The organism is Pseudomonas cichorii, assembly GCF_019719005.1.
In the GTDB taxonomy this organism is placed as follows: Bacteria; Pseudomonadota; Gammaproteobacteria; order Pseudomonadales; family Pseudomonadaceae; genus Aquipseudomonas; species Aquipseudomonas cichorii_E.
In genome coordinates, this window is record NZ_JAIGPJ010000007.1 from 1 (window position 1) to 115,343 (window position 115,343).

At 58.4% G+C, this 115,343-nt stretch carries 91 protein-coding genes and 2 pseudogenes (1 of these 93 running past the window's edge); 60 read left to right on the forward strand and 33 right to left on the reverse strand.

Annotated features, from left to right (window positions below; all coding sequences use genetic code 11):
• Positions 1 to 172: 172 nt before the first annotated feature.
• Complete coding sequence (locus K5D32_RS07740) at positions 173 to 688, reverse strand: Hcp family type VI secretion system effector (protein ID WP_221577656.1); 516 nt, start codon at positions 686 to 688, stop codon at positions 173 to 175.
• A 548-nt stretch (positions 689 to 1,236) separates the two neighbouring features.
• On the opposite strand from K5D32_RS07740, the gene tssA reads away from it, so the two are divergent.
• The 14 genes from tssA (at position 1,237) to tssM (ending at position 19,409) form a co-directional block, all read left to right on the forward strand.
• The gene (tssA, locus tag K5D32_RS07745; protein WP_221599691.1) at positions 1,237 to 2,784 is read left to right on the forward strand and encodes a type VI secretion system protein TssA; all 1,548 of its coding nucleotides are present in this window, start codon (positions 1,237 to 1,239) and stop codon (positions 2,782 to 2,784) included.
• A 33-nt stretch (positions 2,785 to 2,817) separates the two neighbouring features.
• A complete protein-coding gene (gene tssB, locus K5D32_RS07750) occupies positions 2,818 to 3,324 on the forward strand; it encodes a type VI secretion system contractile sheath small subunit (protein WP_221594798.1) in 507 nt (168 codons plus the stop codon).
• A gap of 26 nt (positions 3,325 to 3,350) precedes the next feature.
• A complete protein-coding gene (gene tssC, locus K5D32_RS07755) occupies positions 3,351 to 4,826 on the forward strand; it encodes a type VI secretion system contractile sheath large subunit (protein ID WP_221577653.1) in 1,476 nt (491 codons plus the stop codon).
• A 27-nt stretch (positions 4,827 to 4,853) separates the two neighbouring features.
• Entirely contained in the window at positions 4,854 to 5,261 is a 408-nt protein-coding gene (gene tssE / locus K5D32_RS07760) for a type VI secretion system baseplate subunit TssE (RefSeq protein WP_221577652.1), read from the forward strand.
• Between the two features lie 128 nt (positions 5,262 to 5,389).
• Positions 5,390 to 7,177 (forward strand): type VI secretion system baseplate subunit TssF, encoded by a 1,788-nt coding sequence (gene tssF / locus K5D32_RS07765; protein ID WP_221599692.1) that lies wholly within the window; start codon positions 5,390 to 5,392, stop codon positions 7,175 to 7,177.
• Positions 7,141 to 8,142 (forward strand): type VI secretion system baseplate subunit TssG, encoded by a 1,002-nt coding sequence (gene tssG, locus K5D32_RS07770; RefSeq protein WP_221599694.1) that lies wholly within the window; start codon positions 7,141 to 7,143, stop codon positions 8,140 to 8,142. The genes tssF and tssG overlap by 37 nt, the downstream gene beginning before the upstream one ends.
• 6 nt (positions 8,143 to 8,148) lie before the next feature.
• A complete protein-coding gene (gene tssH / locus K5D32_RS07775; RefSeq protein ID WP_221599838.1) occupies positions 8,149 to 10,734 on the forward strand; it encodes a type VI secretion system ATPase TssH in 2,586 nt (861 codons plus the stop codon).
• Positions 10,734 to 12,239 carry a sigma-54-dependent Fis family transcriptional regulator gene (locus K5D32_RS07780; protein WP_221599839.1) on the forward strand — a complete coding sequence of 502 codons (1,506 nt, stop codon included), beginning with the start codon at positions 10,734 to 10,736 and terminating at the stop codon, positions 12,237 to 12,239. The genes tssH and K5D32_RS07780 overlap by 1 nt, the downstream gene beginning before the upstream one ends.
• Positions 12,240 to 12,290: 51 nt before the next feature.
• Entirely contained in the window at positions 12,291 to 12,431 is a 141-nt protein-coding gene (locus K5D32_RS07785) for a type VI secretion protein (protein WP_221577649.1), read from the forward strand.
• Between the two features lie 17 nt (positions 12,432 to 12,448).
• Positions 12,449 to 13,210, forward strand: coding sequence for a type VI secretion system-associated FHA domain protein (locus tag K5D32_RS07790; RefSeq protein WP_221599696.1), 762 nt, complete (start codon positions 12,449 to 12,451; stop codon positions 13,208 to 13,210).
• A gap of 5 nt (positions 13,211 to 13,215) precedes the next feature.
• Entirely contained in the window at positions 13,216 to 13,710 is a 495-nt protein-coding gene (gene tssJ / locus K5D32_RS07795; protein ID WP_221594800.1) for a type VI secretion system lipoprotein TssJ, read from the forward strand.
• Entirely contained in the window at positions 13,703 to 15,037 is a 1,335-nt protein-coding gene (tssK, locus tag K5D32_RS07800; protein ID WP_221577646.1) for a type VI secretion system baseplate subunit TssK, read from the forward strand. The genes tssJ and tssK overlap by 8 nt, the downstream gene beginning before the upstream one ends.
• 2 nt (positions 15,038 to 15,039) lie before the next feature.
• Positions 15,040 to 15,915: a type IVB secretion system protein IcmH/DotU gene (gene icmH, locus K5D32_RS07805; RefSeq protein ID WP_260407304.1), complete on the forward strand. Its 876-nt coding sequence runs from the start codon at positions 15,040 to 15,042 to the stop codon at positions 15,913 to 15,915.
• Entirely contained in the window at positions 15,912 to 19,409 is a 3,498-nt protein-coding gene (gene tssM / locus K5D32_RS07810) for a type VI secretion system membrane subunit TssM (protein WP_221599698.1), read from the forward strand. The genes icmH and tssM overlap by 4 nt, the downstream gene beginning before the upstream one ends.
• Positions 19,410 to 19,418: 9 nt before the next feature.
• Here the strand turns inward: tssM and K5D32_RS07815 are convergent, their stop codons facing one another.
• The gene (locus tag K5D32_RS07815) at positions 19,419 to 20,336 is read right to left on the reverse strand and encodes a LysR family transcriptional regulator (RefSeq protein ID WP_200992363.1); all 918 of its coding nucleotides are present in this window, start codon (positions 20,334 to 20,336) and stop codon (positions 19,419 to 19,421) included.
• Positions 20,337 to 20,439: 103 nt separating this feature from the next.
• On the opposite strand from K5D32_RS07815, the gene K5D32_RS07820 reads away from it, so the two are divergent.
• Complete coding sequence (locus K5D32_RS07820; protein ID WP_221599700.1) at positions 20,440 to 21,642, forward strand: aspartate aminotransferase family protein; 1,203 nt, start codon at positions 20,440 to 20,442, stop codon at positions 21,640 to 21,642.
• 127 nt (positions 21,643 to 21,769) lie between these two features.
• A complete protein-coding gene (locus tag K5D32_RS07825; protein ID WP_221599702.1) occupies positions 21,770 to 22,300 on the forward strand; it encodes a DUF4174 domain-containing protein in 531 nt (176 codons plus the stop codon).
• A gap of 55 nt (positions 22,301 to 22,355) precedes the next feature.
• Here the strand turns inward: K5D32_RS07825 and K5D32_RS07830 are convergent.
• Both K5D32_RS07830 and K5D32_RS07835 read right to left on the reverse strand, forming a co-directional pair.
• Positions 22,356 to 22,782 (reverse strand): annotated as a pseudogene (locus K5D32_RS07830) (CBS domain-containing protein).
• Positions 22,783 to 22,991: 209 nt separating this feature from the next.
• Positions 22,992 to 25,496: a TonB-dependent siderophore receptor gene (locus K5D32_RS07835; RefSeq protein ID WP_221599704.1), complete on the reverse strand. Its 2,505-nt coding sequence runs from the start codon at positions 25,494 to 25,496 to the stop codon at positions 22,992 to 22,994.
• A 193-nt stretch (positions 25,497 to 25,689) separates the two neighbouring features.
• On the opposite strand from K5D32_RS07835, the gene K5D32_RS07840 reads away from it, so the two are divergent.
• Positions 25,690 to 28,059 (forward strand): DNA polymerase II, encoded by a 2,370-nt coding sequence (locus tag K5D32_RS07840; protein WP_221599706.1) that lies wholly within the window; start codon positions 25,690 to 25,692, stop codon positions 28,057 to 28,059.
• Between the two features lie 11 nt (positions 28,060 to 28,070).
• Here K5D32_RS07840 and K5D32_RS07845 read toward each other — a convergent pair whose 3' ends face one another.
• Entirely contained in the window at positions 28,071 to 28,508 is a 438-nt protein-coding gene (locus tag K5D32_RS07845) for a helix-turn-helix domain-containing protein (protein WP_221594078.1), read from the reverse strand.
• A gap of 195 nt (positions 28,509 to 28,703) precedes the next feature.
• Here K5D32_RS07845 and K5D32_RS07850 point away from each other — a divergent pair, with 195 nt between their 5' ends.
• On the forward strand, positions 28,704 to 29,507 hold the full coding sequence (locus K5D32_RS07850) for an SDR family NAD(P)-dependent oxidoreductase (protein ID WP_221599708.1): 804 nt from the start codon (positions 28,704 to 28,706) through the stop codon (positions 29,505 to 29,507).
• A gap of 90 nt (positions 29,508 to 29,597) precedes the next feature.
• Positions 29,598 to 29,891: a YciI family protein gene (locus K5D32_RS07855; protein WP_221599709.1), complete on the forward strand. Its 294-nt coding sequence runs from the start codon at positions 29,598 to 29,600 to the stop codon at positions 29,889 to 29,891.
• Here K5D32_RS07855 and K5D32_RS07860 read toward each other — a convergent pair whose 3' ends face one another.
• The 4 genes from K5D32_RS07860 to K5D32_RS07875 form a co-directional block, all read right to left on the reverse strand.
• Complete coding sequence (locus tag K5D32_RS07860; protein ID WP_221599711.1) at positions 29,892 to 30,716, reverse strand: NAD-dependent protein deacetylase; 825 nt, start codon at positions 30,714 to 30,716, stop codon at positions 29,892 to 29,894. It lies immediately after the preceding gene.
• Positions 30,717 to 30,763: 47 nt separating this feature from the next.
• On the reverse strand, positions 30,764 to 31,597 hold the full coding sequence (locus K5D32_RS07865; RefSeq protein ID WP_221599713.1) for a TIGR03915 family putative DNA repair protein: 834 nt from the start codon (positions 31,595 to 31,597) through the stop codon (positions 30,764 to 30,766).
• Positions 31,594 to 32,814: a putative DNA modification/repair radical SAM protein gene (locus K5D32_RS07870; RefSeq protein WP_221594075.1), complete on the reverse strand. Its 1,221-nt coding sequence runs from the start codon at positions 32,812 to 32,814 to the stop codon at positions 31,594 to 31,596. Before K5D32_RS07870 ends, K5D32_RS07865 begins: the two co-directional genes overlap by 4 nt.
• A 68-nt stretch (positions 32,815 to 32,882) precedes the next feature.
• Positions 32,883 to 33,755 carry a LysR substrate-binding domain-containing protein gene (locus K5D32_RS07875; RefSeq protein ID WP_221599841.1) on the reverse strand — a complete coding sequence of 291 codons (873 nt, stop codon included), beginning with the start codon at positions 33,753 to 33,755 and terminating at the stop codon, positions 32,883 to 32,885.
• A gap of 247 nt (positions 33,756 to 34,002) precedes the next feature.
• Between K5D32_RS07875 and K5D32_RS07880 the strand changes: the two genes are divergently transcribed.
• The 13 genes from K5D32_RS07880 (at position 34,003) to K5D32_RS07935 (ending at position 46,945) form a co-directional block, all read left to right on the forward strand.
• Positions 34,003 to 34,842: a transporter substrate-binding domain-containing protein gene (locus K5D32_RS07880; protein ID WP_374107896.1), complete on the forward strand. Its 840-nt coding sequence runs from the start codon at positions 34,003 to 34,005 to the stop codon at positions 34,840 to 34,842.
• Positions 34,843 to 34,899: 57 nt separating this feature from the next.
• Positions 34,900 to 35,739: a transporter substrate-binding domain-containing protein gene (locus K5D32_RS07885; RefSeq protein ID WP_221599715.1), complete on the forward strand. Its 840-nt coding sequence runs from the start codon at positions 34,900 to 34,902 to the stop codon at positions 35,737 to 35,739.
• Positions 35,736 to 37,157 carry an FAD-binding oxidoreductase gene (locus tag K5D32_RS07890; protein ID WP_221599717.1) on the forward strand — a complete coding sequence of 474 codons (1,422 nt, stop codon included), beginning with the start codon at positions 35,736 to 35,738 and terminating at the stop codon, positions 37,155 to 37,157. The genes K5D32_RS07885 and K5D32_RS07890 overlap by 4 nt, the downstream gene beginning before the upstream one ends.
• Positions 37,154 to 38,371, forward strand: a complete 1,218-nt coding sequence (locus K5D32_RS07895; RefSeq protein WP_221599720.1) for an aminotransferase class I/II-fold pyridoxal phosphate-dependent enzyme — start codon at positions 37,154 to 37,156, stop codon at positions 38,369 to 38,371. Before K5D32_RS07890 ends, K5D32_RS07895 begins: the two co-directional genes overlap by 4 nt.
• Positions 38,368 to 39,102, forward strand: coding sequence for an amino acid ABC transporter permease (locus tag K5D32_RS07900; RefSeq protein ID WP_221577632.1), 735 nt, complete (start codon positions 38,368 to 38,370; stop codon positions 39,100 to 39,102). The genes K5D32_RS07895 and K5D32_RS07900 overlap by 4 nt, the downstream gene beginning before the upstream one ends.
• Entirely contained in the window at positions 39,092 to 39,880 is a 789-nt protein-coding gene (locus tag K5D32_RS07905) for an amino acid ABC transporter permease (RefSeq protein WP_221599722.1), read from the forward strand. Before K5D32_RS07900 ends, K5D32_RS07905 begins: the two co-directional genes overlap by 11 nt.
• Positions 39,867 to 40,703 (forward strand): amino acid ABC transporter ATP-binding protein, encoded by an 837-nt coding sequence (locus tag K5D32_RS07910; RefSeq protein ID WP_221599724.1) that lies wholly within the window; start codon positions 39,867 to 39,869, stop codon positions 40,701 to 40,703. The genes K5D32_RS07905 and K5D32_RS07910 overlap by 14 nt, the downstream gene beginning before the upstream one ends.
• 30 nt (positions 40,704 to 40,733) lie before the next feature.
• Positions 40,734 to 41,327 carry a cysteine dioxygenase family protein gene (locus tag K5D32_RS07915; RefSeq protein ID WP_221577629.1) on the forward strand — a complete coding sequence of 198 codons (594 nt, stop codon included), beginning with the start codon at positions 40,734 to 40,736 and terminating at the stop codon, positions 41,325 to 41,327.
• 42 nt (positions 41,328 to 41,369) lie between these two features.
• Positions 41,370 to 44,129: a cystathionine beta-lyase gene (gene metC, locus K5D32_RS07920; RefSeq protein ID WP_221599726.1), complete on the forward strand. Its 2,760-nt coding sequence runs from the start codon at positions 41,370 to 41,372 to the stop codon at positions 44,127 to 44,129.
• 166 nt (positions 44,130 to 44,295) lie between these two features.
• Positions 44,296 to 44,427 (forward strand): hypothetical protein, encoded by a 132-nt coding sequence (locus K5D32_RS25915; RefSeq protein ID WP_260407305.1) that lies wholly within the window; start codon positions 44,296 to 44,298, stop codon positions 44,425 to 44,427.
• Positions 44,424 to 45,173 (forward strand): zinc ABC transporter ATP-binding protein AztA, encoded by a 750-nt coding sequence (gene aztA / locus K5D32_RS07925; RefSeq protein ID WP_221594068.1) that lies wholly within the window; start codon positions 44,424 to 44,426, stop codon positions 45,171 to 45,173. The genes K5D32_RS25915 and aztA overlap by 4 nt, the downstream gene beginning before the upstream one ends.
• On the forward strand, positions 45,170 to 46,039 hold the full coding sequence (locus K5D32_RS07930) for a metal ABC transporter permease (RefSeq protein ID WP_221577626.1): 870 nt from the start codon (positions 45,170 to 45,172) through the stop codon (positions 46,037 to 46,039). The genes aztA and K5D32_RS07930 overlap by 4 nt, the downstream gene beginning before the upstream one ends.
• A gap of 12 nt (positions 46,040 to 46,051) precedes the next feature.
• Positions 46,052 to 46,945: a metal ABC transporter substrate-binding protein gene (locus tag K5D32_RS07935; protein WP_221599728.1), complete on the forward strand. Its 894-nt coding sequence runs from the start codon at positions 46,052 to 46,054 to the stop codon at positions 46,943 to 46,945.
• Between the two features lie 50 nt (positions 46,946 to 46,995).
• Here the strand turns inward: K5D32_RS07935 and K5D32_RS07940 are convergent, their stop codons facing one another.
• Complete coding sequence (locus tag K5D32_RS07940) at positions 46,996 to 48,144, reverse strand: aldose epimerase family protein (RefSeq protein ID WP_221599730.1); 1,149 nt, start codon at positions 48,142 to 48,144, stop codon at positions 46,996 to 46,998.
• Between the two features lie 210 nt (positions 48,145 to 48,354).
• On the opposite strand from K5D32_RS07940, the gene K5D32_RS07945 reads away from it, so the two are divergent.
• The 8 genes from K5D32_RS07945 (at position 48,355) to K5D32_RS07980 (ending at position 58,101) form a co-directional block, all read left to right on the forward strand.
• On the forward strand, positions 48,355 to 49,227 hold the full coding sequence (locus K5D32_RS07945; RefSeq protein ID WP_221577623.1) for an SMP-30/gluconolactonase/LRE family protein: 873 nt from the start codon (positions 48,355 to 48,357) through the stop codon (positions 49,225 to 49,227).
• A gap of 29 nt (positions 49,228 to 49,256) precedes the next feature.
• Positions 49,257 to 50,075, forward strand: coding sequence for an SDR family oxidoreductase (locus tag K5D32_RS07950; protein WP_117167632.1), 819 nt, complete (start codon positions 49,257 to 49,259; stop codon positions 50,073 to 50,075).
• Between the two features lie 123 nt (positions 50,076 to 50,198).
• Positions 50,199 to 51,203 (forward strand): substrate-binding domain-containing protein, encoded by a 1,005-nt coding sequence (locus K5D32_RS07955; RefSeq protein ID WP_025260055.1) that lies wholly within the window; start codon positions 50,199 to 50,201, stop codon positions 51,201 to 51,203.
• Positions 51,204 to 51,254: 51 nt separating this feature from the next.
• Complete coding sequence (gene araG, locus K5D32_RS07960) at positions 51,255 to 52,781, forward strand: L-arabinose ABC transporter ATP-binding protein AraG (protein ID WP_221599732.1); 1,527 nt, start codon at positions 51,255 to 51,257, stop codon at positions 52,779 to 52,781.
• A 41-nt stretch (positions 52,782 to 52,822) separates the two neighbouring features.
• A complete protein-coding gene (gene araH / locus K5D32_RS07965; protein WP_221577621.1) occupies positions 52,823 to 53,788 on the forward strand; it encodes an L-arabinose ABC transporter permease AraH in 966 nt (321 codons plus the stop codon).
• Positions 53,789 to 54,116: 328 nt separating this feature from the next.
• The gene (locus tag K5D32_RS07970; RefSeq protein ID WP_221599734.1) at positions 54,117 to 54,638 is read left to right on the forward strand and encodes a sigma-70 family RNA polymerase sigma factor; all 522 of its coding nucleotides are present in this window, start codon (positions 54,117 to 54,119) and stop codon (positions 54,636 to 54,638) included.
• Positions 54,635 to 55,609 carry a FecR domain-containing protein gene (locus tag K5D32_RS07975; protein WP_221599736.1) on the forward strand — a complete coding sequence of 325 codons (975 nt, stop codon included), beginning with the start codon at positions 54,635 to 54,637 and terminating at the stop codon, positions 55,607 to 55,609. The genes K5D32_RS07970 and K5D32_RS07975 overlap by 4 nt, the downstream gene beginning before the upstream one ends.
• A 65-nt stretch (positions 55,610 to 55,674) precedes the next feature.
• Positions 55,675 to 58,101, forward strand: coding sequence for a TonB-dependent receptor (locus K5D32_RS07980; protein ID WP_221599738.1), 2,427 nt, complete (start codon positions 55,675 to 55,677; stop codon positions 58,099 to 58,101).
• 66 nt (positions 58,102 to 58,167) lie between these two features.
• On the opposite strand, the gene K5D32_RS07985 is transcribed toward K5D32_RS07980, so the two are convergent.
• The 5 genes from K5D32_RS07985 to K5D32_RS08005 form a co-directional block, all read right to left on the reverse strand.
• Positions 58,168 to 58,605 (reverse strand): helix-turn-helix domain-containing protein, encoded by a 438-nt coding sequence (locus K5D32_RS07985; RefSeq protein ID WP_221559756.1) that lies wholly within the window; start codon positions 58,603 to 58,605, stop codon positions 58,168 to 58,170.
• Positions 58,606 to 58,923: 318 nt separating this feature from the next.
• Complete coding sequence (locus tag K5D32_RS07990; RefSeq protein ID WP_221530504.1) at positions 58,924 to 59,547, reverse strand: membrane integrity-associated transporter subunit PqiC; 624 nt, start codon at positions 59,545 to 59,547, stop codon at positions 58,924 to 58,926.
• Positions 59,544 to 61,220 carry an intermembrane transport protein PqiB gene (locus K5D32_RS07995; protein ID WP_216705771.1) on the reverse strand — a complete coding sequence of 559 codons (1,677 nt, stop codon included), beginning with the start codon at positions 61,218 to 61,220 and terminating at the stop codon, positions 59,544 to 59,546. The genes K5D32_RS07990 and K5D32_RS07995 overlap by 4 nt, the downstream gene beginning before the upstream one ends.
• Positions 61,213 to 61,827 (reverse strand): paraquat-inducible protein A, encoded by a 615-nt coding sequence (locus tag K5D32_RS08000; protein ID WP_095068039.1) that lies wholly within the window; start codon positions 61,825 to 61,827, stop codon positions 61,213 to 61,215. Before K5D32_RS08000 ends, K5D32_RS07995 begins: the two co-directional genes overlap by 8 nt.
• Positions 61,824 to 62,435: a paraquat-inducible protein A gene (locus K5D32_RS08005; RefSeq protein WP_374107895.1), complete on the reverse strand. Its 612-nt coding sequence runs from the start codon at positions 62,433 to 62,435 to the stop codon at positions 61,824 to 61,826. The genes K5D32_RS08000 and K5D32_RS08005 overlap by 4 nt, the downstream gene beginning before the upstream one ends.
• Before the next feature lie 399 nt (positions 62,436 to 62,834).
• On the opposite strand from K5D32_RS08005, the gene K5D32_RS08010 reads away from it, so the two are divergent.
• Positions 62,835 to 63,191: an SPOR domain-containing protein gene (locus tag K5D32_RS08010; protein ID WP_221559757.1), complete on the forward strand. Its 357-nt coding sequence runs from the start codon at positions 62,835 to 62,837 to the stop codon at positions 63,189 to 63,191.
• A gap of 46 nt (positions 63,192 to 63,237) precedes the next feature.
• On the opposite strand, the gene K5D32_RS08015 is transcribed toward K5D32_RS08010, so the two are convergent.
• Entirely contained in the window at positions 63,238 to 63,555 is a 318-nt protein-coding gene (locus K5D32_RS08015) for a YqjD family protein (protein WP_025260067.1), read from the reverse strand.
• Between the two features lie 660 nt (positions 63,556 to 64,215).
• Between K5D32_RS08015 and K5D32_RS08020 the strand changes: the two genes are divergently transcribed.
• Positions 64,216 to 64,470 (forward strand): hypothetical protein, encoded by a 255-nt coding sequence (locus K5D32_RS08020; RefSeq protein WP_221577615.1) that lies wholly within the window; start codon positions 64,216 to 64,218, stop codon positions 64,468 to 64,470.
• Positions 64,471 to 64,472: 2 nt separating this feature from the next.
• Here the strand turns inward: K5D32_RS08020 and K5D32_RS08025 are convergent, their stop codons facing one another.
• On the reverse strand, positions 64,473 to 65,378 hold the full coding sequence (locus K5D32_RS08025; protein ID WP_221559758.1) for a LysR family transcriptional regulator: 906 nt from the start codon (positions 65,376 to 65,378) through the stop codon (positions 64,473 to 64,475).
• Positions 65,379 to 65,461: 83 nt separating this feature from the next.
• Here K5D32_RS08025 and K5D32_RS08030 point away from each other — a divergent pair, with 83 nt between their 5' ends.
• Positions 65,462 to 66,388: a carbon-nitrogen hydrolase family protein gene (locus K5D32_RS08030; RefSeq protein WP_221559759.1), complete on the forward strand. Its 927-nt coding sequence runs from the start codon at positions 65,462 to 65,464 to the stop codon at positions 66,386 to 66,388.
• Positions 66,389 to 66,391: 3 nt separating this feature from the next.
• Here the strand turns inward: K5D32_RS08030 and K5D32_RS08035 are convergent, their stop codons facing one another.
• Positions 66,392 to 66,871, reverse strand: a complete 480-nt coding sequence (locus tag K5D32_RS08035) for an LEA type 2 family protein (protein WP_221559760.1) — start codon at positions 66,869 to 66,871, stop codon at positions 66,392 to 66,394.
• A 151-nt stretch (positions 66,872 to 67,022) separates the two neighbouring features.
• On the opposite strand from K5D32_RS08035, the gene K5D32_RS08040 reads away from it, so the two are divergent.
• Both K5D32_RS08040 and K5D32_RS08045 read left to right on the forward strand, forming a co-directional pair.
• Positions 67,023 to 68,228: an acetyl-CoA C-acyltransferase gene (locus K5D32_RS08040; protein WP_221599740.1), complete on the forward strand. Its 1,206-nt coding sequence runs from the start codon at positions 67,023 to 67,025 to the stop codon at positions 68,226 to 68,228.
• A 116-nt stretch (positions 68,229 to 68,344) separates the two neighbouring features.
• Complete coding sequence (locus K5D32_RS08045; RefSeq protein WP_221577611.1) at positions 68,345 to 69,118, forward strand: enoyl-CoA hydratase; 774 nt, start codon at positions 68,345 to 68,347, stop codon at positions 69,116 to 69,118.
• Here K5D32_RS08045 and K5D32_RS08050 read toward each other — a convergent pair.
• Entirely contained in the window at positions 69,105 to 71,033 is a 1,929-nt protein-coding gene (locus tag K5D32_RS08050) for a type VI secretion system Vgr family protein (protein WP_260407306.1), read from the reverse strand. The genes K5D32_RS08045 and K5D32_RS08050 overlap by 14 nt on opposite strands.
• Positions 71,034 to 71,366: 333 nt before the next feature.
• Here K5D32_RS08050 and K5D32_RS08055 point away from each other — a divergent pair, with 333 nt between their 5' ends.
• Positions 71,367 to 72,071 carry a YebC/PmpR family DNA-binding transcriptional regulator gene (locus K5D32_RS08055; protein WP_221599744.1) on the forward strand — a complete coding sequence of 235 codons (705 nt, stop codon included), beginning with the start codon at positions 71,367 to 71,369 and terminating at the stop codon, positions 72,069 to 72,071.
• Between the two features lie 19 nt (positions 72,072 to 72,090).
• Here the strand turns inward: K5D32_RS08055 and K5D32_RS08060 are convergent, their stop codons facing one another.
• From K5D32_RS08060 to K5D32_RS08090, 7 genes are all read right to left on the reverse strand, one after another.
• Positions 72,091 to 73,395 (reverse strand): leucine-rich repeat-containing protein kinase family protein, encoded by a 1,305-nt coding sequence (locus K5D32_RS08060; protein ID WP_221599746.1) that lies wholly within the window; start codon positions 73,393 to 73,395, stop codon positions 72,091 to 72,093.
• A gap of 99 nt (positions 73,396 to 73,494) precedes the next feature.
• Positions 73,495 to 74,631 (reverse strand): M14-type cytosolic carboxypeptidase, encoded by a 1,137-nt coding sequence (locus K5D32_RS08065; RefSeq protein ID WP_221599748.1) that lies wholly within the window; start codon positions 74,629 to 74,631, stop codon positions 73,495 to 73,497.
• A gap of 78 nt (positions 74,632 to 74,709) precedes the next feature.
• A complete protein-coding gene (locus K5D32_RS08070; protein ID WP_221577606.1) occupies positions 74,710 to 75,255 on the reverse strand; it encodes a DUF4880 domain-containing protein in 546 nt (181 codons plus the stop codon).
• Positions 75,256 to 75,712: 457 nt separating this feature from the next.
• Positions 75,713 to 77,677, reverse strand: a complete 1,965-nt coding sequence (locus K5D32_RS08075; protein ID WP_221599750.1) for an acetyl/propionyl/methylcrotonyl-CoA carboxylase subunit alpha — start codon at positions 77,675 to 77,677, stop codon at positions 75,713 to 75,715.
• Positions 77,674 to 78,495 (reverse strand): gamma-carboxygeranoyl-CoA hydratase, encoded by an 822-nt coding sequence (locus K5D32_RS08080; RefSeq protein WP_221599752.1) that lies wholly within the window; start codon positions 78,493 to 78,495, stop codon positions 77,674 to 77,676. Before K5D32_RS08080 ends, K5D32_RS08075 begins: the two co-directional genes overlap by 4 nt.
• 14 nt (positions 78,496 to 78,509) lie before the next feature.
• A complete protein-coding gene (locus K5D32_RS08085) occupies positions 78,510 to 80,117 on the reverse strand; it encodes a carboxyl transferase domain-containing protein (RefSeq protein WP_221599754.1) in 1,608 nt (535 codons plus the stop codon).
• Between the two features lie 15 nt (positions 80,118 to 80,132).
• Positions 80,133 to 81,296: an isovaleryl-CoA dehydrogenase gene (locus K5D32_RS08090; RefSeq protein ID WP_221599756.1), complete on the reverse strand. Its 1,164-nt coding sequence runs from the start codon at positions 81,294 to 81,296 to the stop codon at positions 80,133 to 80,135.
• A 185-nt stretch (positions 81,297 to 81,481) separates the two neighbouring features.
• Here K5D32_RS08090 and K5D32_RS26115 point away from each other — a divergent pair, with 185 nt between their 5' ends.
• A complete protein-coding gene (locus tag K5D32_RS26115; RefSeq protein WP_311775776.1) occupies positions 81,482 to 81,691 on the forward strand; it encodes a hypothetical protein in 210 nt (69 codons plus the stop codon).
• A gap of 314 nt (positions 81,692 to 82,005) precedes the next feature.
• Here the strand turns inward: K5D32_RS26115 and K5D32_RS08095 are convergent, their stop codons facing one another.
• The 3 genes from K5D32_RS08095 to K5D32_RS08105 all read right to left on the reverse strand — a co-directional run bounded on the left by K5D32_RS08095 (position 82,006) and on the right by K5D32_RS08105 (position 84,420).
• The gene (locus K5D32_RS08095; RefSeq protein ID WP_221577601.1) at positions 82,006 to 82,905 is read right to left on the reverse strand and encodes a hydroxymethylglutaryl-CoA lyase; all 900 of its coding nucleotides are present in this window, start codon (positions 82,903 to 82,905) and stop codon (positions 82,006 to 82,008) included.
• Positions 82,906 to 82,937: 32 nt separating this feature from the next.
• A complete protein-coding gene (locus K5D32_RS08100) occupies positions 82,938 to 83,336 on the reverse strand; it encodes a MerR family DNA-binding transcriptional regulator (protein WP_221577600.1) in 399 nt (132 codons plus the stop codon).
• A gap of 148 nt (positions 83,337 to 83,484) precedes the next feature.
• On the reverse strand, positions 83,485 to 84,420 hold the full coding sequence (locus K5D32_RS08105; protein ID WP_221599758.1) for a LysR family transcriptional regulator: 936 nt from the start codon (positions 84,418 to 84,420) through the stop codon (positions 83,485 to 83,487).
• Between the two features lie 168 nt (positions 84,421 to 84,588).
• Here K5D32_RS08105 and K5D32_RS08110 point away from each other — a divergent pair, with 168 nt between their 5' ends.
• Positions 84,589 to 85,800 (forward strand): acyl-CoA dehydrogenase, encoded by a 1,212-nt coding sequence (locus tag K5D32_RS08110; RefSeq protein WP_221594050.1) that lies wholly within the window; start codon positions 84,589 to 84,591, stop codon positions 85,798 to 85,800.
• Positions 85,801 to 85,821: 21 nt separating this feature from the next.
• Here K5D32_RS08110 and K5D32_RS08115 read toward each other — a convergent pair whose 3' ends face one another.
• Together K5D32_RS08115 and xthA are read right to left on the reverse strand one after the other, a co-directional pair.
• The gene (locus tag K5D32_RS08115; RefSeq protein ID WP_221599760.1) at positions 85,822 to 87,165 is read right to left on the reverse strand and encodes a phosphate ABC transporter substrate-binding/OmpA family protein; all 1,344 of its coding nucleotides are present in this window, start codon (positions 87,163 to 87,165) and stop codon (positions 85,822 to 85,824) included.
• Positions 87,166 to 87,304: 139 nt separating this feature from the next.
• A complete protein-coding gene (gene xthA, locus K5D32_RS08120; RefSeq protein ID WP_221559784.1) occupies positions 87,305 to 88,117 on the reverse strand; it encodes an exodeoxyribonuclease III in 813 nt (270 codons plus the stop codon).
• A gap of 290 nt (positions 88,118 to 88,407) precedes the next feature.
• On the opposite strand from xthA, the gene K5D32_RS08125 reads away from it, so the two are divergent.
• The 9 genes and pseudogenes from K5D32_RS08125 to K5D32_RS08165 all read left to right on the forward strand — a co-directional run bounded on the left by K5D32_RS08125 (position 88,408) and on the right by K5D32_RS08165 (position 106,676).
• A complete protein-coding gene (locus K5D32_RS08125; protein WP_221599762.1) occupies positions 88,408 to 90,132 on the forward strand; it encodes an autotransporter assembly complex family protein in 1,725 nt (574 codons plus the stop codon).
• Between the two features lie 5 nt (positions 90,133 to 90,137).
• Entirely contained in the window at positions 90,138 to 93,818 is a 3,681-nt protein-coding gene (locus K5D32_RS08130; RefSeq protein WP_221599845.1) for a translocation/assembly module TamB domain-containing protein, read from the forward strand.
• A 109-nt stretch (positions 93,819 to 93,927) separates the two neighbouring features.
• Positions 93,928 to 94,428 carry a thiol peroxidase gene (gene tpx / locus K5D32_RS08135; protein ID WP_221577595.1) on the forward strand — a complete coding sequence of 167 codons (501 nt, stop codon included), beginning with the start codon at positions 93,928 to 93,930 and terminating at the stop codon, positions 94,426 to 94,428.
• A 150-nt stretch (positions 94,429 to 94,578) separates the two neighbouring features.
• The gene (locus K5D32_RS08140) at positions 94,579 to 95,895 is read left to right on the forward strand and encodes an MdtA/MuxA family multidrug efflux RND transporter periplasmic adaptor subunit (RefSeq protein WP_221594045.1); all 1,317 of its coding nucleotides are present in this window, start codon (positions 94,579 to 94,581) and stop codon (positions 95,893 to 95,895) included.
• Positions 95,892 to 98,990 (forward strand): MdtB/MuxB family multidrug efflux RND transporter permease subunit, encoded by a 3,099-nt coding sequence (locus tag K5D32_RS08145; RefSeq protein WP_221594044.1) that lies wholly within the window; start codon positions 95,892 to 95,894, stop codon positions 98,988 to 98,990. Before K5D32_RS08140 ends, K5D32_RS08145 begins: the two co-directional genes overlap by 4 nt.
• Positions 98,987 to 102,091 (forward strand): efflux RND transporter permease subunit, encoded by a 3,105-nt coding sequence (locus K5D32_RS08150; protein WP_221599765.1) that lies wholly within the window; start codon positions 98,987 to 98,989, stop codon positions 102,089 to 102,091. Before K5D32_RS08145 ends, K5D32_RS08150 begins: the two co-directional genes overlap by 4 nt.
• Positions 102,088 to 103,548, forward strand: a complete 1,461-nt coding sequence (locus K5D32_RS08155) for an efflux transporter outer membrane subunit (protein WP_221599767.1) — start codon at positions 102,088 to 102,090, stop codon at positions 103,546 to 103,548. Before K5D32_RS08150 ends, K5D32_RS08155 begins: the two co-directional genes overlap by 4 nt.
• 178 nt (positions 103,549 to 103,726) lie before the next feature.
• Positions 103,727 to 105,757: pseudogene (locus tag K5D32_RS08160) on the forward strand (putative bifunctional diguanylate cyclase/phosphodiesterase); the annotation flags it as partial.
• A gap of 172 nt (positions 105,758 to 105,929) precedes the next feature.
• On the forward strand, positions 105,930 to 106,676 hold the full coding sequence (locus K5D32_RS08165; protein WP_221577590.1) for an SDR family oxidoreductase: 747 nt from the start codon (positions 105,930 to 105,932) through the stop codon (positions 106,674 to 106,676).
• A 3-nt stretch (positions 106,677 to 106,679) separates the two neighbouring features.
• On the opposite strand, the gene mapR is transcribed toward K5D32_RS08165, so the two are convergent.
• Together mapR and K5D32_RS08175 are read right to left on the reverse strand one after the other, a co-directional pair.
• On the reverse strand, positions 106,680 to 108,107 hold the full coding sequence (mapR, locus tag K5D32_RS08170; RefSeq protein ID WP_221599771.1) for a GntR family transcriptional regulator MpaR: 1,428 nt from the start codon (positions 108,105 to 108,107) through the stop codon (positions 106,680 to 106,682).
• Positions 108,108 to 108,303: 196 nt separating this feature from the next.
• Positions 108,304 to 108,480 carry a hypothetical protein gene (locus K5D32_RS08175; RefSeq protein WP_221577588.1) on the reverse strand — a complete coding sequence of 59 codons (177 nt, stop codon included), beginning with the start codon at positions 108,478 to 108,480 and terminating at the stop codon, positions 108,304 to 108,306.
• Positions 108,481 to 108,906: 426 nt separating this feature from the next.
• On the opposite strand from K5D32_RS08175, the gene K5D32_RS08180 reads away from it, so the two are divergent.
• The 3 genes in view from K5D32_RS08180 to glgB are tightly spaced (at most 17 nt apart) and all read left to right on the forward strand, a layout consistent with a single transcriptional unit that may run on beyond the window.
• Positions 108,907 to 110,937: an alpha-1,4-glucan--maltose-1-phosphate maltosyltransferase gene (locus tag K5D32_RS08180; protein WP_221599773.1), complete on the forward strand. Its 2,031-nt coding sequence runs from the start codon at positions 108,907 to 108,909 to the stop codon at positions 110,935 to 110,937.
• A 17-nt stretch (positions 110,938 to 110,954) separates the two neighbouring features.
• A complete protein-coding gene (gene treS, locus K5D32_RS08185; RefSeq protein ID WP_221599775.1) occupies positions 110,955 to 114,284 on the forward strand; it encodes a maltose alpha-D-glucosyltransferase in 3,330 nt (1,109 codons plus the stop codon).
• Positions 114,281 to 115,343 carry the 5' end (the start) of a 1,4-alpha-glucan branching protein GlgB gene (gene glgB, locus K5D32_RS08190; protein ID WP_221599777.1) on the forward strand. 1,172 nt of this gene lie beyond the right edge of the window, so the window shows 1,063 of its 2,235 coding nt (coding positions 1–1,063); it begins with the start codon at positions 114,281 to 114,283; its stop codon lies off the right edge, out of view. The genes treS and glgB overlap by 4 nt, the downstream gene beginning before the upstream one ends.

Consider the following 115,343-nt stretch of genomic DNA (forward strand, 5'->3'; position numbering starts at 1 on the left):
GGCCTCTGTGCCGGTAAAGGCCAGTACCTTGAAGTCGTGTTTGACGTCTTGCAGGTTCAGGCTGAAATGCGCCTGATGGGTGGATGCGGGCATTACCTGCTTCTCCATATCTGAATGAGCGACAACCTGAGCCCTATCGATTCTGCTGAATCGATAGGGCTGTTATTCAGGCTTAGGCTCTTATTGGTAAGCGCAAGTCGTCAGACCCTGAGCTCTTGGCCATCAGATGAGTCCAGGTTATTTTGCTATAGGCGATATGAACGTCTTGCAAGTGGCTGGAATGCGCGTTGGCTGGATCTTGGCTGCTAAGCATGTAGTCTTTGATTTCCACGATGACAGCGTCTTCCAGGGAGGTGGTGTAGTAGTGCTCCAGCACGCCATCCGCAATGCGGTACCAGTGTATTTCGACCAGAGGCAGGTGTTCGTTGGAGGCCAGTGCTGCCTGCAGCATCGGTGAAGCTTTGTCGAATATCTTGGTAATGCACAGGGGTTTGTGAATGCGTGTGGTAGCAGGCTGACTTGACTGTAAATCACAAGGAACAGTGATCACATGGCTGACAGCCTGGATAAGGATCTGATCCTCATGCTCCTTGTTATAGATGTTTCCAGCCGATTCAAAACTTAAGGCTTCTTTAGTGATCAGACCCTGTCTGGAACCTTTTATAGACATGTAAACAGGTGTGGCCATCGATACTCTCCTTGCAAAAAAATAAGCGTCCGGCAGCGTAATTCGCCTGGGGATCGACAGGGGTAATACCAAGAAGTATGCCAGTTCTTGTTTTTTCTTTTAAAACATAAGGTTGGCTTTTTGCTAGTTTTAAAGTGAGGGGTTTTTAATGGTCGAGCTGCGCAAGTTATTGCGCATCTGCGCAATTTTTTGCATGCGGAATCTTACGTGCCTGTTTATGGGCGCTACGGGGCTTTATTCGCACTTATATTCACACTCTGTTGTGCAGGATTTTGCGCATGATGGCCATTTTGCCGCGTTGTCATATGTAGCTGACTCCAGGTTGTTGCTATCTGGATTGGTGATCCTGAAATTTCGAGGTCTGTTGTAAATTTTTTCCGTACTTGACTGTAGGAATATTCCGAAAGTTTATGGTGTATCTCTTTCGTGCTTGTTAAAGGATTTTTTCGAAGCTAGTGTGCGCATCGTGATTTGTGCAAGGCACTTTCGGGTTTTTACGTGTTGTCTATTTGTGATAGACAAACGGTTTCAGGGATGAAGATTGATTAATGACTTACTCGGACAAGCTTTCCAGTCGTTACCTTGAACTTGTCGAACGCCCTGTTTCCGAAGAGTGTCCAGAAGGTGAGGATGTTCGTTTTTCAGCCGAGTTCGAAACCCTTGAGGGTGAACTGAGTAAAGTGTACTCCTTGCATGGGAGTGTTCAGATCGACTGGCTGAGAGTGCGTGAGATCAGTGAACTTATCCTGCGTGAATGCTCGAAAGATCTTCGTGTTGCAGTGTGGTTAACGTGGTCCTTGTATCAATGTGAATCATTTCCCGGCTTGTTGGCGGGAGTGAATCTGCTTCATCATCTATGCAGTCATCGCTGGCAGGTTCTTCATCCTCGTAAACTGCGAACCCGAACGGCTTCACTTAACTGGTTGGTGCCTCGGCTTGAGCTGGTGCTTGTTGATGATGTATCTGTTACTGCACAGTTACCGTTGTTTCAAAAACTGGTTGAGGCACTTGAAGCACTGGACACGTTGCTGTCGAGTTATCTGGGCGATGAAGCTCCACTGCTTTTACCTGTTCGTCGCAGGCTTGCGGCTATGGTCAAGCGTGCTGTCGAAAGCAAAGCCGATACAGAGAAACTGGTTGTTCAGGTAAAGCAGGCTGCCGCCAGGATTTTTAAAAATGATGTCACCATTGAAAATGAAAGGGACGCACAGAAGGCTTTAAAAGGACAGCAGGAAAGTGCGCAGAAATTGTGTGCATGGTGGTTGCGTCAAAAAGCGACTGATGTGCGAGCCCTGTGCCTGAGTCGTACGGTGTCGTGGTTAGGTATCGATAAATTACCTGAGTGCAATGTCAGGCAAATAACAGCATTGCATGCTTTGCCAGCGGATAAGTTGCGCAGTTATGGCGAGCGTTTTCAGCAAGGGCATTACGCGGATCTGGTGGTTGATGTTGAGGCCAGTCTTTCACTGACCCCCTTCTGGTTTGATGGGCAGCGACTGGTATGGGAGTGCTTGCGTGCGTTGAAGGCCGACCTGGCAATGCGGGAGGTGGAAATCCTTTTTGCCCTTTTCCTGCAACGCCTTCCGGGCATCTGTGAGTTGAAGTTTCAGGATGGGTCGCCTTTTGCCGATGATGATACTCACCGTTGGATCAATGAGCAGGTCATGCCTCATGTCCAGATTGACAGTCCTGTTGAAAGCATTGAGGAAACCGTTGCACAGCCTGAATGGGAAGTAGCGTTACAAGAGGCTCTATCTGTTCTGCGCAGTGAGGGGCTCAAAGCGGCTGTTCAGATACTTAAACAAAAGTTACAGATTGCCCAGAGTCAGCGAGCCCGTTTTTATTGGCAGTTTGCCCTGGCCCAGCTTTGTTATACCGCCAAGAAATATGAGCTTGCCAAAAGTCAGCTGGAAATACTGGATCAATATTTACAGGACTCAGGGTTTCACACATGGGAACCAGAGCTATCCCTGAAAGTGCTACACACATTGAATAGCTGTTATGAATGCTTGCCGCAAAGCAATGTGGTAAGGGAGCGCAAGGATGAAATATATCGCAGGCTTTGTCACCTCGATCTTGAGGTGTTACTTGGTTAAGCCTTGAAGGCTGGAACGGTAAGGGAGAAACGTATGGCAAAAAAAGGTTCTGTTGCACCTAAAGAGCGTATCAATGTCACCTTCAGGCCTGCTATTGGAGGGGCAAAGGAAGAGATTGAACTTCCCTTGAAGTTGCTGGTGCTGGGAGATTTCACGCAGCGCGCCGATGAACGCAAGCTTGAAGATCGTAAAGCGATAAGCATCGATAAAAACAATTTTGATGCGGTACTGGAGAAGCAGGAGTTGACGCTGGCGTTGAATGTACCCAACCGTCTTCAAGAGACTGATGGCAATGAAGAGTTGGGCATCAATATTCGTGTCCGTTCACTCAAGGACTTCAATCCGGTCAGTCTGGTAGAACAGGTTCCCGAGCTGAAAAGTCTTATGGAATTGCGCAATGCCCTTATGGCGCTCAAGGGACCTTTGGGGAACGCGCCTGCTTTTCGTAAAGCGATTGAAAGCGTGCTTGCCGATACCGAATCCCGCAACCGTGTACTGGGTGAGTTGGGTCTGGGTATTGCTGCATCGGAAAACGCCTGAGTTATACGCATAAGGAAATCAATCTAATGAGTGCTAAAGCGCTACGGTCAGAAAATGACAACGCTGTAGAGTATGGGGTTCTTGATCAGATCATTGCTGAAACAAAACTGACTCCCGGCGACGAGGCCTATGATATCGCCAGGCGCGGAGTTGCAGCGTTCATCGAGGAACTGCTGAAGCCACACAACAGCAAGGAGCCGGTAAAAAAGGCACTGGTTGATCGCATGATCGCCGAAATCGATACCCGGCTCAGTCAGCAAATGGATGAGATCCTTCATCACAAGGACTTTCAGGCGCTGGAAGCTTCATGGCGTGGCCTTCAATTGCTGGTGGATCGTACTGACTTTCGTGAAAATATAAAGATCGAAGTATTGAACGTCTCCCGGCAAGACTTGCTGGATGATTTTGAAGATTCACCAGAGGTCATGCAGTCAGGCCTTTATAAGCATGTCTATACCGCTGAATATGGTCAGTTCGGTGGCAAGCCGGTTGGCGCGATCATCGCCAACTACTTTTTTTCGCCAAGTTCGCCTGACGTGAAAACCCTGCAGTATGTATCGAGTGTTGCGTGCATGGCTCATTCGCCATTTATCGCTGCTGCCGGTCCCGGTTTTTTTGGTCTTGAGCAGTTCACAGGGTTGCCTGACCTCAAGGACCTGAAGGATCACTTCGATGGTCCGCAATTCGCCAAATGGCAAAGTTTTCGCCAGCAGGAAGACGCGCGTTACTGTGCCTTGACGGTGCCACGTTTTCTGCTGCGTACTCCCTATGATCCGCAAGAGAATCCGGTCAAGACGTTTGTCTACAGGGAAAACGTTTCCGGTAGTCATGAGCACTACTTATGGGGCAATACGGCCTACGCATTTGCTACCCGCCTGACCGACAGTTTTGCCAGGTTCCGCTGGTGTCCGAATATTATCGGCCCTCAGAGTGGTGGTGCTGTCGAGGATCTGCCGCTGCACCATTTCCATAGCATGGGTGAAATAGAGACCAAAATACCTACCGAGGTCCTGGTTTCCGATCGTCGTGAGTACGAGCTTGCCGAAGAGGGCTTCATTGCTCTGACCATGCGCAAGGGCAGTGATAACGCAGCCTTTTTCTCGGCCAGTTCCGTGCAGAAACCCAAGTTCTTCGGTATCAGCGCCGAGGGTAAAGCGGCGGAGTTGAACTACAGGCTGGGCACTCAGCTTCCTTACATGATGATCGTCAACCGCCTGGCGCATTATCTCAAAGTGCTGCAGCGTGAACAGCTTGGTTCCTGGAAGGAGCGTGCCGATCTTGAGCTTGAACTGAACAAGTGGATCGGTCAGTACGTGGCTGATCAGGAAAATCCGAGCGTTGATGTGCGTGGCAGTCGTCCATTACGTGCTGCGCAGATCACCGTCAGTAATGTTGAAGGCGAGCCGGGTTGGTACCGGGTCAACCTGAGCGTGCGGCCTCACTTCAAATACATGGGGGCGGACTTTACGCTTTCCCTGGTCGGCAAACTGGACAAGGAATAAGCGGATGCAGGCTGAAGGCGCTCGGACATGAATCCTTACGGTAGCCTTTTCGAGCGCCTTGGCGGTGAAACCAGGCGCCGTAAAGGTTTGAGTCGCGAAGAGTGTGTCATCGCTTCGGTGGCTGCCCATCTTGCGAAGATGCTCGGTACCCGGGCGGGGAGTGTGCAGACACAACCCGACTACGGGCTGCCTGATCTGAATGATATGCGCATGAGCCTGCATGACACTCTTGCCCGGTCCCGCTCGGCTATCGAGGCTTTCATCAGAACCTGTGAGCCTCGATTGTCCGAAGTGCGTGTGATGCCTCTGTCGCCCGATGAAGACAAATTGAAGTTGCGATTTTCCATTGAGGGTTTTTTAACGGTGGAAGGTGCGAAGCGTGCCGTCAGTTTTACTGCACGTCTGGATGGTTGCGGCAAAGTCGATATAAATTAAGTGTCAGTCAGTTTCAAGTTTGGTGTACGCGTATTTTTACGCAGACTGATGAAACATGTACTGCCGGATTCAAGTATTTCGTTTTTTGTATGTTCTTGCTTTTCAGGCATGACTCAGGTGGATAACGCTTGTCTTTTAATAACTATTATCAAAGTGAATTGACGGCCTTGCGTCAATTGGGAAGTCGCTTTGCCGAGCGTAACCCTGCCTTGGCGCCTTTTTTGGGGCAGGCCGGGCAGGATCCTGATGTCGAGCGACTACTGGAAGGTTTCGCATTTCTGACAGGCCGTCTGCGACAGAAGCTGGATGACGAGTTACCCGAACTTACTCACTCCTTGATGCAGTTGTTGTGGCCGAATTACATGCGTCCGTTTCCCGCGGTCAGCATGTTGCAGTTCGAGCCTCTGGAGCATTCGGGAACGGGAGTTGTAGTTGCCCGAGGAACTCCCGTGGAAAGTATTCCGGTTGAGGACACCGTCTGTCACTTCCGCACCTGCTACGAAACGGCTGTATTGCCGTTGAGGCTGAGTGCAGTGAATTACTCGGCAAATGGCAACGGTGTATTGCTTGGCTTGCGTCTTGATATGAACGGTGACGGGCATATCGGTTCTCTGGAACTGAATTGTTTGCGGCTGCATTTTGCCGGAGAGCCTTATGTCAGCCAGACGTTATACCTGGGGGTGATGCGCAATCTCGAAAAAATCAGTTTGACGCCCCTGGATGCGGAAGGTAATCCTTTTACTGTGGCAGGCGACGAAACAGTATCTTTCAATATACCTGTCGACAGAATAAAAACAGTAGGTTTTGCAGAAGAGGAAGCACTTGTTCCTTATCCATTGAATACTTTTCGAGGGTATCGTTACCTGCAGGAATACTTTGTATTTAAAGAGAAATACCTGTTTGTTGATGTGTCGGGGCTTGAGGTCATCCATTCACTGGCGCCGCAGATTCTGGAAAAAGTAAGGAGTGTAGAGCTGTCGTTTGATATCGCGAAAAATGAAATTCAGCGCCTGCGACCGACACTGCACAATATCAAACTGTATTGCACGCCCATCGTGAACCTGTTCGAACAGGACGCACTGCCTGTTCGTCTTGAGGGTACGCAGGATGAATACCGGTTGCTGCCGGGCGGACATGATTCAAAAAAGTGCGGGATCTTTTCGGTCGACAAGGTGACCGGCTGGCAGCCGGGAGGTCTGGGTTATCAGGAGTTTGTGCTGTTTGAGTCATTCGAGCACGACCCCAGTTTCGACGTGCAGCAGCCAAGGCCTTATTACAGCATTCGTCAGCATCCTTCACCGCTGCACGAGGGGCTGGACACGTATTTGAGTTTCGATGGTCGTCAGACCCGTCAGCATGAAACCCTCTCTGTGGAGTTGACCTGTACCCATCAGGACCTTCCCTTGCAGATAGCGGCAGGCGGCATTTGCAGGCCTTGTGAAGAAACACCTGATTTTCTGAAATTCAGAAACATTACACCGGCTACGCGAAGTTTTGCTCCGCCGCTACACAAGGAGTTTCTGTGGCGGGTGATCAGTAACATGTCCTTGAATTACCTGTCGTTGAATAACGTCTCGGCGTTGAAGTGCATTCTGGAAACGTATGACTTTCCGCGCTATTACGACCAGCAGGCTGAACGGGTCAGCAAGCAGCTTTTGAATGGACTCAAGTCCATTCGCCATGAACCTGTCGATCATTTATATCGAGGCCTCCCTGTTCGAGGGCTGAAAACGGAGTTGCTGATCGATACGCAAGGCTGTGCCGGTGAAGGAGGGTTGTTTGTTTTTGCCTCGGTACTTAACGAGTTTTTCGCTCTTTACGCCAGCCTCAACTCTTTTCATGAATTGCATGTCAGGAGCACCCAGGGAGAAGTATACGAATGGACACCACGCATGGGACTTCAACCTCTGATCTGAAACGATTGAGTCAGGCGATACGTAGATACTCGCTGTTTCAGGCAATTCCCTTGATTGTCGAGCAACTACGGGAAGCCAACCCGGATGTCGATGAAGAGGATGTTCAGGACTTGCTGGAGTTTCAAGCCAATCCTGGCCTGGGATTTCCCGGAAGCGATATTGATGCCCTGGTTTTTTTTGAAGAGTACGGACAGCAGCGGGCCCGACTTACACTCAACCTGCTGGGTTTATGTGGAGGCAACTCGCCGTTACCTGCTTTTTACAGTGAGCAAGTGTCAGGCGATAGCGAATCATCGCAAACGACGCGTTCGTTCCTCGATGTTTTTCATCATCGTTTGCACCGGCTTATTTTTCCGGTCTGGCGTAAATATCGTTATGAAGCCAGCTTTGCAAATGGCGCGAAGGATTCTTTTTCAGGGCAACTCTTTGCCCTGATAGGTCTGGCAGGAGAGGACGTTCGCCGTACTGAAGAACTCAACTGGAAACGTTTGTTTCCCTATCTCGGCTTGCTGAGCTTGCGGGCTCATTCAGCGGCATTGATAGAGTCTGTACTGCGCTATTACTTCAAACATGCCAGCTTGTTCATTGAGCAATGTATGGAGCGTTCTGTTGATGTTGTAGAGCGGCAACGCAACCGTCTGGGGATCGTCAATAGCCGCCTTGGTGAGGATGCAGTGTTGGGCACGCGTGTCTGTGATCGAGGTGGCAAGTTTCGTATTCACATCAAACAACTTGGCTGGGATCGCTTTCACGAATTCCTGCCCATAGGTTCCGGCTTTGGATCTCTTGCAGCATTGGTGCGCTTCACCCTGCGCGACCAACTGGATTACGACATTCGTCTGGAGTTACGCCAGGACGAAATCAGAGAGCTGCGTATTGGCAACTCCAACAGTTGCCATCTGGGTTGGAGCAGTTGGCTCGGATGTGAGCGGGCTAATGGCCTGGTCACTCTGAACAGTCATTAAGGACAGATATCGATGATCAATGTAGACCTGCAACAACTTGTGAATGCACTGGATGCAGTTACTCGCAAAGACCTTGAGGGAACTGCCGAACGATGTGTGGCAAGAGGTGGCAGCAAGATTCTCGTGGAGGATCTGCTGCTGGCCCTGCTCGAACGCCCTGGCGGGATGTTGTCCCGTGCCTTGCAGGACGCGAATGTAGAACCAGGATCTCTGGCAGTGACCTTGCAAATGACCATGGAGCACAGTTCTTCCCGCAACCCGGTATTCGCTCCGGAACTGGTCCAGTGGCTTCAGGATGCGTTGCTTGTCGCCAACCTGGAGCTGGGTCAAAGCCAGATCGGGCAGGCTGCCTTGATCCTGGCCTTGCTGCGCAATCCCATCCGCTACGCCGGTAGCCGTTATCAGCCATTGCTGGCGAAGATAAATACCGACCGCTTGCGTGATTTCGCGCTTGGCGAGCAGGTTGCATCTTCCGATAACCCCTCACCGACAGGCGAGTCCCTGCTGGCCCGTTTCACCCAGAACCTGACCCGCCAAGCCCGGGACGGCAAGCTCGACCCGGTTCTGTGCCGTGATCCCGAGATCCGGCAGATGGTCGACATTCTGGCCCGTCGTCGCAAGAACAACCCGATTGTGATCGGTGAGGCGGGTGTCGGGAAGACCGCGATTGTGGAAGGGCTGGCACTGCAAATTGCCCAGGGCGAAGTTCCGCAGACGTTGCAGGGTGTCGAGCTGCTGTCGCTGGACATGGGCTTGCTGCAGGCTGGAGCAAGCCTGAAGGGAGAGTTTGAACGTCGCCTCAAAGGCATCATCGATGAGGTGAAGTCTTCTCCCGAGCCGATCATTCTTTTTATCGATGAAGCCCATACCCTGATTGGTGCCGGAGCCCAGGCGGGGAGCTCCGATGCTGCGAATCTGCTGAAACCTGCCTTGGCGCGAGGTGAGCTGCGAACCATCGCGGCGACCACATGGGCAGAGTACAAGAAGTATTTCGAGAAAGACCCGGCATTGTCGCGACGCTTTCAACCCGTGCAAGTGCATGAGCCTTCTGTGGACGAGGCCATTACCATCCTGCGTGGTCTGGCCCCGGTCTATGAAAAGAGTCACGGCGTTTATCTGCGTGACGATGCGGTCGTTGCGGCTGCCCGGTTATCGGCACGTTACCTGTCCGGGCGACAGTTGCCGGACAAGGCTGTCGATGTTCTGGACACGGCCTGTGCCCGTGTCCGGATCAGCCTCGCAGCGCCTCCCGAAAGCCTGGAGCTTTTGCGTGCCGGTCTCGCTGAAGGGCAGCGTCAGATCGATGCCTTGAGGCGCGATGCCGATGCGGGATTACCGGTCGATGCGTGCCTGTTGTATACGCTGCAAGCCCGGATGGCGCAGGCGGGCGAGGAAGAGGTCAGGCTTGAGCAGCTTTGGCATGAACAACGAGAGAACGCTGAGCATTTGCTCCGATTGCGACAGCAACTGGCTGATGCGCGCAACCGGCAGGATCGTGAAGGCGTGCCTGAGTCAATCGAGCATGAGCTGCAGATCATCCATCAGCGCCTGGTCCTGAGTCAGGCAAGCCATCGGCTGGTCAGTTTCGAAGTATGTCCTCGGCTGGTCGCCGAGGTGATCAGCGCCTGGACAGGTATTCCGCTTTCCCAACTGGCTGGCGAATACTGCGACAAGGTTGCCGACTTCGCTTCGGGCCTGCGCTTCTGGATCCGCGGACAGGAGCAGGCCATCGGGGCACTGGATCGTTCCATGCGTGCCGTTGCAGCGGGGCTGAACAAGCCCGATGCGCCTGTCGGAGTCTTTCTGCTGACAGGTCCTAGTGGCGTCGGCAAGACCGAAACCGCTCTGGCACTCGCTGACTTGTTGTATGGCGGCGAGCGTTTTCTGATCACGATCAACATGTCGGAATTCCAGGAGAAACATACCGTTTCCCGGTTGATCGGCTCGCCACCCGGTTACGTCGGTTACGGCGAAGGTGGAATGCTGACCGAAGCTGTCCGGCAAAAGCCGTATTCGGTGGTTCTGCTGGATGAAGTGGAAAAAGCCGATCCCGATGTTTTGAATCTTTTCTATCAGATCTTCGACAAGGGGGTGGTCAATGATGGCGAGGGAAGGGAGATCAACTTCCGCAACACCTTGATTCTCATGACCTCCAATCTGGGCAGCGACGCCATTACTGCACTGTGTCAGAACGGTCAGCGGCCCGCAGCGGATGAACTGGACAAGATCGTTCGTCCGCTACTCAGTGCCCACTTCAAGCCGGCGTTGCTGGCACGGATGCAAGTGGTGCCTTATTACCCGATAAGCGAGTCGCTGATGCGCGAGTTGATCGAACTCAAACTTCGTCGCCTGGCTGAGCGTCTGTCATCCCGGCAACTGGTATTCAGTCATTGTCAGGCGCTGGTCACTTACCTGGCCGAGCGTTGCGCGCAAAGTGACAGTGGCGCACGGCTGGTGGACTCCCTGCTGGATCTGCACGTCCTGCCCCTGATCGCAGACCGGGTGCTGGATGCCATGGCCCGGGGCGAAAGGCTGGAAACAGTGCATGCCACGCTCGACGCTGCAGGCACCGTCATTTGCGAGTGCGCATGATGTTCAATTCAATTGAAGAGCCTTTCGGCTATGTCCAGAAACTCTGTGCTCAATACACCCGTCTTTCGCATCTCTGCGACAGCGAGAGTCTGTTGCAGGAGTTTGCGCTTGCTGCCGCAGAGCTGAGTGATTGTGAGCTGGGCCGCTTATATCTGCTCGATGCTACCCACACCCGTCTGCAGTTGTGTGCAGAAGCCCGGGAAGGCGTAATCATTCCGATAAGCCCTGCAAGCCTTGAAGTGGATTGCAAGGGTGAGCAGCTATTGCAGTTCTGCCTCTGCCAGAACCAGGTTGTCAGTGTGAGTGAACTCAGTGTCGGGATCTATGACACCGGCTTCTTGCCGACCCATGAACAAGCCTGGAAATCGTTGTTGTGTGTGCCATTGGTGGATCAGCAGCAGAGAGTTGCCGGGCTGCTATTGTGCGCCGGCCTGAATCGCAGGGTGCTCGATGGCTTTGCCGAGTCTCTGGGCGAACTCGGGGCATTTGTACTTTCGCAATTGCAACTGCTGCAGCGTCTGCGACCTTCCGCCAGTCCTCTTGACGTGAAGCCTTCCCGGAAGCGGTACGGCCTGATCGGCCAGAGCGAGATCATGCACCAGACCTGCCACTTGATCGGCAAGGTGCTGCAAAGCTCATACACGGTCTTGCTGAGCGGTGAGACGGGGACAGGCAAGGAAGTCGTGGCTCGTGCCATTCACGATCACGGGCCTCGCCGCTCCAGGCCTTTTGTCGTGCAGAACTGCACGGCTTTCCCTGAAGGGCTTCTGGAAAGCGAGTTGTTCGGTTATTGCAGAGGTGCATTTACCGGGGCTGATCGTGACCGGGCAGGCCTGTTCGATACAGCCAATGGTGGCACGTTATTGCTGGACGAGATTGGTGATATGCCGCTGTCCTTGCAGGCAAAGCTCTTGCGGGTCTTGCAGGAAGGGGAGATTCGCCCGCTGGGCTCAAGTGAGACCCGCAAGGTCGATGTGCGAATCATCGCTGCAACCCACCGCAATCTCCTGGCACTGGTGGCCGAAGGGTTGTTCAGGGAAGACCTTTACTATCGGCTTGCCCAGTTTCCCATCGAGTTGCCGCCATTGCGTCATCGTGAAGGGGACATTGCGGAGCTGGCACGACATTTTGCCGACAAGGCTTGTAACTTTCTTGGGCGTGCGCCTGTTCGATGGTCTGAAGTGGCGCTTCTGCTGCTGTGCCGACGTAGCTTTCCCGGCAATGTCCGCGAACTGAAAGGGCTTGTGGAGCGCGCTGTTCTGTTATGTGAAGGGGACGAACTGTTGCCTGAACACTTTTCTTTTGATGTAAAACTGTTGGCGCGTGATACAACACTTAATCTTCGAGAGCGCCTTGAACAAGTCGAACGCTGTGTACTGCTTGATTCCTTGAGAAAAAGTGGCGGCAATCGCAGTCTTGCCGCACGTGAGTTGGGATTGGCACGTCGTACTCTGCTTTATCGCATGTCTCATTTGAATATCAAACGTGATGAGCTACATGCCTGATCGATAAATAACTTTTATTGTCCGTATCACCCATTCTCATGGAGGCACTTTATGAGTGTTCGTTATTGGCTGTCTGCTGTTTCTGTTTTTGTCGTTTTAATTTTTCTTGCGGGGTGTGGCGGCCACTTCAGATTTGATGATGACGAATATCGTGCGTTGGGCGACCCCGACTCAATAAATCGTGGCAAGTAGTGGCAAGAGAAACAGTCATGGAAAATTTCTTTGAAGGGATGAATACCTCGTTGGACCCTCTTGCCGCCATGGACATGAAGGCCTTGCCGGGAGCGCCCCTGCAAGCGGGGTGTGGGATGGATCATGCTCCCGTGGACAGTGAAAGCCTGTTGCTGCCTGCTCTGATTGATTGTCCGCCCGCCGAGCCTTGTCAGGGCGAATCACAAACCCTCACTGGCGATTTCTGGAAAGCATTTGGCGAAGCGTTGGGTATCAATATCGATCATCTTGAACCGTCGGCTCGTCAAGTCCTGGCGTTAAATACTGCACGGTTATTCAGGCACTGTATTAGCGGTATAAAAGATAATTTGCGTACCCGCCGTGAGTTGAAAAGCGAGTTGCAGTTGGCGCTGGAGGGCAAGGGGCCAATTGAACGGGCGGCCGATGTCAGTGCAGCTGTTGATGGCGTATTGAATGGCAAGTTTCCAGTGTCTTCGCTTGTTCAGGACTTTCGAGCATTACAGGCTCATCAAGTTGCCATGCTGGATGCCAGTCGCACCATGGCGCGTCTCACCCTGGAGCAGTTTTCACCGCAACAACTGACCTGGAAGTTTGAACAGGATGGCGGTCTCTCGTTATTGCAAACGGCGGGAAAGCGTTGGCGTGCCTATGTGCGTCATTACCACTCTCTTGAGCAGGAGGGTGAATGGGAAAAACGTTTGCTGGTCAGCAACTTTGCCCATGCCTATGAAGAACAGATTCGCCTGATAAACACCCTCTACCGGGACACCCAAGGATGATAACTATGTTTTGCCTCAAGAGTTCGATCATGCTGCCCGTGCTGCTGGCACTGAGCGGTTGTTCGGCATTGTCGCCTTACTCGACCCAGACCCGCTTGAGTCTGCAACTGACAGCCAGTGACGGCCTTAACCCCGATATCAACGGTCGATCCTCTCCTGTCGTGTTGCGCCTGCTTGAGCTGAAGCATCCGGTTGCTTTCGAGAGCATGGATTTTTTCAGTCTGTATGGACGCGCCAAAGAGTCCCTGAGTGCGGACCTCGTCGCAAGCGAGGAGCTGGAATTACTGCCGGGGCAAAGCATCGTTCTCAAATTGAAAACCGGGAAAGACAGCCAGTATGTCGGAGTTCTGGCTGCTTATCGAAACCTGCCTGAAACCCGGTGGCGCTATGTCATTCCGTTGACGGCCGAGGGGCATACCCGTACCGAACTGTCGCTCGATGAGGCCGGTATTCATCGCAGCGATGAACATCAGCCAGGGCGAATGACCAGCCATGAGTGAGCATAAAGTCATCTGGCGTGAAGGCATGTTATTGCGTCCGCAGCACTTTCAGCATAACGACCGTTATTACGATCATCAGATGAAGGTTCGTACCCGGTTGGCCGGTGCCTATGTGTGGGGCTTCACAGAGTTGGTGATAGACCCTCAGTTTCTGGCTTCCGGGCAGATCGTGATCGCTCAGGCGTCGGGGGTTCTTCCCGATGGCAGCATTTTCGACCTTGGGGATCGTGACAAACCTCTGGCCCTGGATATACCGCCCAATACCATGGACACGCCGGTCTATCTGGCATTGCCACTGGTGACCGGAAATTGCATTGAGGCGCGGGGACCGGAACAGCCCGATGTGCTGGCCCGATACACCTCCTATACACGCAAGATATCGGACTCCAATGCCGGGGAAGGAAACTCCACGGAGATCATTTGCGCGCGCCCGGACTTTCACCTGCTGCCGGGTGAGCGGCAGGGCGAGCAGACTTATGTGAGGCTCAAGGTGTGCCATGTCCTGTCGGCCTCACCTGACAAGGCAATCACGCTGGCCCCTGGCTTTACCCCGACATTCATCAATGCCCGTCGCTCGACCTATCTGACTTCATGTCTCAAGGAAGTGGTGGGCTTGCTGGAGTATCGCGGCGATGTCATTGCCAGGCGCGTTCGTGCAAGCGGCAAGGTCGGCGGCGGTCAAGTCGGTGATTTCATGATGCTGCAACTGATCAACCGTACCGAGTTGCTGCTCAGGCATTACCTGAACATCGAAGAGGTTCATCCTGAAGAGTTGTACCGCGTGTTGCTGGTCATGCTGGGTGATCTGGCCACATTCGGCAGTGATACCCGGCGCCCTGTGCTGAGCAGTGGTTATCGGCACAGTGATCAAGAAGCTACGTTCAGCGCCTTGATGGCCGAGATCCGGCAAGTGTTGTCGATGGTGCTCGAACAGCATGCAACCGAACTGGAGCTGCAGCCTCGTCAGTATGGTGTTCTGGTGTCCCCGCGTGTCGATCAGCAATTGCTGGGTTCGGCGTCGTTCGTTCTGGCTGCCAGTGCGCATTGCGATACCGAAGAGTTGCGCCATCGGCTGCCTTCACATCTCAAGGTCGGGTCCGTGGAGAGCATTCGCGAGCTGGTCAACCTGCATCTGCCGGGAATCAGGCTCAGACCGCTGCCGGTTGCACCTCGACAGATTCCATTTCACTCGAACAAGACCTATTTCATTCTCGAACTCAATGCTCAGGAACAGGCCCTGGTAGAAAACTCCGGAGGCTTTGCTTTCCATGTTTCAGGTGAGTTTGACGGGCTTGATTTGCAATTCTGGGCCATCAGGAACTCATGAACATGCACTTTGACAGGGAGAACGACCACGACGCCAACGTGGTTCATCAACAGGATACTGCCCATGCAGGCCTGACCGATTTCACCAGGCCATCAGGTTTCGAGCAGCTCGAAGAGCGCCTGACTTACACCGCACGCCTGGCACCGGCGCAAACGTTCAGTATCCACATCAATCCTCTGGTCGCGGCAGCAAGTGATCTGCTGGCACAAGTCGTCGAGCTGGCAGGCAGTGCAAGTGCAGAAACGGGGGAGCTTCACGCACTGAACCGCAGGCTTGTCCGGTACATCAAGCTCTTCGAGGCTCGAGCCCGGCAGGACGGGATAGAGAACGATCAATTGCTGGCTGCCCGCTATGTGCTGTGTACGGTGCTCGATGAAACCGTCCTGACCACTCCGTGGGGCGGTGAGTGGTCGACGATGAGCCTGTTGAGCCATTTTCATCAGGAAACTTTTGGCGGCGAAAAGTTCTTCCAGTTGCTGGAGCGCTTGTCGAGCAATCCGGCCCGGCATTTACCCATGCTTGAGTTGATGTATCTGTGCCTGTCATTAGGGTTTGAAGGCAAATACCGCGTGATGAAGCGCGGCAATATCGAGCTGGAAGGCATTCGTGACGGCCTTTACCGGCAGATCCGGCAATTGCGCGGGGATGTCTGCGCAGAACTGTCGCCACACTGGCATGGATTACAGACACAGCAGGGCTCGACCGTTCGCACTGCGCCCTGGTGGCTGATCGGCCTGTTCACTTTCGTGAGCCTGGCCGCCATGTATTCGGGGTTCGCCTGGGTGTTGACCGAGCAGCGCGAAACGGTGCTCACACCCTATCGTCAAGTCCATTCCGAAGTACTCAAGTCCCCGGTCGTAAACAGAGACATGCAATGAAAAACCTCTTGAAGAAACTGGCAGCCCTGCTGTGCAAGACTTGGGTCTGGACGCTGCTGTCGGTATTGTTTGTAGCGCTGTGCATCTGGTTCGCGGGACCGTTGCTGGCCGTGGCCGATCACAAGTTCTGGGAAAGTCCGACATCCCGGCTCTTGTCCGTAAGCCTGTTGTTTCTGCTGTGGGGGCTGGGCATGGTTTTCGTCAGTTGGCGCAGCGCAGCAGCCAGGAAGCAGAAGGAAGCCGACACCGCAGGCCAGGAACAGCTTCGTCAGCAGGCCCTGATTGAAAAGGAACACAAGGAATTATCCGGTCGCTTCAAGGACGCCTTGCGCGTCATCAGACTCTCCAGCCTGTATGGCGGTGAGGGTAAGCACTTGCCCTGGTACTTGTTGATCGGGCCGTCCGGGAGTGGCAAGACCAGTCTGCTGGATTTTTCCGGCCTGGATTTTCCGCTCAACAAGGTCGAACGCAAGCTGACCCGCGATACTCGGGGTACTGCCGGCAGCGATTGGTACTTTGCCGATCAGGCGGTGATCATCGATACGCCGGGCCGTTATCTGGAGCAGGGTCAGCCACCGGTCGATGCCAGTGCCTGGCTGATGCTTCTGGGGCTGCTGCGCAATCGTCGGCGCACCTGTCCCGTGAATGGAGTGCTGGTGACATTGCCCGTCGAGATCCTGTCCGGTAACGACGAAGTCCGTCTGGAAATGATGGCGGAAGCGGTGCGCAGCCGTCTGGATGAGTTGCACCGCCAGTTGCGTGTCGACGTGCCGGTGTATCTGGTGCTGACCAAGGCCGACTCGCTGACGGGGTTCGACGAGTTTTTCGACCCTCTGTCCAGGGAAGAGGGCGAGCAGGTGCTTGGCGCGACGTTCGGCCAGGATCAGCGGGGCAGCGATCCGGATGTGCTCAGGCAGGAATTTGAAGCGCTGCTGCGACGTATTGGCAGCCAGGTCATCATGCGCATTCACCAGGAATATGACCCGCAGCGTCGTGGACGAATGCTCGGATTTCCCGATCAGCTTGGTGGGATCGGGTATCGATTGTGTCTGTTTGCCGAGATGGCTTTTGCGGGCAGTCGCTATCAGCGTGCCACTCAGTTACGGGGTTTTTATTTGACCCGTGCGCCTCATTTGCTCCCGAGCGTTCAAGAGATCGGTGCAGAGGAGGGTGAGCATGCCCCGATCTACACCAGAGCATTGCCAGGCATGCACACCGGGCGGCCGCGCTTCATTCGTCAGCTTTTGAGTCGGGTGATCTTTCCCGAAGCGGCCCTGGCCATGATGGACAAGGGCGAGCGTCAGCGGATGAGCTGGATTCGACGCGCAGCGTATTGTGCGGCCCTGATGGTATTGATGTTGTTCGGCGCGCTATGGGCGAACGGTTTCAGCGCCAATCATGATCGTCTGGAGCGTATTCGCCATCTGGCTCAGCAATGGACCCAGCAACGTTCGGGCATGAATGCCCAGACCGATACCCTGGCGATACTCAAGTCCCTGAACCTCAGTCATGAAGCCACCCGGGTCTTTCCCGGCAGGGAAGAGGTCGCGCTGCATGAGCGCAGCGGTCTTTATCAAGGCGTCACAAGCAATCAGGTGCTTTCGAGTGCCTATCAGGCTGAACTGCAAAGCCAGTTGTTACCCCGTGTAGCCCGCACATTGGAGGCACAGATACAGGCCAGCATGAAGGATCGTGAACAACTGCTGAGCAGCTTGCGGGCTTACTTGATGCTCTACTTGCCCGAGCGCCGCGACCAGGCCTGGCTGCAAGACTGGATGGCGGCTGACTGGGCGCTGCGTTATGCAGGTCTACCCAGGGAACAGAGCGAGCTCAATGGCCATCTGGAACGCCTGCTTGGGCAACCGTTCAAGTACCCGATCAACGATGCATTGGTGGCGCAGGCTCGTCAGGCGCTTCGCAGTGAATCCCAGGCCACTATCGTCTATCGGCTTCTGCGCGATCAGGCTCGCAGTCTTGCGGATTATCGCCTGGGGCAGCATATCGGCACCCAGGCCAGTCTGTTGGCCGGTACGCAATACCCGATTCCCGGTTTCTATACACGCCAAGGCTATCAACAGTTCTTTGTGACTCAGGGCGTTAGCGCGGTCAATGACATCCTGCGTGACAACTGGGTGCTGGGCGAGGGTTCAGGCCTGAACGGCATGGAACTGCGCAGCCTGATGGTCGAGCTGGAGCAGCTGTATTTTCGTGATTACGCCAATCACTGGAGCGAAGCTGTCGCTCAGGTTGAATTGCAGCCCTTCGAAGGCCCCTTGCATGGGGCCGCTCAAGCAGCCGGCATGACAGCTGCCAATTCGCCGTTGGTGCAACTGCTGACGCAAGTGCGTGATAACACGCTGTTTGCGACTATTGCCGAAAACCTGGAGCAGGTAGCCGAGGGCGCGTCTTCAGGTGTGCTGAATGCCGTGGCGTCTGCGGCAGCCGATCAGGCAGCGGCTCTGGCTCCCAAACTGCCGGATACGGCGAAGAAGTCATTGCAGCGCCGTTTCGAGCCCTTGCATCGTTTGCTGGATGAACACAACGGCCCGGCTGCAGAACTGCTGGCGGTCATGCAGGCCTTGAACGACGTGCAACAACAACTGGCCAGCCTTGGGCGATCCGGTCAGCCTGAGCTACTGGCTTTCGAGATGGCCAGAGTCCGCATGACGGGGCAGCGGGATGCGCTGAGCAACCTTCGCAATGCATCCGCCCGGTTGCCCCAACCTGTTGGCGGATGGTTCAACGGACTGGCCGAAGACACCTGGTCATGGGTTCTGGGTGAGGCCTATCAACACATCAACCAGCGTTACAGGAATGAGCTGTACAGCTTTTATGAACAGTCTCTCGATAAACGTTATCCGTTTCATGCCCATAGCAGCAGCGATGTGGCCATCAACGATTTTCGGGAGTTCTTCAAGGCTCAGGGACTTGCCGAGCGCTTTTTCGACAGCTACATGAAGCCTTTTGTCAGCGGTGATCCGGGGCATTATCGCCTGCGCACCATTGATGGCTCAGGCTTGCCTGCCAGCCGTGCCTACCTCGACCAGATGGGTCGCGTGCATACCATTCGCAAAAGCTTCTTTGCAGAAAATCCCGAGGAGCCGCTGGTGCAGTTCAAGCTGGAGCCCTACACGCTGGACCCGGCCGTGAGCCGTGCCGAGTTTCGTCTGGGTGATCAGATGATGGAGTATCGCCATGGTCCTGTTGTGCCGGTTTCGTTCAGATGGCCGACCGATGCGGATGACGGTCGCGCCAGCCTGGTGCTGGAGCGAATGGCAGAACGGCCCATCGGTATCGAAAAAACTACCGGGCCATGGTCACTGTTCCGCCTGTTGGACCTGATGCAGACCGAATACCTCCAGGGCCGGGATGTGCTGGTGCTCAAGGCCGATGTAGGAGGGCTGAGGGCCAATTATCTGTTGCTCGCCCAGCGAGCGGCCAACCCCTTCGATGTTGCGGTATTGCGCAGATTCCGGATGCCGGCACAGCTTTGAAGCAGGGTCTTATTCCGGCGCCTGCTTGCCCCAGCGGTCAATGGTGAAATCGACAAAGCTGCGCAACTTGGGCAACTGATAGCGATCCGGGGAGTAGATCAGATGCATGGGCCTGCTGGGCAAGTGATAGTCGGGCAATAGCGCAACCAGCCGACCATCACGCAGGTCCTGTTCCACATAGGCATCGGGCAGCATGACAATGCCCGCTCCAACTCTGGCGGTCCGGTACAGGCCTGATGAACTGTTCATCACCATCGGGCCGCTTATCTCCACCGTGACTTCACCTTCCGGCCCGGTCAGGCGCCAGTGTTTCTCCACGCCGCTCCAGTCATCCCCGGCCGGGTAGGCGAATGCCAGGCAGTCATGCAGTTGCAGATCTTCCGGACGCTGTGGAATGCCGCGACGGGCCAGGTAATCCGGCGCAGCGCAAATGGTCAGGGTGTAGTCCTGCAAGGGGCGTGCAATCAGGCGGGAGTTTTCCGGCACGTTACCCATGCGGATCGCCGCATCGAAGCCGTTATCGAGCAAGTCCAGGCGCTGGTTGGTCAGGACCAGGTCCAGCTTGACCTTGGGGAACTGCAGCGAGAACTCGCACAGGGACGGAGCCAGCACTTCCGAGCCGAACGTCAGGGGCGCTGTGATGCGCAGCGTACCGGTGGGTTCGCCCTGAGCCTGCTCGGCCAGCCGTTCGGACGCGGCCACCAGCCCCAGCACTTCCAGGCAGCGTTCGTAATAGGCAGCACCGAACTCTGTCAGGCGCTGACGCCGGGTGGTGCGCTTTAGCAGGCTCACCCCGAGACGTTGTTCCAGGGCCCGCAGATGATTGCCGACCATGGTCGTGGAGATCGAGCACTGCTGCGCTGCGCCGGTCATGCTGCCGGCTTCCACGACTTTTACGTATACCGACATTGCCTGGAGCAAATCCATTATCAAGCCCAAGTTTAAAATGATTGAAGGGTTGTGCTGTTTATCCATCTCTGGTGGCTAACGATACTGTAAAAACTGTCTGACCACCCTGGAGCTTTACGCCATGACCGCCGATTGCCTGATGACTACTTACAAGCCTCTGGACCTGAATCTTGTCCGTGGCCTTGGCACCCGTCTGTGGGATCAGGCAGGCCGCGAGTACCTGGATGCCGTGGCGGGTGTTGCGGTGACCAATGTCGGGCATTCCCATCCCTTGCTGGTCGCGGCCATCACCGAGCAGGCCGGGTTACTGTTGCATACCTCCAATCTGTACAGCATTGATTGGCAGCAACGATTGGCGCATAAGCTGACCCGGCTATCGGGTCTGGAGCGTGCGTTTTTCAACAACTCCGGTGCGGAGGCTAACGAAACGGCACTCAAGCTCGCCCGGCTGCATGGCTGGCATAAAAGTATTGACCAGCCATTGGTGGTGGTCATGGACAACGCCTTTCACGGACGTACGCTGGGCACCTTGTCTGCCAGCGACGGGCCTGCCGTACGGCTGGGTTTCAGCAACTTGCCGGGCGACTTCATCAAGGTCGCGTTCGGGGATCTGAAGGCCTTCGACCGGGTATGTGAAAGTCATGGCCATCGCATCGCCGCAGTGCTGGTCGAACCTGTGCAGGGCGAGGGTGGCGTGCAGGTCGCCCCTGAGGGCTATCTGAAAGCCTTGCGTGAGCGTTGCACGCGGCGCAACTGGTTGCTGATGCTTGATGAAATCCAGACGGGCATGGGCCGTACCGGACAATGGTTTGCCTTTCAGCACGAAGGTATCGTGCCTGATGTCATGACCCTTGCCAAAGGCCTGGGCAACGGCATCCCCATCGGTGCCTGTCTGGCGAAAGGTGCGGCTGCCCGGCTGTTTACCCCAGGCAGCCATGGCAGTACGTTTGGCGGTAATCCGCTGGCCTGTCGCGCTGCCTGTACCGTCATCGACATCATTGAACAGCAGGATCTTGTGCAAAACGCTCGCCTGCAAGGGCAGCACCTGTTGGAGCGGTTGCGTGAAGAACTGGGCAGTCATCCCGAGGTGGTGGCAATCCGTGGTTCGGGTTTGATGATCGGTATCGAATTGCAACAAGCCATTGCCGATCTGACCTCCGTTGCAGCCAGTCAGCAGGGCTTGCTGATCAATGTGACGAGAAGCAAGACCATTCGTCTCTTGCCGCCGTTGATCCTTGATGGCGCAGAGGTCGAGATGATTGTGCAAGGCATCGTCAGGACACTGGATAGCGTCACTCGCAGAGCTGTTCAGGGCTGTGCCTGAAGCAACGGATCGAGGGAAAGACAAATCCTGGGCTATACCGTGATGATGCAGATGCGGTAGAACAACGCTGGGAATTACGAGTCTCTACGCGTAATGCTTACCCCCATGGATTTGAAAGGAGCCCATCATGCTTATCCGGTCCCTGACCCTCGCCACCTTGCTGATCGCTGCCGGCCCGTCTTTTGCGGCCGACGGCGATGCACCGCTGGCGCAGGAGCGCGGCAAGACACGTCCGTTGATCATCATTGCTCCCAGCACGGTCGACCCCACCCTGGTCAGCCTGAAAAAGGCTCTTGATGAACCCGCCCATCGCGAGGCATTCGCCCAGCGCAACATGGTCTTGTATACCGTGGTCAACACCATCGGTGAGCGTAACGGCAAGACCATGGATGCCCAGTCCACCATGGCCTTGATACGTGAACTCAAGCTGGGTGCCGGGGTGCAGACCAAGGTCATTCTGGTGGGCAAGGACGGAGAGAAGAAAATCGAAAAAGCTGGCGCCATCGATCCCAAGGAGATCTTCGCCACGATCGATCAGATGCCGATGCGCGAGCGTGAAGCCGCAGCACCGCCACCGGAGCCGGAAGCCAAGGCACCTGTCGAAAAGGCTGCGAAGCCTGGCAAGGCTGGTGCCCAGGGCAAGGCACTGGATGACTGAGGTCTCAACAGAGTGGAGCTGCGCTGTCAGCTCCACTCGTTGTTCATGTTGAAACTCAATCCCCGCGAATGTACTGCTCCAGTTGCTGGATGAGGCTAGCCTGTTCCGAGATGGCCTCCTTGACCAGGTCGCCAATGGACAGCAGCCCCAGCAATTGCCCACCTTCCACCACCGGCAGGTGACGCAGGTGATTGTCGGTCATGATGTTCATGCAGGTTTCCACACTCTGCTGTGAATCGACCGTGATCACCTTGTTGCTCATGATGGCACTGACCGGCGTACCGACAGACGAGCGCCCCTTTAGGATCATCTTGCGCGCTGACCACCCCGACAACCACACCGCCCGCTATGACCGGCAATGCCCCGATATTCTTGTCTGCCATCAGCCTGAGTGCATCGAGCACCATCTGATCGGGACCGATGGTATGCACTTGCTGGTGTTGTTCGGATTTTAGCTTCAGCAACTGGGCAACGGTTTTCATGGGGGCTCTCCGTGGATGAGGACCAGAATGATTGTAGCCCTCCGCAGAGGGCACTACAGAATCACGGGAACGGAGAGTTCAGGCAAGTGTTTATGAAAAGGGCACACCTGCTCGTAGGAGCGAATTCATTCGCGAAGAGCCAGTACATCCGACAGAGTCATGTCGTTTGAAATACCGTCTCGCGAATGAATTCGCTCCTACAATTTTGTCTACCAGCGATAGGTCGCGCTGGCCTGTACGGTGCGTTGTGCGCCGTACCAGCACCATGAATAGTAATAGCAGGACGCGACGTATTCCTTGTTGGCCAGGTTGGAGACATTCAACGCCAGGCGCAGGTTGTCCATCGGGTTGTAGAGGTTTGGAATGTCATAGTGCGCCGCGGCGTCGAAGAGGGTGTAGCCCGGTACTTTCAGGCTATTGGCTTCATCACCCCAGGTCGAGCCGATATAGCGCGCACCCGCGCCGACACCAAAGCCGTCCAGCTTGCCTTCGCGAAAGGTGTAATCGACCCAGGCCGAGGCGGTGTGGCGTGGAATGGCTGGCGGGGTTGTGCCTTCAGCCGTCAGGGCCGGGCCATTGGCCTGGCCGACGATACCCGGCTGGACCCGCACGGTGCTGTTGGACTTGCTGACCTGATTGTCCAGATACGCATAAGCAGCCGTGATATCCAGGTTGTCGCTCAGACTTGCCTTGCCTTCAAGCTCGAAACCGCGAGACTGGACTTCGCCGGTCTGGACCTGGCAGCGGGCACCATTGCAGATATTCGTCGCGATCGGGTCCGGGGTCAGCACATTGGTGCGTCGCAAATCGAAGATGGCGGCGCTGATGAAACTGTTGCTGCCCGATGGCTGGTATTTGATGCCCAGTTCGTACTGCTTGCCCTCGGTCGGCTCGAAAGGCTTGTTGCCCAGGCCCGTACCCGATTGCGGCTCGAAGGATTCCGAATAGCTGATGTAAGGTGCCAGTCCGTTATCGAACAGATAGACCAGGCCCAGGCGTCCGGTGAAGGCTTCACTTTCCACCGAGCTTTTGGTTTTTACGCCGGTCGCGATTCGCTTGGAGCTGTTAGTGCTGTCAGCCCAGTCGTAACGGCCCCCCATCAGCAAGACCCATTTGTCCCACTTCAACTGCTCTTGCAGGTACAGGCCTTTCTGCTGACTGCGAGCGGTCGCGTCAGTGGTGTAGGTGATGGGCGCTACCGGGCGGCCATAGACCGGATCGAACAAGTCCAGGGACGGGCCATTGCCATTCCCGGATTTGGTGTCGGTGCTGGTGTTCTGATAATCGGCACCGAACAGCACCGTATGCTGCACAGGGCCGGTATCGAATTTGGCCTGCAGCTGATTATCGACAGTGTAAGAGTCCATGTTCACATCGCTGCCGATGGTATAGCGACCCATGGTGCGGTAATCGGGCTGCAAGGCATCGGTGCCGTTGTAGATGCTCTGATAGATACCTTCACTGCGCAGGTAGCGGGTGTTCTGGCGAAAGGTCCAGACATCGTTCAGGTGATGTTCGAACAGGTAACCGACGGCGTGATATTCACGGTCGCTTTTCTCGAAATCCTTCTCGCCGTCGTAGAAATCCACATCGATAGTGCGACCGGTCGGGCTGTTCAGCAATGAACCGTAAGCCGGGATCGAGCCATAGGACGCGCCTTTGGGGTCGCTTTGATAGTTGGCCAGAAAGGTCAGCGAAGTGTCTTCATCCGGTCGCCAGGTAAAGGCCGTCGCAATGGATTGACGACGGGTTTCGGTGTGTTCGATCTGGCCGTCCGCATCGTCATACAACCCCGATACGCGATAGGAATAGACACCCTGATCGTCAATCGACCCGCCAAAGTCGAAGGTCGTGCGCTTCTTGTTGAAGTTGCCGTACGTGAGCCCGATTTCGCGAAAAGGCGTCTCGGTCGGCAGCTTGCTGACCATGTTCACCACGCCGCTGGGGCTGGCCTGGCCATACAGCACGGAAGAGGGGCCGCGCAGCACTTCGACCCGCTCCAGATCGAAGGCATCCTTCTGCGGTGAAGCATCCCGGTTGCCCGGCATGCGCAGGCCGTCCAGATAGGTCGCTGGCGAGAAACCGCGAATGCTCATCTGATCCAGTCGCGAAGCGGTAGAGCCACGGGTTTCCGGCACTACCGCCGCGCTGTAGCGCAGGATCTGATTGAGGCTCGATGCGCCCTGGGCTTTCATCTGGTCCTTGGTGACCACCGAAATCGACTGCGGTGTTTCGATCAGTGCCGTGTCGGTCTTGGTGCCGGTACGTCCACGGGTTGCGACATAACCCGACACCGGACCGCTGGCGCTTTCGGTCTGTGTAGCACCGATGATGCTGGTGGCCTGCAACTCCATGGTCCCGTCGGCGGTTTCGGGAGCCGCTTCGATGCGATAACGATTGGCCGATACCGCCAGAGCCTGCAAGCCTGTACCGCTGAGCAAGCGGCTGATGGCCTCGTGAGTGCTGAGCTGCCCTTGCAGGCCATTGCTGCGCTTGCCCCGCGTCAGTGCTGCATCGAATGCCAGTACCAGTTGCGCCTGCTCTGCAAGAGTATTGAGCGCCTCACTCAAATCCCCGGCCGGAATCGAGAAGCTTTTCACGACGCTGGCCTGTTGGTCAGGCACGGATGATTCGGCGGCTTGCAGGGGCACCGCAGCGCAGGCCATGAAAATGGCAAGTGCCAAGGGATGCAGCGAACTGGCAGGGCGAGACATGAAAGATCCTTGGTGCAAATGGAGGGTTTCCTTAGCCCTGACGCACACCGGGTAAAAACAGACAGTAGATGGGAAATATTTTTATTCTGTTTTGTGAGCCGTACTGATTCAAAGCCTGAAGGAATGAATTCGCTCATGCACGGGGCTCGAAGGGTAGAATCAGCACCTGAAACACTTTCTTGAGGTCAGCACGTTGGATTTACAGCAGGGCTTTATCCTGAGCCGACACTGGCGTGATACGCCAGCCGGGACTGAAGTCGACTTCTGGCTGGCCACCGATCATGGCCCCAGACATATCCGCCTGCCTTGCCAGCCTTCCGTCGCTTTTGTGCCCGCCGAGCAGGGCGAGCTAGCAAGGGAATTGCTGCGCAGTGAGCGTGGTGTAGAGCTGCGTCCGCTGGCGCTCTGTGATTTTCGTCATCGCCCGGTGCTGGGTGTCTATTGCCAGCAGCATCGGCAGTTGATGAACATCGAGAAACTGTTGCGCAAGGGCAATGTGGATGTCTATGAAGGCGATATCCGCCCCCCTGAACGCTATCTGATGGAGCGTTTCATTACCGCGCCGGTGCTGTTCGGCGGTACGCCCGATGCGCAGGGTGTACTGTGCAATGCCCAGATCAAGCCTGACCCCGATTATCGACCACAGCTGAAACTGGTTTCGCTGGATATTGAAACCACCTCCCGTGGCGAGTTGTATTCGATTGCCCTGGAAGGCTGCGGTCAGCGTCAGGTCTACATGCTGGGACCTGCCAACGGCGGCAATGAAACACTGGATTTCCAGCTCGAATATTGCGACACCCGCGCACAGTTGCTGGAAAGACTGAACCAGTGGCTGGCCCTGCATGACCCGGATGCAATCATCGGCTGGAATGTGGTGCAGTTCGACCTGCGAGTCCTGCATGAGCATGCCAGGCGCTTGCAGGTCCCCTTGATATTGGGGCGCGATAACCAGCCCATGGGCTGGCGCGAGCATGGCAACCGTGACAACCATTACTTTGCCGATATCAGCGGGCGTCTGGTGATCGACGGTATCGAAGCCTTGCGCTCGGCAACGTGGAGTTTCCCTTCGTTCAGCCTTGAAAACGTATCGCAGACCCTGCTGGGCGAAGGCAAGGCCATTGATACGCCGTATCAGCGCATGGACGAAATCAACCGCATGTTCGCCGAGGACAAGCCGGCGCTGGCCCGCTACAACATCAAGGACTGCGAACTGGTCACGCGGATCTTCGCCAAGACCGAATTACTGACTTTCCTGCTGGAGCGTGCAACGGTTACGGGGCTGCCTGCCGATCGCAGCGGAGGTTCGGTTGCCGCTTTCTGTCATCTGTATATTCCGCTGATGCATCGTCAGGGCTTTGTCGCGCCCAATCTCGGCGAGCGCCTGCCGGAAGCCAGCCCCGGCGGCTTTGTCATGGACTCCCAGCCCGGCCTGTATGAGTCCGTGCTGGTGCTGGACTACAAGAGTCTGTACCCCTCGATTATCCGCTCATTCCTGATCGATCCTGTTGGTTTGATCGAAGGCATGCGCCAGCCCGATGACGAGCATTCCGTGCCGGGCTTTCGCGGCGCACGCTTTTCCCGCACCCGGCATAGCCTGCCGTCCATTGTCGAGCGGGTCTGGCAAGGCCGCGAAACCGCCAAGCGCGAACATAATGCGCCGTTGTCCCAGGCGTTGAAGATCATCATGAACGCCTTCTATGGCGTGTTGGGTTCCAGCGGTTGCCGCTTTTTCGACCCCCGTCTGGCGTCGTCGATCACCATGCGTGGCCACGAAATCATGCTCAAGACCCGTGAGCTGATCCAGGCTCAGGGCTACACCGTGATTTACGGCGATACCGATTCAACCTTTGTCTGGCTGGGGCGTGCCCATGAGCAGGAAGAGGCGACGGACATTGGCCGGGCGCTGGTCAAACACGTCAACCAGTGGTGGCGTGAGCATCTGCAAAATGAATACGGCCTGCACAGTGCCCTTGAGCTGCAATATGAAACGCATTTCCGCCGCTTTCTGATGCCGACCATCCGGGGCGCAGAAGAGGGCAGCAAGAAGCGTTATGCCGGGTTGGTAACACGCGCCGACGGCAGCGAGGAAATGGTCTACAAAGGGCTGGAAACCGTACGCACCGACTGGTCGCCACTGGCGCAGCAGTTTCAGCAAGAGCTGTACCTGCGGATCTTCAAGCGCCAGCCTTATCAGGATTATGTGCGCGAGTATGTGCGCCGCACTCTGGCAGGCGAGCTGGATGACTTGCTGATCTATCGCAAGCGGCTGCGGCGCAAGCTTGACGACTACCAGCGTAACGTCCCGCCCCATGTGCGGGCGGCGCGTCTGGCCGATGAGTACAACGACCGCCAGGGCCGACCGCGCCAGTATCAGAACGGTGGCTGGATCAGCTATGTGATAACCATTGCCGGGCCGGAGCCTCTGGAGATTCGCACCGCGCCCATCGACTACGACCACTACATCACCAAACAGCTACAACCCTTGGCTGATGCCATCCTGCCGTTTGTGCTGTCGCGCACTATCGACTTGCAGAGCCTGGATCAGCTCAGCTTTGACTTCTGATCACGGCTGGTTCATTCCGGGATTTCAATGCGGATTGCACGGGTTCCGATTTCTGAACCGTTCACCGTATCAATTGCAACGGGCTCGATATCGATGCCTGTCTCGGCATCCAGAAAGCGCGTCAGATTGCCTTCGCCGCGATGCTTCTTGCCCCAGGCTCCGATCATGAACAGCACCGGCAAGTAATCACGCCCAGCCTCGGTCAAGACATATTCTTCCCGTGGCGGACGCTCCGAATACAGGCGTTTCTCCAGCAGTTTTTCGTCCGTCAGGGTCGCAAGACGTTTGGTGAGCATGGTCGGGGCAATCCCCAGGCTCTTCTTGAACTGCTCGAAGCGCGTCAGGCCAGCATTGGCATCACGCAGGATCAGCATGCTCCAGGCATCGCCTATGCAAGCGAGGCTTCGTGCGATGGGGCAGGTGATATCGGTAGAGTTTTTTGAGTTCATATCATTTCAGTATTGACTCGGTACTGAAACGATACTAGCATTTCTTCCGTACCGAGTCCATCCGCAAAGGGACTGGAGGGGGCGAAGCAATATCGCCCGCGTTGATCGCACCGGTTCCCGGTGCGCGTATTACCCACTGCTGAATCGCAACGTGCTGCGAGCGGCCAAGTCACGCCTTGCCTTTGGAAAATACAAATGAACAAGACAGTTTTGATTACAGGCGCATCATCAGGTTTTGGACTGTTGCTCGCCAGACAGCTTCATCAACAAGGTTTCAATGTAATCGGCACCAGCCGCGAACCGCACAAGCATGCAGGCCAGGTTCCGTTCAAACTCTTGCGGCTCGATATCGATGACGATAACTCGATAAGGTCTTTTGTGGCAGAGTTGTTCCAACATACCCAACAACTGGATGTGCTGGTCAATAACGCCGGTTATATGGTCACAGGCATTGCAGAAGAAACCCCCGTCGAGCTGGGGCGGCGGCAACTGGAAACCAACTTCTGGGGCACTGTAAAAGTGACCAATGCCCTGCTGCCATATTTCAGGGCGCAGAAGCATGGCAAGATCATCACTGTCAGTTCCATTGTCGGTTTGATCGGGCCGCCTAATCTGTCCTATTACACCGCGTCAAAACATGCCGTACAGGGTTACTTCAAATCCCTGCGTTTCGAGCTGGATCAATTCAATATCAAAGTCAGCATGGTTGAGCCTGTCTGGTTCAAGACAAACCTGGGCCGCAATGCCGTCGCCGCTGAAGGCACCTACATCCCGGACTACAACGCATACCGCAAGCAGGTACGGGCTGCGACGCAGAAGGGTATCGACGATGCTGAGGCTCCCGATGCAGTTGTCAAAACCATTACCCGCCTGATTCATGCCAAAGAGCCAAAGTTCAGTAACCCGGTGGGCAAGATGACCCGCATGATTCTTTTCCTGCAAAGCTATTTGCCCAAGATGTTTGAAGGCTCGATCCTGAAAAGTGTGAAAACAGCTTGAACGGCATTGCCAAAGTCTACGAATGAGAGGCAAGGATGCTTCGCCTTTGAGTATTTCAGATTTTTCATCTTTTCAAGAGGGCATCCGAACATGAAGTATTACTTGTGCAAGTTTATTCCTCCGCGTGCAGATTTTCTGGCAACCATGACTGCCGATGAGCAGCAATGGATGAAACAGCATGGTGAGTATCTGAATGCGCTGCTTGAAGATAATGTGATTGTTGCGCACGGACCGGTCATCGATGAAAACGGTGGTTATGGTGTGTCGCTTTATCAGATTGCCGATGATCAGGATATTGCAGCGTTTACTGCCGAAGACCCTATTGTAAAGAACGGGGTCGGCCATTATGAGCATTACACCATGCTGCATTTGAAAGCCCGTTGATCACAAGTGCTCTACCAGCACGGGCAACACCTGCTCACACGGCACCTCGATCTTCATGTCCAGCAAGTCGTCTGCACGGGTCTTGCCCTGATTGATGGCTATGACGGGCTTGCCTTGCTCGACCATCGCCTTGCACAAGCGAAAGGCTGACCAGGCCATCAGTGAAGTGCCGACCACCAGCAGCCCTTGGGCCTGCTCGACACTTGTGGTGGCCTTGGCGGCAGTTTCGGCTGCGACGTTTTCGCCAAAGAACACCACATCCGGTTTCAGTCGCTGGCCGTCGCAATGCGGGCAATGGGGCACTTGAAAGTCTGTCTCGAAAGACGAGTCCAGCAGGGTATCGCCATCAGGTGCCTGTATGGCGTCGACGCCTGAGAGATAGGGGTTCTGCGCGAGCATGATCTCCTGAATCGCAGCCCGGTCACTGCGTTGATGGCAGTCCAGGCAATACACGCGATGCAGGCTGCCATGCAACTCGATCACGCCATGGCTTCCTGCCTGATCGTGAAGAGCATCGACGTTCTGAGTGATAAGCCCGCTGATATGTCCGCTGTCCTGCAAGCTGGCCAATGCCCGGTGCGCGGCATTAGGCTTGGCCTGGCGGATTCGCGGCCAACCCAGCATCGCCCGCGCCCAGTAACGCTGGCGTGCGCTGTGGGCCTTGAGGAATTCCTGATACATCATCGGCTGCTTGCCACGCCGCACGCCGTCCTTGTCGCGATAGTCAGGAATGCCCGACGCGGTGCTGATACCTGCACCTGTCAGGACCAGGAACGGCTTGTCGGTCAGGGCCTGAAGCAGATCGTGGATTTGGTTGTCCAGCATCATCGCACCTCTAACGGAGGATTCAGGTCGAGGTTAACACCAATCGTTTACCGGCCAATCTTTTTACCAGGCCTGGCTCCAATATCGCTGGCCTGACCATCCTTTTGCTTGCCGGTTCTGGCCTGGGTAATGAGCGCCGGGATCAATGGCCCTTCGGGCAGGGTTTTCCAGAAGCGGGAAGGCATATGGCCTTGCATGACCTTTGGGTTCAGGCGTGCGGGGTTGAAGATGTGGCTGTAATAGGTCAGCCACAGATCGCCATGGGGATCGTCTACCTGACGGGCCATTTTTTGCCATACTTCGGGGCAACGCCGTTCGTGGATCAGTTGCGTGCCATCGTAATAAACCCCGTCCTGTGGGGTGGCGATCATCCAGCGATGCTGGCCCATGCGCCCGATGAAGTGCTGGCTGGCGCTTTGCAGAATGTCGTGGGCCGGTTCGTGCCATGCGACGTATTCAGGTTGCAGCAGTTCAGGTGTTTCACTTGAGGCGGGAAGCGCCACAAAACGCAGGAAGGCATGCAGGTGATGGGCTTCGCGGCCGATGGTCTTGAGGCGTCGATGCAGCTCACTGCCCAGTCTGTCGCCTGCCAGCATGGCGGTGCGGTCGCCATGGCTGACCCGCCAGAGCACTTCATACAACAGGCTCCAGCGTTGATCGCCCCGATAGCAGGCGGCGCTTTGCAGCAGTTTCAGCAACTCCAGCGGCACCCGCGCCTGAAAAGGCCCGTGTTCCTGCGGGACGTCTTCGTCGCTGGAGAACAGGTCGGCATCGTCGACTGCCTTCCAGCTCACCCGGCTGGGATCGATTTCATGGCTTAACAGCCAGCGGGCCTGCTGGCGCCAGGTGTCGAACAGGTCATCGCAATCCAGGCAGATCATCCCCAGAGCCCCAGTTGCTGAGGTTGTGGCCTGTCACGCAATTGATAATGCAATTGCTCGCTGCTGCTCTCGGCCTGGGATGGATGATAGTCGCTGGTGATGATGAACGGCTTGGCCTTGGCCAGTACGCAACGCAGACGGGTCAGGTCTTCGTAGCGAATGCGCCGTTGCCTGCGCAGTTCGACCAGCCGCTGGGTGGTACGGATGCCGATGCCGGGAATGCGGGCGATCAAGGCCGGTTCGGCATTGTTCAGGTCCAGCGGGAAAACCGACCGGTTATTCAAGGCCCAGGCCAGCTTGGGGTCGATGTCCAGCGCCAGATCGCCCGGTCCGCTCAGCAGTTCGTTGGCCGTAAAGCCATAGCCGCGCAACAGGAAGTCCGCCTGATACAGGCGATGCTCGCGCAGCAGGGGCGGAGCGGCCAGTGGTACGCTGTTCGGGCTGTTGGGGATCGGGCTGAACGCCGAGTAATAGACCCGGCGCAACTTGAAGTTGCTGTAGAGCGACTGGGCGCTGTGCAAAATGGTGCTGTCATCGGTGGCGTCGGCACCGACGATCATCTGGGTACTTTGCCCGGCGGGCGCAAAACGCGGGGCGCGGGGTTCGTTGAGTACGGTCTGCTCGCCGGTATGGATGGTCTTCATGGCCTGCTTGATGGACGTGACGTCCTTTTCCGGTGCCAGGGTTTGCAGGCTGGCATCGGTGGGTAGCTCGATATTCACGCTCAAGCGGTCGGCATAGCGACCGGCCTGTTCAATCAGCGCCGGGTCGGCATCCGGGATGGTCTTGAGATGGATGTAGCCGCGAAATTCGTGTTTTTCCCGCAGCAGCCGGGCGACCTGTATCAGTTGCTCCATGGTGTAGTCGGCGGAGCGGATGATGCCGGAACTCAGGAACAACCCGCTGACGCAGTTGCGTCGATAGAAATCCAGGGTCAGGGTAACGACTTCTTCCGGGTTGAAGCGGGCGCGAGGCACATCGCTTGAACGACGGTTGACGCAGTACTGGCAGTCATACAGGCAGAAGTTGGTCAGCAGGATTTTCAGCAGCGAGACGCAGCGGCCATCGGGCGTGAAGCTGTGGCAAATGCCCATGCCGGTGGTCGAGCCAAGCCCGGTCTTGCCTTGTGAACTGCGCTTGGGCGCGCCACTGCTGGCGCACGACGCATCGTATTTGGCAGCGTCTGCCAGAATGCTGAGCTTGTCGATGAGCTGCATGAAAAATACCGATACTGTTTTTATATACAGTATCCGGTTAAGTTGCTTACGACAAGCTCCGAATTTACTTACAACCCTTGGCTGGCCCGTATCAATTCATAGGCTTTGCGGGCCAGCGGGTTGACGGTATTGGGCCTGATCCACAGGTGATAGGTCACGTCGGGCAGGCGCGGCAGGCCATCGTTTTCACCCAGTACGCGCATGTCCGGCCCGAGCATTTCCATGCTGCGCGGCGTGACTCCAAGGCCCGCGCGGGTAGCGGCCTTGATGCCGATCAGGTTGGACGCCAGATACGCCTGCCGCCATGGAATATTGGCCGCTTCCAGAGCTTGCAGGGCATAGCGCCGATAGATGCTCGGCTCATCCACCAGAATCAGCGGCAGCGGTTCGTCCGGCACATGGATGTATTGCGCCGAGCAGATCCACCACACCGGCGAAGTACGCAAGGCAAAGCCTTCCAGGGTCGGGTCTTCACGGGTGGAGATCACCATGTCCACCTTGCCGCGATGCAGGTCCTCCATCAGGAACGGGCTGCGGCCTACGTCGATTTCAAGGCGCAGGCGCGGAGCCGAGCGGGCGATATGGCTCAGCAGTGGCGGCAGGATGGTGTCGGCGATGTCATGGGGCGAGCCGATGCGCAGTACGCCGCTCAGGCTGCTTTCACGCAACGAGTTCAAGGCATCGTCATTGAGGGACAGCATCTGCCGGGCATGGCGCAGCAGCTGTCGGCCAGGCTCGGTCAGTTGCTTCTGGCGGCCTTGCTTCTGGAACAGGCTGACACCCACTTGCTGTTCCAGGCGCTGCATGTGCTGAGTGACCGAAGACTGGGTGCGCGACAACTGCACGCCGGCTTCGGCAAAGCTGTGATGGTCGACCACCGCGACAAAGGTGCGCAGCAGTTCCAGGTCGAGGGTCGAGGTCGGGTTGGATGGATCGGGCATGGTGATCTGCGCTGAATTCATATCAGGGGTTCAGGCAAATACATTACGTAATTTTATGTCTGGCGTGGTGGTTTTTCTGATGGTTTTTATTTGGGTCAACAAATAAGGGGTTTCTGTTGGCGGCGGAGCAGGGTGCGCATAGAAAGTTATAACCATATTTGATATTTGAATTTCCGTTAACAGGCAACGATCCGTAATGTCCCGGCATCAGTTCGGGGAACTCCGATCATCTGCCTGGGGAATTTACATGCCGACTCGCTCATCCGTTTCACGTTTCTTCCCGGCCATGCTGGGGCTGTTTGCCGGTCTGGCTGTCAGTGGCGCAGCCATGGCCGATGCAACCCTGGACAAGATCCAGGAGCGTCATCGCCTAGTGGTGGGTGTGTTGTTGTCTGGCGGGCCTTTCGGTTCCATCGACCCGGCGACCCAGAAACCCAAGGGCGCGAACGTGGACCTGGCTGAAGACCTGGGACGTCGCCTGGGCGTCGAGGTTGAGTTGGTGTCGGTACTGACCGCCAACCGCGTGCAATTCCTGCAACAAGGCAAGGTTGATCTGCTGATCGCCAACATGGAGTGGACCCCGGAACGTGGCCAGATCCTCGGTTCGGTACCGACGCCTTTCTATAAGGTCGGCGGCACTGCCGTGGTACTCAAGGACAGCAAGATTACCCGCTGGGAAGACCTAAAGGGCCAGCCGGTCTGCACCTCCCAGGGCAGCAGCTATATCAAGCCGCTGACCGAGTTCGGCGCAGAGCTGAAAGCCTTCAAGAGCTCCGCCGAATCCCTGCTGGCGTTGCGTGGCAATAACTGCGTTGCGGCCGTGCACGACGCCACGCTGATCAATCCTCTGCTGGCCAGCAACGAAGAGTGGAAGGGCTATCGCGCCATTCTCCCGGAACTGAACCCGGCACCTTCGGTGATCTGGACCCGCCTTGGCGAAACCGACACTCAGGCGCGCCTGGACAGCATCGTCAAGGACTGGCATCGCACCGGCTGGCTGATCGAAGTCGAAAAACGCCACAACATCACGCCTGCTTCCCCGGCACTGGTGGAGCTGCATGAGCAGTTCAAGGCCAAGGGTGCCTGATCTTTCTCCTATTTCCCTGCCGACGCTCATAGCGTCGGCCATTCAAGGAAGGCTCCCATGAGCAGATTTTTTACAGCCAAGACGTTGACCGCGCTGGGGCTGGTGCTGTGCGCCGGGCTGGCCAGTGCCGACGCGACCCTGGACAAGATTCAGGAACGCCACAAGATCAGCATCGGTGTGATCCTCAGTGGTCCTCCGTTCGGCACCATCGATCCCAAGACGGGCGAACATCTGGGCTACAACGTCGAGTTGTCCAGGGAAATCGCCAAGCGCCTGAACGTGGAACTGGAAACCGTCTCGGTGCTGGCTCCCAATCGCGTGCAGTTCTTGCAGCAAGGCAAGGTCGATCTGTTGATCGCCAACATGCAACTGACTGAAGAGCGTGCGCAGATTCTCGATTACGTGCCCACGCCTTACGAGGAAGTCGGCGGCGCGGCGCTGATCCGCAAGGGCGCAGGCATCAGCAAATGGGAAGACCTCAAGGACAAGCCGGTGTGCGTGTCTCAAGGCAGCAATTTCATCAAACCGTTGCAGGAAGTCTACGGCGCGCAGATCAAGGCGTTCCGCAGTCAGTCCGAATCGCTGCTGTCGCTACGAGGCAATGGCTGTGTAGCCGCGGTGCATGTGAGCCCGACCATGCACACCCTGCTTGGCGAACCGGAATGGTCCGGTTTCGAGATTCCCCTGGTCACGGATCTGATTCCGTCCAAATCGGTGATCTGGGTGCGCAAGGGCGAGAGGGACATTCAGGCTCGTTTGGACGCCATTGTTCGTGACTGGCATCGCAGCGGCTGGCTGATCGAACTGGGTAACCGCACCGGCATGGCGCCTTCCCAGGCCTTGCATGATCTGCATGAGCAGTATCGCAACGCCGCGCCGCTGGCTGCCACACCATGAGTGAAGGGCTGTTCCAGGCATTGCAGCAACTGCTGGGCGAGCATCATGTGCAGACTGGCGAACAGGCCAGTGAGCGCCTGACCGACAAGCAGGGCCGCTATGTCGGGCAAGTGGCTGCGGTGGTGCGCCCGGCGGATACCGGACAGGTCGCCGCAGTGGTGCGCTTGTGTGCCGCCCATGCTGCACCGGTGGTGGTGCAGGGCGGTAACACCGGCCTGATGGGCGCTGCAACGCCGGATGCCAGCGGCAAGGCGGTTCTGTTGCTGCTGGAACGCATGAATCGCGTGCGTGAGATCGATACCGACAACGACACCCTCACCGTCGAGGCCGGTTGCATCCTGCAAAACCTGCAAGACATCGCGCGCAAGGCCGACCGCCTGTTCCCGCTGAGCCTGGGTGCGCAAGGCAGTTGCACCATCGGTGGCAATCTGGGCACCAATGCCGGTGGCAACGCCGTGCTGCGTTATGGCAATACCCGCGAACTGACGCTGGGGCTGGAAGTGGTCACGGCCCAGGGCGAAATCTGGGAAGGGCTGCGCGGCCTGCGCAAGGACAATACCGGTTATGACTTGCGGGACCTGTTCATCGGCAGCGAAGGTACGTTGGGCATTATCACCGCCGCGACCTTGAAATTGTTCCCGCTGCCCAAGGCGCAACTCACGGCATTTCTGGCGTTTGAGTCGCTGGCTCAGGCTGTGCGTTTCCTGTCCCACGCCCGTGCCGGATTCGGGGCAAGCCTGACGGCTTTCGAGCTGCTTTCGGCCGATTGCCTCACCCTGCTGCACGAGCAGTTTCCCCAGGGGCCACAACCCTTTGGCGGTTCCGCTTACCCCTGGTTCGCCTTGCTGGAACTGTCCGACAACCACAGTGAAAACCATGCGCGGCAGAATTTTGAAGAAGTGCTGAGCGATGCATTTGAAGTCGACCTGCTGGCCGATGCCCTGATTGCCGAAAGTCTGGCCCAGAGTCAGGCGCTGTGGCAGTTGCGCGAAAACATGAGTGATGCCCAGCGGCGTGCCGGACGCAACATGAAGCACGATATCTCGGTGCCGATTTCCCGTGTCGTTGAATTCGTGGCCCACACCGATGCCTTGTTGCAAGAGCACTTTCCCGGTGTACGCAATTTCACCTTTGGCCACCTGGGCGACGGCAACCTGCATTACAACGTCGCACACCCGCTGGACTCCACTGTCGAGGCGCATATGGCCCGTTACGCCGAACTGAGCGAATGGGTTCACGACAGTGCCCACGCCCATGGCGGCTCGATCAGCGCCGAACACGGCATCGGCCAGCGCAAGCTGGACATGCTGTCCCGTTACAAAAGCCCCGTGGAACTGGATTTGATGCGCCGCATCAAGCTGGCACTGGACCCGAACAACCTGCTCAATCCGGGCAAGGTACTGGAGGCCCGAGCATGAGCATCGGCTTGTCAAAGCGCGTACAGCGCGTCTCGCTGTCGGCCAACGCCGCCGCCAAATCCCGGGCTACTGCCTTGCGCGATGCCGGGGTGGATATTCTCGACCTGACCACCGGCGAGCCGGATTTCGACACCCCGGAACACATCAAGCAGGCCGCCTTCAAGGCCATTGCCGCTGGCGCGACCAAATACACGCCGACCCCCGGTGTGCGGGCCTTGCGCGAAGCGGTGCAGGGCAAGTTGCAGCGCGAAAACGCTTTGGACTACCCGCTGGCTTCCATCGTGATCGCCAACGGTGCCAAGCAGATCATTTTCAATGCCTTCGCCGCGACCCTGGATGACGGCGACGAAGTCCTGGTGCCAGTGCCGTACTGGCCGTCATTTCCGGACAGCGTGCGCTTCAATGGCGGCGAGCCGGTGTTCATCGAGTGCGGCCTGGAGCAGGGCTGCAAGCTGACACCCGGGCAACTGGAGCGTCATATCGGCGAGCGCACCCGCTGGCTGATTCTCAATGGGCCGGGCAACCCAAGCGGTGCGGTGTATAGCGAAGCAGAGCTGTTGGCGCTGGCTGAGGTGTTGCGTCGTCATCCGCAGGTGCTGGTGTTGCTGGACGAGTTATACGAACACATTCGTTTCGACGGACAACCGGCCCAGAGCCTGCTCAATGTCGCGCCGGACTTGCAGCCGCGCTGCCTGCTGGTGGGCGGCGTGTCCAAGACTTACGCCATGACCGGCTGGCGCGTCGGTTTCGGTGCCGGGCCGCAAGAACTCACCACGGCCATGACGGTTGTGCAATCGCAATCGACCTCCGGCGCGTCATCGGTAGGGCAGGCCGCAGCGCTGGCTGCGTTCGAGGGCGGGCTGTCGTTTCTGCCGGAGCAGGTTGCGGCGTATCACCAGCGCCGGGACTTGCTGGTTGAAACCCTGAGTGCCGTCGATGGCCTTGAAGTGCTGGTGCCGCAGGGCGGCTTCTTTGTCTTTGTGCGTTGCGCCGGGCTGCTGGGTCGCTATCGACCGGACGGCCTGCAACTGGAAAACGATGCCGATGTGGTCGCCTGGCTGCTGGAGTCCGGTGTGGCGGGTGTCGCGGGCAGTGCTTATGGTTTGTCGCCGTGGTTTCGCCTGTCGATTGCCACGGCCACGGAAACCGTGATCGAAGCCGGGCAGCGGATTGCCCGTGCTTGCCGGCAGTTGAGCGCGGGAGACATTTCATGAATCACTGGCTGGAATCTTTCGTGCAGTGGACGGCCGGGTTTGGCCTGAACTACGCCTTTCTGCTGGATGCCTATCAGCGTGGCACGATGGTGGACGGAGCGCTGACCACCTTGCTGCTGTGCCTGCTGACCATCATTGGCAGTTTGCTGGTGGGTGTCGCGCTGGCCGCCATGCTCACCTCGGGCAAGCCCTGGCTGCGTTCGCCTGCCAGGGTATTTATCGAAGTCACCCGCAACACGCCGACACTGGTGCAGCTGTATTGCGCCTTTCTGGTGTTGAACATGCTGCTGACCCAGGCCATCGGCACGGCCAACCCGCTGACGCCTTTTGCCTGGGTGGTGATTGTGATTTCCCTGCACAAGGGGGCTTTCCATGCCGAAGCCTTGAGGGCCGGTATCGAAGCGGTGCCTTCCGTGACTCTGGAAGCCGCCAGCTCTCTGGCCTTCAACAGCCGCCAGTTGCTGTGGAATGTGCAGTTGCCACTGGCCGTGCGTTTTGCCCTGCCGTCGCTGATCAATAACCTGATCGATCTGGTGAAGATGACTGCTGTCGCTTCGGCCATCGCGGTGGGGGATATCACTTATGCGGCGATCATGATCTGGACCCAGAGCGATAACGTGCTGGAACTGATGATCCTGATTCTGAGCTTCTTCGGCTTGCTCAGTTTTATCGTCAATTGTGCAGGGCGTGCCCTGGAATCACGCCTGAGGATGCCTGGCTATGGCCATTGATTCATCGGTTGTCACGCCTGTCGCGTGGCCGCGTCGCCATTTTCTGGCACTGACACTGGTTGCTCTGGCGGTCGCCTGGCTGATTTTCGGTGCGCCGAACAGCCCGGTGTTCCTGGCATTGATGCAGTGGTCGCCAGCGCTGGCGGTGGGGTTTGGTCAGAACATCCTGATCAGTCTGGTCGCCATTGGTCTGGGCACAGTGTTCGGATTACTGGTCGGGGCGCTGGGCATGTCGCCTTTCTGGCTGCTGCGCCTGCCTGCGCGGATCTGGATACAGATCTTTCGCAATGCGCCCTGGCTGGTGCTGATCTATTTCACCACTTATGTGTTCCCGTTCGAGATCAAGATCGGCAGCACTTATATCTCGTTTCCCGACTGGGTGAAGGTCACCATCGGCCTGGCATTGCCAGCCAGCGCCAATGTCGCGGAAATCTTCCGTGGCGCCGTGGCGTCGATCCCCAGCACCCAATGGGAAGCTGCACGTTCGCTGGCGTTCACCCGCGGGCAGATTTTCACCTCGATCATCCTGCCGCAGTGCTTCAAACGCATGCTGCCGCCGTGGATGAATCTGTATGCGGTCATCACCATGGGCACGGCACTGGCTTCGCTGGTGGGTGTGCATGACGTGATCGACACCGCGCAGATTGCCAGCAACACCGTCAACCAGACCGGTTTCACCGTGATCATCTATTGCAGCCTGCTGGTGCTGTTCTTTGCCTATTGCTACCCGATTTCCCGTCTGACCCAACGCCTGGAGCGACGTTATGCCTTCTATTGATTCTGGCGCCGAGCCTCTGGTCAGCCTGCGCGACCTGCACCTGTCATTTGGCAGCAACCTGGTGCTCAAGGGCATTGATCTGGATGTGCAGCGCGGCCAGGCGGTATCGATCATCGGCCCGTCCGGTTCGGGCAAGTCGACCATTCTGCGCTGCATCACCGGGTTGTTGCAGACCCAGCGCGGCACCATTCGTGTGGGTAATACCGAGGTTCATGGCCTGACCCGCGAAGCCGAACGAATCGAACTGCGCAAGCGCGTGGGTTTTGTGTTCCAGCAGTACAACCTGTTCCCGCATCTGTCGGTGCTGGAAAACCTGGTGATCGCCCCGCGCAAGGTGCTGGGGATCGAGCGCGCCGAAGCCGAGAAGCAGGCGCGGGCCTTGTTGGCCAAGGTGCGTATGGAGCACAAGGCCGATGCTTATCCTGGGCAATTGTCCGGTGGCCAGCAACAGCGGGTGGCGATTGCCCGCGCCCTGACCATGCGCCCGGAACTGATCCTGTTCGACGAAGTGACCTCGGCCCTGGACCCGGAAACCGTCGGTGAAGTGCTGACCGTGATCCGCGAACTGACCGAAGAGGGCATGACCTGTGTGCTGGTGACCCATGAAATGCGCTTCGCCGAAGAAATCAGCGACGTAGTGTATTTCACCGAGAACGGCCTGATCGTCGAGCACGGCAGCGCCGAGCAGATATTCCAGCGCCCGAACAGCGAGCGAACCCGTGAGTTCCTGCGCCACGCCCTGGGTGATTCCGGACGTCGTCCGCCGGTGTCCGCCGACCCATTTGCCCTGAGCAATATCAGCCGTTACAGCCTGTCCGTATAACTAAAATTGAACACCACCGGGAGCTACCTGATGAGCAACGCAAACCGAACCCAAGTGATTGAAAGCTTTCTGCAGCAGATCCGCGAGATCAACCAGCGCGGCGTAGATCGCGAGGCATTGAAGGAAATCATCGCGCTGCTGGAAGACTTGGCCAAGCGCCATGACCTGTTCAACTTTGCCGCGTTTCCTTCACCGGTGCCGGGGCAGGGCGAGACTGCTTTCCGCTATCGCCTGAACGACGATGGCGAGACCCCGACCCTGTACATGAACTCGCTGCTGCCGGGCAAAAGCACCTTGCCTCACAACCATGAAACCTGGGCGGTGATCGTTGCCGTGCAAGGCCAGGAGATCAACTACGTCTGGGCGCGTACCGACGATGGCAGCGACCCGGCGTTCGCTCGTCTGGAGCTGGAAAAGGAAGTCATCGTCCAGCCAGGCACACCCATCGGTTTCCTGGGCGAAGACCTGCATGGCATCAAGGTCACGGGCGAAGAGCCGACCTTGCACTTCCACCTGTATGGCCGCCCGCTGGAATCGCTCAATGGGCGTTTCGGTGTCAACGAAGAAGGCCGCGTCCTGAACTACAACGCCTCGCAGATGGCACCGTCGATTCAGGCCTATTGATTGCCGGCACAGGTTTCCCCTTTCACTTTTATGAGCCACCCCATGAGCCAGACCACCACCGCGGCCCAACTACAACAATGGCTGTTCGACGGGCAGGAAATTGCCTTGTTCGACCTGCGCGAACATGGCCAGTACGGCGAAGCCCATCTGTTCCATGGCGTCACGCTGCCCTATAGCCGACTGGAGCTGGATATTCGCCGTCTGGCTCCCAACCCCGGCGTGCGGCTGGTGATCTACGACCAGAATGGCGGCGATATCGCTTCGCGGGCTGCTTTGCGGCTGGAAGCGCTGGGCTATCGCAATGTGCATGTTCTTGAAGGGGGCGCCGATGGCTGGCAGGCCGCAGGTCTGCAACTGTTCGCAGGCGTGCATGTGCCGTCCAAGGCGTTTGGGGAACTGGTGGAAGAGGCGCGCCATACGCCGCATATCAGCGCCACCGAACTGGCCCGGCGTCAGGCGCAGGGCGAGTCGCTGGTGGTGCTGGACGGCAGGCCGTTCGACGAATACCGCAAGATGACCATTCCCGGCTCCGTGTGCTGCCCTAATGGCGAATTGGGTTATCGGCTGCCGGAACTGGTCAGCCACGACCACACGCCGATCATCGTCAACTGCGCCGGACGTACACGCAGCATTATCGGCGCGCAGACGCTGATCGACCTGGGAGTCAAGAACCCGGTCTATGCCCTGGAAAACGGAACACAGGGCTGGTATCTGGCCGATCTGCAACTGGAACACGGCAGCACCCGACGCTACCCGGATGCTGTATCGCCCGAGTCGCTGGCCCGGCAACGCGATGCTGCCCAAGCGCTAGCCGAGCGGGCAGGGGTAAAGACGGTCAGCGCCGAGCAGGTTAAAGGCTGGGCCGCTGATAGCAAACGCAGCCTGTTCCTGTGCGATGTACGAACCGCCGAGGAATTTGCGGCAGGCACATTGGCTGGCGCGCAACATACACCGGGCGGTCAGTTGATTCAGGCGACGGATTTATATGTCGGCGTGCGTCAGGCGCGGCTGGTGCTGGTGGACGACGAAGGCATTCGCGCCCCGATTGTCGCCAGCTGGCTCAGGCAACTGGGGCACGATGCCTATGTACTGGCTGATGGTGTGAACAGTGGTTTGTCGCTGCCTGTCGCGGGCGAGGATGTTCAGCCGAACCTGCCGGGTATCAGCGTGCAACTGCTCGCCGACGCCTTGAAAGACAATGCCGTAGCGCTTATCGATCTGCGTCCGAGCACAAGCTTTCGCAAAGGCCATATTGAAGGTTCGCGCTGGTCGATTCGTCCGCTGCTGGCGGCTGCCGTCGCTGATGAGTCTCGGCCTCTGGTGCTGATTGCCGATGATCCTGCCCTGGCGCAACTGGCGGTAGAAGAACTGCCACAGGCGCAGCGTCAGCAGGTGCGTGTGCTGGACGGCGGGATCAAGGCCTGGCAAACCGCCGGGCTGCCGTTGCGCGAAGACAGCGCCAGCCTGGCGGACGAGCAGTGCATCGACTTTCTGTTCTTCACCCATGACCGTCATTCCGGCAACAAGGACGCTGCCCGCCAGTATCTGGCTTGGGAAATCGGTCTGTTGGGCCAGATGACCGAGCAGGAAATCGCCAGCCTCAAGCCTTTATCCGCAAAAAAGCCTGAGCGCCCGTCACAGAACACCTTGGTCAAGACCCGGCTGATCCATGCCGCGCGTACGGCCAAGGGCAGTGGCGTGCGCGGGGTGAATGTACCGGTTTCGCGCATGAGTACGGTGCTGTTCGACAGCCTCGGGCAGATGCGCGATATCCGCAAGCGTCGCGATACCGAGCGCCTGTTGAGCTATGGTGCGCGGGGTAATCCGACGGGTTTTGCGCTGGAAGACCTGGTGACAGAACTGGAGGGCGGCTATCGCACTCGCTTGTTCAGCACCGGCCTTGCGGCAGTGGCTCAGACGTTCCTGGCCTATCTGCGCCCCGGCGATCATGTGCTGATAACCGATGCCGTGTATTCGCCGGTAAGGCGTGTGGCGCGGGATTTTCTTGAGCCATTCGGCATTCAGGTCAGCTATTTCAGGGCTGACGGGCAAGGGCTGGAAGCGCAGTTGCAGGCCAATACCCGCATGGTCTACACCGAAGTGCCGGGCTCGTTGCTCTACGAACTCTGTGACTTGCCGGCCATTGCCGCGCTGTGCAAACCACGGAATATTCTGCTGGCGGTGGACAACACCTGGGGCTCGGCCTACCTCTATCGGCCACTGGAGCTGGGTGCGGACATTTCCATCATGGCCCTGACCAAGTACCTGTGCGGTCATAGCGATGTGGTGATGGGCAGCGTCTGCACCCGTGAAGAAGTCTGGCAGCCGCTGGGAAGAATGAGCGACACCTTCGGCAATGCGGTCAGCCCCGATGACGCCTATCTGGTCCTGCGCGGTGCCCGCACCCTGGCCTCACGCATGGAAACCCACGAACGCCAGGCCCTTGAAGTCGCCCACTGGCTGAACGAACAACCGCAAGTCCGTCGGGTTTTCCATCCAGCCTTGCCGGACCACCCCGGCCACGCCCTGTGGAAGCGCGACTTCACCGGCAGCAACGGCTTGCTGTCCTTCGAGTTCGAGTCTTCGGACCCCGGCCAGCTGGAGCGTTTTATCGGTGCCTTGCAACTGTTCGGGCTCGGCGCTTCATGGGGCGGTTACGAAAGCCTGATCACCGTGGCCACTGTCAGCGATCGCGACAATGAGGCCGACAAGTTGCTCAACCCGGTGCTGCGCCTGCATATCGGGCTGGAGGATGTGGGGGAGTTGATAGAAGATTTGCAAAAGGGGTTTGAGGGGGGATGAGAGCTGCAAGTTTCAAGCTGTAAGCCTCAAGTTAAAAGCCGCAAGTCAAAAGCTTGCAGCTTGCAGCTTGCAGCTTGCAGCTTGCAGCCCACCTAAACGTTATTTCATAACAAAATCACGAATGGCCGTGTAATACTGTAACAAACCGTTGCAGGCTACCCCACTCGTGAAAGCTCCCCGCGTTCCCTCTGTTGCAGGTTCCGTTCTGGCTCAATCGGCCTTGAAGCGGATCCTGCTGGCTCTCGGCATTTTGTTGCTGTTATGGCTGGCCATCGCCTGGTCGGTGGCCATTCCATGAGTGCGGCCATTGCTCTGGACAATCTGACCGTCGCCTACGAACGTCGTCCGGCGGTGCATCACATCAGTGGTCGTTTCGAGGCGGGCAGCCTGACTGCCATCGTCGGTCCCAATGGCGCGGGCAAGTCCACGCTGATCAAGACCATTGCCGGGACCATGAAACCAGCGGCGGGACGTGTGGATCGTGGCCGGTTGGCGACCCGCACCTTGGGTTATCTGCCACAGGCGGCGGAGATCGATCGCAGTTTTCCCTTGAGCGTGGCCGATACCGTGGCCATGGGCGCGTGGCACAGCATCGGCCCGTTTCGCGGCCTGACTCGCAATCACGCCCGACTCACTCAGGATGCGCTGAAAACCGTGGGGCTTGAGGGCTTTGAGGCGCGCAGCATCGGCTCTCTGTCATCCGGGCAGTTTCAGCGAGTACTGTTCGCACGGCTGTTATTGCAGGACGCCTCGGTGATTTTGCTGGATGAACCCTTCACGGCCATCGATGCTCGCACCACCCGCGATCTGCTGGAGCTGGTTCGGGTCTGGCATGGTCAGGGGCGTACGGTCATCGCGGTGCTGCATGACATCGATCAGGTCCGTCAGCACTTTCCGCAAACCCTGTTGATGGCCCGGGAAACCATTGCCTGGGGAGCGACAGCCGACGTATTGAGCGATGCCAATCTGCGCCGTGCCCGCAATATGGCCGAGTTCTGGAGTGCCGATGCCCAGGTCTGCGACAGCGAGGGTGAGCGCTCATGATGCTCTATGCCACGCTGGTCGAGCCTTTTGTGGAATTCGGTTTCATGCGCCGGGCCTTGGTGGCCTGTCTCGCGTTGGGCGTCGGCTCGGGACCTGTAGGCGTATTGCTGATGCTGCGGCGCATGAGTCTGGTGGGCGATGCCATGAGCCATGCGGTGCTGCCAGGCGCAGCCCTTGGCTTTATGGTGGCAGGCCTGTCGCTGCCGGCCATGGGCATTGGCGGCTTGATCGCCGGGCTGGCGGTGGCCTTGCTGTCGGGGCTGGTCAGCCGCCTGACTGCCTTGCGCGAAGACGCCAGCTTCGCCAGTTTCTACCTGACGTCACTGGCCGCCGGGGTATTGATCGTCTCCATGCACGGCTCCAGTGTCGATCTGCTGCATGTGCTGTTCGGCACCATCCTGGCCATCGATAACAGCGCCATCTATATGGTCGGCGGCATTGCGTCATTCACCCTTATCCTGCTGGCCGTGATCTATCGCCCGCTGGTGCTTGAATGTTTCGATCCGGGATTCCTGCGCGCCGTTGGCGGCATGGGCTCGCTGTACCACGTGCTGTTTCTGCTGCTGGTCGTGCTGAACCTGGTGGCGGGCTTTCAGGCCCTCGGGACCCTGATGGCGGTGGGCATGATGATGCTGCCGGCCACGGCGGCGCGGTTCTGGGCAACGTCATTGAGTGCCCTGATGCTGATCTCGACGGTATTGGCCACCGTTTCGGGGCTGATCGGCCTGATCGTGTCCTATCACCTGGGTGTGGCGTCCGGGCCGGCCATCGTCCTGACCGCCAGTGTCTTTTATGGTTTTTCCCTGCTGTTCGGTCGCACGGGCATCTTGCGTCGGCTGTTTCCCAAACCTCACCTGGCCAACTGAAAAGGGCATGTCATGAAACGATTGATGATGTTGAGCACGATGGCGGCGCTTGCGCTGTCGGCGTTTGCAAGTCTTGCCCAGGCCAAGCCTCTTGAGGCGGTGGCTTCGTTCACGGTGATTGCCGATATGGTCAGCAACGTCGGCGGCGAGCGGGTTCATGTGACGTCGCTGATCGGACCCAATGGTGACCCCCATGTCTACGAACCGACCCCGAGTGATGCCCAGGCCCTGAAAGGCGCTGACCTGACGTTCGTCAGCGGTCTGCATCTGGAAGGCTGGATGGACCGCCTGATCAAGGCGTCTGGCTATAAAGGCCAGCCGGTCGTAGTGTCCGATGGCATCAAGACCCGCTACATGCAGGAAGACGGCAAACTCATCACCGATCCCCATGCCTGGAACAGCGCCGCCAACGGGGTGATCTATGTGCGCAATATCATCGCCGCGCTCAAGAAAGCCGACCCTGAAGGGGCCAGCGTCTACGAGGCCAATGGTCAACGCTACATCGTGCAATTGCAGGAGCTGGACATCTATGCCCGGGATCAGGTCCAGTCGGTGCCCGAGTCGAAACGCAAGATCCTCACGTCCCACGATGCGTTCGGTTATTTCGGTGACGCCTATGGCGTGACCTTCCTGTCGCCCTTGGGGTTCTCTACCGAATCGGAAGCGTCGGCGGCAGATGTCGCAAAACTGATCCGCCAGATCAAGAGCGAGCACGTGACGGCCTACTTCTTCGAAAACTCCGGTGATCCGCGGCTGGTCAAGCAGATCGCCGATGCCAGCGGAGCACAACCGGGTGGTGAGCTGTACGTCGAAGCCCTGTCACCAGCGGATGGCCCTGCGGCCAGCTATGTGCAGATGTTCCGCTACAACGTCGACAAGCTGACGGCGGCGATGAAGGGCAAGTGAGCGTAGGAGCGAATTCATTCGCGAATAAATTCGCTCCTACACAGATGATTTCAATGATTCAGAAACTTGAAGATGGTGGTCTGGGTATAAGCCTTGCCTGGGTCCAGTCGGGTGCTGGGGAAGGCGGGCTGGTTGGGGGCGTCGGGGTAGTGCTGGGTTTCCAGGGTGAAGGCACCCCAATGCGGATAGACCTTGCCTGCCTTGCCATGAATGCTGCCATCCAGGAAATTGCCGGTATACAACTGTACGCCGGGTTCGGTGGTGAACAGTTGCAGGTGACGGCCTGACTGCGGGTCGCTGACTTCTGCCGCAAGCTTGCTGACATCGCCCTTGGTGTCCAGCACCCAGTTGAAATCAAAGCCGCCTTGTTTGGGCTCAGCGTACTTGAGCTGTTGATGGTCGGCCTTGATGTTCTTGCCGATGGCCGTTGGCTTGAGGAAGTCCATGGGCGTACCCGCCACCGGGGCCAGTTCGCCGGTAGGGATCAGCTTGTCGTTGACCGGCGTGTAACGGGAGGCGTGGAGGGTCGCCACCTGCTGGAGAATATCGCCGTTGCCAGCGCCCGCCAGATTGAAATAGCTGTGGTTGGTCAGGTTCAGCACCGTGGGTTTGTCGGTGGTGGCGCGGTAGTCGATCTTCAGCTCGTTCTGGTCGTTGAGGCTATAGGTGACTTCTGTCAGCAACGCGCCGGGAAAACCCATCTCGCCATCGGGCGACAGGTAGCTAAGCTTCACCCCGACCGAGCCATTGGCCTTGATGCTTTCGGCTTTCCAGATACGCTTGTCGAAACCCTGATTGCCGCCATGCAGCGCATTGGTCTTGTCGTTGAGCGGGACGCGGTAGGTCTTGTCGTCCAGCTTGAAGGTGCCGCCCGCCAGTCGGTTGCCGAAACGACCGATGGTTGCGCCGAAATACACGGTGCCGTTGGCCTGATAGCCCTGCACGTCATCGAAGCCCAGAACGACGTCTTCGACCTTGCCGTTCCTGTCCGGAACCTTGAGCGATTGCAGGGTTGCACCGTAGGTAATGATGCTGGCCTGCAGGCCGTGACTGTTTTGCAGGGTGTACTTCTCGATGGGCGTGCCATCGGGCAGTTTGCCAAAGGTGCCATGTTCGCTGGACAGTGCGGCGGCTTGTGCGGTCAGGGTGGCGATCATCAGTGACAGTCCAAGGCTGCTGAGAAGAGCGTGATTTTTCATCTGTTCTACTCACTTTTATTGTTGTTGTGAAAGGAGAAGGTGACGCAACGCATCTCTGGGTTTTGCTGTCAGACAGCAAATTGGTAAGACTATTTGATCGGTTTTAATCCGATGCAAGGATTTATAGACGATAAAAAGCCGCTTGAAAAATAAATCGTAATACTATTTAGTAGAGGCAGTTCCTAAGAAAAATAAAAAAGGACACCGTCCATGCACTGGCAGCCGCTATCCGAGCACCGTTTCAAACTGGCTGAAGGCCCTTTCTGGGACCTTGAGCAGCAAGCCTTGTACTGGGTCGACATCGCAGGGCATCTGGCCTGCAGGCTGGTCCAGGGTCAATACAGCCAATGGCGTCTGCCCGAAGCAGTTTCCGCATTCATTCCCACCGACAAGGGCGATGCCCTGGTGACTCTGGCCAGCGGCGTATACCGCCTGAGCCTCGAGTCGCCCAAAACCTCCATTGAATGGCTGTGCGTGGCCGATCCTGTCGCGGGCAACCGCGCCAATGAATCCCGCTGCGATGCACAGGGCCGTTTGTGGCTGGGCAGCATGCAGAACAATCTGGATGACGAAGGCGGCGACTTGCCGTTGGTACGCCGCTCCGGTGGCCTGTTTCGCGTAGACCCGGATGCAAGGGTCACGCACCTGCTGGACAGGCAGGGCATCGTCAACACCCTTTTGTGGAATGCCCAGGGCACGGTGCTCTACAGCGCCGATACCCTGGATGGCGTTATCTACCAATACCCGATTCTGGCCGACGACAGCCTGGGCGAGCGCCAGGTCTGGGCGCATGAACATCCTCGTGGCGTTCCGGACGGCTCGGCCATGGATGCCGAAGGCTATGTCTGGAATGCCCGCTGGGGTGGAAGCTGCCTGATCCGCTTTACCCCCGATGGTTGTGTCGACCGCATCGTCGAGCTGCCTGTCAGCCACCCCACCAGTTGCGTATTTGGCGGCCCCGACCTGTCTACGCTCTACGTCACCAGCGCTGCCCCGGCCGATGCCCATGGCCAGTTCGATGGCGCGGTGCTCAAGGCTGATGTGGGCGTCGCCGGGCAGGTTTGCCGGCGCTTCGCAGGCTGAATTTTCATTGCATCCAAGGAGAGTTGAACATGGCGATACCTTTGTCGTTACCCCCGGTTCCCGAGCCGGTTCGCGGTGAACGCCTCAAAGGCAAAGTGGTGCTGGTAACCGGCGCTGCTCAGGGGATTGGCGAAGCCATTGTGGCGTGCTTTCAGGCGCAGCAGGCCAGGCTGATCATCAGCGATGTGCAGGGCGAAAAGGTCGAGCAGGTGGCGGCGAAGTGGCGCGGGCAAGGGGCTGAGGTGCATGCGCTCAAGGTCGATGTCACTCAGCAGGATCAATGGCGCAGCATGGTGGATCTTGCCATCGAGCACTTTGGCCGGGTCGATGTGCTGATCAACTGCGCCGGGGTCAATGTGTTCCGCGACCCGCTGGAAATGAGCGACGAAGACTGGAAGCGCTGCTTCGCCATCGACCTGGACGGTGCCTGGTATGGCTGCCGCAGTGTCTTGCCGAAAATGCTGGAGCAGGGTGCGGGCAACATCATCAATATCGCCTCGACCCATTCGAGCAACATCATTCCCGGTTGTTTTCCCTATCCGGTCGCCAAGCATGGCCTGCTGGGCCTGACCCGCGCGCTGGGTATCGAATACGCGCCCAAGGGTATCAGGGTCAACGCAATCGCGCCGGGCTACATCGAAACCCAGCTCAACGTCGATTACTGGAACGGCTTCGATGACCCACAGGCCGAGCGGCAACGCGCCTTCGACCTGCATCCGCCCAAACGTATCGGCCAGCCCATCGAAGTGGCCATGACCGCGCTGTTTCTGGCCACCGATGAGGCTCCGTTCATCAACGCCAGTTGCATCATGATCGATGGCGGGCGCTCGGTGCTTTATCACGAGTGACACTCGGTTACATTGTCGCTTTTGGCAATATGGTATGACTATTTGGCCGGTTGAGGTTTGCAGAACCTGAAACTGCCCTATTGCTGGACGCTGTAGCTATTCAATAACAATAAGGAGTTAGCTATGTTGAGTCGCCACGGGATTCGCTCCCTATGCTGCGCCGCCGTCACCACTGCCATTCTCGGCATGAGTGGCATCCTCCATGCTGCCGAAGAAGTGAAAATCGGCTTTCTGGTCAAACAACCCGAAGAACCCTGGTTCCAGACCGAATGGGCCTTTGCCGACAAGGCGGGCAAGGAGCACGGTTTCACTGTGCTCAAGATTGCCGTGCCCGACGGCGAGAAAACCCTCGCAGCCATCGACAGCCTGGCGGCCAACGGTGCCAAGGGCTTTGTCATCTGCCCGCCGGATGTTTCCCTCGGCCCGGCCATTGTCGCCAAAGCCAAGGCGTTGGGGCTGAAGGTCATGGCAGTGGATGATCGCTTCGTCGATGCCAAGGGCAACTTCATGGAAGACGTGCCGTACCTGGGCATGGCCGCTTTCGAGGTGGGCCAGAAACAGGGCGAGGCCATGGCGGCCGAAGCGAAAAACCGCAATTGGGACTGGAAAGAAACCTACGCCATCATCAACACCTACAACGAACTGGATACCGGCAAGAAACGCACTGACGGTTCGGTGGATGCGCTGAAAAAGGCCGGCCTGCCGGAAAGCCATATCCTCTTCACTGCCCAGAAAACCCTCGATGTGCCGGGCAGTATGGATGCCACCAATTCGGCGCTGCCGAAACTGCCGGGCAATGCCAAGAACCTGATCATTGGCGGTATGAACGACAACACCGTGCTCGGCGGCGTGCGTGCCACGGCCACTAATGGCTTCAAGCCGGCCAACGTGATCGGTATCGGCATCAATGGCACTGACGCCATCGATGAACTGAAGAAGAAGGAAAGCGGCTTCTTCGGCTCGATGCTGCCCAGCCCGGACAAGGAAGGCTATGACACCGCCTACCAGATGTTTAAATGGGTCACCACCGGTGAAGAACCTCCCAAGTACACCGCCATGGACGATGTGACACTCATTACGCGGGCCAACTTCCAGGAAGTACTGACCAAGATCGGTCTGTGGAAGTGAGTTCAAGGGGGCCTGATTTCAGGCCCCTTCGCGAGTGAAGAGGACAGGTTCATGCAGCAGGTAATCGAGCAACAGCAATCGGCCGGTGGCGCCTTGCGCTTCAATGGCATCGGCAAGGTCTTTCCCGGCGTCAAGGCGCTTTCGGACATCAGCTTTGAGGCGCATCCGGGCAGCGTCCATGCCCTGATGGGCGAGAACGGTGCCGGCAAGTCCACTTTGCTGAAAATATTGGGCGGCTCCTATCAGCCCAACAGTGGCACCTTGCAGATCGGTGAGCAGACTCATCAGTTCAGATCCACCGCAGACAGCATCGCGGCCGGCGTTGCGGTGATTCACCAGGAACTGCATCTGGTGCCGGAAATGACCGTGGCAGAAAACCTGCTGCTGGGGCATATGCCCAATCGCTTCGGGATGATCAACCGCCGGCTCATGCTGCGTCAGGCCACTGAACTGCTCAAGGGGCTTGCCGACGAAATCGATCCGGGCATGCGCCTGGGAGACTTGTCCCTCGGGCTGCGGCAACTGGTGGAAATCGCCAAGGCCATGTCGCGCAATGCCCATGTGATTGCCTTCGATGAGCCCACCAGCAGCCTGTCGGCCCGGGAGATCGACCGCTTGATGGCGATCATCGCCAAATTGCGCGATGAGGGCAGGGTGATTCTTTACGTCTCCCATCGCATGGAAGAGATCTTCCGTATCTGCGATGCGGTCACCGTATTCAAGGACGGGCGCTTCGTGCGTACCTTCGACAATATGGCGGACCTGGACCACGACCGGCTGGTGACCTGTATGGTCGGGCGCGATATCCAGGACATCTACAACTATCGGCCCCGTGAACATCAAGGTGCCGGTTTGCGTGTCACCGGGCTTCTTGGGCCAGGGTTGCAGGAGCCGGTGAGCTTCGCAGTCGAGAAGGGCGAAGTGCTGGGCTTTTTCGGGCTGGTGGGCGCGGGGCGTACCGAGCTGTTTCGACTGTTGTCCGGCATGACCCGCAGCAAGGCGGGCACGCTGCAACTGGACGGCAAGCCGCTGACCCTGAAATCCCCGCGAGATGCCATTGCCGCCGGAATCCTGCTGTGTCCGGAAGACCGCAAGAAAGAAGGCATCGTGCCGCTTTCCAGTGTCGCCGAGAACATCAACATCGGTGCCCGGCCACGGCATGTGAGCCTGGGGTGTCTGCTGCAGGGGCGCTGGGAGCGGGAGAACGCCGAAACCCAGATCCGGGCGATGAACGTCAAGACGCCTTCGCCGGATCAGCAGATTGTCTTTCTTTCCGGTGGCAACCAGCAGAAGGCGATTCTCGGCCGCTGGCTGTCGATGCCCATGAAAGTCCTGCTGCTGGATGAGCCCACTCGAGGCATCGATATCGGTGCCAAATCCGAGATTTACCAGATCATCCATAACCTGGCGGCGCAAGGCATCGCAGTGATTGTGGTGTCCAGTGACCTGATGGAAGTCATGGGGATCTCCGACCGCATTCTGGTCATGAGCGAAGGTGCGATCACCGGCGAACTCAACCGCGACGAGGCCGATGAGTCGCGACTTCTACAACTGGCGTTACCCCGCTCACGGGGCTGAACCTTTGGTCTGCGACCATGAACAATAAAAAAGAGGTGCGTATGTCTACCGAAACCAGCCTGCGGGCTCCCCGTCAGGGCGTGAATATGCGCCGCTTTCTCGATGAATGGGTCATGTTGCTGGCCGCCCTGGGCATCTTCATGCTGTGTGCGATGTTCATCGATAACTTCCTGTCGCCCCTGAACATGCGCGGGCTGGGGCTGGCGATTTCCACCGTGGGCATTGCCGCCTGCACCATGCTCTATTGTCTGGCGTCCGGGCACTTCGACCTGTCGGTGGGTTCGGTACTGGCCTGTGCCGGGGTGATCGCCGGGATCGTGATTCGCGATACCGACAGTGTATTCCTCGGCGTAAGCGCCGCCTTGGCCATGGGCCTGCTGGTGGGGCTGATCAACGGGATCGTCATCGCCAAGCTGCGCATCAATGCCCTGATCACGACACTGGCGACCATGCAGATCGTTCGCGGTCTGGCGTATATCTTCTCCAACGGCAAGGCGGTGGGGGTTTCCAACGAGGACTTCTTCGTGTTCGGCAATGGCCAGTTCTATGGCGTGCCGGTGCCGATCCTGATCACCATTGCCTGCTTTATCTTCTTTGGCTGGCTGCTCAACTACACCACCTATGGCCGCAACACCATGGCCATCGGCGGCAATCAGGAAGCCGCACTGCTGGCGGGCGTGCATGTTGATCGCACCAAGATCATCATCTTTGCCGTACATGGCCTGATCGGTGCGCTGGCCGGTGTGGTGCTGGCGTCACGCATGACTTCCGGGCAGCCCATGATCGGCCAGGGCTTCGAACTGACGGTCATCTCGGCTTGTGTGTTGGGTGGCGTTTCATTGAGCGGCGGGATCGGCATGATTCGTCATGTGATCGCCGGGGTGCTGATTCTGGCGATCATCGAGAATGCCATGAACCTCAAGAACATCGACACCTTCTACCAGTACGTCATTCGCGGCACCATTCTGTTGCTGGCGGTGATTATCGACAGGTTGAAGCGTCGCTAAGGCACACCTCCGCAGGAGATCACCCGCCGCCTTGGCACCGCGCTGTCCGCAGCAAACAGAGGTCGGTGTAGGAGCGCGCTTGCCCGCGACCGGCTGCGTAGCAGTCGTAGATTTTGCGAGCGCTTCGCACTCGATCGCGGGCAAGCGCGCTCCTACAGAAAAACGTTTTAATTCATGACGTTGCGTTTATGTTTGATAGGAGCGAATTCATTCGCGAATCCACCGTTTTCGCGAATGAATTTCTGGCGGGTTAGAAACAGGTTGGCTCGCTGATATGAATTAAATAGAATGATTCTCATTTTAAGTCGCTGTCGTGGATGGCCTTTGAATGAGTGATGCAGCAGGGTCATCGGGTGTGCAGCCTGGCCTGGACAACTTTTATCGTGATCACCGTAGCTGGCTGGAAAACTGGCTGCGGTCCCGCCTGGGCAATGCGTGGGATGCGGCTGATCTGAGTCAGGATACGTTTTTGCGGGTCATGGCCACCTGGCAGAGTGAATCCCTAGGCAGTCTGCGTGAGCCGCGCGCCTATCTGGTGACCGTTGGCAAGCGGCTGCTGATCAATCACTACAAGCGCCGAAGCCTGGAGCAGGCTTATCTGCAAGCCCTGGCGAGACTGCCCGAAGCGTGCGTCCCATCTCCCGAACAGCGCTGGATTCTGCTGCAGACCCTGCAAGCTCTGGATGAGTTGCTCGACGATTTGCCGGTGGTAGTGCGTCGCGCGTTTCTCTGGTCGCAGCTTGAAGGCCTGGGCTATGCACAGATCGCCCTGCGGCTGGAAGTGTCCGAGCGCACCGTGAAACGCTATATGGCACAGGCCTATGCACATTGCCTGATGGCCGAGCTATGAGTGACAGGGTGCATGACGAGCAGGCCCGGCAGGTGGCGCATGCCGCTGCCTACTGGCTGGCGTTGCTGGAATCCGGGACGGCCAGTGTCCAGGAACACGAACAACTGCAACGCTGGCGCGAGCAGTGCCCAAGCCACGAACAGGTCTGGCAACGGGCACAAGGCTTGCGCCAGCGCTTTGCCGAACTGCCGCCCGAACTGGCCATGGCCAGCCTCGACCGGGCAGACCTCAAGCGAAGCGAGTCGTCGCGCCGGGCGATTCTCAAGCGTGCGCTGGTCATTGCGGCACTGATTCCCGGCGGCTGGATCATCAGCAGCCAGTTACCTGTCAGGGCCTGGCGCGCCGATTTGCACACCGCCACCGGCGAGCGCAAGACCTTGCGCCTGCCCGATGGCAGCCAGTTGCAACTCAATACCGCCAGTGTCGTGAATCTGGATTTCCGTGACGGACGACGCCAGTTGCTGCTGATCGACGGTGAAGTCGCCTTGAGCATGGAGGGCAATGCTCCGGCCGTGACAGTCAAGACGCGACTGGGCCAGATCATCGCCAACGGTGCTGAACTCTGCATTCGCCAGGACGAGCATCGGTGCCGGGTTTCCGTGATAAGTGGCAGTGTCGATCTGTTATCGGCACAGGGCGCGACCTTGCGCCTCAAGGGCGGCGAGCGGGCGGCCCTGAATGCTCAAGGCATTACGCCGCTTGAGCATTTTGACGCCCGACAACCGGACTGGCGTCAGGGCGTGTTGACGGTAGAAAACCGGCCACTAGGGAGTTTCCTGGCCGAGCTGAGTCGCTATCGACCCGGCATTCTGCGCTGGGAACCCGAGCTGGAAGCCTTGAGCGTCACTGGTTCGTTCCGGCTGGACGATACCGATCGCATCCTGGATCTGCTGGCGGCAAGCCTGCCGGTACAGGTGCATTCCCGTACCCGTTACTGGGTCACGCTTGCTCCTCGAAAAATTTCCGCCTGATGGTGTCCCTTTTTTTGCCGTCGCTTGTCATCCCTCTCAAGTGAACACAAAAAGAGAGTGCTCCAATGCCCGTAGTTTTCTTGCGTCGCCTGCGTCTTGCCCGTTTCGCGTTGCTGCATATGAGTTGTCAGGCTGGCGTGGTGCTCGGCCTGAGCGCCGCGCCGCTGTTCGTGGCGTCGGTCCAGGCTGAAGAATCGGCGCGGCGCAGTTATCAGATTCCGGCCGGTAGCCTGAGCGCAGCCTTGACCCGCTTTGCTGCGCTGTCCGGCGTCAGCCTGTCGGTTGACCCGGCGCTGGTGGCAGGTCGCAACAGCAAAGGCCTCAATGGCGAATACCCCGTCGACGAAGGCTTCGGGCTTCTGTTGCAAGGCTCCGGGCTGCAACTGCAACCGCTGGGCAATCAGTCTTATACGCTGGTGCCTGCACCCGTAGCAGAGAACGGCTCGATGCTATTGCCCAATACGTCCATCGACGGCAGCCGGCTGGACGGGCAGGGCGACATTTATGCCGGTGGCCAGGTCGCACGCAGCGGTTCCCAGGGCATGCTGGGCGATCGTGATTTCATGGAGACGCCATTCAACCAGACGTCCTATACCAGCACCACGATCAAGAACCAGCAGGCGCGTACTCTTGGCGACATGGTCGCCAGCGACCCGTCGGTGCGTATCACCAACCCGGCAGGCGGGCGTTTCGAGCAATTCTCGATTCGCGGTTTCAGTCTGTTCAACAGTGATGTGTCGTTTGGCGGGCTGTATGGCGTGCTGCCGACGTACTCCATCGACATGGAAATGGTCGAGCGGGTCGATATTCTCAAAGGGCCGGGTGCGTTGTTGGGCGGCATCGTGCCGCGTGGCAGCGTGGGCGGCAATATCAATATCGAGCCCAAGCGTGCCGGTAGTGAACCGCTGACCGAGTTCACCGGCAGCTTTGCATCGGCCGGGCAGTTTGGCGGGCATGTGGATATCGGTCGCCGCTTTGGCGAAAACCAGCGCTTCGGCATTCGTTACAACGGCGTGCGCCAGTCCGGCGATACCGAGTGGGATCACCAGAAAGTCGAGCGTGAGGCCTCGGTCATCGGCCTGGACTGGCGTGAAGACCGGATGCGCATGTCGCTGGATCTCGGGGAGCAGGAGCGCTACGCCGATGCGCCCATCGAGCGGGTCGAAGTTGCCGCCGGTATTGCCATGCCCAAGGCCAAGGACATTCGTCGCAATATCGCCCAGCCCTGGACGTATTCTCACTCCAAGGATTCCTTCGGTGCGCTGCGTGGGGAGTTCGATCTTAGTGATTCGGTGATGGTCTATGCCGCAGCCGGTGCCCGCAAAGGCAACTATGACTTCCTGCGTCATACCGTTCCGGTCACCACCAGCAGTGGCAACTTTACCGTGACGCCGCGTACCTTTCGCCGTGACGAGGAGGTCAAGACGTTCACCGTCGGTGCTCGTAGCTGGTTCAATACCGGGCCGGTGGGGCATACGCTGAATATCAGCCTCAACCGTTTCGACTTCGAGTTCGACAACGCCGGCGAACGTTATCAGCCTCGTACCAGCAACCTCTATAACCCGGTGGTGCTGCCGTATCCGGGCGCACCGACGCGCTTCGATACGTCGACTCATACCGAGAACCTGTTCACCAGCATTGCGCTGGCCGATACCCTGAGCTTTCTCGATGACCGGGTGCTGTTGACGCTGGGCGCGCGCCTGCAACGAGTCGAGGTGGACAGCTATTCAAATGGCGCTCTTGGGCAGCGTTATGACGAGCGCGCCACTTCTCCGGCCATGGGGCTGGTGATCAAGGCCACTGATTCGATCTCGCTGTATGCCAACTATATGGAAGGCCTGAGCCAGGGCGAGACTGCGCCCACCACGGCCACCAATAGCGATGAAGTATTCGCACCTTACAAGTCCAGACAGACCGAGGTCGGCGTGAAATATGACCATGGCACTTTTGGCACCAGCCTGAGCGTATTTCGCATAGAGCAGCCGGCCTACATCACTGATGCTCAGGGCAACTTCAAGCCCGATGGCGAACTGCGCAATCAGGGTGTCGAGCTGAACATGTTCGGTGAGCCTTTGTCGGGTGTGCGGCTGCTGGGTGGCGTCATGTTGCTCGACAGTGAACAGACCAAAACCGCGCTGGGTACGTTTGATGGTAATCGCGGCACCGGCTCGCCGGAGGTCAACGCCAATCTGGGAGTGGAATGGGATATCAATCGCCTGCCAGGTCTGACCCTGACCGCTCGCGCCATTCATACGGGTTCACAATATCTGGATGCCGCCAATAACCAGAAAATCGATTCATGGGAGCGTTATGACGTCGGGGGCCGTTATGCCTTCAAGCTGGGCGATAATCCGGTCACGTTACGTGCTTCTGTAGAGAACGTTCTGGATAAGACTTATTGGGCGTCGGCGGCAACTTCATCAGACAGTGCCGCGGGCCTGACGCTATCGACACCGAGGACTTATCTGGTGTCGGCGACGGTCGGGTTTTAAACCTGTTACGACGGCATTCTGTTCTAACCGAATGCCGTTTTGCTTTTCAGGGAAAAGGCGAGGGGATCAATTCAACTTCGAACTGACGTAGATCAAGCGCACAGCGGCAACGGTAATAGCTTCTGCTTCTTCCTTGATGTTATCCAGTTGCGACCGGATCGCAGCATTTTCATGAGACTCAAGCAATCGGGCCATGTGGTAGATGTTCTGCGTGACCTCGTGCAGATTCTTGTGCAACCGCGAGATGACACGGCTCAGCCGCTCGGAAGTGTCATGGATCTCCATGGCTGGAAGAGGGCGCTCAAGGCTGAAGCCCGTAACCACGTAGGTTACATCGATGCCAGCGTCTGAAATGCGTGCCAGATAATCGGCTCGCGGGGAGCGTATACCGTTCTCGTAATTACTCTGGGCATTGGTTTCAACGCCTCCAATGGCGCCGAGAGCGCTTTGTGAAAGTTTGAGTCTTATTCGTTCTCGTTTGAGTCGGGGGCCAATTCCGGGCATGTCGGTGGTCCTCTGGAAAGCGCCTGCCCAAAACCCAGGCAGAACTGAAAGGGATCTGTCAAAAATCAAAGAGCTGTACAGATATATTCGACACAGCTAATAAAGTATCGAAGCCAGCCAGGTAGCAAAAATGCACACATGCAGGAGACTACTAAATATCACTCGCATGAAGTCTCGGAGTGTAATGGCGTTATGGGGGCTTTGGTACTTATTTGTACTTATGTATATGAATTTTTGTGAGGTAATTCTCCCGAATTACGGCTGTTACAAAAGCGATGCAATTGAAAAGGCCCCAGTTACGGGGCCTTGGATTTGGTTTCAGAGGCAGCGTGAAGTGGGATGTTGTGCCCAGTTCTGTGCGGTGCTGGCAATTTCCTGCGATAGCTTCTCGACGGCCTTCTGATGAGCAAGGATCAGGTTTTCCATGCCAATCCCTGCCTGCTCGCGAATCACGCTGCTGCAGGTCAGGTTGAGACGCTTGCTACCCGAGCTGGCACCTGCATTGCGCAGGCTCAAGCTCCAGACCACATCGATCAGTGCGTAATTTCCGGGTGCCGACTCGAAGCGCCTGACATCGGTACGCAGTGAAAGCACTGGCAGACCACTGTCCTTCGGCAGTCCGGCCATGTCGCGGCTACCGAAGCGACGCTCCAGTTGGGCTGTCAGGGCATCGTGAAACTCGTCGCCCAGTGGCGATCCCCAGCGTTCGGTATCCAGGATTTCCAGGCTGCCATCGCCCTGGCGCACGACCAGAGGAGGTTGATCCACCTGGACAGGCATCAGCACCGGCAGCATCTCGAACTGGAACGGTGCGGGCTGTGCGCTTGGCACGCTGGCGGAGTCCATGGGGGCGATCAGCGTGTAGTAACGGGTCGGTGTCGAGGAGCAGGCACCCAGGCCCAGTGCCGCAGCCAATACCAACAGTTTAAGGCGAAAGGTCATTGTTTTGGCTCCAGATCGATTGCACGGGACGAAGACGGCGCTTTATATGAGGCGGGTGCCGCATCGCCGCTGCGACCGCGAATCAGCGCTTCAGGATGACGGCTCAGGAAGTCGGTCAATACCCGTACCGAGCGGGCAGTGCGCTGTACTTCTTCCATGGCCTGAGTCAGTTGCTGGCGGCCTGGAGAGTCTTCACCCAGCGTTTCGTTGGCGCTGCTCAGGGTTTTTTCTGCCTGCTGCAAGGTGCCGCGCATTTGCGGCAAGACGCTGCCATTGACCTGCTTGAGGGTTTTCTGCAGTTCGGTCAGGTTGCCATTGAGGTTCTTGGCCAGTTCATCGATAGGCACTTTGCTGAGCTTGTCGACGAATGCCTGCAACTGCTCCTGCAACTTGTCGAAGTTACCCGGTACGGTAGGAATCTCAAGAGGCCTGGACTTGGGGTTGAAAGTCACCTTTGGCGCCTTTGGGTCGAACTCCATCGCAATGTACAACTGGCCGGTCAACAGGTTGCCGGTGCGAGCCTGTGCCCGTAGCCCGTTATTGACGAAGGCGTTGAGAATTCTGGCCGACTGTTCTTCTTCGTCGCCGCTACCGCCCAGCTGGCGCAGTTTGGATTCGGCAGCGCCCAGGCGGTTGGGGTAGATCACGGCGCCGACAATGCTCGGGAAGGTCCCGGTTTTCGGGTCGTAATCCAGATCCACCGACACCACTTTGCCGATGTTCACACCCAGGAAGTCCACCGGGGAATTGACTGCCAGGCCGCGCAGTGACTGGTTGAAGCGCATGCGGATGTAGCGTGGCTCACCGTCAGGCGGCGCCAGGGCCGTGGCCTGGTCATCGAAGATCTTGAACTCGGCGTTTTCGTCGGCGGGCTTCGATTCCGGGCTCCAGTTCGGCTCGCGGAATGCGATGCCGCCGGACAGGATCGAGGTCAGCGACTGGGTATTGATCTTCAGGCCAGCGGTACCGACGGTCACGTCCACGCCGCTGGCATTCCAGAAGCGTGTGTCGGTGGTGATGTACTGATCGTTCGGGGAGTTGATGAAAATCTGCACGTCGACACCCTTGCCATCCGGGGACAGCTCATAGGCCACCACCTGACCTACCTGAATGCGGCGGTAATAGATCGGCGAGCCGATATCCAGCGACCCCAGATCGTCGGTGTGCAGGGTGAAACGCTTGCCTTTCTCGCCGAATGTCACCGGGGGAGGTGTTTCAAGGCCGGTGAAGTTGTTTTTGGTTTCCTCGGAGTTGCCTGCATCGGCACCAATGAATGCGCCCGACAGCAAGGTGTCGACACCCGAAACGCCATGGGCTCCGATACGTGGCCGCACGACCCAGAACTGGCTGTCGACCCGGGTGAAAGGTGTGGCCGTGTTATTGAGATCGACCGCTGCCAGCACATGCGTGCGGTCTTCGCTCAGGGTGATGTCCGTCACCATGCCGATCACCACGTTCTTGTACTTGACCTGCGTCTTGTTGGCTTCCAGGCCTTCGGCAGTCTGGAAACTGATGGTGACGCGCGGACCTATGTTCATCCAGTCATGAAAGGCCATGGACAGGCCGATCAGGCCGGCAACGATCGGCACCAGCCAGATCAGTGAAACGCGCATGCGCCGCTGCTTGACCTCTGGACGAAGTGGCGACGAAGGGGGGGCGGTATTCTCAGACATCTTCAACCTCTGCGTCCCAGATAAGCCGGGGATCGAAACTCATGGCGGCGAACATCGTCATCACCACTACCAGACCAAAAAACAGGATGCCGATCATCGGCTCGATGGTGCTCAGTTCACGGAACTGGACAAGGGAGGCCACCAGCGCAACCACCAGCACATCGAGCATCGACCAATAGCCGATCAGCTCGATAAAACGATAAAGCCGCGCACGCTCCAGCATGGCCCAGCGACTGCGCCGCTGACAGGTGACCAGAAGCATGCCCAGTACCAGGAACTTGATGCAGGGCACCACGACGCTGGCAATGAAAATCAGCAGGGCAATATCCCATGACCCGCTTTTGAAGAACTCGATCACGCCGCTCATGATGGTGTTCTGGCTGCTGTTGCCCAGCAGGGTGGTGTACATCACGGGCAGCACATTGGCCGGTACGTAGAAAATCAGTCCGGCAATCAGGAACGCCCAGGTCCGGGCAATGCTGTTGGGCTTGCGCCGATGCACGGGCGAGTCGCAACGCGGGCAGTGATGGACATCTTCCGGGCAGGCGTAGCCGCAGGTGTGGCACAGGCACAAATGCTGTTCATGGGCGAAAGGAATGCCGTTCATCCTGGCTGGACTCCCAGTTCATCCCACAGGCGGCGGATATCCTTGTTGGCGATCAGCAGGATCAGCACCATCAGCATCGCCATGGCCCACAAGCCAAGACCGGGATGCACATCGAGCATCCCCGAGAGCTTGATGATGGCGACCAGGATCCCGAGCATGCACACCTCCAGCATGCTCCAGGGACGCAAATGCTCCAGGGCTCGCATGCAAGCCTTGAAGCCAGGCGCAATGACCCCGTTGTGTGCATGCAGCAGCAGCCAGAACAGCAGGGCGATCTGCAACAGAGGTGCAAGGATGATCGACAGTCCGGCCACCAGCGCAATGATCGTGATACGCCCCTGGGCCAGAGCTTCCACCGATTCCCAGAGGGTCACTTCATTGGTCAGGCCCTTCATGCTGATGCTGATCACCGGAAAGAAGTTGGCGAATATGAACAGCAGGGCTGCAGCGATGGTCAGGGCCAGCAACTGCTCGATGGTCAGGCGATGGCCTCGGCCCAGCAGCGCCTTGCAGCGCAGGCAATGCGCCGATTCGCCTGCCTTCAGGGGCGTGGCTTCATACAGCGAGTCGCAGTGCTCGCAGATGATCAGATCCGAGAGAGGTTTCATGGAATGCACAGTGGTCATCGACGCCGTTGATGCAGGATTTGCCGGGTTGAAAAAAACGAGGACGGGAAGATACCTCGTTAATGGCATTACGGCATATTTTTCTGTGTAAACAACTGTTCTGTGTAAGCAGCAAGGTTGAAGCATTGACCACAGCCATGGGTTGTCGTTCCCATATCATTGCGCCATTAGTTTGTAATTGTTCTGTTACTTGCGGGCTGACTGAAGAAACATTTCATTACACGATGGCAAGTTGCGCCCCGCCTCATGCCCCGTCTGCCCTGTAGCGCTCAAGAGGGCGTTCATACCCGCCAAAGTGCCCTGCGTCACCTCGACACAGCGGCTCATGGTCCGATGCAGTAGTGCTAGACTCGCGCCACTTCAGACAAGGAGCAGACTTACGTGCGCAAGACGGTAATGATAATGGCAGCGCTGACGCTGGTGCTGGCCGGATGCGATGCAGGAAACTCTCGGCCATCGGCCCGCGACAAGGCCGAGCCAGTGACTCAGGCTCCGCAAGCAGCCACGCCACAGTGGTTCATCCAGATGAACTCCAGAGAGGCGGTCAGCGATATCAGTGCCTGGTTGCTCGAGCGTAGTTATGCGCCGGTCGTGGTCACGATCGACGGCAAGCAGCAATTGTTGATTGGTCCGTTCCAGAGCGCGGAACAGGCAGAAGAGCAGCGCGTCGGCCTGCTGGCCAAGGTTGCCAAGTCCCATCGCCTGGCTGCGCCTGTAGTCATTCAGCGTAATCAGTAATGCGTAGGCCTGTGCTGCCAGTGTTGACTGGCAGCACAGGCATGCATCAACGACGTCCCAGCAGCAAGCCCACCACCAGACCGAATCCGGCAGAAATGGCCACGGTCTGCCATGGGTGCCCGCCGATGTAGGTTTCAGTGGCCTCGACCACAGGCTTGGTGCGCTCACGTACGCTGGATACCGAATCCAGTGCCTGCCTGAGCTTCAGGCTCAATTGCGCGCGCAGGGTTTCCGCTTCTTCGCCAACCAGTGCGGCGCTGTCTTTGAGCAGTTTGTCTGATTCTTCGATCAGAGCCTGCAATTCGCTGAATGCCTGGTCTTTGATCTGATCGGCAGTATTTTGCGCAGCGGTTTTACGAGCCATGATGTTTTCCTTTCAGTTGATGGCAGTGTTCCTCAATGGAGTCCTCAGTGTTGCGGAAAGTTGCAATTGCACAAGTCATCTCTCGCAAGCACTGAAAAAACTGTAGGAGATCACCCGCCGCCTTGGCGCCGCGCTGTCGCGAAGCAAACATGGGCCATGTGTTTGCGGATTAAGGGTTCGGCTGTGTTCTCACAATTGTGTGTAGGAGCGAATTTATTCGCGAATGAATTCGCTCCTACCGGGATGAACAGAGATATTCCAGACACCGCCGATTGCGACGTTGGTGACGGCCGAGTGGAGGTATTGCGTAGTGGGTTGCGAGGCAGGACGCCGAGCAAGCGCCGCAGGGCCATGGAAGGCCCGTCGGCGCGTACCCACGGAGCAATGCCGGAGCGAGGGAACCCCGCCACAAGGCGGGGCCGAACCGGAGCGGATGGTTTTCCCCCCTTTTGCCGAAACAAAAGGGGGCCGCCGTAAAGGCGGAACCAGTAGGACCAGCACATACCGATAATGGATATGTACGCCGGATAATGTTTTTATCCTACATAAAAAACGTTCTAATTCATGGTCTTGCGTCTTGTTTGATGAGAGCGAATTCATTCGCGAAGGACCAGGGTGTAAGATGCAGCCGTTTTTAGTCGTAGGTAGTAGGTGAACGCTATGAGTTTCAATCTGGCCAACCGGTCTCTTCCCGAACGCGCTGCCATTGAGGATGAAAAGTCCCGCCTGTTTGAACTCTGGCAGAGCAATCTGGGCAAGGCCAAGGGGGAGGCGGCTCGTCTGATGGGTGAAAAAGCCAAGCGCAAGGGCAAGTGGTCGGAGTGGGTTCGCTCCGAACTGGACGCCATGAGCCCGCCGGAGTACGCCAACATGGTTCGCAGCGAAGTGAATCGCCTCATGGCTGCTGCCAGGTAAATTCAGAACAGCCCGATAATGGCTTCACGAACGGCATCCACTGCCGGATCGGGCTGTGAGCCGGTGCGCCAGCCCAGTTCTATCGGATAACGCGGCATGGCCAGCGGGCAGGGCAACAAGGCAAGATCGGTGAGTTGCGCAATCGCCTGCGCCGCGTGAGTGGGGATCGTGGCCAGCGCCTGTGTGCCCTTGAGCAGATAGGGCAATGCCGCAAAATGGGTGGTCGATGCACATACACGGCGGCTCAGGCCCAGGCTGGCCAGCCCTTCATCAACCATACCGATCAGCCCTCCCGATGAAATCAGGATATGTTCACGCTCAATGAACGCCTGAATGCTCAGTTGCGTCTGGCCGGGCTCAAGGCTGGCCGGGTCCACCAGGCATGAATAGTCGCCTTCTCCCAATACCCTGCGGGTCAGCAAACGATTGGCGAAGCCTCCCGAGGCAATCGCCAGATCGATGGTGCGGTCCAGCAAGGCTGTCGCAACGATCTGGCTGTGGGTCTGGCGGAACATCAACCGCAACCTGGGTGCTGTCACGCTGACCGCGCTCATCAGGCGTTTGCCCAGTGCCATTTCAAAGTCATCCGACAGGCCGATGACCACCGACCGTCCTTCGTAATTTTCCGATGCCGTTGCAACCATCGCCAGGCTCTGTCGGCATTTGTTGAGCGCTTCGGTGACCACAGGCTTTAGCTGGTCGGCCCTCAAGGTCGGTGCCAGACCTCGTCCTGTACGTACGAACAACTGATCACCATACAGCGCTCGCAGACGCCGCAATGCCGCACTGATGGCCGACTGAGTCACGCCCAGGCGCAACGCTGCCCGGCTGGCGCTGCACTCATCGTGTAACGCTTCAAAGACTTTGAGCAGATTGAGATCGATGGTGCTGATATTCATAGTGTTCATATCATTAAGCATTGAGATGGGCTTTATCAATGTTGGGCGGCCAGTCGAGAATTGGCAACACTCATCGCCAACGGAGCCCCGTCATGTCCAGATCCATCGTCGCAGCACTGCAAATCGGCGCCTTGCCGGGCGGCAAGGCAGACACCCTTGAGCTGATCCTCTCCTACGAACAGGCCATCATCGAGTCCGGCGCCCGTGTGGTGGTCATGCCCGAGGCGCTGTTGGGGGGATATCCCAAGGGTGAAACCTTTGGTACCCAACTGGGTTACCGCCTGCCTCAGGGGCGTGAGGCCTTTGCCCGTTATTTCGAGAACGCCATCGATGTGCCGGGCGATGAAACCCGGACACTGGAGCAACTGTCGGCCCGCACGGGTGCGAGTCTGGTGCTGGGCGTGATCGAGCGCTCCGGCAGCAGCCTGTATTGCACGGTGCTGCTGTTCGAGCCTGAAGGCGGACTGGTCGCGACGCATCGCAAATTGATGCCGACCGGTACTGAACGTTTGATCTGGGGCAAGGGCGATGGCTCGACCCTGTCAGTGGTCCCGAGCCGCGCCGGGCGCCTGGGGACGGCAGTCTGCTGGGAAAATCATATGCCGCTGCTGCGCACCGCGATGTATGCCAAGGGCGTGGAAATCTGGTGTGCGCCAACAGTGGACGAGCGCGAAATATGGCAATGTTCGATGCGCCATATTGCCCATGAGGGCCGTATGTTCGTGATCAGCGCCTGTCAGGTACAGCCATCGCCGCAAGCGCTGGGCATCGATGTCGCCAACTGGCCTGCCGAGCGCCCGCTGATTAATGGTGGCAGCGTGATTGTCGGACCGATGGGCGATGTGCTGGCCGGTCCGTTGATTGGTGAAACCGGGCTGCTGGTGGCTGAAATCGATGTCGATGAACTGGTCAAGGCGCGTTATGACTTCGATGTAGTGGGGCATTACTCACGGCCAGATATCTTCGAACTGGTGGTGGATGAGCGTTCAAAGCCCGGCGTGCGCTTCATCACGGACTGAGTGCTACCAGTCGCCAGTGACGGGTTGCGGCAGGCTCAGCGTGCCACTGTCCCTGAAGCGCACGGTGCCGAATACGCCACCTGCCAGTTTGCCGCGCAGGGTGTAGGGCAGGTTGTCCAGGCGTTGAGTCTGGGTCAGGCCCACGGCCTGGCGCAGCGCCGAGAAGGCAGAAATGCTCACTGGCACCACCAGCACGGTTTCGGAGAAACGCCCGATGGTGCCCCGTTGGTCACTGACGCCTGAGGCCAGCAGCTTGCCATTGACCTCCAGGTCCAGCGCCACGCCGTTGTAGTCGATGGCCGTTTCATTAGGGTTCTGTAGGCGCAGCTTGACCGCCATGCGCATTTCCAGCCCCTGGCCGGGCAAGGGCTCGATCCCCACCACATTGATATTGACCGGATCGCGACTGGCAAACAGGGCGCAACCGCTCAAGGTCAGAATCAACAGGCTGACAAGCAGACTGCGCAGCGTACGTGATGGCATCCGTGGGTCTCCCCAAAAAAGGCAGTGCTGGCGATATTGGCTCAGACCACAAGCTCTGTCAGAGATTCGTCTGTTGCGACCTTTGCCTCGTACTCTACAAAAGTCGATGATTTCTGCTATTCCAATAACAACAGCATTCTGGAAATCTGCCATGTCCATCGATAACAAGACACCGCCTCACGACCCTGTCGTCATTGTCAGTGCCGCCCGAACGCCCATGGGCGGTTTTCAAGGGGATTTGAAAAGCCTCACCGCGCCGCAACTGGGTTCGGCAGCCATTCGTGCTGCTGTCGAGCGTGCGGGAATCGATCCGCAGGACGTCGAAGAAGTCCTGTTCGGTTGCGTGTTGCCAGCCGGACTCGGCCAGGCGCCAGCGCGTCAGGCGGCGTTGGGGGCGGGGTTGAGTGCTTCGGCCCTGTGCACCACGGTCAACAAGATGTGCGGCTCCGGCATGCAGACCGCCATTCTGGCCCATGACCTGCTGCTCGCCGGGAGTGTGAGCGTGGTTGTCGCGGGCGGTATGGAAAGCATGTCCAATGCGCCTTACTTGCTGGATCGCGCCCGCAGTGGCTACCGGATGGGCCATGGGCGGGTACTGGACCACATGTTTTTCGACGGCCTTGAAGACGCCTACGAGCCAGGCCGGTTGATGGGTACTTATGCCGAGGACTGTGCCCAGATGAACGGCTTCAGCCGCGAGGCGCAGGATGCCTTTGCCATGGCTTCCCTGACGCGCGCCCAGGAAGCCATCGCCGAAGGCCATTTCGATGCCGAGATCGTTCCTTTGCAGGTCATGGTGGGCAAAGAACAGCGATTGATCCGTCACGACGAACAGCCGCCCAAGGCGCGACTGGAAAAGATTCCGCTTCTGAAACCTGCCTTTCGTGAGGATGGCACCGTGACTGCTGCCAACTCCAGCTCCATCTCCGACGGGGCTGCGGCCCTGTTGCTGATGCGTCACTCCGAAGCGCAACGCCGCGGTCTGACTCCGCTGGCAAGGATTCATGCCCATGCCGCTTTTGCCGACGTTCCCGGCCTTTTTCCTACGGCGCCGATAGGGGCGATTACCCGCTTGCTGGGCAAGACCGGGTGGTCGGTGGATGATGTGGACCTGTTTGAAATCAATGAAGCCTTTGCCGTGGTGCCACTGGCGGCCATGAGTCATCTCGAACTGCATCACGAGAAGGTCAATATCAGCGGCGGCGCCTGCGCGCTGGGGCATCCGGTGGGAGCGTCGGGTGCGCGGATCATCGTTACCTTGCTGGCGGCATTACGCCGCAAGCAGCTCAAACGTGGTGTCGCTGCAATCTGCATCGGCGGTGGCGAGGCGACTGCTGTGGCGGTTGAATTGATGTAAGACGAGGTAGGAACGAATTCATTCGTGAAGGTATTTCAAACGACCAATTTCTGTCGGGCCTTTCGCGAATGAATTCGCTCCTACGGAGGCTTTTATTTATTTAAGGTTTTATATCAATGAGTTACGAGACAATCATAAGAGAGATCAAAGGCCGGGTGGGGTTGATTACCTTGAACCGCCCTCAGGCGCTCAACGCGCTGAATGCTCAACTGATCGATGAGCTGAATCATGCTCTGGACGAGTTTGAACGCAGCCCGGACATCGGTTGCATTGTGCTCACCGGTTCCAGCAAGGCATTTGCTGCCGGGGCCGATATCAAGGAAATGGCCGAACTGACCTACCCGCAGATCTACCTTGATGATCTTTTCGCTCAAAGCGACCGGATTGCGGCGCGGCGCAAGCCCATCATTGCCGCAGTGGCGGGTTTTGCCCTGGGGGGCGGTTGCGAGCTGGCGCTGATGTGCGATTTCATTCTGGCAGCAGAAAACGCCCGATTCGGTCAGCCCGAGATCAATCTGGGCGTGTTGCCCGGTATGGGCGGCACCCAGCGTCTGACGCGAGCAGTAGGCAAGGCCAAGGCCATGGAAATGTGCCTGACCGGCCGTTTGATGGATGCCCGCGAGGCCGAGAGTGCCGGCCTTGTCGCACGTATTCTGCCTACCGAGCAATTGCTCGACGAGGCATTGGCGGTGGCCGCCGTGATTGCCGACAAATCCCTGCCGGTCGCGATGATGGTCAAGGAAAGCGTCAACCGGGCGTTTGAAGTCAACCTTGCTGAAGGCGTGCGCTTCGAGCGACGGGTGTTCCATGCCGTCTTTGCCAGCGAGGACCAGAAAGAAGGCATGCAGGCTTTCATCGAGAAGCGGGCGGCCAGTTTCAAAGGCCGCTGAGCATGAATGCCTGTCGCTGCTGCTCGTTCCAGTTCTGCTGGATGTAGTCCTGCAGCCTGACGCACTGGCCGGGGTGGACCAGACACAGGCTGCCGGGCGACGTGTTGTAGTGCGCCGCCAGTTGCTGCAATTGCGCCTGGCTCAGGCCCAGATAGCCCGATTCATCGGTTTTGCCCTCGAACAGAAAGTCTGCCGGCTCGATATGCGCCAGATGCTCCAGCCCCGGCTTGGCCATACGCACGATGTACCAGGTGCGCCGGGCCAGTGGCTCGCCTTGCAGCCCCGGCTTTTGCGTCAGGCGCAGATCGGTGAGGGGCACTGCGGTGTCGTCCTGTTGCTCGGGGGGCGAAGCTTTCATGGTGCGCGGCCCGATGATGGAAATACCTTGGGCCGCGATCTGCAAGGCACCCTGTGCACCATGCAGGATCAGGTCTTCGCGGGTATCAATGTGCAAGCGTTGTCCGCTGCCCAGACGAATGCTCTCGGCCTCCGGGTCCAGTGGCGTGCCGTCGAGCTGGATGCGTGGCTGAGGGTTGACCTCGTTGCCCGGTAGCAGGCCACAGATCACCGGTCGGTCCGGATCGTTGTTCAGATGACGGATCAATACCCTGGCCCCGACCTGCACCTCATCAAGGCCCGATTCGCCAGTCCGGGCAATCCGCGCCAGGGGCCAGCGGCGGATATCGGACGCGGGCTGTGCCAGGGTCTGCCAGTCAAAGCGGACGGGCAGGCGACCTTGCTCATCGATTTTGCCATCATCCATCAAGGTTGCCGTCTGATAACCGCTGACCAGAGGCCTGTGGCGCTTCAATGACGGGCGAAAGGGCATGGCCCAGGGAATGACGCGAAAAGTATTGCGATAGCCGTCATCCAGCGTGTCTGTGCCTGACGACGCCGAGAGATTGACGATGGCGGTAATGTCATGAGGGTCGAAGCCTTCCATGGGATGGCGCTGCATGCCTGTGTGCTGCACCTGGGTCAGCAGCCAGTGATCATTGAGCGTCGGTTCGGGATGATCGAGCACCTGCATGACCTGTCCGCTGTGCAGGGCCGGTTGATGACTGCCGCCACTGATGTGTCGTCGCTCGCAACGCAGGCGCTCCAGCCTTCGGGCACTGCGCTGTCGCTGAAAGGCTTCGTCCTGGTTCCTGGGGCGTGAGGCGATGGACTCTTCGAAAGGCTGGTTGATTCCGGGATTGCCTCCCGTGTCGATGGGAGACAGCGCAACCAGCGGCGCAGCGCCGTGCCGGTGGACGGTGTGGCTGCTATAGCCGGGGGATATCGACAGGCATTCGACCAGATGGGTAATGGCGGGTTGTTCGGGGGCTTTGTCGTCATCGACCCTGAAGCGCATGGGCTGCGGCAGTTCCGGGAAACGGGCCGGGTCATCGGAAAATACCAACTGGTGGCCGGTACTGCTGTGCTCGAAGCGAAAATGAATGCCTTCTTCTTCGCACAGGCGTTGCAGCAGGTGCAGGTCGCTTTCATCGTATTGCACACACAACGTGCGGGCTGGATACAGGCCTATGGTTTCGAAACGGTAGGCATTTTCTTCGATGCCATGCTCTTCAAGCAGCCGGGCAATCAACTGGAGAGCGCTGAGGTCATGATAGGCTCGTCGCTGCTGGCGTTGAGCAAGTGCTTGCAGGCGTGGCATCAGGCTGACCCGGTAATGGCTCAGGCAAGTGCCAGCATATTGCTGGCTGGCGTGAAGGATCTGACCATGCACGCCGACATCTTCCGGCCCGAAACTCAGAAAGGCGTCACGCTTCAGGAGGCTGGCGAAATCCAGGTGGGGGTCGCTGCAGATCAGGTCAATGTCGAAACGATACACTTCGTTCAAGGCGTCCAGGCCGGTAAAGCTGATGACATGCAGATCCATCTGGCAGTCGGCAATCGCCAGAAATATTGGCATTTGCGGGTCTTCGCACATTCGCGGGCTCTCTCACCATGAAGTTCAGGCTGCGAAGGGTACGAAATGCAAAGCCTCAAGGGCATCGTTGCAGGTTTTTTCAGAAATGGACTACAAGGCAAGGCGTGATCCTGGTAATTGCGAGCAAGCAATTCAGGGTCAGGCAGAGCGGATGTTCGATCTCAGGGGTTTCATCTGGCGCCATCGCGTATAAAATGCGCCCGGCGTCTCAGGCGCGTCATTATCGGTAACCATTTTTTCAGCGCTTTGCCATTCCTGCGGCCTGCTTGCCTGGCAAGCCAGGCGGCAAGGCGCAATCGGATCAAGAGAGCACACATGGGCGCACAGTGGAAGGTCAAGCATAAAGAAGCGGCAGCCAACGCCAAGGGGCGTGTTTTTGGCAAGCTGTCCAAGGAAATCATGATCGCTGCCCGTGCAGGTGCCGATCCGGATATGAACTCGCGTTTGCGACTGGTGGTCGAGCAGGCGAAAAAAGCCTCCATGCCTCGTGAAACCCTGGAGCGTGCCATCAAGAAGGGGGCGGGTCTGCTGGGCGAAAGCGTGACCTTCGAGCGCCTGACTTACGAAGGCTTTGCTCCACATCGGGTGCCGGTCATCGTCGAGTGCCTGACCGACAACATCAACCGTACCGTTTCGGAAATCCGCGTGCTGTTCCGCAAGGGACAACTGGGTGCCGCCGGTTCGGTTTCCTGGGATTTCCTCTATCAGGGCATGATCGAAGCCGTTCCGACTTCACCGGATGCCGATCCTGATGAGGCGGCCATCGAAGCGGGCGCCCAGGATTGCGAAGCGGGTGAAGAGGGCGCGACCCTGTTCCTGACCGAGCCCACCGACATGGACGCCGTGTGCAAGAAATTGCCCGAGTTCGGTTTTACCGTACAGTCGGCACAACTGGGCTACCGCCCGAAAAACACAGTCGACGGCCTGAGCGATGAGCAGATGGCTGAAGTCGAAGCCTTCCTGGAAGCCATCGACAGCCACGACGACGTGCAGAACGTTTATGTAGGTCTGGCAGGCTGATCCGTATGCGTGGGCTGTTTCAGACAGCCCACGCTTGCAACACCTGAAACACCTCTTGCAGCGCCGGTCGTTTCCCGGCTTCGGGCTGTATGCATCGCGCTTGCAGCATCTGTAACCGCTTCATGAGTGGCCCGTCTTGCGACCTTGGCTCGCAGTGCTCCAGCAATTCCCCCAGCAAAATCCCGAAAGCCCGTGCTTCGATACGCTCCAGCGCTACACCCTGGCTCGCTGAAGGGTGGAATGAAGCCGCGCCGAAATCCCCCAGCAAACTGTCGCCATTGCTGCGCAGCAGAATGTTATGGCCGTAAAGATCACCATGGGTAATCCCGCACGTATGCAGATGCGCCGTGACCGAGGCGATTGAGCGAGCCAGATGCAGCAGCGTCTCTGGCGAGAAGCGGGTCTGGGGCGGGTAGATATCCCGGGTGCAGGAATCCAGGCTTGGCGGGCCGGCGAGATTCACGAAGTCCGGTGAAATCAGTTCCATCACCAGCCCAAGCTGCCCTTGGGGATGCCCGGTAATCTGCCCTGATACCTTGATCAGGTTCGGATGATTGCCCGCCGCGATGCAGGCTGCCATTTCATTGAGCGGCGACCCATCGCTGGTGACATCGCCCTTGTAGAGCTTGATGGCAGCCGTCTCGTTGTGATCCCCGTTCTGCCATGTGCCTTGCTGGATAATCCCGGAAGCCCCTTCACCCAGGCGCTGCTGAATGCTCAGTTGTTCCCAGGGAATCTGCCGGACGGATTGCTCTTCACGTGCCGGGCACAGTGGATTGCCTGCATAAGCCAGCCAGGCCAGGGCCGGCAGGCGCAACAGCCAGTCAGGCAGCTCGTTCAACTGGTTGGCGGAAATGCGGATCAGTTCCAGCTTGTGGCAATTGGCAAGGCTGGCTGGCAGGCTGCGCAGTCGATTGCCTGCCAGCATCAGCTTTTGCAGCTCGGGACGCTGCCCCAGCTCTTCGGGAAGCGACTCTATCTGGTTGTCCGTAAGGATCAGCCAGCGCAGGCGAGGCGGCAGAGCCTTGGCCGAGACATGACTGATCCGGTTGGCCTTGAAACCGACGATGCGCAATTGTTCGCACTGGCCAATACACTCAGGCAGCTCAGTGAACGGGTTGTCGGATACAAACAGCGTTTGCAGGTGCTTGAGCCGGTTCAAGTCATCGGGCAGGCGATCAAGGGCATTGCCACTGAGGTTGAGCACTTGCAACGAGTCGGCCAGCTCGAAGATTTCCTGCGGAAACTCCGTAAGGCCACAGGACAGGTCCAGCCGCGTGATGCCGGCCAGTTTGCCGGAGCGTAGGTCTTCAAGGGTATGCATGGGTAGTTGTCAGTCACATGCGTAGGAGCGAATTCATTCGCGAAAGCGGCATGAAGTGCACATTTTCGCGAATGAATTCGCTCCTACAGGGTTGTGTGGTCAGCGCAAGGTCGGCGCAATTTCTGCGGTCACGGTCAGCACATCCCTGGCCAACTGGCTGGAACGCTTGCCTGACCAGCCGGTGGTTGCATCCGGGGCGTTGTCGTTATCCTTGAAGGGCATTTCCAGCGTCAGTGACAGGCACTTGAAGCGCTCGCCAACGCTGTTGCAGGCCAGCTTCATGTTGGCCTGACCGGGAGCGCTGCGGGGGTAGCCATATCGGGTCTGAAAGTCGACGGTGATTTCACTCAGGCGGCGACGGAAATGCTCTTCCAGTTGCTGTTGCTCGCGGGTGTAGCCCGGGTTGCCTTCGCAGGCGGCAGTGAACACGTAAGGTATCTCTTCATCGCCATGGACATCGATGAACATGTCCACGCCATGTTTTTCCATCTGCTGGAGGACAAAAAACACTTCCGGGCTTTGCTCTGCCGTGCTGTCCTGCCAGGCGCGGTTCAGGTCGTTGCCCTGGGCATTGGTGCGCAAATGGCCATGAAACGCGCCGTCCGGATTCACGTTGGGCACCAGGTACAGATCCGCCGTCTCCAGCAGTTGCCTGATGACAGGGTCGTCCTGTTCCTGCAAGCGTTCGATCAGGCCTTCCATGAACCACTCGGCCATATGCTCGCCGGGATGTTGCTGGGCGATCATCCAGATCTTGCGCTTGCCTTCGGCACCATCGCCCTTGCGCAGGAGTTGAATATCCCGGCCCTCGACGCTCTTGCCGGTTGCCAGCAGCTCGGCGCCAGTCTTTTCCAGAGCCTGCCTGATCAGCCAGTCATGGCGCTCACGGCTGTAGGGCTCGAAATAGGCGAACCAGGTATGCGGCTCGCTGGGCGAAATACTGAAGTTCAAGGCTTTGCCATCGAAGCTCGAAGGCACACGAAACCAGGTCTGGTGATCGTAGGAGGCCACGGCGTTATAGCCGCTCCAGGCACGATTGAAGGTGGACTCGCTGGCATTGGTCAGGCTGAAAGCATGTGGCTGGCCGACGTTCAGGCCCTCGACCTTGAAGTGGAACCACTGGAAATGAGCGCTTTGGGTATCGGGCGCGATTGCCAGTTCGATGCGCGCCGGATTGCTGGCATCTATAACTTGGATATTGCCGCTGTCGAAGTCGGCACGAATGGTGAGGGCCACGGTGTATTCCTGTGTGCGTAAGGCCCGTACTTTACACCGATCAACAGTCTTTATGACGGCTTGAATGCCATGGACTGTTCAGGAGAATGTTTCAGCCGTCATCACCAGGCCGCAGACGAATGCGGTGAACAGGCACCAGGCCATGTAAGTGCGGCGTTTGCGGCGATGCCAGCCTGAGCTGCCGAGGAGGGCGGCAGGCGCTTGCAGACGACGCCACAGGCGTTCGCTGGTCTGGAAGGCCGCAAGGTGGGCTGGGTCGGCATCCAGCCAGTGACGAAACTCGATGCGCTGGCTGGCAGTGGTGGCCGGGCTTTGCAGGTGAACATACCAGCGGTTGGCCTGTTCCTGAGCCTGATCACCAGGGAAGTCGGTTGGTTTTTCGTCATGCCTGTAAGCCTGTTGCAGCACCCGGAACATGGCGCGTTCGACCTTTTCCAGATCGACTTCCAGAAAGGCGGCGATCTCGGCGTAGGCGACACCATCGAGGCGGCTGAGCAGGAATATCTGCTGACGACGGCGCGAAAGTTTGCCCAGGCTGCGGCTCAACTCGGCGGCATGCCGGGATAGGGGGGCATCTGGCTGCCGGGTTGGCAGATGCAACAGAGGAGAGAGCTGGCTACTCATGATCTATCGCTCGCTGATCTTCCATGGAATCTTCCTTGCAAAGTGTGTGCTGCCATCCGTGACCAGGTTCAGGCTAGTGAATTCGAGAATCATTCTCAAGTGAAAAGTGACAACAATTACTATTTTTAATGAAAGGTGGAGCTAAAATTTATGACCTTGGTCGATATTGTTTTGCTATGATCCGCGCCATTGAGACATACAAAGACTTCATTAGCCTGAAGCAGCGAAAAAAACCAAAAAAAAGACCCGGCAAAAAGCCGGGTCAAAAACCGTGATTAGCCTGATGAGGAGATAATCCGGGAGTCGACCTAAGACTCCTGGGTTATCCGCCAGTCTCGCGACCAGCTGATGCAATAATAATCATTATCATTTGCAAGTCAAATGTTTTTCCTGCATCCATTGAAATAAATAATCCTCCCTGCACTGTTATGCCGTCCTGAGCTAACCCGAGAGGGCGCTACATGTCCTGCATTTCTACCAGTAACATTCCTTCGCTGACCATTTCTCCTTCCTGACAATGTAATGCCGCAATCACGCCCGCCTGTGCGGCACGAATGCTGTGTTCCATTTTCATGGCCTCAAGCACCACCAGTTGTGTGCCGGCCTCAACCTGCTGACCCGCTTGCACCAGCACGCGCACGATGCTGCCATTCATGGGGGCAGTAAAGCCGCCTTGCCGGGTTTCACAGGTGCTGGTTGCCGCGATGGGGTCCATGCGTCTGATCGCATGCACTTCACCTTGCCACTTGAGGTACAGCGTTTCGCTCTGGCGGATGGCCAGATGTTGATGACGGACGCCGTTGCTCTCCACGACCAGTCGCTCGCCGCTCCACTGCAACAGGGTGTTGCTGCTACGACGCAGGCGGACGACTTTTGTCTGGTCCTTGCACTGCAAGTGAAGGTCGATCTGATCGGGTAGCCCGAAGCGCAGGCCTGTGTTCGAACGCCATGGCGAGTGTTGGTCCTCCGTGCAGATACGTGAAGGCTCGCTCTGGATAAAGGCTTCGGCGGCGGCCTGCCAGAACTCGTCGGTCAGCTCACCTGTGGCAGGCAGCAATTGCTCCTGATAGCGCGGGATAAAACCGGTATCCAGCTCGGCGGCAGCAAAGGCCGGATGGGCAATGATGCGCTGCAAAAAAGGCAGATTGGTTTTCACGCCGCCCACTGCGAACTCATTCAGCATGGCCAGCAGTCGCAGGCGTGCTTCTTCACGGTTTTCGCCCCAGGCAATCAGCTTGCCCAGCATGGGGTCGTAAAACGGCGAGATGCTGTCGCCCTGGCTGACGCCGCTGTCGATCCGCCAGCCGTGGTGGGGAAGGGGCTCGCGATAAAGGTCGAGGGTGCCGGTGGCGGGCAGAAAGTCGTTTTCCGGGTCCTCGGCATACAGGCGCACTTCGATGGCGTGCCCGTTCAGGGGCACTTGCTCTTGAGTGATCGGCAGTGCCTCGCCAAGGGCGACGCTGATCTGCCACTGCACCAGATCAAGCCCGGTGATGTATTCGGTCACCGGGTGCTCGACCTGCAGGCGGGTGTTCATTTCCATGAAGAAGAACTCGCCCCGCGAATCCAGTAAAAACTCCACGGTGCCTGCGCCCACATAACCGATGGCCTGGGCTGCCCGGACGGCGGCTTCGCCCATGGTCTGGCGCAATTGCGGGCTCAGGCCCGGAGCAGGCGCTTCTTCGACGACTTTCTGGTGGCGGCGCTGTATCGAGCAGTCCCGCTCATTGAGGTAGAGGCAATGGCCGTGCTGGTCGGCAAACACCTGAATCTCGATATGGCGGGGTCTGAGCAGGTACTTTTCCACCAGCATTCGCGAGTCGCCAAACGAAGACTTGGCCTCGCGCTGCCCTGAAGCCAGTGCCTCGGCCAGTTCGCTGGGGTTTTCTGCGACCTTCATGCCCTTGCCGCCTCCCCCAGCGGTGGCCTTGAGCAGCACGGGATAGCCGATACGTTCGGCAGCGGCCCTAAAGGTGTCCAGATCCTGGGCGGCACCATGATAGCCAGGCACCAGCGGGACTCCGGCAGCTTCCATCAAGGATTTGGCAGCGGACTTGCTGCCCATGGCTTCTATGGCCGAAGCGGGCGGGCCGATAAAGATCAGTCCGGCATTTTCAACGGCCTTGGCAAATTCGGCACTTTCGGACAGAAAACCGTAACCGGGGTGTATCGCCTGAGCGCCGCTGGAGCGGGCGGCCGCTATCAGCTTGTCGATTTGCAGGTAGCTGTCGGCTGCCTTGCTGCCTCCAAGGTCCACCCGAATGTCGGCTTCTCGGCTATGACGTGCTTCCCGGTCGATGGCGCTGTGGACGGCAACCGTGGTCAGTCCCAACTGTTTGGCGGTACGCATGATGCGGCAGGTGATTTCGCCCCGGTTGGCAACCAGCAGCGTGGTCAGTTCAGGCTTGGTCGGGGCGCTCATGATTGCGAGTCCTTCTGTTTGTCCGCAGGTACCTGCCAATAGGGCTGGCGCTTTTCCAGAAAGGCCCGCAAACCTTCCTGGCCTTCGGCGCTGGTGCGAATCCGGGCGATGGCGCTTTCGCAGTAGCGGCGCAGGGAAGGAGTCAGCTCCCCACTGCCGACTTCGCGCAGCAGGTCTTTGCTGGTGCGCATGGCGTGGGGGCTGTTGAGCAGCAGAGTGTCGATCCAGCGCTGGGTTTCGCTTTCCAGTTCCGCGTGGGGGTAGCACTCGGCAAGCAGGCCGATCTCTCGGGCGCGCACGCCGTCGAATCGCTCTGCGGTCAGGGTGTAGCGCCGCGCTGCACGTTCACCGATGGCCTGAACCACAAACGGGCTGATCACCGCAGGTGCCAGGCCAATCCGTACTTCCGACAGGCAGAACTGCGCCTCTCGGGCGCCGATGGCTATGTCACAGCAACTGATCAGGCCCAATGCACCGCCAAATGCCGCGCCCTGAACCACGGCCAGGGTCGGGATTTTCAGTTTGGCCAGGTTGTACATCAGTTCGGCCAGTTCCCTGGCGTCGTCCAGGTTGGTGTTGTAGTCCAGGTCCGCTGCCTGCTGCATCCAGCTCAGGTCGGCACCCGCACTGAAATGCTTGCCATGCCCGCGAATCAGCAGGAAGCGCAGGCTGGCATTGGCGTGTACGGCGTCCAGGGCCAGGATCAGCTCGCGAATCATCTGCGCATTGAAGGCATTGTGCTTTTCCGGGCGATTGAGCCACAGGGTGGCGAAGCCGCGTGGGTCGTCGATCAGGGTGATGGTTGCGAAGGGCGTCATGGTCTATCCCCGGGTTACATGCGAAACAGGCCGAACGTGGTGGGTTCGATGGGAGCGTTGAGCGAGGCTGAAAGTGCCAGGGCCAGGATGTCGCGGGTCTGGGCCGGGTCGATGACGCCGTCGTCCCACAGGCGCGCGCTGGAATAGTAGGGGTGGCCCTGATGTTCGTACTGGTCGAGGATCGGCTGTTTCAGTTCGGCCTGCTGCTCTTCGCTGAAGGTCTGGCCACTGCGCTCGGCCTGTTCGCGCTTGACCTGCACCAGCACGCCCGCCGCCTGTTCGCCGCCCATCACGCCGATCCGCGCATTGGGCCACATCCAGAGGAATCGCGGGTCATAGGCTCGGCCACACATCCCATAGTTCCCGGCCCCGAAGCTGCCGCCGATGATCACTGTGAACTTGGGCACTCTGGCGCAGGCTACGGCGGTCACCAGTTTGGCGCCGTGCTTGGCGATACCGCCGCTTTCGTACTTCTGGCCGACCATGAAGCCGGTGATGTTCTGCAGGAACAGCAGCGGAATGCCGCGCTGGCAGGCCAGTTCGATGAAGTGCGCGCCTTTCTGCGCGGCTTCGGCGAACAGAATGCCGTTATTGGCGAGGATCGCGACAGGGTAGCCATGCAGCCGGGCAAAGCCGCAGACCAGCGTGGTGCCGAACAGCGCCTTGAATTCATCCAGCACCGAGCCGTCCACCAGTCGCGCAATCACCTCGCGCACATCGAAAGGCTGCTTGGCTTCGGCAGGAATAACGCCATATAACTCGTCGCTGGCATACAAGGGCGCAACAGGTGCGCTGGCGTTCAGTCGACCCTGCTTGTGCCAGTTGAGGTTGGCGACACTGCGGCGGGCCAGTTCCAGGGCGTGTTCGTCATTTTCGGCGTAGTGATCGGCCACCCCGGAAGTCCGGCAATGCACATCGGCGCCGCCCAGTTCTTCGGCGCTCACCACTTCGCCGGTGGCGGCCTTCACCAGTGGCGGCCCGGCCAGGAAAATCGTGGCCTGCTGGCGCACCATGATCGCTTCGTCGGCCATGGCGGGCACATAGGCACCGCCCGCCGTGCAGGAGCCCATGACTACGGCAATCTGCGGGATCCCCATGGCGCTCATGTTGGCCTGATTGAAGAAGATCCGCCCGAAGTGTTCGCGATCCGGAAATACTTCATCCTGACGCGGCAGGTTGGCACCGCCCGAATCCACCAGATAGATACAAGGCAGGCGATTCTGCTGGGCGATGGCCTGGGCGCGCAGGTGTTTCTTGACGGTGAGCGGGTAGTACGAGCCGCCTTTGACTGTGGCATCGTTGGCGACAATCATGCATTCCACGCCCTCGACCCGGCCAATCCCGGCAATCACGCCCGCAGCCGGCACTTCTTCGTCATAGACGGCATGGGCCGCGAGCTGGCCGATTTCCAGAAACGGTGAGCCGGGGTCCAGCAAGCGATTGATGCGCTCGCGGGGCAACAGCTTTCCTCGGGACGTGTGGCGCTCCTGGGCCTTGCTGCCGCCACCTTCATGAACCCTGGCCAGCAGGCGGCGCAGGTCATTGACCTGTTCCAGCAAGGCAGCGTGGTTGCTGGCGAATTCGGGGGAGCGCGTGTTGATTCGGCTGTGCAGAATGATCATGAAGCACTCCCGGGCTCAGCGTGTCTCGTTGAACAGTTCGCGGCCGATCAGCATGCGCCGGATTTCACTGGTGCCTGCGCCGATCTCATAGAGCTTGGCATCGCGCAGCAAACGACCGGCCGGAAACTCGTTGATGTAACCGTTGCCGCCCAGAATCTGGATGGTATCCAGCGCCATTTGCGTGGCCAGTTCGGCGCTGTAGAGGATTATCCCGGCAGCATCCTTGCGGGTGGTTTCGCCACGGTCGCAGGCCTGGGCGACGGCATACAGATACGCGCGGCTGGCATTCATCTGGGTGTACATGTCCGCGACCTTGCCCTGAATGAGTTGGAACTCGCCAATGCTCTGGCCGAACTGTTTGCGGTCGTGGATATAAGGCAACACCACATCCATGCAGGCCTGCATGATCCCGGTCGGGCCGCCGGAGAGCACGACGCGCTCGTAATCCAGGCCGCTCATCAACACCTTCACGCCGCCATTGAGCGGCCCCAACAGGTTTTCTTCCGGGACTTCCACGTCATCGAAAAACAGCTCGCAGGTGTTGGAGCCACGCATGCCGAGCTTGTCGAACTTGTTACCGCGGGTGAAACCTTTCCAGTCGCGCTCGACGATAAAGGCGCTGATGCCATGGGCGGCCTTGTCCAGATCGGTCTTGGCATAGATCACGTAGGTATTGGCGTCCGGGCCGTTGGTGATCCAGGTCTTGCTGCCATTGAGCACGAAGTGGTCGCCGCGGCGCTCGGCCCGCAGCTTCATGGACACCACGTCCGATCCGGCATTGGGTTCGCTCATGGCCAGGGCGCCGACATGTTCGCCGCTGATCAGTTTGGGCAGGTAGCGGGCTTTCTGCGCCGGGTTGCCATTGCGGTTGATCTGGTTGACGCACAGATTCGAGTGGGCGCCGTAGGAGAGGGCGACCGAGGCCGATCCGCGGCTGATTTCTTCCATGGCGACCACGTGGGCAAGATAGCCAAGGCCTGCACCGCCATATTCTTCGCTGACGGTAATGCCCAGAAGGCCCATTTCTCCGAACTTGCGCCACATGTCGGCCGGGAACAGGTTGTCCTTGTCGATCTGTGCGGCGCGTGGGGAGAGTTCGGACGCGACAAAAGACCGGGTCTGGTCACGCAGTATGTCGATGGTTTCGCCCAGGGCGAAGTTCAGGCTGGGGTAGATCATGAATAGCGCTCCAGTTTTATTATTGGCGGATTGGCTATGACCTTTACGTTAACGTAAGCCTGTAATTGCCAAGGTGTCAATGTCGGAGGGCTGCGAGGGGAATAGAGAAGGGTGGCGATGCTGAATGCCGGAAAGCACGAAGGGGAGCCTGGGCTCCCCTTCAAGGTTTCTTTGCATGCTCTTTTTTGTTTTTCGGGAGGTCTTTTATTGTTTTTGGCGACCTGGCCCTTCACATCTTTTTTGAGCGACCCCCATTCGGGATCAAGAGCAAACGTATTTTTTTGAGCGCTGATATCGCTTTTATCGTGTCGATCCAACCCGTTCTGGCGCTACCTGAAGGTAGTTTTATTGTTCTCTGCCCGGTTGCGAGTACCCTCATTAGCAAGGGTCTCTGAAAAGCTATCCACTCCAAAAAAATCTGTTAGCTGCGCCTCTGTCCGTGTTGTTCTTGTTATGTCAGAGCCGATACGTATTGTTTTTATTGGATTGCTGCGTTTTCTTGTTCTTGTTGTACAAGAGATATAGCAGAACCCGTGCCAGTTTTTGCGAAACCCTTTAAATACAGGGTTTTGGCGGGATTCTGGAGGCTGAGGCGCTTGTCCGTCAGCCGCTGAATGTTTCCGTGTTACCCGTTTTCACTCAACTGATCCCGGCGAGGGTAACACTCTGTGACAAGTTGCCGCACCGACTCGCCGACCAGTGACCTTTCTCAAGCGGGCAGACGAGCTATAGCCACCCTGGACCCGTTGCGGCGTTCCAGCACGGTACAGATTCGCTGGCCAGCCGCGATAAGCAGATCCAGGTCGATGCCAGTGTCGATACCCAGGCCGCCGAGCATATACAGCACGTCCTCTGTCGCCACATTGCCGCTGGCACCCTGGGCGTAAGGACAGCCGCCAAGTCCGGCAACCGAGCTGTCGAAGACCGCAATGCCTTCCAGCAGGCTGGCGTAGATATTGGCCAGCGCCTGGCCGTAGGTGTCGTGAAAATGCCCGGCGAGTTTGCCCCGGGGAATCTGCCCGGCGACCACGTTGAACAGCTCCCGTGTGTCGGCGGGTGTGCCAATGCCGATGGTGTCGCCCAGAGACACTTCGTAGCAGCCCATGGCTATCAACTCGTTAGCCACGGACGACACCTGTTGGGGGAGAACCTTGCCTTCATACGGGCAGCCCAGTACGCACGACACATAACCTCGCACGCGAATGCCATGCAGATGCGCCGCCGCCATTACCGGCAGAAAACGCTCCAGGCTTTCGCTGATGGAGCAGTTGATATTGCGCCGGGAAAAGGCTTCGGAGGCTGAGGCAAATACCGCTACTTCACGAACTCCGGCCGACAGCGCATCTTCGAAACCTTTCAGGTTGGGGGTCAATGCTGAATAGATGACTCCGGTTTGAGGTTGAAGGCTGGCAAAGACTTCTGCAGAGCCGGCCATCTGCGGCACCCATTTGGGGGATACGAAACTGCCGGCCTCGATGTGCTTCAGTCCTGCGGCTGTCAGGTCCTCGATCAGTTGCACCTTGTCCGAAATGCTCACCGGACGCGCTTCATTTTGCAGGCCGTCTCTGGGGCCGACTTCCACCAGGCGAACGCGTTGAGGTAAATGCATGGCGGTTGTACCTCATATCTTGTTGAGGTTTGTTATTCAGGTATTTGATCTAAAAGGGTTTTGTTCAGGGCTGCACGACAGCGTTCCTCTGCGGTATCCAGCTCAAGCTGCATCTGCTGGATGTCCAGAAGCTGCTGCTCCAATTGTCCGCGACGCTCTTCGATCTTGCCCAGCATGCTGTGTAACTGCTTCTGATTGTCGCCGTGAGGGTCGTACAGCTCGATCAGCTCCCGGCATTCAGCCAGGGAGAAGCCGATGCGTTTGCCGCGCAGGATCAGCTTGAGGGTGACTTTGTCGCGTGGGGAGTAGATACGCTCCAGGCCCCGTCTTTCGGGGCTGAGCATGCCTTGTTCCTCGTAAAAGCGAATGGCGCGGGTGGTGATGTCCAGTTCGCGGGCGAGGTCGGAGATGCTGTAGGTCGGGCTGGTCATGGTTCTGCTCGGCGGGGAAACCTTTGGGTTAACCTAAGGCTGGCTTGACGTATACGTCAAGCCGATGCCGTCGCGAGCAAGGGAAGTTAAAGTTAGAACTAGCTTTAACTATTTTAAAAATATCTATATTTATCAGTTAATTAAGATTTTAAGTTAATTCTGTTTCAAGGCGATTTTCCTGCGCTGTCACCCGCTGGCACAACTCGATCAACTGCTCGCGCATCCAGCGATTGGCCGGGTCCTGATCGGTGCTTTCGTGCCAGTACAGATGAGTTTCCACCGCCGGCACATCGCTGACCGGCAATTGCGCATAGTGCAGGTCATGACGCCGGGAAAAGCGCTCGGGGACGGTCATGACCATGTCGGTCTGTTGCAGCACCTGGGTCGCCATCAGGTAGTGCTGGGAGCGCAAGGCGATCTTGCGCTGGATTCCCATCTTGCCCAGTGCCAGGTCAACATGCCCAAGGCCGCTGCGACGGCTGGAAATATGAATGTGCGCCTGCGCCAGATAGTCATCCAGATTGAAGGCTGCCTTGCCTGCCAGAGGATGGCCTTTGCGCATGGCGCAGACGTATTTGTCTTCCATCAACTTGACGTGCCGCACCTGCGGATCGGTATTGAGAGGCGCATCGACGGCGAAGTCCAGGCGCCCCGCGGCCAGCTCCTTGGTGGTTTCGCGACGTTTGGACAGGAAGCTTTCGATGGTCACTGCCGGGGCCTGACGCCGCAGGCGCTGGAACAGCAAGGGCAGGATCACCGCTTCGGTGAGGTCGGTCATGCTGATGCGGTAATTCTTGATGGCCTGCAACGGGTTGAAGATGCGGCTTTCCTGCACCGACACTCGCAGCAGTGACAAGGCATTGCGCACCGGGCCGATGATGTTCTGGGCCATGGGCGTGGGCACCATGCCCTGAGCCGTGCGCACGAACAGCGGATCGTTGAAGGTTTCCCGCAGTCGCGCCAGGGCGTTGGATACCGCAGGCTGGGTAATGCCCACGATCTGGCCGGCTCGTGTCAGATTGGCTTCGGTGTAAATGGCGTCGAAGACAATGAAAAGATTGAGATCAACCTTGCTCAGGTTCATTGGAGGCGCCTCTCGTTGTTCTTGTAGGGTCACTGCTTATGCCGCAGCGTAGCTCGATCATATATTGGTTATGAATGTTTATATACGCCGAGAATAGATTAGATAAATGCCGGTGGGTTCTTTAGCATCCCTTTCATGACCTCCATTCCCTTGAGAAGGTAGCTGCCCATGGATTTTGCCTATTCCCCGAAAGTGCAGGAGCTGCGCGAGCGCGTCACTGCCTTCATGGACGCTTACGTTTATCCCGCCGAGCCGGTGTTCGAGCGCCAGGTGGCGGAAGGCGACCGCTGGCAGCCCACGGAAATCATGGAAGAGCTCAAAGTCAGGGCCAGGGAGCAAGGCCTGTGGAACCTGTTCCTGCCCGAGTCGAAACTGGGCGCAGGCCTGACCAATCTTGAATACGCGCCCCTGGCTGAAATCATGGGTCGCTCGCTGCTGGGGCCTGAGCCTTTCAACTGTTCTGCTCCGGACACCGGCAATATGGAAGTGCTGGTGCGTTACGCAACCCCGGAGCAGAAGCAGCAATGGCTGGAGCCGCTGCTGCGGGGCGAGATTCGTTCGGCCTTTGCCATGACCGAGCCTGACGTGGCGTCCTCGGATGCAACCAATATGGCGGCCCGCGCCGAGCGGGATGGCGATGAGTGGGTTATCAATGGCCGCAAGTGGTGGACCTCCGGCGCCTGTGACCCGCGCTGCAAAATCCTGATTTTCATGGGCCTGACCAACCCCGATGGGCCTCGTCATCAGCAGCACTCCATGATTCTTGTGCCTGCTGATACGCCCGGCGTGAAAATCGTGCGGCCGCTGCCGGTCTTTGGCTATGACGATGCGCCTCACGGGCACGCCGAGGTGCTGTTCGAGAATGTCCGGGTGCCTTATGGCAATGTGCTGTTGGGGGAAGGGCGCGGCTTTGAAATTGCCCAGGGACGTCTGGGGCCTGGGCGTATCCATCACTGCATGCGTTCGATCGGCATGGCGGAGCGTGCGTTGGAATTGATGTGTCAGCGTGCCGCCAGTCGTGTGGCATTCGGCAAGCCGTTGGGGTTGCTGGGCGGCAATATCGACAAGATTGCGGATTCGCGCATGGAAATCGACATGGCGCGGCTGCTGACCCTCAAGGCCGCTTACATGATGGATACCGTGGGTAACAAGGTAGCCAGGAGCGAGATTGCCCAGATCAAGGTGGTGGCGCCCAACGTGGCTTTGAAAGTCATTGACCGGGCCATCCAGATCCATGGCGGCGCAGGGGTTTCCAATGATTTCCCGCTGGCCTATATGTATGCCATGCAGCGCACCTTGCGTCTGGCCGACGGCCCGGATGAGGTGCATCGTGCGGCCATTGGCAAGTTCGAACTGGGCAAGTACCTGCCGCAAAAGTGAGCGTAGGCGGGGTGCAGTGGGTCAGTTCACCCAGACTTCAACCCGCCGGTTCTTGATCCGGCCATCGTCGGCATCGTTGCCAGCGACCGGCATTTCGTCGCCGAAGCCCAGTATTTCGTGGAAAGTCACGCCACTTTTCTGCAGTTCCCGGCGAACCGCCATGGCGCGCAGCCGGGAAAGCAGGGTGGCCCGTGCCGAATCGCTCTTGGCATCGCCAAAACCCACCAGTGTGACCTGCTGATCGAGCTTCTGATGGGTTTTGAGGTAATCCGCCACACGCCTGAGATCCAGTTGTGCCTTGTTATCCAGTCGGGCGCTGCCCTGGGCAAAGCGGAAGTTGACCGACAGGCGCTCGGCCTTGCGAGTCAATGCCTGATAGTCCTCGGGCATCTGCGCCGTTGCCTGCACCTTCATGGCCTGAACGGTCTGGGCCACAAAACCGTTGCGGGCCACGATGGCCTGGCCTTCGGCGCTTTGCGCAAAGTGAACCAGTGCCTGGGCCCAGTCATGGTTTGCCTTGGGCGGAACATACAGATACAGGCGCCTCGAAAGCGGGTAATCCTCAGTCGCAATCAGGCTGACAGTCGGCAGCATCGCTTTTGATTCGCCGTCGGCAACCGCTACGGCTTTGGCGTGGCGAACATAAGGCAGTCCGATGAAGCCAATGCCGTTGCGATCATTGCTGACCGCATCGGAAAGCTGCTCGCTGGACTCGAAGCGCCTCGCCTGACGCGACAGGTTCTTGCTGTTGCGGGTCAGCACCAGTTCCTTGAAGGTTTCATAGGTGCCGGAATTTTCGTCGCGGGCGTACAGATGAATCTCGCCGGCATTGCCGCCGATTTCTTGCCAGTCCCGGACTTCTCCCGAAAAGATGCGAGCCAGTTCCAGAGTGCTGAGCTGCCGAAGCGGGTTGCCCGGATGCAGAATGACCGCCACGCCGTCGATGGCGATCACTTGTTCGCTCTCGGGGCTTTTCAGGTCGCCAAGGGCTTTGAGTTCCTGGACTTCCTGATCCTTGATCGGTCGTGAAGAGGCCGCAATATCGGCGCTGCCTGCCTTGAGCGCAGTGAAGCCGGTGCCCGAACCGTGGGCGGCAATGTCCGCGACCACCGCCTGTCCGGTTGCCGTGGAGCCCGTCACGCGGGTTTCGTTGGGTTGGGTGCCGGGAAGGCTTTGCAGGGCTTGCAACCCTTGCTGGCGCATCAGGCCTTCGACCAGTGCCGGGCCCAGTTGCGCATTGATGGTGTTGGAACCCTGGATGCGCAAGGCAGGGGTGCCATCTGCCGGAACCGGCAGCGCAGCCTGGGTCATGCAGGGCAGGATGGCGCAGGAAAGCGCCAGCGCGGAAAGCAGAGCGCGCAGCATCTGCGTCACCTTGTATAGCTGAAAGTCTCGGCAGAATAAGACAGAAAGATTGCTGAAATATGACGCTTGATGAGGTGCCTGACGTTTATCTGAGCGACGTGCCTGCGGGTTCACAGGCACGTCGGCATCGCAGCATTTATCAGCTCAATTCAAGCCAGATCGGCGCATGGTCCGAAGGTTTTTCCATGCCGCGCAATTCATAGTCCACGCCAGCCGCCTTGATACGCGGTTGCAGGCCTGTGGAGGTCATGATCAGGTCAATACGCAGCCCGCGCTTGGGGTTGTCTTCAAAACCACGGCTGCGGTAGTCGAACCAGCTGAACTGATCGACCACTTCCGGGTGCAGGTAGCGGAAGCTGTCCACCAGACCCCAGTTCTTCAGGCGCTCCATCCATTCGCGCTCTTCAGGCAAGAAGCTGCACTTGCCGGTTTTCAGCCAGCGCCTGGCGTTATCCGCGCCGATGCCGATGTCGCAGTCCTGGGGGGAAATATTCACATCGCCCATAACGATCAGCGGCTGGTCATTGCTGAAACGGCTTTCCAGCAGCGCTTGCAGGTCGTTATAGAAGCGTTGCTTGGCGGGGAACTTGGTGGGGTGGTCGCGGCTTTCGCCCTGAGGGAAGTAACCATTCATGATGGTGACCGGCTGGCCATTGCTGTCAGCGTAGGTGCCCCAGATGAAACGCTTCTGTGCCTCTTCGTCGTCCCCCTCGAAACCCTTGTGCAGGGCCAGTGGCATATTGCGTGAAAGCAGGGCAACGCCGTAATGGCCTTTCTGACCGTGGAAGTGAACGTGGTAGCCCAGCGCTTCGATCTCGGCCTGGGGAAACTGCTCGTCGCTGACCTTGGTTTCCTGCAGGCCAATCACGTCAGGCTGGTGTTTTTCGATCAGCGCCGCCAGCTGATGCGGTCGGGCACGCAGACCGTTGATATTGAAAGATACAATTTTCATGAAGCGGCAATCCTGAATTCATACAAAGAAGCGATGCTAGCCGACCGGCCGATTTACGGCCAGCGTGCCGTCGGCTGCTACGCTGGGTTGAGGGCTGGAACTGTTCCGGCTGTGCTTGCTCTCACCCTTGCGCAGCCATGGATGAAAATGGCTGCAAGGCCAGTCCGCAGAAGGCTTTTTTCTGACCGGACCTTCAGGTTTTCCTGCAGGTTGTGGCGTAAGGGATTGAAAGTTCGACCTATTGACAGGTTCCAGCAGAATCTGTCGATCGTGTTAGCATGCGTGACCATATGAAGTTTTTAACCCTGCTCAGCAGCGCGCTGCTGATGTCCATGAGTGCAACGGCCCTTGCCCAAGCCCGTCTGGATGTCAGGATCAAGCCCGCGAATCCGGAACTCAAAGCCAACGTCGAAGGATATGTAGGCAGCCTTGGCGAGCGTGATGCCGAGGCCCTGAAACATTTCAGCCTGGGCGCCGAAGAACAGGCGCAGAAGGCAGCTCAGGCGCTGGGCTACTATCAGGCCCGCATCGACAGCCAGGTGACAGATGACCAGGACCCGAAGCTGGTCATCACCATCGAGCCCGGCGAGCCGATCCGCCTGCGCAATGTGACGGTGCGTATCGACGGGCCGGCGGCTTCTCTCAAGGCTTTTCAGGTTCCCAAAAGCCAGGCGTTGGCACCCGGCGCGGTGCTGAATCATGGGCATTATGAAGACGCCAAGCGCCTGATCCAGAATCAGGCGTCTCGCTACGGCTTTTTCAGTGGGCGCTTCACCAGCCAGCGTCTGGCAGTTGACCCGCGTGCCGGAGTGGCGGACATCGAGCTGGTGTATGACAGCGGTCCGCGCTACTCCCTGGGCAAAGTGGTGTTCAGTGGTGATACACCGCTCGATGACGACCTTCTCAAGCGCATGGTGCCGTTCAAGGAAAACACGCCTTACGACTCGCAACTGATCGCCGAACTCAATCAGGCCATGCAGTCCAGTGGCTATTTCGAGGGCGTACGGGTGGATGCAGCTCCCGCCGCTGCCGTCGGGCAGGTCATTCCGATGACTGTGCAACTGGAAACCCGCAAGCCGCGCACCATGGGCCTGGGGCTTGGTTTCTCCACTGACGTCGGGCCGCGTGGCAAGGCCAACTGGACGCGCCACTGGGCCAATCCCCAAGGACACAGTTATGGGTTTGAAACCGAGCTGTCGGCACCTCGGCAGAACGTGGGGCTTTGGTACGACGTACCACTTGATCCGCCGCTCACCGACAAGCTGCGTTTTGCCGGCGGCTATCAATATGAAGAAATCGCGGGCACCGACAGCCTCAGCAAACTGCTCACCGTCGGCCCTGAATGGCACAGCAAGTTGCCCAGCGGCTGGGAGCGGGTGGTTTCTCTCAAGTGGCAGCGCGAAGAGTATCGCCTGGGCGATGACAGCGGCCTGAGCACCTTGCTGATGCCCGGTATCAGCTATTCGTTCCTGCGCAGCGACAACCGCATCGATCCGAGCCAGGGCTACCGGTTGCAGTTCGATGCGCAGGTTGCCAAGGAGGGCGTGATGTCCGATGCCAACCTGTTTCATGGCAATGTGCTGCTCAAGGGCCTGACCACCGTTGCGCAGAATCACCGTTTTCTCGGGCGCGTGCAGTTCGGTGGGAACCTGACCAATGGCTACAAGTCCATCCCGCCGTCTCTGCGCTTTTTTGCCGGTGGCGATCAGAGCGTTCGCGGTTATGACTATCAGACCCTGTCGCCGACCAACTCCGATGGCGACCGTATCGGCGGTCGCTACATGGTGGCGGGCAGTGTCGAGTATCAATACTCCATCGCGGAAAAATGGCGTCTGGCGACTTTTGTCGATCAGGGCAACTCCTTCAATAACCTTGAGCTGCCGAGCCTGAAGACCGGCGTAGGCTTCGGGGTGCGCTGGGTTTCACCGGTCGGGCCGTTGCGCCTGGATCTGGCCCGTGCGCTGGACGATGACGGCGGGATTCGTTTGCACTTCTCCATGGGACCGGAACTGTGAAGCGTCTGAACATCAAGCGTGGGGCGAAGATCGCGGGTCTGGGGCTGGTCACGATCCTGCTGCTGTTGCTGGTGGGCACCTGGATGGCAGTGGGCACGCAGAGCGGCAGCCAGTGGGCACTGGCGCGAGTGCCGGGTTTGCAGGTAGAGAATTTCAGCGGCCGGCTGGGCGGACAATGGCGTGCTGACTCGGTGCTCTGGCAGCAGGGCGAGGACCGCGTCGAGGTCGCTGCCGTCCAGTTCGACTGGTCGCCTGCCTGCCTCTTGAAGATGACGCTGTGCATCGAGCAACTGCATGCCGGTCAGGTACGTATGCATTTCCCGGCCAGCGAAGAGACTGTCAGCGAAGGCCCGCTGTCCTTGCCGCAACTGAAACTGCCGGTGGCGATTCGCTTGAATGACGTGCAACTGGGCAGCCTGCAACTGGACGGCGTCGAGCAACTGAGTGATCTGAAACTGGCGGCGCACTGGACGGCTGATGGTCTGCAGATCGATTCGGCCCATTTGCAGCGCGACAGTCTGGTTCTCGACCTTGTCGGCCTGCTGAAGCCAGAGGGCGAGTGGCCGCTGACTGCCAAGGGCACTTTGCAGCTGCCACCTCAGGACGGACAACCCTGGGCGCTGGCGCTGGATATCACCGGCGAACTGCTCAAGACCCTGCACCTCAAGGCCGACAGCAGCGGCTACCTGCAAGGGCAATTGAGCGGCGAGTTGCAAGCGCTGGCCGAGCATCTGCCGGCCAAAGTGAACATCACCTCCGAGCGCTTCAAGCCCAGTGCCGGATTGCCGGATACCTTGCAGCTTGAGCAGGTGTTGCTCAATGCCGAAGGCAACCTCGACAGCGGCTACCAGATTACCGGCAGCGCCAGCCTGCCCGCCGAACAAGGCCCGGTCGCTCTGGCGCTGCAAGGCCGTGTGGATGCCAAAGGCGCTGATATCGAGACGCTGCAACTGACCGCCAGTGAACAGCAGCATCTCACCCTCAACGGCCAGTTGAACTGGGAAAAAGCGCTCAAGGCCGATGCGAAAATCGACTGGCTGGACTTCCCGTGGCAGCGGCTTTATCCGCTGGCGAGTGAGCCTCAGGTCAGTCTGCGCACATTCAAGGGCGAGATTTCCTACACCGACGGTCAGTATCTGGGCAATTTCAGTTCCGACCTGGATGGCCCGGCAGGTGCTTTCAGCCTGGGCAGCCCGTTCAGTGGCAATTTGCAGCAGGTGTACCTGCCGCAACTGGAAATGGTCGCAGGGCAGGGTAAGGCCAGCGGTCATCTGAATTTGCAGTTCGCCGATGGCATCGGCTGGGACACGGCGCTGGATCTGGGCTCGCTCGATCCGTCCTATTGGGTCGCGGAACTGCCGGGCACTCTGGCAGGTGCGCTGCGCAGCAAGGGGCAATTGAAAGATGAAAAGCTCGCACTAAATGCCGACCTGGACCTCAAGGGGCGTTTGCGTGGTCAGCCAGCGGTGTTGCTGGTCAAGGCCGATGGTGCGGGTGAGCGATGGAACCTCGGTGCGCTGGATATACGCCTGGGTGACAACCGGATTCAGGGCAGCGGCAGTTTGCAGCAGCGCCTCGCAGGCCAACTGGATCTCAATCTGCCACGCCTGGGGCAGCTATGGCCGAGGTTGCAAGGGCGGCTCAACGGAAAACTGAATCTGGCCGGAACGCTTCAGTCTCCTCAAGGCCAGCTTGACCTGCAAGGCGCGCAACTGGCCCTGCAGGACAATCGCCTGCAAAACCTGACACTGGCCGCGAAGCTCGATCAGGCCCAGCGGGCAACGGTCGACCTCAAGGGCAGTGGTATTCACGCCGGCGACACGGCATTGGGAACCTTGACCGTCAATGGGCAGGGCACGCTCAAGAACCAGCAGATGAAGCTCGACCTGCAAGGCCCGTTGCTGAAACTGGCTCTGGCACTCGACGGTGCTCTGGATCAGGGCAACTGGCGCGGACGACTGGTCAGCGGCGCCATTCAGAGCGGCGGGCAGGACTGGAAACTGCAACAGCCTGCAAAGCTTGAGCGTCTGACCGACGGCAAGATCAACTTCGGTGCCCATTGCTGGGCTTCCGGGCAGGCAAGCCTGTGCGGTGAAGATCAGCGTCTGATGCCTGAGCCCCGATTACGTTATCACCTGAAGAACTTCCCCCTCGAAAGCCTGGCTCAGTGGCTGCCCAAGGACTTCGCCTGGAAAGGCGCGCTCAATGCCGATATCCGACTCGATCTACCAGCCGCCGGGCCTGACGGGCAAATCACGGTCGATGCCAGCAACGGCACGCTGCGGGTAAAGGAAAAGGATCAGTGGCTGGACTTTCCTTATCGCAGCCTGAAACTCAGCAGCACCCTGAAACCACGCAGTATCGATTCGCGGCTGGATTTCGAGGGCGAGAAACTGGGCAGGCTGTTGCTCACGGCGCGAATCGACCCGTTGTCGCGTGAAAAGAGCCTGAGTGGCGACTTCAGCCTGTCCGGCCTGGACGTTTCCGTGGCGCGGCCCTTCGTGCCTCTGGTGCAGAAACTCAATGGCCGCCTGAGTGGCAATGGTCGACTGTCCGGTGGTCTGCTGGCACCTCAGGTCAATGGCAGTCTCAGCCTGGAGGGTGGTGAGGTTTCGGGGCCTGAGCTCCCCATGGAGTTGCAGGACCTGAAAGTCCAGGCCCTGATTGCCGGGGAAAGCGTACAGCTCAATGGCGGCTGGAAGAGCGGCGCGACCGGGCAGGGCACAGTGAGCGGGCAGGTGGCCTGGGGGCAGGCTCTGATGGTGGATATCAACCTCAAGGGCTCGCGCCTGCCGATTACCGTCGAACCTTATGTCGCCGTGGAAGCGGCGCCCGACCTGAAAGTCTCCATGCACAACGACCGGCTGGGAATTTCCGGCAAGGTGCTGGTGCCCAAGGGCACGATCACGGTGCGCGAGTTGCCGCCTTCTACGGTGAAGCTGTCGGGGGATACCGTCATCGTCGGGCAACAGACTGAAGAGGGTGCGCCGCCCATAGCCATGGCGATGGATATCGATGTCGAAGTCGGACAGGAAAAACTGGCGTTCAGCGGCTTCGGGCTGACGGCCAACCTTGTCGGGCATGTGCACATTGGCGACAACCTCGATACCCGCGGCGAACTGAACCTCAATGACGGACGTTACCGCGCCTATGGCCAGCGCCTGACCATTCGCAAGGCCCGCCTGTTGTTTGCAGGCCCCATCGATCAGCCTTATCTGGATATCGAAGCGATTCGTCAGACCGACGAGATCATCGCCGGTATCCGCCTGACTGGCAGTGCCGATCAGCCCACTACCGAAGTGTTTTCCGAACCTGCCATGAGTCAGGAGCAGGCGCTGTCCTATCTGGTGATGGGCAGGCCGCTGGGCAATACCGGGGAAGACAGCAATATGGTTGCCCAGGCCGCCCTGGCGCTGGGCGTGGCGGGAAGTGCGTCGACTACCGGCAAACTTGCCGACAACCTCGGGATCAAGGACTTTGAGCTCGATACCACCGGCACGGGCAACAAGACCAATGTCGTGGCCAGCGGCAAGATCACCGAAAAACTCAGTCTGCGCTATGGCGTGGGCGTGTTCGAGCCCGCCAATACCATCGCTCTGCGCTACATGTTGAGCAAAAGGGTGTATCTGGAAGCGGCCAGCGGCCTTGCCAGTTCGCTGGATATTTTCTATAAGCGGGATTTTTAGCGCGAGGGCTCTATTCTGTTACCGTTTCGGAAATATCCGATATAGGTACTTGGTCACTTTCGTGGTTAACTTCCGGCTCTTCAAAAACTCTGTAAAAGGACTTGGTTTCATGGCTCAAGTAACGCTCAAAGGCAACCCTGTACAAATCGCTGGCGACCTGCCGAAAACCGGCAGCGCTGCTCCCGCTTTCACTCTGGTAGGTGCCGGCCTTGCCGATGTGACCCTGGCTGACTTTGCGGGCAAGCGTAAAGTCCTGAACATCTTCCCAAGTGTCGATACTCCGACCTGCGCCACTTCCGTGCGCAAGTTCAACGCCCAGGCCAATGACGTCGCAAACGCCGTCGTGCTGTGCATTTCCGCTGACCTGCCATTCGCCCAGGCTCGCTTCTGTGGCTCGGAAGGTCTGGAGAACGTCCAGAACCTGTCTTCTTTCCGCAGTGCCGATTTCGGCAAGAACTACGGCGTTGAAATCGCCGATGGTGCTCTGGCTCACCTGACTGCCCGTGCTGTTGTCGTCCTGGACGAAAACAACACTGTATTGCACAGCGAGCTGGTTTCGGAAATCGCCGAAGAGCCGAACTATGAAGCGGCTCTGGCTGTATTGAAGTAATACCCTGCAACACTTCGACGGCCTGAATCCGTTCAGGCCGTTTTTTTATTTGCGCTTCAACCGTTTAACAAAAGTAAGCGCTTGGTAAAGGCGCTTTGCTTGCAGCTCATCTGTGCTTATTGTTCAGCCTCCTGAAGAACCCCACCTGTAATGGTTGATTTATTCATGCAATCGTCTGGCCCCCGTAATTCCCGTCGCTGGTTGATCAGTCTGCTGGTCCTGTTGGTTATCGTCGGTTTGTGCTGGTGGTTCTGGCCTGCGTCCTCTTCGTCCCACAAGGGCGCCGAGTCGGGCAAGGCACCGGCAGCGGCAAGTGCAGGCAAAGGGGCGCGGCCAGGTTTCGGTGGTTCGGCGGCAGCGGTTCCGGTACGGGTTGCCCCGGTGACCCAGGGCGACTTCCCGATCTATTACAAGGCGCTGGGCACGGTGACTGCGACCAACACCATCAATGTGCGCAGCCGTGTGGCGGGCGAGCTGGTCCGTATCCACTTCCAGGAAGGGCAGATGGTCAAGGCGGGCGATCTGCTGGCCGAAATCGACCCGCGCACCTATCAGGTTGCGCTGCAACAGGCTGAAGGCACCCTGGCGACCAATCAGGCGCTGTTGAAGAACGCCCAGCTCGATGTGCAGCGTTACCGCGGGCTGTTCGCCGAGGACAGCATCGCCAAGCAGACCCTGGACACTGCCGAATCCCTGGTGAACCAGTATCAGGGGACCATCAAGTCCAATCAGGCGGCGGTGGCGGAGGCGAAGCTCAATCTGGACTTCACCCGCATCAAGGCCCCGATTGCCGGACGTGTCGGCCTCAAGCAACTGGATATCGGCAATCTGGTCGCTGCCAACGACACCACGGCGCTGGTGGTGATTACCCAGACCCAACCGATTTCGGTCAACTTCACCTTGCCGGAGAAAGACCTTTCAGCCGTCATCGCCCGTTACCGCAGCAGCGACAAATTGCCTGTCGAGGCCTGGGACCGGGGCGACCTCAAGTTGCAGGCCACCGGTGTGCTCGCGAGCCTGGACAACCAGATCGATGTCACCACCGGCACCCTGAAGTTCAAGGCCCGTTTTGAAAACCGCGATGAAGTGCTGTTCCCCAATCAGTTCGTGAATGTGCGCCTGCGTGCCGACACCCTCAAGCAAGCGGTGCTGGTACCTACAGCGGCCGTGCAGTTCGGCACCAATGGCACCTTTGTCTATGCGCTGGACGGCGACAAGAAGGTCAAGGTCAACCTGCTCAAGACCGGCCCGAGCGATGAAAACTCGACCGTCGTGCTCGAAGGCCTGGCTGCCGGTGCGCAGGTCGTGCTCGAAGGCACCGACCGTCTGCGCGACGGAGCCGCAGTGGAGGTGGTCACTGAAAGCAAGGACGTGCCGTCCACTCCAGGCCAGCAGTTGCAGGGCAAGCCTGACAAGGCCACCGATAAATCGGCCTCGGCCGACAAGGTGGAAAAAAACCAAGCATGAACATGTCGCGCCTGTTCATCCTGCGTCCGGTCGCCACCACGCTGAGCATGCTGGCGATTGTGCTGGCCGGTTTGATCGCCTACACCCTGTTGCCGGTTTCGGCCCTGCCACAGGTGGATTACCCGACCATCCGGGTCATGACCCTGTATCCGGGCGCGAGCCCGCAGGTCATGACCAGTGCCGTAACGGCGCCGCTGGAGCGACAGTTCGGGCAGATGCCGGGGCTGGACCAGATGGCGTCCACCAGTTCGGGCGGCGCGTCGGTCATCACCTTGCGTTTCAATCTTGAAATCAACATGGACGTGGCCGAGCAGGAAGTGCAGGCGGCCATCAATGGCGCGACCAACCTGTTGCCCAATGATCTGCCTGCGCCACCGGTCTACAACAAGGTCAACCCGGCGGATACACCGGTCCTGACCCTGGCGATCACCTCCAAAACCATGCTGCTGCCCAAGCTCAACGATCTGGTGGATACGCGCATGGCGCAGAAAATCTCCCAGATCAGCGGCGTCGGCATGGTCAGCATCGCGGGCGGGCAGCGTCAGGCGGTGCGGATCAAGGTCAACCCCGAAGCTCTGGCTGCCAACGGCCTGAATCTGGCAGACGTGCGCACGCTGATCAGTGCCTCCAACGTCAACCAGCCAAAGGGTAACTTCGACGGTCCGACCCGGGTGTCGATGCTCGATGCCAACGATCAGCTCAAGTCCCCCGAGGAATACGCCAACCTGATCCTGGCCTACAGCAACGGTGCGCCGCTGCGCCTCAAGGATGTGGCGCAGATTGTCGATGGTGCGGAAAACGAGCGACTGGCCGCCTGGGCCAATCGCAATCAGGCGGTGCTGCTCAATATCCAGCGCCAGCCCGGTGCCAACGTCATCGAGGTGGTGGACCGGATCAAGGCCTTGCTGCCCAGCATCACGGACAACCTTCCGGCTGGACTGGATGTGGTTGTACTGACCGACCGCACCCAGACCATTCGTGCCTCCGTCACCGATGTTCAGCATGAGTTGCTGATCGCCATCGTGCTTGTGGTACTGGTGACTTTCCTGTTTCTGCGCCGGGTCAGCGCGACCATCATTCCGTCGATTGCCGTGCCTCTGTCGCTGATCGGCACGTTTGGCGTGATGTATCTGGCCGGCTTCTCCATCAACAACCTGACACTGATGGCCCTGACCATCGCCACCGGTTTTGTGGTGGACGATGCAATCGTGATGCTGGAGAACATTTCCCGGCATATCGAAGAGGGTGAAACACCTTTTCAGGCAGCCTTGAAGGGCGCGAAGCAGATCGGCTTCACGCTGATTTCCCTGACCCTGTCGCTGATTGCCGTATTGATCCCGCTGCTGTTCATGGCCGATGTGGTCGGGCGTCTGTTCCGGGAGTTCGCTATTACCCTGGCGGTGGCGATCCTGATTTCCCTTGTTGTTTCCCTGACCCTGACCCCGATGATGTGCGCCCGCTTGCTTAAGCGTGAGCCAAAGGAAGAAGAGCAGGGGCGTTTCTACCGCGCCAGCGGTGCCTGGATCGACTGGCTGATCCGCATCTATTCCGACAAGCTGCGCTGGGTGCTCAAGCACCAGCCTCTGACCCTGCTGGTTGCCATCGGTACGATGGGTTTGACCGTCGTGCTGTACATGGCCGTTCCCAAAGGGTTCTTTCCGGTGCAGGACACCGGCGTGATCCAGGGTATTTCCGAAGCGCCGCAGTCGGTGTCGTTCAAATCCATGAGCGAGCGTCAGCAATCGCTGGCGGACGTCATTCTCAAGGATCCTGCCGTTGCCAGCCTGTCTTCCTATATAGGTGTCGATGGTGACAACGCGACGCTCAACAGCGGCCGCCTGCTGATCAACCTCAAGCCCCACGGCGAGCGCGACCTGACTGCCATGCAGGTCATCCAGCGTCTGCAACCTCAACTGGACGGCTTGTCGGGCATTCGCCTGTTCATGCAGCCGGTGCAGGACCTGACCATCGAAGACCGGGTCAGCCGGACCCAGTACCAGTTCAGCATGTCGTCACCTGATGCCGAACTGCTCAGTCTGTGGAGCGGCAAGCTGGTGGACGCCCTGAGCAAGCGCCCGGAACTGACCGATGTCGCCAGTGACCTGCAGGACAAGGGCTTGCAGGTTTACCTGATGATCGACCGCGATGCTGCAAGCCGCGTGGGCGTTACCGTGGCCAATATCACCGATGCGCTGTACGACGCTTTCGGTCAGCGGCAGATTTCCACCATCTACACCCAGGCCAGCCAGTATCGAGTGGTGCTGCAGGCAGCTTCCGGCAACGAGCTGGGCCCCAAGGCGCTGGAGCAGATTCACGTCAAGACCACCGATGGCGGTCAGGTCAAGCTGTCGAGTCTGGCCAGGGTCGAGCAGCGTCAGGCACAACTGGCGATTGCCCATATGGGGCAGTTCCCGGCAGTCATGATGTCGTTCAACCTTGCGCCTGATGTGGCGCTGGGCCAGGCGGTGCAGGTGATCGAGCAAGTACAGAAAGACATTGGCATGCCGATTGGCGTGCAGACCCAGTTCCAGGGCGCTGCCGCAGCGTTCCAGGCCTCGTTGTCCAGCACGCTGCTGCTGATCCTGGCAGCGGTGGTGACCATGTACATCGTGCTGGGTGTGCTCTACGAGAGTTATATCCACCCGATCACCATTCTTTCGACCCTGCCATCGGCAGCGGTGGGCGCCTTGCTGGCCTTGATGATCAGTGGCAACGATCTGGGGATGATCGCCATCATCGGCATCATTCTGCTGATCGGTATCGTCAAGAAGAACGCCATCATGATGATTGACTTCGCCCTGGACGCCGAGCGTAATCGCGGCATCGACCCCGAGACGGCCATCTATGAAGCGGCGTTGCTGCGTTTCCGGCCGATCCTGATGACGACCCTGGCGGCGCTGTTCGGCGCGATACCGCTGATGCTGGCCACCGGCTCCGGCGCAGAGCTGCGTCAGCCGCTGGGGCTTGTCATGGTCGGGGGCCTGTTGCTCAGCCAGATCCTCACGCTGTTCACGACCCCGGTGATCTATCTGTACTTCGATCGCCTTGGCCGTCGCTGGGCGCGCAAGCCTGACTCAAGACAGGTCGAAGCATGAACCTGTCCGCACCCTTTATCAGCAGGCCGGTCGCCACTGTCCTGCTGAGTCTGGCAATCATGCTGCTGGGCGCGGTCAGTTTCAGGCTGTTGCCCGTGGCGCCGTTGCCGAACATGGATTTCCCGGTGATTGTGGTGTCGGCCAGCCTGCCGGGCGCCAGTCCCGAGATCATGGCCTCCAGTGTGGCCACCCCACTGGAGCGCTCGCTGGGGTCCATCGCCGGCATCAATACCATGAGCAGCAGCTCGAGCCAGGGGACGACCCGGGTGATTCTGCAGTTCGATCTGGACCGGGATATCAACGGCGCGGCGCGGGAAGTGCAGGCGGCAATCAACGCCTCGCGCAATCTTTTGCCCAGCGGCATGCGCAGCATGCCGACCTACAAGAAGGTCAACCCTTCCCAGGCACCGATCATGGTGCTGACCCTGACGTCCGATGTGCTGGAAAAAGGACAGCTCTACGATCTGGCCTCGACCATCCTTTCCCAGAGTCTGTCGCAGGTGACCGGTGTCGGCGAGGTGCAGATTGGTGGCAGTTCGCTGCCGGCCGTGCGTATCGAGCTGGAACCGAACATGCTGGACCAGTACGGTGTTTCCCTCGACGAAGTGCGCACAACCATCACCGGTTCCAACGTGCGTCGTCCCAAGGGTTTTGTGGAGGACAGCCAGCATAACTGGCAGGTCCAGGCCAACGACCAGCTGGAAAAGGCCAAGGATTACGCGCCACTGATCATTCGCTATCAGGATGGCGCGGCCCTGCGTCTCAAGGATGTGGCCAAGGTCAGCGACGCGGTGGAAAACCGCTACAACAGTGGTTTCTTCAATGACCAGTCGGCGGTGCTGCTGGTCATCAACCGTCAGGCCGGTGCCAACATCATCGAGACGGTGGCGCAGATCAAGGAGCAGTTGCCTGCCTTGCAGGCGGTCTTGCCTGCCAGCGTGAAGCTGAATATCGCCATGGACCGTTCGCCGGTCATCAAGGCCACGCTGCATGAAGCCGAGATGACCCTGCTGATTGCCGTGGTTCTGGTGATTCTGGTGGTGTTCCTGTTTCTGGGCAGCCTGCGGGCTTCGCTGATCCCGACACTGGCGGTGCCGGTTTCCCTGGTGGGTACTTTCGCCATCATGTATCTGTGCGGTTTTTCCCTGAACAACCTGTCGCTGATGGCCCTGATTCTGGCCACCGGGCTGGTGGTGGACGACGCAATCGTGGTGCTGGAGAACATTTCCCGGCATATCGATGAAGGTGTCCCGCCAATGAAGGCGGCTTATCTGGGGTCCAGGGAAGTCGGTTTCACGCTGTTGTCCATGAACGTTTCGCTGGTGGCCGTGTTCATCTCGATCCTGTTCATGGGCGGTCTGGTGGAAAGCCTGTTCCGGGAGTTTTCCATCACGCTGTCGGTGGCGATCATCGTTTCACTGCTGGTTTCCCTGACGTTGACACCGATGCTCTGCGCACGCTGGCTCAAGCCTCAGGAGCAGGAAAAGAGTGCTTTCCAGCGCTGGAGCCAGCGCGTCAACGATCGCATGGTGGTCGGCTATGACCGTTCCCTTGGCTGGGTGCTGCGCCATCCTCGCCTGACGCTGCTCAGCCTGCTGATTACCATCGTGGTGAACGTCGCGCTGTATGTGGTGGTGCCCAAGACCTTCCTGCCGCAGCAGGATACGGGGCAACTGATGGGGTTCATTCGTGGCGATGACGGTCTTTCGTTCACCGTGATGCAGCCCAAGATGGAAATCTTCCGCCGCGCTGTGCTGGCCGACCCTGCTGTGCAGAGTGTCGCGGGCTTTATCGGCGGCAGTGGCGGCACCAACAATGCCTTCATGATAGTCCGCCTCAAGCCGGTTTCCGAGCGCAAGATGTCTGCTACTCAGGTGGTCGAGCGTCTGCGCAAGAACCTGCCCCATGTGCCGGGCGGGCGATTGTTCCTGGCACCGGATCAGGATCTGCAACTGGGCGGCGGTCGTGAACAGGCCAGTTCCCAGTATCAGTACATCCTGCAAAGCGGTGACCTGCCCAGCCTGCGCGAGTGGTATCCGAAAGTCGTGGCAGCCCTCAAGGCGTTGCCTGAGCTGACCGCCATCGACGCCCGTGAAGGGCGCGGCGCCCAGCAGGTCACTCTGGTGGTCAATCGGGATGCGGCCAAGCGCCTGGGTATCGACATGAACATGGTGACCACCGTGCTCAACAACGCCTATAGCCAGCGCCAGGTTTCCACCATCTATGACACCCTGAACCAGTATCAGGTGGTGATGGAGGTCAACCCCCGATACGCGCAGGACCCGGTCACGCTACAGCAGGTGCAGGTGATTACCGCAGACGGGCAGCGCGTGCCATTGTCGAGCATTGCCCATTACGAGCGCAGTCTTGCCAATGACCGGGTGTCCCATGAAGGCCAGTTTGCATCGGAGAGTATTTCCTTTGACTTGGCCGAAGGTGTCAGCCTCGATACGGCGACGGTCGCCATAGAGCGTGCGATTGCCAGGGTAGGGCTGCCTTCTGAGGTGATTTCCAAGATGGCCGGTGCCGCCGATGCCTTTGCCGCCACCCAGAAAGGCCAGCCATTGATGATTCTCGGTGCCTTGCTGGCGGTTTATCTGGTGCTGGGGATTCTTTACGAAAGCTACATCCATCCATTGACGATCCTCTCGACCCTGCCGTCGGCCGGTGTCGGAGCCTTGCTGAGCATCTATGTGCTGGGCGGCGAATTCAGTCTGATTTCCCTGTTGGGGCTGTTTCTGCTCATCGGGGTCGTGAAGAAAAACGCCATCATGATGATCGACCTGGCCCTGCATCTGGAGCGTGAGTCGGGAATGACGCCACAGGAATCGATCCGCAGTGCCTGCCTGCAACGTCTGAGGCCGATCCTCATGACCACGATTGCTGCCATTCTGGGGGCCTTGCCGCTCCTGCTGAGTAACGCCGAAGGTGCGGAAATGCGCCGTCCGCTGGGCCTGACCATTATTGGCGGGCTGGTCTTCAGCCAGATTCTGACCCTTTACACCACCCCGGTGGTTTACCTCTATCTCGACCGGCTGCGCCACCGATTCAATCGCTGGCGTGGCGTGCGCACCGATGCTGCTCTGGAAACCCCGCTATGACTGACCATCCGGCAATCAAATCCAACCCGCAGTGGCTTGTCCGGCCTCTGGCAACGGGGCTTTGCGTCCTGCTGCTGAGCGCCTGTGCCGTAGGGCCCGACTACCACAAGCCGTCAGTGACCACGCCTGTGCAGTTCAAGGCGGCCGAAGGCTGGCGTCAGGCGACACCGAGCGATGCCATGGCCCGTGGCGCATGGTGGGAGGTATATGGCGACAGCGAGCTCAATGCGCTGGTGGCGCGGCTCAACAGCTCCAACCAGACGGTGGCGCAATATGAAGCCCAGTACCGGCAGGCCAGGGCATTGGTGCGCAGTTCCCGTGGCGCACTGTTTCCCACGCTGGACCTGACGGCCGGCAAGACCCGCTCGAGCCAGGGTTCTTCCAGCACCAGTACGTCGGGTTCCAGCGGTATCAACGACTCCTACAATGCTCAGCTGGGCGTGAGCTGGGAAGCCGATATCTGGGGCAAGTTGCGCCGTGGGCTGGAAGCCGACACCGCCAGCGCCCAGGCCAGCCTTGCAGATCTGGCTGCCATGCAGTTGAGCCTGCAATCGGAGCTGGTGCAGAACTACCTGCAATTGCGGGTGCTGGACGAGCAGAAGCGTTTGCTGGAGTCCACTGTCCAGGCTTACGAACGCTCCCTGACCATGACCCGCAATCAGTATCAGGCCGGTATTTCCGGTCGTGAAGCCGTGGCCCAGGCCCAGACCCAGCTCAAGACCACCCAGGCCGATCTGATCGACCTGACATGGCAGCGTGCTCAATTCGAGAATGCCATTGCAGTGCTGATGGGGATGGCGCCGGCCGAGTTCAATCTGCCTGCCACGACCACAATCCCCGAGTTACCGCAGATTCCTGTGGGTATTCCTTCGCAACTGCTGGAGCGCCGCCCTGATATCGCGGCTGCCGAACGCTCGATCATGGCCGCCAACGCCAATATCGGTGTCGCCAAGGCGGCTTACTACCCGGATTTCACCCTGAGCCTGAGTGGCGGCTATAACAGCAATTCGTTTTCCAACTGGATCAGCCTGCCGAACCGCTTCTGGTCGGTCGGGCCGCAAATGGCCCTGACGCTGTTCGATGCCGGCAGACGCTCTGCGGAAGTCGATCGCATTGAAGCCGTCTATGATCAGACCGTTGCGCAATACCGGCAAACGGTCCTCAACGGCTTCCAGGAGGTGGAAAACTACATGGTTCAGCTCAAGGTTTACGAGGAGGAAGCGACCGTTCGGCAGGAAGCGCTGGATGCTGCCCGTGAATCCCTGCGCCTGACCAGCAACCAGTACAAGGCCGGAGTCATCGGCTATCTGGATGTCGTCAATGTGCAGACCACCGCGCTGAGCAATGAGCGCAGCGTCTTGAATGTGCTGCAAAGCCGCCTGATTGCCAGTGTGCAGTTGATCGCTGCAATGGGGGGTGGCTGGGATGCCCGGAGCGGTCTGCAGATCAAGGAGTGATCAGCGCATAGATGAGGGCGGATGGCGTCAATGTACTATCCGTCAGAAATAGTTATTTTGTATGTGGCCAATAGCCATATTTGTGAGCGCCTGACGCGACATTTTTCTGCTTTTGCGTAGAATTGCCAGCACTGTCTGGCATGGATGCGTTAACCGGATCCATGTCACAGGAGCGCTCATGTTGACTGGTCACTACACGCCCTCACTGGTCTTCATCTCCATATTCGTTGCGATCCTTGCTTCGTATACCGCTCTCGATCTGGCTGGCCGCATTGCTTCGGCCAAAGGCCGTGCCGTTTACATATGGATGGGCGGCGGAGCTTTTGCCATGGGCATCGGCATCTGCTCCATGCACTTTATCGGGATGCTGGCTTTCCAGTTGCCCATCGAGGTGGGTTTCGACATCTCTCTGACCCTGTGGTCACTGCTGATTGCAATGGTGTCTTCGGGGATTGCCTTGTGGCTGGTCAATCAGCCGCAATTACCCTTGTCGCACCTTGCGCTTGGTGCCTTGTTCATGGGTGGCGGCATCAGTGCCATGCATTACACCGGCATGGCTGCGATGAGTATGCAGCCCGGCATCGAATACGACCCCTTTCTGTTCATGTTGTCCTTGTTGATTGCCGTGCTGGCTTCGGCGGCTGCCATCTGGATTGCTTTCCGTTTGCGCAACCGGACTTCCAATGTGTTTCTGGTCCGTGCCGGGGCTGCGGTGGTCATGGGCATGGCCATCGTGGGCATGCACTACACCGGCATGGCGGCGGCCAGTTTTCCCGAAGGCAGCTTCTGCGGGGCCCTGGGCAACGGGCTCAAAACCGACGGCCTGGACAAGCTGGTGCTGGTTACCAGCCTGGCGGTACTGACCATTGTGCTCCTGACCTCGATCCTCGATGCCCGTCTGGAAGCCCGCACCGCTGTGCTGGCCAATTCGCTGCTGGAAGCCAACCGTGAACTGACTCACCTGGCCCTGCATGACAGCCTGACCAGCCTGCCGAACCGTGTATTGCTGGCGGATCGTATCGAGCAGGCCATGAAGAAGGCGAACGACAGTGGCGGCTGTTTTGCGCTGATGTTCATGGATCTGGATGGCTTCAAACCGGTAAACGATGCGTTTGGTCATCATGTCGGCGATCAGCTATTGCGTCAGGTCGCGTTGCGCTTGCGTGAAAACCTGCACCGCCATGACACCCTGGCGCGTATCGGTGGCGATGAGTTCGTGCTGCTGATGGAGTTGCAGGATGCCGAAGATGCATTGGCCGTGGCTTCCCGCCAGGTGAATGTGATTGCCCAACCGTTCGATATTGCCGGACACACTCTGCAGATTTCGGTCAGCATCGGGATCTGCATGTACCCGGGCAATGGCCAGACCCTGCATGAACTGCTGATGAACGCCGACGCAGCGATGTATCACGCCAAGGCGGCCGGCAAGAACGGTTACAGCTTCTTCGAGTCGTCGATGAACGCCAATGCCCGCAACCAGATGCAAGTCCTGCAAGACTTGCGCACAGCCATCCGGCACAAGCATTTCTGCCTGCACTACCAGCCCAAGTTCGATGCGGTCACCAACACGCCTGTCGGGGCTGAAGCCTTGCTGCGCTGGAATCACCCGGAGCAGGGCATGCTCGGGCCGGACACGTTCATCGAGCTGGCGGAAAAGACCGGCCTGATTATCCCGATTGGCGAATGGGTGCTGGATGAAGCCTGTCGCCAGATGAGCGAGTGGTATGCCCAGGGCTACACCCATTGGCGCATTGCGGTGAACCTGTCGGCCTTGCAGTTCTGTCATGCCGGGCTGGTGACGACGGTCGCCAATACCTTGTCCAGACACCGGCTCGCGCCCAACTGCCTGACCCTGGAAATTACCGAAACCACGGCCATGAGCAATGCCGAGGTCACCATGCAGGTCTTGCAGAAGCTCTCGGCCATGGGCGTCGATATTTCCATTGACGATTTCGGCACCGGTTATTCCAGCCTGATGTACCTCAAGCATCTGCCAGCCAATGAAATCAAGATTGACCGTGGTTTCGTCCGTGACCTGGACCATGACCTCGATGATGCCGCCATCGTTTCGGCCATTGTTGCCGAAGGCGTTGAAAACAGTGTCCAGCAGAGCTTTCTTACCAACCTGGGTTGCAATGCCTTGCAGGGCTATCTGCTGGGGATTCCATTACCTGCGCAACAATTCATGAGCCATATCCAGTCGATCGAGGAGGACTCATCGCCGAGGCTGAATGGAGCGATGGCTGAAATACAGGATGGCGTTCATGTCAAAACGCTGGCAGGATCGATTCTGCATGCGAGCGCCGTGGGTCCGCTAGGCTCTGTGTGAGCAACGGATCCCTGGCGATCCCTGGCCCCTGAAAAACCCACGAGAGACATTCATGGATAAAGTCCTCCTCATTACCGGCGGCTCCCGCGGGATCGGTGCTGCCACTGCGCTTCTGGCTGCTTCACACGGTTATCGCATCTGTATCAATTACCTGTCCGACCATGCTTCTGCCGAAAAAATATGCACCCGAGTCCGGGAATTGGGCGCGCAGGCCATCACGGTACAGGCCGATGTCAGTAACGAAGACGAAATCATTCGTCTCTATGCGCGTATCGATTCAGAGTTGGGGCCTGTTACTCATCTGGTCAACAACGCGGGGACCATCGCCCATACCTCGCGGCTGGACGACATGTCCGAGTTCCGTATGCTCAAGATCATGATGACCAATGTGGTCGGCCCGATGCTGTGCAGCAAACACGCCTTGTTGCGCATGTCGCCGCGCCATGGCGGCAACGGTGGCAGCATCGTAAACGTGACCTCGGCTGCCGCCCGACTGGGAGCGCCGGGGGAATATATCGATTACGCCGCCTCCAAGGGCGCGCTGGATACGTTCACCATCGGTTTATCCAAGGAGGTCGCAGGCGAGGGGATTCGGGTCAATGCGGTAAGACCGGGCTTTATCTTCACCGACTTTCATGCCCTGAGTGGCGATCCGTTTCGGGTCAGCAAGCTCGAAGGCGACATCCCCATGTGTCGGGGCGGAAAAGCCGAAGAGGTGGCCGAAACCATCGTCTGGCTGCTGTCGGACCATGCTTCATACGTGACCGGCACTTTTATTGACGCAGCGGGCGGGCGCTGAGGCTCAATTGTCCAGCAACGAACGAATGATCCGCCCCAGGGTTTCCATGGCCTTTTCGCAGGCCGTGGTCCAGGGGCTGCCGTAGTTCAGGCGAATGCAGTTGCCAAAGCGTCGGGTTGGCGAAAAGATCGGCCCCGGCGCAATACTGATCCCCTGTGCCAACGCCACCTGGAAGACTTTCAGCGAGTCGAGCGGCTCCGGCAGTTCAACCCACAGAAAATAACCGCCCACCGGCTGACTGACCCTGGTCTGTGCCGGGAAGTATCGACCGATGGCTCCCAGCATTGCTCGCTGTTGATCTTCCAGTGCATAGCGCAATTTGCGCAGATGCCGGTCGTAACCACCGTGTTGCAGATAGTCCGCAATGGCGGCCTGAGCGGGCATCGAAGCACACAGGGAGGTCATCAGTTTCAGGCGTTCGATTTTCTTCGCGTAGCGGCCAGCCGCCACCCAGCCGATCCGATAGCCTGGCGCCAGGCTTTTGGAAAACGAACCGCAATGCATGACCAGCCCATCGGTATCGAAGGCTTTGGCCGGTTTCGGGGCCTGAGGACCATAGTACAGCTCGGCGTAGGCATCATCCTCGATCAACGGCACCTGATGCTCGCGCAGCAATTCCACCAATTCACGTTTGCGCGCTTCAGGGACCAGAGCGCCGGTCGGGTTCTGGAAAGTGGTCATGCACCAGCAGACTTTGATGGGATGGCGTTCCAGAGCCTGTTTCAAAACGCCCAGATCGATACCTTCACGGGGATGTGTCGGAATCTCCACCGCTTTGAGTTTCAGGCGCTCCAGCACTTGCAGGCAGGCGTAAAACGCCGGTGCTTCGATGGCCACCAGATCACCCGGCTCGGTGACGGCTTGCAGGCACAAATTCAGGGCTTCCAGTGCGCCGTTGGTAATCAGCAATTCCTCCATGGGCAACACCAGGCCGTTGACCATGTAGCGCAAGGCGATCTGGCGACGCAGTTGCGGATTGCCCGGCGACATGTCGGTGACCACCATGCGCGGGTCCATGTCACGGCTGGCGCTGGCCAGCGAACGGGAAAGGCGCGGCAGCGGAAACAGCATCGGACTGGGGAAGGCCGAGCCAAAGGGCACGGTATTGGGGTCCTTGATGGAGTCCAGCACTGAAAACACCAGCTCACTGACATCCACCTCGGTGGATTCATTGACCTGCGTGCTGACCTGGGGCTCGCTGAACGGCTTGGGAGCATTGCCGACAATGCTGTTGACGAAATACCCGGAGCGAGCGCGCGCCCGAATCAACCCGCGACGCTCCAGCAGGTAATAGGCCTGGAACACGGTGGAAGGGCTGATGCCATGAGTCTGGCTCGCATAACGCACCGAAGGCACCCGCTGGTCCGGCCCCAGCACACCACTGCGAATCAACTCGGCTACATCGTCGGCATACTTCTCGTAACGCTTCATGGCATCACCATTGATCAAGTGGCCTGACTATAGAGGCGAGACTGTTTGCAGAACAGATGCAGGTTCAGGATGAAAAAGCAGATCAGTCAAGGCATGCATGTCACCTTTGGGAGGGGCCTTGGCCGCGACAGTTGATGCGCGTCAAAACTCTCAGACATTCATGCCCTGCACATTGATTCGGGTCAGGGTTCTACGGTCATTGCGGCAAGTCATCTATCAGGATAACGGGCGGCTCCTGAGGTGGCGGATCACCTGCCGGCGGCTGGATTACAGGCGGCAGGGTCGGTGGCGGCTCCTCGGCGGGCGGCGGCACGGGCAGGGTAGGGTTATCGATATTCGGGTCCGGTGTTTCGGCGGGGATTGGGATATTCATGGGTTTCACCTTGATACCAGATAAGTGGCGTTCGTGATGTTGGACCGCCGAGTCCGCTGTGGAATTCAGACTGTTTTGGTTTGGGATGACTACGCACATCTATCTCCATGTCGTCTCTCAACCGTAATCCTGCACGCTTGACATACCTCCCCAAAAAAGCCGACAAACGGTCGTCCAGGTTTTGCTTCCCATGGTCAGTCAGGCGTCATGCGCTGTGGCATGGCCCAGCCCTGAGCTAACAGATTCGTCTACGCTGAGGCTCGTTCTCAAACTTTTTGAACTTTGCCTGTACCAGCGGCTCGGAAAACCATGCGACAGATTCAGGCGAATCAGGACCGTCTTTTCCTGTGCGCACCGCATCGATACAAAACCTTTTTCTGCATGGATTGCACAGGAGCGTCCCAGGGGCGTGAGGAGTGATGCTCGATGAATGTGACTGCTGATCAGCCATACGGCCCGGATTCCCTGGCCTCTGATGTTCCACACCCAACCCGTCCCTTGACCCTGACCCACGCCCTGCAATTGCCGCGTATCGTGATCGAAGACACCATGCCGGTGATCGATGGCGGTTTGTTTGCCGTGAAAGGCATCGTGGGGCAGAAGGTCACGGTGACCAGCAAGGTGTTTGCTGACGGGCACGACAAGCTGGCGGTACGTGTCTGTTGGCGGGCCGATGGTGAAGAGAACTGGCAGGACGCTTTGCTGCGTGACCTGGGCAATGACAGCTGGATTGGTGAGTTCACCCCGACATCTGTCGACCGTTACGTGTTTCGCCTGGAAGCCTGGATCGATCAGTACGCCAGCTATCGCTACGAACTGGAGAAAAAGTTCGCAGCCGGTGTGCCTATCGAGCTGGAGCTTGAGGAAGGGCGCCTGCATCTGCTGCATGCGGCCGAACGCACTCAAGGAGCCTTGCGCCAGCAGATCGAAAGTGTTCTCGAACGTCTCGGCCAGATAGACGCCGATGGCCGTGTCGCATTGCTCTTGCACAGTGAAACCTCGGCCTTGATGGTCCAGGCGGACAACCGTGCGTTTCTGAGCCGCAGTATCGAGTTCCCGCTGGATGTGGAGCGCCAGCTGGCACAGTTCGCCAGTTGGTATGAGTTGTTTCCCCGCTCGATCACCGATGACCCGGCGCGGCATGGCACCTTCAATGATGTGCACTCGCGCTTGCCGATGATTCGGGACATGGGCTTCGATGTGCTGTACTTCCCGCCGATTCATCCCATCGGCCGCGCGCACCGCAAAGGCCCCAACAACTCGCTGACCGCTGGCCCGAACGATCCCGGCAGCCCCTATGCCATTGGCAGTGAAGACGGCGGTCATGAGGCAATTCATCCGCAATTGGGTACCCTTGAGGATTTTCGCAATCTGGTTGCGGCGGCTGCAGAACATGGCCTGGAAATCGCTCTGGATTTCGCCATTCAGTGTTCTCAGGATCATCCTTGGCTCAAGCAGCATCCGGGCTGGTTCTCCTGGCGGCCGGACGGCACCATCCGTTATGCGGAAAACCCGCCGAAGAAATATCAGGACATCGTCAACGTCGATTTCTATGCCGCCGATGCGATTCCCAGCCTGTGGCTGGAGTTGCGGGATATCGTGCTGGGCTGGGTCGAGGAGGGCGTGAAGATCTTTCGGGTCGACAACCCGCACACCAAGCCGCTGCCGTTCTGGCAGTGGATGATCGGCGACATTCGCAGCCAGCATCCCGATGTGATGTTTCTGGCCGAGGCTTTTACCAAGCCTGCGATGATGGCGCGGCTGGGCAAGGTCGGTTACTCCCAGAGCTACACCTATTTCACCTGGCGCAACACCAAGGCCGAGCTGTCCGAGTACCTGACCCAGCTCAACCAGCCGCCTTTGCGCAATTGCTATCGTCCCAACTTCTTCGTCAATACGCCGGACATCAACCCGTACTTCCTCCATGAGTCGGGGCGTGCAGGTTTTCTGATCCGTGCTGCGCTGGCAACCATGGGCTCGGGCCTTTGGGGTATGTATTCGGGCTTCGAGCTGTGCGAGTCGGCCCCGATTCCCGGCAAGGAGGAATACCTGGATTCCGAGAAGTATGAGATCCGGGTCCGGGACTTCACGGCACCGGGCAATATCATTGCCGAGATCGCCCAGCTCAACCGCATTCGCAGGCAGAACCCGGCGTTGCATACCCATCTGGGCCTGAAGCTTTATGCGGCCTGGAACGACAATATTCTGTATTTCGGCAAGCGCTCGGATGATGGCAGCAACTTCATTCTGGTCGCGGTCAGCCTCGATCCGTTCAATGCCCAGGAGGCGCACTTCGAGTTACCTCTATGGGACATGGGCCTGCCCGATGATGCTGCAACTTCGGGCGAGGACCTGATGACCGGGCATCGCTGGACCTGGTACGGCAAGATTCAGTGGATGCGGATCGACCCTTCGTATCAGCCCTTTGGCATCTGGCGCATACAGGCCGCGAATTGAAGAGGCAGCAGTCCGTCATGGCGAAGAAGAAAGCTACTAACGCCACATTCATCAACGACCCGCTCTGGTACAAGGACGCGGTGATCTATCAGGTTCACGTCAAGTCGTTCTTCGATTCCAACAATGATGGTATCGGTGACTTTGCCGGCCTGATCGACAAGCTCGATTACATCGCCGAGCTGGGCGTCAACACCATCTGGGTGCTGCCGTTCTATCCCTCGCCACGACGTGACGATGGCTACGACATTTCCGAATACCGTGATGTACACAGTGACTACGGCACCATGGCCGATGCCAAAAGGTTCATTGCCCAGGCCCACAAGCGCGGTTTGCGGGTCATCAGCGAACTGGTCATCAACCACACCTCGGACCAGCATCCGTGGTTCCAGAAGGCGCGGCACTCCAAGCCCGGCTCCAAGGCCCGCGATTTTTATGTGTGGTCCGATACCGACCAGAAGTACGAAGGCACGCGGATCATCTTTCTGGACACGGAAAAGTCCAACTGGACCTGGGACCCGGTGGCCGGCCAGTACTTCTGGCACCGTTTCTACTCCCACCAGCCGGACCTGAACTTCGACAACCCCCAGGTCATGGATGCCGTGCTGGACGTCATGCGCTTCTGGCTGGACCTGGGAGTCGATGGCCTGCGTCTGGATGCCATTCCTTATCTGATCGAACGGGATGGCACCAACAACGAGAACCTGCCCGAGACTCATCAGGTCCTCAAGCGTATCCGCGCCGAGATCGATGCCCATTATCCGGATCGCATGTTGCTGGCCGAAGCCAATCAATGGCCGGAAGACACGCAACTGTATTTCGGTGACACCCATGGCCCCGATGGCGATGAATGCCACATGGCGTTTCACTTCCCGCTGATGCCGCGCATGTACATGGCACTGGCTCAGGAGGATCGTTTCCCGATCACGGACATCCTGCGCCAGACACCGGAAATTCCGGCCAACTGCCAGTGGGCGATCTTTCTGCGCAACCACGATGAGCTGACCCTGGAAATGGTCACCGATCGTGAGCGGGACTATCTGTGGAATTACTACGCCGCTGACAAGCGCGCCCGCATCAACCTGGGCATTCGTCGACGTCTGGCTCCGCTGGTGGAGCGTGACCGTCGCCGGGTCGAGCTGCTCAACAGCATGCTGTTGTCCATGCCGGGTACGCCGACGCTGTATTACGGCGATGAAATCGGCATGGGTGACAACATCTACCTGGGCGATCGCGACGGGGTTCGCACGCCGATGCAGTGGTCCATCGACCGCAATGGCGGTTTCTCCCGGGCCGATCCAGCCAGTCTGGTATTGCCGCCGCTGATGGACCCGCTGTACGGTTATCAGTCGGTCAACGTCGAAAGCCAGGAGAAAGACCCGCACTCCTTGCTGAACTGGAATCGCCGCATGCTGGCCGTACGCAAACAGCAGAAGGCCTTCGGGCGCGGCACCCTGAAAATGCTGTCGCCGTCCAATCGTCGCATCCTGGCCTACATTCGCGAATACACGGGGTCGGATGGACATAACGAGATCATTTTGTGCGTAGCCAACGTGTCCAGTGCCGCCCAGGCCGCCGAGCTTGAGCTGTCGGCCCATGCGGGCACTGTTCCGGTGGAAATGCTCGGCGGCAGTGCATTCCCGCCGATCGGGCAACTGAGTTATCTGCTGACGCTGCCACCTTATGGTTTTTACTGGTTTCTTCTCGCCCCGGAGAATCAAATGCCCAGTTGGCACGTGGAACCTGCGCAAAGCATGCCGGACTTCCCTACGCTGGTACTCAAGAAGCGTCTTGAGGAACTGCTCGACGAGCCGTTGCGCAGCACGATGGAAAACACCTCACTGGCGGTCTACCTGCCCAAGCGCCGCTGGTTTGCGGGCAAGGACAAGGCCATCGACGATGTCCATATCGCTTATGCCGTGCGCTTTGGCGACCCGGCGCATCCGGTCCTGCTCAGTGAAATCGAGGTCACGGCCGGTGGCCAGCCTGAGCGCTATCAACTGCCTTTCGGGCTGCTGGCCGAAGACGACATCAGCAGTGCCTTGCCTCAGCAACTGGCGCTGGCCCGTGTACGACGTGGTCGGCAAGTAGGTCTGATTACCGATGCCTTCACCCTGGAAACCTTTATCCGCGCAGTGATTCAGGGCATGCAGGATCAGACCGTACTGACCAGCAGCGAAGGTGAGTTACGCTTCGAGAACACCTCGGAGCTGGCTCCGCTGGGCCTGAGCGATGAGTCGGAGGTGCGTTACCTGTCCGCCGAGCAGTCCAACAGCTCGGTGGTGGTGGGCAGCAGTCTGGTGCTCAAGCTGATCCGCAAGGTCAGTGCCGGTACTCACCCGGAGCTGGAAATGGGCGCTTACCTGACCAATGCCGGTTACCGGAACATTTCGCCTTTGCTGGGTGCCGTGACCCGAGTCGGCAATGACGGACAACCGCACCTGTTGATGATTGCCCAAGGCTACCTGAGCAATCAGGGCGATGCCTGGGAGTGGACCCAGAACAACCTGGAGCGGGCGGTGCGCGATGCACTGGCGCATGGCGTGTCCGGGCAGGAGCAGCATTACAACGCATTGCTGGAACTGGCGGATTTCTCCCGCTATCTGGGGCAACGGCTGGGAGAAATGCACCAGGTTCTGGCAGCACCCACCGACAACCCGGACTTTGCGGTGCAAGTTACCAGCGTCAAGGACAGCCAGGCGTCGGCGAAAAGCGTCGGCGAACAGCTTGATCGTGCCCTGCAGTTGCTCGATCAACGCAAGGATTCACTGGGTGCCGATGATCAGCAACTGGTCAGCGACCTTATTGCACGGCGCAAGTCCATCCAGAATCATGTGCAGGATCTGGCCAGACGTTCGGTGGGCGGTTTGCGCATGCGTGTCCACGGCGACCTGCACCTGGGCCAGGTATTGGTGGTCAAGGGCGATGCCTACCTGATCGACTTCGAGGGCGAGCCTGCCCGCAGCCTGCCCGAGCGGCGCGCCAAACACAGCCCGTTCAAGGATGTCAGCGGCGTTTTGCGCTCTTTCGACTACGCTGCCGCCATGGCCGTGCGCAGCGCACAGAGCGTGGATACTTCCCAAGAGGCTGGCGTGGCCCGACAGTCTGTGGCAGATACCTATCTGTCTCAGGCCCGCGAGTCTTTTCTGGGCGGTTATCGCAAGGCAACCGCCGGTCTGGCCCATGAATGGAAAGACAAGACAGGGGAGAGCGCAGCGCTGGAATTGTTCACCCTGGAAAAAGCTGCTTATGAAGTGATCTACGAAGCCGAGAATCGTCCGAGTTGGTTGGCCGTGCCTTTGCAAGGCTTGCGTGGGTTGCTGGAATTATCCGATGGAGAAACCAAATGAATTTGCCTGACAAAATCGGCACGGGCCGCCAACCAATGCCCGCAGCCGTCGATATGGATGCGTTGATCCGTGCGGAGCACAGAGATCCCTTTTCCATTCTCGGGCCACATGACGATGGCGCTCACGGGCAGTTCATCCGCGCGTATCTGCCGGGTGCCTTGAGTGTGCGGGTGCTTGCCCAGAATGACGGGCGTGATCTTGGCGAACTGCAGATGAGCGAAGTGCCGGGTTTTTTCGTCGGGCATTTCGAGCAGGCACAGCCATACCTGTTGAAGATCAACTGGGCAGGCGGTGAGCAGGTCACTGAAGATCCCTACAGCTTTGGTCCGTTGTTGGGTGAAATGGACCTCTACCTGTTTGCCGAAGGCAATCATCGCGACCTGAGCAGTTGCCTGGGCGCGCAGATTACCAACGTTGCGGGCATCGATGGCGTGCGCTTTGCGGTCTGGGCACCCAATGCCCGCCGGGTTTCGGTGGTAGGCAACTTCAATAACTGGGACGGACGCCGCCATCCGATGCGCCTGCGTCATCCCTCCGGTGTCTGGGAAGTGTTCGTGCCTCGCTTGCAGGCAGGCGAGGTCTACAAATACGAGATTCTGGGCAGCCAGGGCATTCTGCCTTTGAAGTGCGACCCGGTGGCTCTGGCAACCACCTTGCCGCCCGATACCGCATCAAAGGTCGCCAACCCCCTGCAATTCGACTGGCAGGATCACGACTGGCTGCATTCTCGTGGCGACCGCCACACCCAGGCGGCGCCATTGTCGATCTACGAGCTGCATGCCGGGTCCTGGCAGATGGAGCAGAACGAAGATGGCACCCAATGGCGGCAATACAACTGGCGTGAACTGGCCGACAGGCTGATCCCTTACGTCAAGGAGCTGGGCTTCACCCATATCGAGCTGATGCCGATCATGGAGCATCCATTTGGCGGCTCCTGGGGTTATCAATTGCTGGCGCAATTCGCTCCTACGGCGCGTTATGGCTCGCCCGAGGACTTCGCGTTTTTCGTCAACGCCTGCCATCAGGCCGAGATCGGCGTGATTCTGGACTGGGTACCGG

Bases quoted from the DNA above. Each gene is read 5' to 3' on its own strand.
- K5D32_RS08140 (WP_221594045.1), top strand. From the start codon at position 94,579: ATGGTTGATTTATTCATGCAATCGTCTGGCCCCCGTAATTCCCGTCGC.
- K5D32_RS08110 (WP_221594050.1), top strand. From the start codon at position 84,589: ATGGATTTTGCCTATTCCCCGAAAGTGCAGGAGCTGCGCGAGCGCGTC.
- K5D32_RS07970 (WP_221599734.1), top strand. From the start codon at position 54,117: ATGAGTGATGCAGCAGGGTCATCGGGTGTGCAGCCTGGCCTGGACAAC.
- mapR (WP_221599771.1), bottom strand. From the start codon at position 108,107: ATGAAGCGTTACGAGAAGTATGCCGACGATGTAGCCGAGTTGATTCGC.
- K5D32_RS08025 (WP_221559758.1), bottom strand. From the start codon at position 65,378: ATGAACACTATGAATATCAGCACCATCGATCTCAATCTGCTCAAAGTC.
- K5D32_RS08050 (WP_260407306.1), bottom strand. From the start codon at position 71,033: ATGCCAATATTTCTGGCGATTGCCGACTGCCAGATGGATCTGCATGTC.
- tssG (WP_221599694.1), top strand. From the start codon at position 7,141: ATGGACACCACGCATGGGACTTCAACCTCTGATCTGAAACGATTGAGT.
- K5D32_RS08045 (WP_221577611.1), top strand. From the start codon at position 68,345: ATGAGTTACGAGACAATCATAAGAGAGATCAAAGGCCGGGTGGGGTTG.
- K5D32_RS07985 (WP_221559756.1), bottom strand. From the start codon at position 58,605: ATGCCCGGAATTGGCCCCCGACTCAAACGAGAACGAATAAGACTCAAA.
- K5D32_RS08085 (WP_221599754.1), bottom strand. From the start codon at position 80,117: ATGATCATTCTGCACAGCCGAATCAACACGCGCTCCCCCGAATTCGCC.
- K5D32_RS07935 (WP_221599728.1), top strand. From the start codon at position 46,052: ATGAAACGATTGATGATGTTGAGCACGATGGCGGCGCTTGCGCTGTCG.
- icmH (WP_260407304.1), top strand. From the start codon at position 15,040: ATGCACTTTGACAGGGAGAACGACCACGACGCCAACGTGGTTCATCAA.
- K5D32_RS08005 (WP_374107895.1), bottom strand. From the start codon at position 62,435: ATGAAACCTCTCTCGGATCTGATCATCTGCGAGCACTGCGACTCGCTG.
- K5D32_RS08145 (WP_221594044.1), top strand. From the start codon at position 95,892: ATGAACATGTCGCGCCTGTTCATCCTGCGTCCGGTCGCCACCACGCTG.
- tssK (WP_221577646.1), top strand. From the start codon at position 13,703: ATGAGTGAGCATAAAGTCATCTGGCGTGAAGGCATGTTATTGCGTCCG.
- K5D32_RS08090 (WP_221599756.1), bottom strand. From the start codon at position 81,296: ATGATCTACCCCAGCCTGAACTTCGCCCTGGGCGAAACCATCGACATA.
- tssE (WP_221577652.1), top strand. From the start codon at position 4,854: ATGAATCCTTACGGTAGCCTTTTCGAGCGCCTTGGCGGTGAAACCAGG.
- tssA (WP_221599691.1), top strand. From the start codon at position 1,237: ATGACTTACTCGGACAAGCTTTCCAGTCGTTACCTTGAACTTGTCGAA.
- K5D32_RS08150 (WP_221599765.1), top strand. From the start codon at position 98,987: ATGAACCTGTCCGCACCCTTTATCAGCAGGCCGGTCGCCACTGTCCTG.
- K5D32_RS07870 (WP_221594075.1), bottom strand. From the start codon at position 32,814: ATGCAGCTCATCGACAAGCTCAGCATTCTGGCAGACGCTGCCAAATAC.
- K5D32_RS08115 (WP_221599760.1), bottom strand. From the start codon at position 87,165: ATGCTGCGCGCTCTGCTTTCCGCGCTGGCGCTTTCCTGCGCCATCCTG.
- K5D32_RS08175 (WP_221577588.1), bottom strand. From the start codon at position 108,480: ATGAATATCCCAATCCCCGCCGAAACACCGGACCCGAATATCGATAAC.
- K5D32_RS07945 (WP_221577623.1), top strand. From the start codon at position 48,355: ATGCACTGGCAGCCGCTATCCGAGCACCGTTTCAAACTGGCTGAAGGC.
- K5D32_RS08080 (WP_221599752.1), bottom strand. From the start codon at position 78,495: ATGACGCCCTTCGCAACCATCACCCTGATCGACGACCCACGCGGCTTC.
- K5D32_RS07950 (WP_117167632.1), top strand. From the start codon at position 49,257: ATGGCGATACCTTTGTCGTTACCCCCGGTTCCCGAGCCGGTTCGCGGT.
- K5D32_RS08180 (WP_221599773.1), top strand. From the start codon at position 108,907: ATGAATGTGACTGCTGATCAGCCATACGGCCCGGATTCCCTGGCCTCT.
- K5D32_RS08165 (WP_221577590.1), top strand. From the start codon at position 105,930: ATGGATAAAGTCCTCCTCATTACCGGCGGCTCCCGCGGGATCGGTGCT.
- K5D32_RS08000 (WP_095068039.1), bottom strand. From the start codon at position 61,827: ATGAACGGCATTCCTTTCGCCCATGAACAGCATTTGTGCCTGTGCCAC.
- K5D32_RS07860 (WP_221599711.1), bottom strand. From the start codon at position 30,716: ATGCTGGACAACCAAATCCACGATCTGCTTCAGGCCCTGACCGACAAG.
- K5D32_RS07975 (WP_221599736.1), top strand. From the start codon at position 54,635: ATGAGTGACAGGGTGCATGACGAGCAGGCCCGGCAGGTGGCGCATGCC.
- K5D32_RS08020 (WP_221577615.1), top strand. From the start codon at position 64,216: ATGAGTTTCAATCTGGCCAACCGGTCTCTTCCCGAACGCGCTGCCATT.
- K5D32_RS07980 (WP_221599738.1), top strand. From the start codon at position 55,675: ATGCCCGTAGTTTTCTTGCGTCGCCTGCGTCTTGCCCGTTTCGCGTTG.
- xthA (WP_221559784.1), bottom strand. From the start codon at position 88,117: ATGAAAATTGTATCTTTCAATATCAACGGTCTGCGTGCCCGACCGCAT.
- aztA (WP_221594068.1), top strand. From the start codon at position 44,424: ATGAGTGCGGCCATTGCTCTGGACAATCTGACCGTCGCCTACGAACGT.
- K5D32_RS07880 (WP_374107896.1), top strand. From the start codon at position 34,003: ATGCCGACTCGCTCATCCGTTTCACGTTTCTTCCCGGCCATGCTGGGG.
- K5D32_RS07895 (WP_221599720.1), top strand. From the start codon at position 37,154: ATGAGCATCGGCTTGTCAAAGCGCGTACAGCGCGTCTCGCTGTCGGCC.
- K5D32_RS08125 (WP_221599762.1), top strand. From the start codon at position 88,408: ATGAAGTTTTTAACCCTGCTCAGCAGCGCGCTGCTGATGTCCATGAGT.
- K5D32_RS08105 (WP_221599758.1), bottom strand. From the start codon at position 84,420: ATGAACCTGAGCAAGGTTGATCTCAATCTTTTCATTGTCTTCGACGCC.
- K5D32_RS07850 (WP_221599708.1), top strand. From the start codon at position 28,704: ATGAACAAGACAGTTTTGATTACAGGCGCATCATCAGGTTTTGGACTG.
- K5D32_RS07835 (WP_221599704.1), bottom strand. From the start codon at position 25,496: ATGTCTCGCCCTGCCAGTTCGCTGCATCCCTTGGCACTTGCCATTTTC.
- tssC (WP_221577653.1), top strand. From the start codon at position 3,351: ATGAGTGCTAAAGCGCTACGGTCAGAAAATGACAACGCTGTAGAGTAT.
- K5D32_RS07940 (WP_221599730.1), bottom strand. From the start codon at position 48,144: ATGAAAAATCACGCTCTTCTCAGCAGCCTTGGACTGTCACTGATGATC.
- K5D32_RS07875 (WP_221599841.1), bottom strand. From the start codon at position 33,755: ATGCCCGATCCATCCAACCCGACCTCGACCCTCGACCTGGAACTGCTG.
- K5D32_RS07855 (WP_221599709.1), top strand. From the start codon at position 29,598: ATGAAGTATTACTTGTGCAAGTTTATTCCTCCGCGTGCAGATTTTCTG.
- araH (WP_221577621.1), top strand. From the start codon at position 52,823: ATGTCTACCGAAACCAGCCTGCGGGCTCCCCGTCAGGGCGTGAATATG.
- K5D32_RS08060 (WP_221599746.1), bottom strand. From the start codon at position 73,395: ATGCATACCCTTGAAGACCTACGCTCCGGCAAACTGGCCGGCATCACG.
- K5D32_RS07900 (WP_221577632.1), top strand. From the start codon at position 38,368: ATGAATCACTGGCTGGAATCTTTCGTGCAGTGGACGGCCGGGTTTGGC.
- K5D32_RS08030 (WP_221559759.1), top strand. From the start codon at position 65,462: ATGTCCAGATCCATCGTCGCAGCACTGCAAATCGGCGCCTTGCCGGGC.
- K5D32_RS07930 (WP_221577626.1), top strand. From the start codon at position 45,170: ATGATGCTCTATGCCACGCTGGTCGAGCCTTTTGTGGAATTCGGTTTC.
- K5D32_RS08070 (WP_221577606.1), bottom strand. From the start codon at position 75,255: ATGAGTAGCCAGCTCTCTCCTCTGTTGCATCTGCCAACCCGGCAGCCA.
- K5D32_RS07865 (WP_221599713.1), bottom strand. From the start codon at position 31,597: ATGATCTGCCTGGATTGCGATGACCTGTTCGACACCTGGCGCCAGCAG.
- K5D32_RS07785 (WP_221577649.1), top strand. From the start codon at position 12,291: ATGAGTGTTCGTTATTGGCTGTCTGCTGTTTCTGTTTTTGTCGTTTTA.
- tssB (WP_221594798.1), top strand. From the start codon at position 2,818: ATGGCAAAAAAAGGTTCTGTTGCACCTAAAGAGCGTATCAATGTCACC.
- K5D32_RS07915 (WP_221577629.1), top strand. From the start codon at position 40,734: ATGAGCAACGCAAACCGAACCCAAGTGATTGAAAGCTTTCTGCAGCAG.
- K5D32_RS08040 (WP_221599740.1), top strand. From the start codon at position 67,023: ATGTCCATCGATAACAAGACACCGCCTCACGACCCTGTCGTCATTGTC.
- K5D32_RS07885 (WP_221599715.1), top strand. From the start codon at position 34,900: ATGAGCAGATTTTTTACAGCCAAGACGTTGACCGCGCTGGGGCTGGTG.
- K5D32_RS07815 (WP_200992363.1), bottom strand. From the start codon at position 20,336: ATGGATTTGCTCCAGGCAATGTCGGTATACGTAAAAGTCGTGGAAGCC.
- K5D32_RS08155 (WP_221599767.1), top strand. From the start codon at position 102,088: ATGACTGACCATCCGGCAATCAAATCCAACCCGCAGTGGCTTGTCCGG.
- K5D32_RS07890 (WP_221599717.1), top strand. From the start codon at position 35,736: ATGAGTGAAGGGCTGTTCCAGGCATTGCAGCAACTGCTGGGCGAGCAT.
- treS (WP_221599775.1), top strand. From the start codon at position 110,955: ATGGCGAAGAAGAAAGCTACTAACGCCACATTCATCAACGACCCGCTC.
- K5D32_RS08100 (WP_221577600.1), bottom strand. From the start codon at position 83,336: ATGACCAGCCCGACCTACAGCATCTCCGACCTCGCCCGCGAACTGGAC.
- K5D32_RS08075 (WP_221599750.1), bottom strand. From the start codon at position 77,677: ATGAGCGCCCCGACCAAGCCTGAACTGACCACGCTGCTGGTTGCCAAC.
- K5D32_RS07905 (WP_221599722.1), top strand. From the start codon at position 39,092: ATGGCCATTGATTCATCGGTTGTCACGCCTGTCGCGTGGCCGCGTCGC.
- K5D32_RS07780 (WP_221599839.1), top strand. From the start codon at position 10,734: ATGTTCAATTCAATTGAAGAGCCTTTCGGCTATGTCCAGAAACTCTGT.
- K5D32_RS07820 (WP_221599700.1), top strand. From the start codon at position 20,440: ATGACCGCCGATTGCCTGATGACTACTTACAAGCCTCTGGACCTGAAT.
- K5D32_RS08055 (WP_221599744.1), top strand. From the start codon at position 71,367: ATGGGCGCACAGTGGAAGGTCAAGCATAAAGAAGCGGCAGCCAACGCC.
- K5D32_RS07845 (WP_221594078.1), bottom strand. From the start codon at position 28,508: ATGAACTCAAAAAACTCTACCGATATCACCTGCCCCATCGCACGAAGC.
- K5D32_RS08095 (WP_221577601.1), bottom strand. From the start codon at position 82,905: ATGCATTTACCTCAACGCGTTCGCCTGGTGGAAGTCGGCCCCAGAGAC.
- K5D32_RS07825 (WP_221599702.1), top strand. From the start codon at position 21,770: ATGCTTATCCGGTCCCTGACCCTCGCCACCTTGCTGATCGCTGCCGGC.
- K5D32_RS07740 (WP_221577656.1), bottom strand. From the start codon at position 688: ATGGCCACACCTGTTTACATGTCTATAAAAGGTTCCAGACAGGGTCTG.
- K5D32_RS07995 (WP_216705771.1), bottom strand. From the start codon at position 61,220: ATGTCTGAGAATACCGCCCCCCCTTCGTCGCCACTTCGTCCAGAGGTC.
- K5D32_RS08035 (WP_221559760.1), bottom strand. From the start codon at position 66,871: ATGCCATCACGTACGCTGCGCAGTCTGCTTGTCAGCCTGTTGATTCTG.
- K5D32_RS07955 (WP_025260055.1), top strand. From the start codon at position 50,199: ATGTTGAGTCGCCACGGGATTCGCTCCCTATGCTGCGCCGCCGTCACC.
- tssJ (WP_221594800.1), top strand. From the start codon at position 13,216: ATGTTTTGCCTCAAGAGTTCGATCATGCTGCCCGTGCTGCTGGCACTG.
- metC (WP_221599726.1), top strand. From the start codon at position 41,370: ATGAGCCAGACCACCACCGCGGCCCAACTACAACAATGGCTGTTCGAC.
- araG (WP_221599732.1), top strand. From the start codon at position 51,255: ATGCAGCAGGTAATCGAGCAACAGCAATCGGCCGGTGGCGCCTTGCGC.
- K5D32_RS07790 (WP_221599696.1), top strand. From the start codon at position 12,449: ATGGAAAATTTCTTTGAAGGGATGAATACCTCGTTGGACCCTCTTGCC.
- tpx (WP_221577595.1), top strand. From the start codon at position 93,928: ATGGCTCAAGTAACGCTCAAAGGCAACCCTGTACAAATCGCTGGCGAC.
- K5D32_RS08015 (WP_025260067.1), bottom strand. From the start codon at position 63,555: ATGGCTCGTAAAACCGCTGCGCAAAATACTGCCGATCAGATCAAAGAC.
- tssM (WP_221599698.1), top strand. From the start codon at position 15,912: ATGAAAAACCTCTTGAAGAAACTGGCAGCCCTGCTGTGCAAGACTTGG.
- K5D32_RS07990 (WP_221530504.1), bottom strand. From the start codon at position 59,547: ATGACCTTTCGCCTTAAACTGTTGGTATTGGCTGCGGCACTGGGCCTG.
- K5D32_RS07910 (WP_221599724.1), top strand. From the start codon at position 39,867: ATGCCTTCTATTGATTCTGGCGCCGAGCCTCTGGTCAGCCTGCGCGAC.